The following is a 113097-nucleotide window of genomic DNA, read 5'->3' as shown; positions in this document are numbered from 1 at the left end:
CGTCGCCGAGTTCGTGCATCACGCCGCGATGCGCGCCTTCCATGGCGAGCGCGCGCGGTTCGAGATACAACGCCACCAGGAGCAGCCCGTGCATGTCGACGGCGCTTTCATCGACGACATCGGCATCGAGATCGACACCACCGGAATCCCCGACTTCATCGATGTCAGGCGGCACACGCGCCGGCTGAGGGAACGCCTCCACGGCCTGCGAGATCCGCCACGGCGCGCCCGGCTGCCCCACACCCGGCGGCACGAAGGATTCGATCCGCCACGGCAGCGGCAGTTGCTCGTAGTTCCATCCGCCACGCCATCGCATGGGCACCCACAGCACCCAGTGCGGCCAGCCGCGCTCCGGCCGCAGCGCCGTCAGCAGCGGCACGCGGCCGGCCTCCGGCGCCGCGCGTTCGACGCGATGTCCGGGCGCCTCCGCGCCGATCAGCAACGCGGTGGCGGCCGCGCCGCGACGGGTCGCGCTCAGCAGCACGCTCATGGCGACGACTCCTCGGCCAGGAACGCCAGCACGTGAGGGAACACCTGCGTCGCGACGTGGCGTCCGATCAGGCAGTCCTGGTGTCCGTGGCCCGCGATCAGCCGGTAGCGATAACGCCCCGGCGCGGCCTGGTCGTAGTAGTCCTTCAGCAACTCGGCGCTGTCGGCGCTGCACAGCCCGTTGTCTTCGCCGTGCAATGAGAGCACCGGGAAAGCCTTCAGCAGCGCCAGGCTCTTCGCGAGGCTGTCGAGGTAGATGCTCGCCCCCTGCCAGTCGGTGATCTCGTGGCAGCGCGCAAAGTGGATCGCCTGCGCAACGGTGTCCATGTTCAGCGGCCCGAAGTGGTCGTCGATGAAATCGAACACGGCGCGATCGACGTTCCCGATCGCGAAGTCGCGTCCGTACAGCAGGTCCATGCGATGCCGCGTCGCCGTCCACGGCGTGCGCCGCATCCGCCACGGCGGCCAGGGCGGCGGGTTCTCCAGGTCGAACTCCGCGTCCGGATACGGCAGGCTGGCCAGCAGCCGGTCGAGCAGGTGATCGAACAGCGTCGGCGTCCCGTCCGGCCGGAACGCGTAGCCGTCCAGCGGCAGGTAGGGCCGCAGGTACTGCATCAGCACGCCCCGCAGGCTGTTGGTCGGCGACATCACCATCAGCGGTGTGACCTGCGAGATCACCAGCTTCGAGATCCTGTCCTTGAGCAGCGCACGCAGCGCGAAGTGGCGCTCCCACGGCTGCTCGCGCGGCTCCAGCAGCGCCATGTGCAGCATCACCGAGCCCATGCAGTGCGCGAAGACGTTCAGCCGCGCGCGGCCGGTCTCGCGCAGCACCCGATCGACGGCCAGCGGAATGTCGTTGAACGCGGATTCCTCGAAGGTCCACGGCAGCGTCGCCGTCGGCAGTCCGGCGCTGGTGCGCAGGTCCAGCACCCAGACGTCGTGACCCGCGTCCCACAGCAGCTTGGCCGGACCCGGCCGCACCGAGTGATGCGCGAAGGTCGTGCCGCTGGCGCTGTAGCCGTGGATCATCAGCACCGGCTCGCCGCCCGGACGGCCGTAGCGCGTGAGCCGGATCAGCACAGGCCGGTCGTCGTCGTCCCGCGCCGGACGGTCGAGGTCCTGACGCTGCGCGCCCGCGTCGCCCCAGCGGCCGGCGGCCATCTCCATCACGAGGGGGTCCGGCAGTCCCGGCACCGCGCCGGGCAGGCGCGAGATGAGCCGCGGCGGCGCCTCGTCGGGCTTGCGGAAGGTCCAGGCATGCACGCCGATGGTCATCCGCGCGATGTAGGCCATCAGCGCGCCGACGTCGCGCGCCGCCGAGGGAATGTCGCGCGCGTGCCGGATGCGTAGCAGCGGCATCCGCTCGCGGGCGAGGTGGTGCATGTCCAGGCTCAGCACGATGTCCCGCGCGCCCGGCGGCGGCGTCATGCCGGCGATCGGCCTCACCGTCATGCGGCTCAGCTGCGTCCAGGGATTGCCGCGCCGCGTGTAGCTGATCCGCTTGCAGCCGTTCAATGGATGGTCGTGCAAGCCGCCCGCCCAGTCGGGCAGGGACGCGTCCGGAGCGACGCGCACCCGGTAACGCATCACCCGCGCCTCCCCCGCGTGCCCGGCGAGGTGCCAGGCGTTGACGGCCCGCGCGCGCAGTCCCGCACGCGCCGCGCCCGGCGCCTTGGGCGGCGATCGCCGCCCCGCCCAGTCGATCAGGCCCTGCCAGGAATCGCGCACGCCCCGGTTGATCGCCCAGGCCCACAGGCCGCGCAGGTGCCGCCGCAGCGATCCGGAATCCTCGCGCTGGAACAGCGTCAGATCGCCTTGCGCCAGCGGCGCGGTGAACAGCGCCTGCTCGTCGCTGCGCTCCTCGTGCGCCCAGAGGCGGCCGTCCCCCGGCCGGGGGCCGACGATCTCGAAGCATCCCGGTCGCCGCTCGCGCGTCTCGAAGACACGCAGCCGGCTACCCGGCGCCACGATCAGCCGCCGCTCGGGGCCGGGTCTCAACAGCTCGACCAGGACCTTGGGCCGGAAGACGACGCAGAGTTCCAGGTACTTCACCGGAGAGCCCGGCGCCCCGGTCCAGCGCACGAAGCCGCCGAGGCGCTCGCGCACTTCGATGACCGTCGCGTCGCCGGGGCCCGGCTCGGTCGGTGGGCGGAAGACCGGTCGCACCGGCTCGCGGCGTATCGCGACCGGCGACGGCGCATCGAGCCGCCAGAGCGCGGCCAAACGATCCAGCGCCCGCTGCGCCAGCGCGCTGATCGTCAACGCGGGGTTGATCGCGAGCGAGCCCGGCACGATCGCGCCGTCCAGCACGACCAGCCCGTCGTGCACCGCGTCGCCGTCGCCGGAGAACACCCGGCCGATCGCATCGACGACGCCGTCGGAGCCTCGATCGCCCATCGCGCAGCCGCCGAGCGGATGCACGCTGAACATCGGCCCGCGCGCGTCGTTGGTGAGGAAGGCCATCTCCGGCGGCAGCAGCTGCCACAGCGGATTGCGCAGCAGCCGCGCGCCCTGGGCACGGAGGCAGCGTTCCAGCGCCTCGTGCCGGCGCACGATCGCCGGCTCGTCGCGCGCCCCGGGCCAGTCGACCTGCAGCCCGCCGGGTTCCTCGAAGCCTTCACGCCGCACCAGCCGCCCGGTGCCGCTGTCGCGGCCGATGATCGCCAGCGGGAGCTGCCGTTCGGTCACCGACGGCCGGATGGCGAAGGGATCGTCGAAGTCGGCCCGCTCCTCGTGCGGCCCGGCGTTCGGACGCGCCAGCGAATCCAGCGTCGCGGCGAGCGCGAAGCTCTCCTCGAAGAGGGTCCGCAACGCGCCGGGAATCGCCATGTCCTGGATGACGTGATCGGGACCCGCCTCCCACACGCCGGTGATCGTCGGACCCACCTGCCGGGTCGCGGGCGGCTGGTCCTCGTCGGCGACCGCATGGACCGCGCGAGGCCATTCGTGGCCGACCGCGATCACGTCGCCGTTGGCCGAGAACGCCTGCCCCACCAGGCGCGACAGCGGCAGCCCGCGGTCCCGCGAGCGCATCAGGATCTCCGTCGATCCCAGGCTGCCCGCCGCCAGGACCACGCGCCGCGCGAGCACCTCGAAGGGCTCGCCCTGCCGCTGGCGCAGCAGCTCGTCGGTGTGCTGCAGCGTGACGCGCCAGCCGAGACCCGGCGCGATCGCGAGGGTCTCGACGCTCGCGCCGCAGACCAGCTCGGCGCCCTGCCGCCAGGCCTGCAGCAGCAAGCCCGTGTCCAACGACTGCTTGGCCCCGTGGTTGCAGCCCGTCGCGCAGTCGCCGCAGGCGATGCAGGGCTGGTGCGACCAGTCGGCGGCGCCGCGCGCCCTGGCGTCCATGGCGACCTGGATCCGCGCTGCGCGTACATCTGCCGGGGCCAGTGCCTTCAAGGCCTCCAGGCGACGCGGCTTGAAGCCGGCGTTCGTGCGCAGGCGCTCGATGGTGTTGTGGCCGGCCTCGTCGCGGACACCGAGCAAGCGCTCGGCGCGCTCGAACCACGGCGTCATGTCCTCGTCCAGGAAGGCCTGCGGCCAGCCGGGCTCGCGGAACACCGACGGATCGGGACGCTCCATCACGCCCGCATTGATCAGCGAGCCGCCGCCCAGGCCGTTGGCGAGCGCCACGCAGACGTCCGGGCCCAGTCGCAGGTCGAAGAGCCCCTCGCGGCGCCCCATGGGCGCCTCCGCGCCGGGACGCGCGAGCCGCACATGTCCGGGCAGATCGGCGAAGCGGCTGGGGAAGGCGCCGGGCAGGTACTCGCGGCCGCGCTCGAGCACGACCACGTTCAGGCGCCGGCCGTCGTCGCCGCGCCGTCCCGCGAACGCGTGCGCCGCCGCGGCGCCGCCGTAGCCGCTGCCGACGATCAGCACGTCCACGGCTGCCGGGCCGGGTGCCGCTCCGGAAGCCGGGCCGGCTGTCGCGTCGGATCCAGGCGCTGCCAGGCGCTCGGACATCCAGTCCTCCAGCGGTCTCGACAACCAGCGCGTGCCCGAGGGTCGCGGTGGCGACGGCGCGGGGGTCGAGGGGTCGTCCGCCGTTCCGGACGGCGTCGCAACCTCAGACGGGGCTTTCGGCGCCTCCGCGAACGGGCGAGACATCGGACCCCTCCCTGCGATATTCAGCCAGCGCGGCCTGCATCGCGTTGATGAGCAGCTCCTCGGTGACGGGTTTGTGCAGCAGCGTGAGTCCCGCCTCGTGGGCCTCGCGCAGACGCTCGGGCGCAGTGTCGCCGCTCACGATCAAGGCGGGCAGTCCCGGGAACGCGCTTCGCAGCGAACGCACCGCGCTGATGCCGTCCTCGCCGCCGCGCAGGCGGAAATCCGTCAGCAGCAGATCCGGCTGCTGACCCATGCTCTTGAGCAGGCCTTCGCGCGTGGTGCCGGCCAGCAGCACCTGGCAGCCGTGCGCCGTCAGCAGCGCATGCATCGCGACCCGGACCGGCTCCTCGTCGTCGATCACGAGCACGCGCATCGGCGGCAGCGCCGGTCCCTGCGTCGGCGTCGAGCCGGGCCGCACCAGCGCGATGTCGGCCGCGGTCACGTTCAGCATGAAGCTCGACCCGTGCCCCGGCGTCGAGCGCAGCGCCAGATGCAGGTCCAGCAGGTCCACCAGCCGCGTCACGATCGACAGCCCCAGCCCCAGGCCCTTGGCGCGGTCGCGCTCCGGATTCCCGACCTGGTAGAACTCGTCGAAGATGCGCTGCTGCTCGTGCTCCGGGATGCCCATGCCGGTGTCGCGCACCGACAGCCGCCAGACTTCCTCGTCCTGGCCGCGGTTGACCTCGATCGCCACCTCGCCGCGCGCCGTGTACTTCAGCGCGTTGTCGATCAGGTTGCGCACCACGCGTTCCAGCAGCACGGGGTCGCTCTCGACGCAGGCCTCCGGCGGACAGTCCAGCCGCAGCAGCAGGTGCTTGCGCATCGCCGCGGGCTGGAACTCCCGCTGCAGCCGGCCCAGCCAGGGCTGCAGCGCGAAGACCTGGTTGTTCACCGGCACCACGTTGGCGTCCAGCTTGGAGATGTCCAGCAGCGCGTCCATCTGCGAGGACAGCGACTGCAGCGCCAGGTTCATCTGCGTGACGATGACCCGGCCCTCGTCGTCCAGCGGCCGCTTGTCCAGCGCCGCGCCGAACAGCGACAGCGTGTGCATCGGCTGGCGCAGGTCGTGGCTCGCGGAGGCGAGGAAACGTGTCTTGGCCGCCATCGCGGATTCGGCCTGCGACAGCGCCTGGCGCAGCTGCTGGTTGCTCTTGTTCTGCTGCAGGCGGATCAGCACCGATTCGGCGAAGACGCGGTAGGTATCGCGCGCCAGTCCGGTCAGGATCAGTCCGAAGAAGACGATCAGCGCCGACAGCACCCAGTCCAGCCAGCGGTGTTCCGCGCCGACCTGGTGGAACAGGCCCCAGGACAGCGCGGTGGCCAGCGTCACCGGCCAGAGGAAGACCTGGAACACGACGCGGTGCCCGGCGGTCGTCGCGACGGCGCCGGCGCACAGGCCCAGCAGCACGATGGTCTGCACCATGCGCTGGAAGTCGCTCAGGTGGGGTGCCGCGATCAGCGAGGCGCTGAAGACCAGCCCGTTGGCCAGGCTCAGCCACACGGCCCAGTCCATGCGTTGTCCGAGCGGGCGGTCCTGCATCTCCGGCAGGCGGCCCAGCACGGCCCAGCGCGTCGCCAGCACCGCGAACACCACGGCCAGCCATCCGTACGCCAGCCAGGGCGACATCACGCTGGCCGCCATCACCGCCATCATCAGCGCGGCGATGCTCACCGGATAGGGGACGCGACGGCCCTGCTTGCCGATCAGACGCAGCAGTTCGAGCTCGACGCTCGCCTGCTCGGCGCTGCGTTCACCCGGCATGACCGGAACAGGCAGCGCCTGGCCGCTGCCGCGAAGGGAACTGCATGGGTTGTGTAAAGCTTGTTCTGGGCGGGCAATATATCTTGCCGATTCCGTTCTCGCCCAAGCGTTCGCTCTGCGCCACGCAGATAAAACTATGCCGACCACCGCCACCCTTGCGGGCTTTGGTAGGTCGGCATAGCACTCCTCCCCTTGATCACGACGCTGAGGTCCAGGCAGCGCGCGATCGGGATTAAGTATGCAAAGGGGCCGGGGGCTTCGATATCCCCCTCAAGAGGGAGACATTCTTTTACACGAGGCGCACCCGCTCCGGCGCGCGCGCGTCCCGCAGCAGTTCCTCCAGCAACACGAGGTAGTACCCCAGCGGCGGCGTGAGCATGCCCGGCCGCTTGGCGAGGTCGTCCCAGCGGCGCAGCTGCAGCGAGGCGCTCGCCTGCGGGTGGGCCATGAAGAGCAGCCGTTCCTCCGCATTCATGGGCCCGCCCTGCAGCGCGAGGCTGTGGCGGGAGGCGTCGGACAGCCCCGGCCCGTAGGCCGGATCGGTGCTGACCAGGTACCGCTTTGCAGCGACATGCAGGCGGATCGGCTCTACCACTTCCGGGCCCAGGCCCCCGGCGCGCAGCAGCGGCAACGCGGTCAACTCGTGCTCGTCGTCCCGCAGAGGGTCCGCAGAACCACCGTCCATCAGTTGCCCGATGTCGTGCAGCAGCGCGGCGACTACAAGGCTATGCTCCGCGTGGGCCCACTCGGCGAGCTGGGCGCATTGGAGCGCGTGCTCCAGCGCGGTGACAGGTTCCCGGCGCTCGTCGCCGTACTGCAGGTGTCCGCGGCGGTGAAACACCGCCTCGATCTTGGCGATCAGGTCCATGGCAACTCCCAGCCATCGCTCCAAGGACGGAGCGGGCGCCAGTCTCGACCCCGCCCATGACGGATCTGTGAAGCGTGACCGGGCTCCCCATTCAAATTGGATGAACAGTGGCCTCAGTTCCCCTGAACCGACGATGTCCGGCCCACGCTGACACTTCATCCCATTCCGGACCTCCCGACGCCCCAGGTCTTCCCAAGGACGCGAGCCCGACATGACTGCCCACGACAACCAGAACAACGACCCCGACCAGCAGCCCACGCTGCCCGCCGAGACGCTCGATCCCGCCGCGCCCCCGGTGGCCGTGACCTCGGCCGCCCGGCCGATGCCGCCGGTGTCCTCCGCGACGCCGGTGCCCCCGGTGGGAGCCGTCGTCACGCCCGTGGGCAAGACCCGGTACGACGGCCTGGCGATGCTCTTCCACTGGGTGCTCGCCATTGCGATCATCGGCACCTTCTCGGTGGGCTGGTACATGAGCGACCTGCCCTTCTCGATGACGCGGCTGAAGCTCTTCAACTGGCACAAGTGGGCCGGCGTGACCATCCTGGCGCTGTCGGCGCTGCGGCTGCTGTGGCGCCTCACGCACCGTCCGCCGGCGGACCTGCCGATGCCGGGCTGGCAGAAATTCGGCGCGCATGCGGTGCACTGGCTGCTGTACGCGGCGTTCTTCGCGGTGCCGCTGAGCGGCTGGGCCTACAGCTCCGCCGCGGGTTTCCCGATCGTGTGGTTCGGCGTGCTGCCGCTGCCGGACTTCGTCGGCAAGGACAAGGAACTCGCCGAATCGCTCAAGCAGGTCCACCAGTTCTTCGCCTACGGCCTGGGCCTGCTGGTCCTTGCCCACCTTGGCGCCGTGGTCAAGCATGTGGTCCTCGACAAGGACGGCCTGCTGCGGCGCATGCTCCCGGGCCGCGCCTGAGCGCATCGCCCGCAACGACACGAGCGACCCGAACAACACCTGACCCCCACGGGCTCCCGGTCACCCGACCGACCCGGCTCACAGATTCGCTTCACAGACTGGCAGAGGACCTCATGACCGCACGCATGGCCACCCATCTCTCGATCACCGCGCTGTCGGTGCTGAGCGCCGCCCTCTTCCTGGTCGCGCCGGCGATGGCGCAGACCAAGCCGGCGGCCGCTCCTGCGGCGGCCGCCGCGACGGTCGCGCCCAAGCTGGTGCCGGCGCAGAGCGACATCGCCTTCACCTTCCGCCAGATGGGCGTGCCGGTGGACGGCCATTTCAAGAAATTCGACGCCCAACTGGCCTTCGATCCGAAGAACGCGGCGGCCGGCAAGGTGACCCTGTCGATCGAGCTGGGCAGCGCCACCATCGGTGACGCCGCGACCGACGCGGAACTGGTCAAGCCCGACTGGTTCGACACCAAGAAGATCCCGACCGCCACCTTCCAGAGCACGGCGCTGAAGTCGCTGGGCGGCGGCAAGTTCGAGGCCACCGGCAAGCTCAGCATCAAGGGCCAGGTCAAGGACGTGGTCGTGCCGGTGGCGCTGGCGCAGGCCGGCGGCACGACGACTGCGACCGGCAGCTTCGCGATGAAGCGCCTGGACTTCAAGATCGGCGAAGGCGAATGGAAGGACACCTCCATCGTCGCCAACGACGTGCAAGTGAAGTTCAAGCTGGCCATCACCGGCATGGCGCCGCTGTAAGCCGATCTCGCCGCGGATCGCGGCCCCCCTGATTTCTCCAACCGGTCCGGGTCCTTCGCCCGGTTCCTTTCCACCGCGGTACCCGCCGCGGTTTCCACCACTGTTGCGACCCCTGGTCGACAAGGACCCACCACCATGATGAAGAAAGCCCTGCTGCTCGCCTCCCTGATCGCCGTCACCGGCCTGGCGCAAGCCGAAGCCGCGACCTACGCGATCGACCCGACGCACACCTACGCCACGTTCGAGATCAAGCATTTCGGCACCTCGACCAACCGCGGCCGCTTCGAGAAGAAGGAAGGCACCGTGCAGTTCGACAAGGCCGGCAAGTCGGGCAAGGTCGAGATCACCTTCGACATGAACGGCATCAGCACCGGCTCGTCGCAGTTCGACACGCACCTGAAGAGCAAGGACTTCTTCGACGTGGCCAACAACCCGACGGCCAAGTTCGTCGGCGACAAGTTCACCTTCTCGGGTGACAAGGTCGCGACGGTGGCCGGCCAGCTGACGCTCAAGGGCAAGACCGCGCCGGTGACCCTGACGGCCACCAACTTCAACTGCTACGAGAACCCGATGCTCAAGCGCGAAGTCTGCGGCGGCGACTTCGAGACCACCTTCGACCGCACCGCCTTCGGCGTCGACTACGGCATCCAGTACGGCTTCTCCAAGGACATCAAGGTCATCGTCCAGGTCGAGGCCGTGAAGCAGTAATCCCTCCGGGAATACTTCTCACCAATGCCGGAAGGCCCGCGAAAGCGGGCCTTCTGCGTTTGCGGCACCCGCACCGATGCGGGGCGCGGGGGCCGTCCGGGCCTCCGGCCTGTCGCCGATCGGTGCAGTCCATCCCGCCGTCCGCACGGCGCGTCGCCCGCCGCCCCGGGGACGCCGGGGTCTTGCGTACAGTGCGAGGCATACGACAGGTCCTCCCATGAACGCGCCGACTCCCGCCTCCCCCACCCCGCGCCAGCGCTGGCAGAGCATCATGAAGACTGCCGAGCAGCTCTTCCACGCCTACGGCAGCTGGCTGGTGTCCATCACCTGGAAGCGCTTCTCGCTGCTGGCGGTGATGCTGGTCATCGGCGCCAACATCCTCCAGACCCTCCCGCCCTTCTCCTTCAGCTGGCAGTTGCCGGTCGAGACGACCGAGACCATCCATCCGCCCAAGGACCTGCGCCGCGATCGCGACGCCGAGCGCGAGCGCCGCGAGAAGCAGCGCGCCGCCGAGGCCGAGAAGAAGGTGGCCGAGGCGCAGAAGCGGGTCGAGAAGGCCACGAAGCCGATCGACGCGGAGGACGCCGGTTCCCAGGCCGGACACGGCGCCTCCGACGCGGTCGAGGGCGAAGGCCTGCGCTATGAGGTCCAGATCGACAGCCGCGGTGTGCGCATCGTGCCGCGCCATCCGGTCGCCGCCGCGGCCAGCGCCGCCTCTGCGGCCGATGCCGAAGGGGCGGTCGATCCGAACCTGCCCTCCGTCGACATCCGCATCCCCAACGAGAAGCAGCGCGAAGCCATCCGCGACGCGGTGAAGTCCGCCGCCGCCGACGCCAGGCGCGCCCTCGAAGAAGCCGCCGAGGAAGCCCGTCAGGCCAAGGCCGACGCCGAGGAAGCGCGCGACGAGCTCGAACAGGTCCAGCGCGAGACCTCTCGCAAGACCCGCTACCGCACCGTGCACCTGGGCGATTTCCTGGACAAGCTCGCCATCCTGGTGGTGCTGGCCTCCGCGCTGCTGAAGGCGAGCTACAAGGGTCGGCTGCAGGCCGAGGTGAAGGCCGCCAAGGCCACCGAGACGGCCGAGGCCGAATCGCTGCGCCGCCAGGTCGTCGAGGCCCGCATGGCCGCGATGCAGGCGCAGGTCGAGCCGCACTTCCTGTTCAACACGCTGGCCTCCATCGACCACCTGATCGAGACCGATCCGCCGCGCGCCTCGCAGATGCAGAAGAACCTCATCGCGCTGCTGCGGGCCTCGATGCCGACCATGCGCGAGGCCAACGCCAACGGCGGCGTGCGCGACCTGGGCCGCGAGATGGCCGTCATCCGGCCCTACCTCGAGATCCTGCAGGTCCGCATGGAAGAGCGTCTGGTGTCCCGCATCGAGGTGCCCGACGGCCTGCTGTCGGCCGAGTTCCCGCCCATGATGATCCAGAGCCTGGTCGAGAACGCCATCAAGCACGGCCTCGAACCCAAGGCCGAAGGCGGCAGCCTGCTGCTCAAGGCCGAGATCGTCCACGGCAAGCTGCAGGTCACCGTCGCCGACACCGGCCTGGGCTTCGGCCGCGCCGCGACCTCGGGCACCGGTGTCGGCCTGGCCAACATCCGCGAGCGCCTCTCCCTGCTCTACGGCAAGGCCGCCAGCGTCACCGTCGCCGAGAACCAGCCCTCCGGCACCGTCGTCATCATCACCGTCCCCTACCGGACGTCCGCCCACCACGCGCCCGAACCGGGCACGCCAGGAACGCAAGGAGCACACGCATGAAAACGCTGTTCAAGACCTTCCTCGTCCTCGGAGTCATCCTCGTCGGCGGCGCGCTGCTGCTCGGCTGGGGCATGGTCCACCTGCTCGGCGACGTCCCGGGCGTGCACCTCACCGTCGACGGCGAAGAGGTCATCCTCAGCGGCATGGGCCTGGCGGACGCCTTCGGCGCCGGCATCGGCCTGATCGTCGCCCTCGTCGTGCTCTGCCTGGTCGTGCCGCTGGTGCTGCTGCTCGGCCTCGGCCTGCCGCTGCTGATCCTGGGCGCGGTCGCGCTCGTGGCCCTGGCCGCGCTGGCCAGCGTCGGCGCGGTGGTCGGATCGCCGCTGCTGGTCATCGGCCTGGTCGTCTGGCTGCTGGTGCGCGACAAGCCGCGCAAGGCGCCGCGGGCGCAGTCCGCCGCCGCGCCTTCGGCGCCGGCCCTGGGGTCCTCGCCGGCCGAGCCGTCACTCCACGCCTGATCGACGCCTGATCGACGCCTGATCAAGGCCTGACCCCGACCTGAACCGGTCTTCACCTGCCCTAACATCGCCTCCCATGAGCGACACCAGCGACACCCCCCAAGGCCCGCGCGCCATCCTCGCGGACGACGAACGCCTGATGCGCGAGCAGCTGCGCAGCCGCATCGCCGAAGTCTGGCCCGAGCTGCAGATCGTGGCCGAGGCCAAGAACGGCCTGGAAGCGGTCGAGCTGGTCAAGGAGCACCGGCCGGATCTGGTCTTCCTCGACATCCGCATGCCGGGCCTGACCGGCGTCGAGGCCGCCAAGCAGATCGCGCAGCTGCCCGACGACGACGACTGGGCGCTGCCCGAGATCGTCTTCATCACCGCCTACGACCAGTACGCGGTCGAGGCTTTCGAGCAGGGCGTCTGCGACTACGTGCTGAAGCCGGCCGAGCGCGAGCGGCTGATGGTCACGGTTGAACGCATCAAGAAGCGTCTGGCGCTGCGCAGCGGCGAGGTCGAGCCGGAAGGCCCGAGCGCCGGAACGTTGCAGCAGCTGCTGCACTCGCTGTCGGCGCGGGTGAACAACACCAGCGGAACGCCGCAGTATCTGCAGTGGATCCAGGCCTCGGTCGGACAGACCATCCAGATGATCCCGGTCGAGGACGTGCTGTTCTTCATCAGCGATGAGAAGTACACCCGCGTCCAGACGACCACCGTCGAGGCGCTGATCCGCAAGCCGATCAAGGAACTGGTCGACGAGCTGGATCCGAAGCTGTTCTGGCAGATCCACCGCTCGACGCTGGTCAACGTCAAGGCCATCAACGGCATCAGCCGCGACTTCCGCGGTCGCCAGCTTGTGGGCGTCCGTGGTCTGGATGAAAAGCTCGAAGTGAGCCGGAGCTACACGCACCTGTTCAAGGGGATGTGACGTCGAGCGGATCGGGGGAAGGCTTCCGTACTTCCACCGCCGCTGGCCCTCACCCCCGCCCTCTCCCGCAGTGCGGGAGAGGGGGCCACCCCAGCGGTCCTGCTCCGAATGGCCCGCTCTTCCTCCTGCTCCTCCTGCTCCTCCGGTCCGCTCTTCCTCCTGCTCCTCCTGCTCCTCCGGTCCGCTCTTCCTCCTGCTCCTCCTGCTCCTCCGGTCCGCTCTTCCTCCTGCTCCGAATGGCTCGGTGCATTCTCACTCCCTCTCCCGCTTGCGGGAGAGGGCGGGGGTGAGGGCCAGCGGCCTCGGCAGTCAACAAGACCGCTGCCTCAGCGCGGCGGCCCCTTCAGCTTGACGCCCGCGGCGGCCATCGCGCGGCGGACTTCGGGAGCAGCTTCGAAGGCCGACTCCAGCTCTGGTTGCAAAGTCTCCAGCTCCAGTCGCGAGTCCGGGTCACCCGGCCGATGCGACTTGCGCGACGACGCACGCAGCCCCAGGCCGAGCGCCATCAGCGCGTAGAACAGGAAAGCGATCCGCGGCGCATCGATCAGGCTGTCGAACAGTCCCACGATCACGAAGCCCGCGAGCCCGCCCACCACCGCCGGCGACAGCGGATGGTGGCGTCCAGCGCCGAAGCTCAGCCGCACCAGCACCGTCACCAGCAGGCTGGTCCAGAGCGCGAGGCCGAACAGGCCCTGCTCGAATAGCACATGCGCCGGCAGACTCTTCATGTGGAAAGGCATGTGGTTGCGGTCGCTGGTGAAGAACCAGCGTGCCAGACCGTCGTTGAAATCGCCGTTGCGCAGCACTGGTCCGTGCACGCTGTCCACGATGGAAATCGACGCGATCTCGATCACGCCGCCGCGCCAGTTCTGCGTCACAGACGCGACCAGCCGCCGCGGGGCCCAGGCAGGACCGCCGAAGTCGGCCGGCGCCTGACCGAGCTTCAGCTGCACCGGCTGCCAGGCGCCGCCCTTGGGCTCGACGACGGCCTCGCGGTCCACGCAGCGCATCGGGTAGAGCAGGAACTTCTCGCACACCTCGACGCGCAGCTGTGTCTTGAACTGCGTGCGCAGCATCACCGTCGCCGCGACCTCGCCGGACACCGCCGGCACGCGCTGGCTGAGCCGGAACATCTCGCCGTTGCCCATCGTGTGCAGGCCGCTGGTCAAGGTGACCGTCGGATGCGGGAAGGGCTCCGCGCCCGGCAGGCCCGAGGCGGGCACTTCCGACCGCGGCGGGTTCAGGCGGTAGTCGCCGACGCGCTCATCGAACGGACCGCCGTTGGCGAAGCTCGCCGGATACCGTCCGCTGCCCTTGCCCAGCAGCCATTCGTCCATGGACTTCAGCAGGCCCAGGCTGACGCGCCAGTGCTCCAGGCGGCCTTCGAAGTCCTGCTGTCCGGTCGACATCCGCTGACCGATGTACGCGCCGCCGCCCAGCGCCGCGACCACCGCGCAGGCCAGCAGGCAGGCGGTCCAGACGAGGCCGCGCACGCGCCAGCTCGCCGTGCGCAGGCCCGCGCCGACCCGGGGCGACCATTGCGTCGCGATCCACGCGACCGCGAGCAGCGTCAGCACGGCGGCGATGCCGATCGCGTCCCGGCCGCCGCCCCAGTGCGTCGCGACCAGGCCCGCGCCGGCCAGCGAGGCCATCCACACCGCCGCCAGCGCGAAGGCCTGCGACGGCTGCGTCAGTCCGCCGCGCCACAGCCAGGCCAGGCCCAGTCCGATCAGCACGACGACGCCGTCGATCAGGTACGCGCCCTTGGGCACGAGATCGATCAGCAGCCCGCCGAGCAGCGCCAGCATCAGCGCCGGCACGATGGACAGCACCAGCAGCGCCCGCATCTGGCCGCGCGGCCAGGCCGCGCGTGAGGCCGGCATCGCCAGCAGCACCGCGACGCTCCCGGCCAGCGCGAGCAACGCGCGATAACCGCCGGCGCCGAAGAGCACCCAGGCCGCCAGGGCCGTTCCCGCGATCACACCGATCGCGCCGCCCAGCGGCACCTTGCTGCCCGCGCCCGGGAAGGATCCCGACGCCGACGGATCCTGCCGCGGTGTCTCGGGAGCCTCGCGGCGCTGCACCGCCCACAGGATCGCGCACAGCGCCATGCCGGCGGGCACCGCCAGATAGACGCCGCGGGAGAAGGTCGTCAGCGACGCATAGAACGCCAGCAGCAGCACCGCCAGCGCGGCCACGAAGCGCAGCGGCCGGCGCTCGCGCATCGCCCACAGCATCGCGAACGGCAGGCTCAGCGCCAGCGCGCCGTCCAGCGACGCGCCGCCGACGTTCATCTCCCAGAACAGCGACGTCGTCCGGTAGTCGGTCGAGAAATCGAGCAGGCCCGTGTAGACCCAGCGCTCCCACAGCGCGCCGAGCGAGGTCGTGATCAGCACCAGCACCCAGGCCGCGCGCGACAGCCGCTGCACCGACGACGGCCGCAGGTCCGACGCCTTCTGCCACAGCGGCAGCAACATCAGGACCAGGAAGAAGCTCTTGCCCGCGCGCAGGCTGTTCATCGGCTCCTGGAAGCCTTGCCAGAACCCGAAGTCCACGCCGCCGGCCTGATCGAAGCCGCGCCAGATGGCGATGAAGGCCGACAGCGCGAACACTGCCATCAGCACCCGCACCGCGGCGCGCCAGCGCAGCGTGCGGTAGCGCCAGGCCACCGGCTTGTGCGGCGGCGCGGTCAGCGCGATCGCGGTGTAGCCGCCGGCGGCAATGGCCAGCACCAGCAGGTCCAGTTCCTCGAAGGTGATCCAGCCGGTCCACGGCGCGAAGCCGATCACCGGCACCAGCGCGGGCACCAGCAGCGGCAGCACGCGCCAGCCGAAGAAGCCGGCCACCGCGATCGCGGCCCACAGCGCGGTGGCGGCGATCGGCTCGACCGGGTAATGCCGCATGAGCCACAGGCCCAGCACGGCGCTGAAGAGGCCGGTCGCCAGCGTGGCGAAGGCGGCGGGGCGTCGGGGGAGGACGAAGTTCATGCGCGACGCCGCTCCAGGCTGCTCGCGATGCACCACTGCGCCGGCCAGTAGCTGGCGAGCACCCAGAAGCTGGCCATCTCCAGCGGCCCGGCGAACTTGTTGATCGCCAGCATCGCGTCCGACAGCACGAACAGCGTGCCGCCCCACGCGGCCCAGCGCGCCAGCGGCTCATCCGGCTGCCCGACGCTCCCGCGCCACCAGGCCCAGGCCTGCGCGGCCATCGCCGACAGGCACACGACGTAGACGACCACCGGCGCCCGCAGCTCGCCCGGGATGTGCGGCCACAGCCGTCCCAGCACCGCCGCCGCGATCACGCCGAACATCAGGAAGGGCCAGCGCACCGCGCCCAGCTTCTTGCGCGTGCAGAAGCCGACGATGTAGCAGACGTGGGCGGCCAGGAAGCTCACCAGGCCGGGCAGGAAGCCCTGCTCCGGCCACAGCAGCGCGACGTCGCCTGCCAGCGAGCACAGCAGCCCGGCGCGCAGCCAGCGCGACAGGCGCGGGCGTTCCGCGCCCCGCGGCCAGGCGTAGAGCAGGATCAGCACCGTCGTCAGCGGCTTGAACAGGAAGGCCAGGGCCGGCGGCAGTTGCGCCGGCTGGGACAAGGCGAGGATGGCGGCGGCCGCACTGAGCAAGGTCAGCAGCGGGAGCGCGGCGGCGAGCCTGGTAGCGGACTTGGCGGCGGAGGCTGTCATGCGCCCGCATTCTGCCGTTTGCCGATGGCCCCTACCCCCCGGAACAGGGTGTTCTGGCAGACCTTACAGGGGGGTTTCCGATCACAAGTCCGCTCACAAGTGGGCACAGCTCCCGGTCCATCGACCTGCTCACAGGTGCGACCAGTGCCGATCCAGGGCCTGGAGGCGCTCATGCATGGCGGACTCCGGCACGAGGAACTTCTCCGACAGCCGCCGCGCGCTGACCACGCCCTGGTTCATCAACCGGTAGATCGCGAAGGCCGGCATCAGCAGGTCGAGCGCGAAGCGATGGGCTTCCTGCTCGATGCGATGCGGGCTGTGGCTGGAGAGATTGGGGGCGGTTTCCGGCGGCACCGGACCGTGGCCGAGCACGTGGTGGCCCAGCGCGTGCGCCAGCACGATGCGTCGTCGCATCGGTTCCTCGGCCAGATTGAGCTCGATCACCGGGCGGTCGTCCAGATACAGGAGCCGGCCGCGATAGGGATACATCGGCTCCGCGGGTCCGCCGCGATCGCGGACCTCGACGCCGGCGCCGTCGGCCAGATCGTGGGGATTCAGCGGCAGGGTGGACTGGTCCCAGTGCGCCTTGCGCAGTTCGTCGACGGACGCCTCGATCGCGCGATGCCGCTCCTCGGCTTCGGCCGGGGTGCGCGTGTCACGGAACGGGGAACAGGAAAGCGGGGCATCGGCCATGGTCGGTCTCCTCGGCGGGCGCAGAGGGACCGGATGCTAGAAAGCAGTGCGTCGCCGCGAAATGACTCGAACCAGTAAGAATCGTTCGCCCACGACCGTCACTGACTGTTCGAGTGACAGGTCTTGCCAGTCAACTGCCACATCCGTCGACGGCGCGCAGTCAGCGAGTGTGGGTGGGGCCGGAATGCTGCTGGGGGTTCCCGGAGGGACGCCCCCTGCTGCGTGGAGTGCCCGCGCCTGGCGTGGCGCAGGAATCAGCGATCGTCCTTCGCCGCCTGCGCCTGCTTCGCCGCGGTGTCTGCGGCCTTGGCGGCGAGCTGTTCCCGCATCCGCTTGAGTTTTTCCCGGGGGTCTTCCTTGACGCCGCCTTCGCCGAGTTTCATCTCCGCGATGAACCGGCTGGGCACGCCGACGACTGTCTCCCGGTTCTTCTTGCGCCGCCGCAGTGTCGACACCGCCAGCGTGCGCCGCGCTCGGGTGATGCCGACGTACATCAGACGACGCTCTTCCTCGACGCGCTGGGGGGTGAGCTCGTCGTTCTCCGCCTTGAACGGCAGCAGTCCTTCGTTCACGCCGGCCAGCACCACGTGCGGCCATTCGAGGCCCTTGGACGCGTGGAGCGTGGTGAGCACGACCTGGTCCTGCTCTTCCTGGCGCTCGGCCAGCGACAGGATCACGCTGATCGTCTGCGCCACTTCCAGCAGCGTCTGGCGCGGGCTTTCGGTGGTGATGCCGCCGTCGGTCGAGATCTCGCCGCCGCAGCGCTTGGCCACCCAGTCCACGAAGTCGAGCACGTTGCCCCAGCGGGCCTGCGCGACCTTCTCGTTGTCTTCCTGGTCGATCAGGTGCTGCTCGTAGGCGATGTCCTTGAGCCATTCCATGATCAGCGCCTTGCCCTCCTCGGCGCCGACGGCGTGGCGCGCGCGGTACTCGAGGTCGACCACGTAGCGGCCGAACTCGTGCAGCCCGTGCAGCGCCTTGCTCGACAGCGTCGCCTTGAGCGACTCCGCGAACAGCGACTCGAACATCGACAGTTTCCACTTCGCCGAGAACTCGCTCAGGTGGCCCAGCGTCTGGTGGCCGATGCCGCGCTTGGGCGTCGTCACCGCGCGCAGGAACGCCGGATCGTCGTCCTGGTTCACCAGCAGCCGCAGCCAGGCGCAGAGGTCCTTGATCTCGGTGCGGTCGAAGAAGCTCTGTCCGCCGGAGACCTTGTACGGGATCTCGGCGCGGCGCAGCGCCTGCTCGAAGATCCGCGACTGGTGGTTGGCGCGGTACAGGATCGCGAAGTCGGAGAACTTCGTCGTCGGCTCGTTGGCCCGGATGGACTGGATGCGCGCCACGGCGCGTTCGGCCTCGTGCTCCTCGCCGTCGGCCTCGATCAGCGAGATCGGATCGCCCTCGCCGAACTCGCTCCACAGCGTCTTCGGGAACAGCTTCGGATTGCCGCCGATCACGTTGTTGGCCGCGCGCAGGATCGCGCTCGTCGAGCGGTAGTTCTGCTCCAGCGGAATGATCTTCAGCTGCGGGAAATCCACCGGCAGCTTCTTCAGGTTCTCGATCGTCGCGCCGCGCCAGCCGTAGATGGACTGGTCGTCGTCGCCCACGGCGGTGAACATCGCCCGATCGCCCACCAGGCACTTCAGCAGCTCGTACTGGACCGCGTTGGTGTCCTGGTACTCGTCCACCAGCACGTAGCGCAGCGTCTCCTGCCACTTGCCGCGCGCCTCTTCATTCGTCTGCAGCAGCTTCAGCGGCAGGCCGATCAGGTCGTCGAAGTCCACCGCCTGGTATGCGGTCAGCCGCTCCTGGTAACGCTGCATCACCACGGCGGCGGCGCGTTCCATGTCGTCCTTCGCGTAGGCCAGCGCCTGCTGCGGACTCAGGTTCTGGTTCTTCCAGAGCGAGATCGTCCACTGCCAGGACTTGGCCGTCGCCGCGTCGGTCGTGCCGCCCGCATCGCGCAGCACCGACAGCACGTCGTCCGAATCGAGGATGGAGAACTGTTCCTTCAGCCCGAGGTGGCGTCCGTCCTGGCGCAGGATGCGCACCCCCAGCGAGTGGAAGGTCGACACCAGCAGCTCCGACCCCGCCTTGCTGCCCACCAGGTGCTTGGCGCGCTCCCGCATTTCCTGCGAGGCCTTGTTCGTGAACGTGATCGCCGCGATGTTCTTCGGCCGGTAGCCCTCGGACATCAGCTTGGCGATCTTCTGCGTGATCACGCTGGTCTTGCCCGAGCCCGCGCCCGCGATCACCAGGCAAGGCCCCGACAGGTGATGCACCGCCGCCAGTTGGGCGGGGTTGAGCAGGGCTTTGGACATGGAACGTTCGGGACAGGAAAGCGCGGAGGGGCCGGGGATGATAGCGGGACGTACAGTGCGAACCATGAACACAACACTAGCCCTTGCCGCCAACGTCGCCGACGTTGTCATTGCCCTCGTGGCCCTGATCCACGTCTACATCCTCATCCTGGAGATGTTCCTCTGGACGACGCCCAAGGGCCGCAAGGCCTTCGGACTGACCCAGGAATTCGCCGAGGCGAGCAAGGTCCTCGCCGCCAACCAGGGCCTCTACAACGGCTTCCTCGCCGCCGGCCTGATCTGGGGTCTGGTGCTGGGCGCCGCCGGCGGACCGGTCAAGGTCTTCTTCCTGGCCTGCGTGCTGGTGGCGGGGCTCTACGGCGCGGCCACGGCCAGCCGCAAGATCCTCTTCATCCAGGCCATCCCGGCCGCGATCGGCCTGGCGCTCCTGCTGCTGAGCTGAGCTGAGCTGAGCTGAAGGCCGAAAGGCCTGAAGACTTGAAGGCAGTCAGTCCGGCAGCGCGACGCCGCGCCGGGCGGCCATCTGCTGCAGTTCGCCGCTGGCGCGCAGTCGCTGCATGCCGGCGTCGACCAGCGCCATCCAGGGCTCCCCCGCCGCATCGCGGCTGAAGGCGAAATGGCCGCGCAATTGCGCGAACGGCGGCGCGCACAGCGCCACCTGGTCCGTCATCCCGAGTTCCTGGATCACCGGTTCCGAGTTGCGCTGATTGGCCGCGATCAGGTCCAGCCGGTCGAGTTGCAGCATGCGCAGCGCCGTGTTCAGGTCCCGCACCGCGGTCACGTTCAGGCCTCGACGCGCCTGCTCGAAGCGGTCGCCGTAGACCCAGCCCTGCACCGCGCCGATCCGCAGCGGCACCAGCGCCTGGAAGTCGCCCCACCAGAGCCCCTCCTCGCGGCGGCGCGCGTAGAACACCAGCGCATCCTCGTAGAAGGCCTGGCGCGAGAAACGCATCAGCTTCTCGCGTTCCGGCGTCCGGTACGGACCGACGAGGATCTGCGTCGGGCCGTGTTCGATCATCGACTGTGCGCGCAGCCAGGGATAGAACTCGTAGCGCGGCTGGAGGCCGGCGGGGATCAGGATCGCGTCGAGCACGTCCACGGCCAGGCCGCTGGGCTTGCCGCCGGCGGGCGCGGGTTCGAAGAGCCTTGCGAAGGTCGTGCCGGCGATCAGCACCTGCGTCGACCGGGGTCGACCCGCGCCGGGTCCGCCGACCCCGCCCGGCGCGCCGGCCGACGATGGCAGCGCCTGCGCCGCCTCCATCGCGCCCGTCATGCCGACGGCCATCGCGCCGAGCGCGGCATGACGGAGCAGGTGTCTGCGGAGGGCGTCCATGGATGCGCCCATGATAGGCGCCCCTTCCACCACCCGGCAGCCCCGCGACGCGGGGTCGCGGAGGTCACGCCGTCAACGGCCGCGGGTCTCGGCGGCGAGGACCTCGGGCACCAGCGCGCCGGGGATGAAGATCGGCATGCGGATGGGGTCGCGACCGATGTCCTCACCATGCGAGCCATGGACCGCGAACGCCTCCGACAGCACCCCGTGGACCCGGCCCATCGCCTCGTAGGACGGCGACGAGCCGCCGGCGAAGAACACCTGCGCCTCGCCGATGCCCAGCCCGCACAGGCCGTAGAGCCGGTCGCCCACACGGGCGCAGAACTGGTCCGCGATCTGACGTCCGATCAGCGAGGGCAGCCGCACAAGGTAGTCGCCCGTCCCCCTGTCCACGGCCCATCGCACGGACAGCCGGATCCAGTGCGCGTTCTTGCCGTCGATGCAGCTCTCCAGCACGCCGCGCAGCCACGGCGAACACTCGGGATCGGTCACCGAGTCCCGCCAGCAATTGCGCCAGTCCGCAGCGGACATCGGCCGGATTTCGAAACTCACGCGCTTCCTCCTCGAGTCGCCACCCCGGCGACAGGAGAACGATCGTAGGCAGACGTCCCCGCCTCGGACAATCCGCCTTCATCGACCGATGCATGACTCTTCCAAGTCGATCGCAAGCGCGAAGTTGTCGATTCGAATGGGCGTCGACCAAGGGCGCTGCCTCACTCCTGCGCGAGGGCTAGTTCATCGAGGTCGGTCAGCGACTCATTGCCGATGTGGCATCGGTGCGCGGTCGGTGCCCTGTCGGCGCGCGCGGTGCGCTCAGCCGCCGCGCACCACCAGCCAGGCGACGATGGCCGCCAGGGCCAGCACCAACGCGATGCCGGCCAGCCGTTCCGCCCAGGAGGCACCGATCGCACGGGGCGAGCTCGGGCGGTCGTCGTCCGCCTCCAGCGGCGGCGGGGACGGCAGCAACGGCATCGGCGCCGAGGCCGTGCCGCCGCTGCCCGACGTCGAGCGCGCCGGGGCGGGCTCGACCGCGATCCAGTCCCGCACCGCCTGCGCCAGCAGCTGGCGATCGGTGAACGAGCGGCCATCCATCATGGCCCGGTCCAGCAACTGGTCCAGGCTCTCGCGCTGCGCGGCCGTCAGCGACAGCCATGACTGCAGCGACGCCACGGGCGTCGCGCCCGGCTCGGGTTCCTCTTCGAAACCGTCCTCGGTCGCGTCGCGACGCGGCAGGCGCCCGTTGACCAGCATGCCCAGCAGACGACCCAGCGCGTGGGTCTCGCTGTTCGCGTCGGGGCGGCCGCCGGCGCGTTGACGCGCGTTGGCCAGCGGCTCCGCAGCGCGCACCAGCGCGGCGGGGGCCTGGCTGTCGCGCGGCGTGAGCCCCTGGCCCAGCCAGTGCAACTGCTGGGCGGGACTCAGCCACAGCGTGCCGGGATCCAGCTCGTGCAGCACCAGCCCGTGCGCATGGGCGGCGTCCAGCATCTCGATCAGGTCCAGCAGCAGCTGCATGCGCCGCTTCAGCGGCAGCGCCATCGCCACGCGGAGCAGCGGCGCACCTTCCATCGCCGGGACGATCAGGTAAGGCAGCCCGGCGGGGCTGAGCCCGCTGTCGAGCGGCGCGCCGTAGGCCGGGTGCTGGAAGCGCGTCAGCGCTTCCGAGTCCTCCGCGAAGCGCATCAGCACCGCCTGCGCGTCCGTCTCGTGGCGGTAGACCAGCGCCAGGCCGGTCTGCGCCGCGGCCTTGCCGTGCTCCACGCGATACCAGACGCCCGAGGCGCACTCGAACAGCACCGTCGCCACGCGCCAGACGCCCAGGCGCTCGCCGACGGCCGGCAGCACCGCGGGGGCCCGGGGGGCCGGGTCGTGCGGTGCGCGGGGGTCCTGCGCGTGCGGATAGGGCGGCTCGATCATGGGCGCGAATCCTAGCGCAGCGATACTTCGACCCCATGTCCTCCCGCGTCCCCTCTGTCGGCCTGCGCCTTCCGCCCGTCGGTGGCCCCGCCGCGTTCACGGTCCCGGCTCCGGTCCCGGTCCAGGTCCAGATCCCGGCCGCCTCCGCCGTCCGACGGCTGGCGCTCGCCCTGCTCGCCACGACGCTCTGCGGCATGGCCGGGCCGGCCGCCGCCGCGCCCGCGCCGTACAAGCAGCCGTCCGCCGCGATCCGCGACCTGCTCGACGCCCCGGCGCTGCCGCGGCTGATCCCGTCCCCGGACCGGCAGGCGCTGGCGCTCGTCGAGCAGCGCCGCTACACGCCGCTGGAGGAACTGGCGCGACCGGGGCTGCGCCTGGCCGGCGCGCGCTTCGATCCGCGCAACGCCAGCCAGCAGAACCTGCTCGCGGTCCAGCGCGTGCGCCTGCGCTCGCTGCTGGAGCCGGAAGCCGCCGAACGCGAGGTCGAACTGCCCGCCGGCGGCACCTGGCACAACTTCCTCTGGGCGCCGGACGGGCAGCGCTTCCTGCTCTCCCGTCGCACCGACACCGCCGACGAGTTGTGGGCCGGCTCGACGTCCAACGGCCAGCTCTGGCGCATCTACAACGTGCGGCTCAACAACGCCGTCGACGCCGATGACATCGCCTGGCTGAACGCCCGCGAGGCCGTCGTGCTGACCATCCCCGACGACCGCGGCGCCGCGCCCAGCCGGGCGCAGACCGGCCCGGCGATCCAGGAAACGCACGGCAAGGCCTCGCCCGAACGCACCTACCCGGACCTGCTGCGCAACCCGCGCGACGAGGATCTGTTCGAACACTACGCCCGCTCGCAGCTCACGCTGATCGACATCGCCAGCGGGCAGAGCCGCGACATCGGCGCGCCGGGCCTGTTCACCAGCGTCTCCAGCGTCGGCACCGGCCAGGCGCTGCTGACCGAGCGGCTGGTGCGACCGTTCAGCTACAACCTGACCTTCGACGACTTCCCGACCGTGGTCGAAGTGCGCCAGCGCGACGGCAAGGTCATCCGCGAGCTGGCGAAGATGCCGCTCAAGCAGGGCGTCGCCATCGACGGCGCGCTGCCGGGTCCGCGGGTGTTCTATCCCTCACCGACCAAGGATGCGGCGATCTACTGGATCGAGGCGCTGGACGGCGGCAACCCGGCCACCCGCGCCGCGTTCCGCGACCGCGTCATGCGGCTGGATCCGCCCTACACGGGCGATCCCTCCGAGGTCCAGCGCATGCCCTACCGCTTCACGCGGCTGCGTTTCCTCGACGACGGCGTCCACGGCCTGCTGACCGAAGAGGACCGCAGCCGCGGCTGGTCGCGCACCTACCTGCTGCCGCTCAACGGCAAACAGAGCCGGCCCCTGTTCGAGCACTCCGTGCGCGAGCGCTACCGGCACCCCGGTTATCCGTTCATGCGCACGCTGACCAACGGCCACCAGGTCGCGCAGACGCTCAACGGCGACCTGCTGTTGTCGGGACAGGGCGCCGGTCCCAAGGGCGACCGCCCGTTCCTGGACAAGCTCTCGCTGAAGGATCTCAGCGTGCAGCGGCTGTTCCAGTCGGCCGAGGGCGTCTACGAACAGCCCGTGGCGCTGCTGGAGGATCGTCGGCTGCTCACGCAGCGCGAGACCGAGCACGAGCCGCCCAACCTGGTGCTGCGCGAGAACGGCAAGGTCACGCCGCTGACGCGGATCAAGGATCCGACGCCGCAGCTGAAGGGTGTGCGGCGCGAGCTGGTGAGCTTCAAGCGCAACGACGGCGTCGAGCTCTCGTTCTGGATGTACCTGCCGCCCGATCTGCGTGAGGGCGAGAAGCGGCCTGCGCTGGTCTGGGCCTATCCGCTGGAGTTCAATGACGCGTCGATCGCCGGTCAGTTGAGCGGATCGCCGGGCCGGTACATGAGCTTCTCCGGCATCAGCCCGCTGAACCTGTTGATGGACGGGTATGTGGTGCTGATGGACGCGACGATGCCGGTGGTGGGCGACTCGCGCAACATGAACGACAGCTTCATCGAGCAGATCACGGCGAATGCGCGGGCCATCGTGGACAAGGCGGAGGATCTGGGCGTCGTCGATCCGCGCCGGATGGCGATCGGCGGTCACAGCTACGGGGCGTTCATGGCGGTGAACCTGATGGCGCACACGAAGTTGTTCCGATGCGGCATCGCGCGCAGCGGCGCCTACAACCGGACGCTCACGCCCTTCGGATTCCAGAGCGAGCGCCGGTCGCTGTGGGACGCCAAGGACGTGTACCTCAAGCTGTCGCCCTTCCTCTTTGCCAACCAGATCAAGGATCCGTTGTTGCTGATTCACGGCGAGGCTGACAACAACTCGGGCACCTTCCCCATGCAGAGCGAGCGCTTGTACCAGGCCCTGGCGGGTCTGGGCGGAACTGCTCGCTACGTGCTGCTGCCCTTCGAAGCGCACGGCTACACGGCTCGCGAATCCGCGGGACAGGTGCAATGGGAGATGAGCCAGTGGTTGAAGGGCTGCGTCGGAGATCCGAGGGCTGAGGCCAAGCCTCGTCCCGCTGCCGGTTCGGGTGCGTCGCAGTAAGCGAGTCGTGCTCGGTCTCAGAGCTTCTCAGAGCTGCTTCGTCGAGAACGTATCGCAGTCTCGCAAGTCGCCTTGAGCCATCCCGCGTTTGAACCAGCGCTGCCGCTGTTCGCTGGTCCCGTGGGTGAAGCTTTCGGGCACGACGGCGCGTCCGGCGCTGCGTTGGAGTGTGTCGTCGCCGATCTTGGCGGCGGCGTTCAGGGCTTCATCGATGTCGCCGGCTTCGAGCCAGCCTTTCGATTGTTGTGAGTGGTGGGCCCAGACGCCGGCGAAGCAATCGGCCTGGAGTTCCACGCGCACGCTGGTGGCGTTCGCGGCTTGTTCGCTTTGACGGCGGCGTGCGGCATCGACCTTCTGGGTGATGCCGAGCAGGTGCTGCACATGGTGCCCCACCTCATGGGCGATGACGTAGGCCTGGGCGAAGTCGCCGGGGGCGCCGAGGCGGTCGCGAAGGGTTTGATAGAAGCTCAGGTCGATGTAGACCTTGCTGTCGCCGGGGCAGTAGAACGGTCCCATGGCTGCCTGTCCGAGTCCGCAGGCCGTGCGTGACTGGCCTTCGAAGAGGGTGAGCGTCGGCACTTCGTAGGTCTTGCCGCCGGCCTTGAAGAGGGCCGTCCAGACGTCCTCGGTATCGGCGAGCACGATGCTGACGAACTTCGCCGGGGTGTCCTGGGGGCGGCTGTGCTCGACGGGGCGTTGGGCGGGTCCGGGTCCGGTCTGGACCGCGCTGCCGTCGAGCGCGCTGAGGACCGTGAGCGGGTTGATCCCGAAGGCCCATGAGGCGAGGAGCGCGACCACGATGCCGCCGATGCCGATCCCGCGTCCGCCGCCTAGCATCGGGAACCCGCCGCCGCCTCCTCCTCCGCCGCCCGATCCGCGCAGATCCTCGACGTTGTCGCTCTCGCGATTGCCTTCCCACTTCATGGTGTGCTCCTGGTGCGGGCGTCGATGTCGTCGGCCCGTCGGTCGGTCAGTCTGCTCAGTCGGCAGCCTGGGCCTCGCTCCCCGCCGCCGGCGTGTCGTGCGCGGGGAGGATCAGGTGGAATTCTGCGCCACCGCCGTCGCGATTCTGAGCGTACAGCTGCCCGCCGTGCATCTCGACGATCCGCCGGCTGATCGGCAGGCCGAGTCCGGTACCGCCTGAGCCGTCCTTGGTCGCGCTCGACTGGACGAAGGGATCGAAGATGCGTTCGAGCTCGTCGGACGGGATGCCCGGGCCCCGGTCGGCGACGCACAGGTGCAGCGCCCCTTCGGGCGTGCGGCCGCCGCGGAGTTCGATGGTGCCGCCCTGCGGCGCGAACTTGATGGCGTTGGCCAGCACGTTGCGCACCGCCTGCTGGAAGCGCAGCGGGTCCACGCGGCCCGGCATCGGCGCGGGCAGGTCGACGGCCAGCGTCAGGTGGCGCTTGGCGGTGAGCGGCGCGAGTTCGCGCATCACCGCGTCGACCGGCTCGCGCAGGTCCTCCGCGCGCAGCTCCAGGGCGCCGACGGCGTCGAGCTTGGACGCGTCCAGCAGGTCGTTGACCAGCGCCAGCATGCGCTGCCCGGAGCCGTGGATGTCCGAGAACATCGCCTGCAGCCGCTCCTGCCCGCCGCTGCGCATGATGCCGAGCTCGGAGAACCCGAGGATCGATTGCAGCGGCGTGCGCAGCTCGTGGCTGATGTTGGCGAGGAACTCCGTCTTGGTCCGCGAGGCTTCCTCCGCCGCGTCGCGCGCCTGGCGCGTCAGGCGTTCGGCGGCGGCGCGCTCGGTGATGTCGACCGCGCTGCCGGCGTAGCCGAGCAGCTCGCCGTCGCGGCGCAGCGGCACCGTCGCGATCTGGTAGCGGCGCGGCGCGCCCTCCCCGTTCCGGATCGTCGCCTCGACGCTGCGCACGCCTTCGTCGCCGCCGAACAGGCTCGCCACCGCGTCGCGATCGGCCGGCTCGGCGATGTCGGCCAGCCGGCGTCCGACGGCCTCGTCCGGACGGCCGCGGTGCAGCGTCGTCCAGCGTGCATTCACGAAGGTCAGCGTTCCGCCCGGATTGGTCCGGAAGATCACCTCCTGCACGCTCTTCAGCAGCACGCGCATGTCGCGCTCGCGGTCGGCGAGCTGCTCGTGCGCGCCTTCCAGCGCTTCCATCGCCTCCGCCCGCGCCTGCAGGCTGCGCCGCACGGTGATGGTCGCCAGCGCGATCAGCGCCAGCGCCAGCGAGCCGATCAGCAGCAGCCAGCGCAGGCCCGCATGCCAGCGCGCCAGGACCTCCTCGATCGACTGCTCGACGCCCACCATCAGCGGCCGCCGCGGCGCCGCGCGGTACGCGACGATGACCTCGCCCGGCAGCGCGCCGGCGCCGATGTAGGTGTCGTGCTCGCGCCCGCGACGCAGGCCGTCGAAGGCCGGATGGCCGTCCAGGCGCTGGCCGGGCAGCTGATGCAGCGTCTCCATCGCGGCGAGCAGTTGGCCGTCGGTCGACGCCAGCCACGCCGCGCTGCGGCCGTTAGGCAGCGCGCGCTGCTGGACCTGCGTCAGCGCGTCCGGATTGATCAGCGCCAGCAGCCAGCGCGGGTCCTCCTCGCGGGTGCCGGGCGAGATGCCCAGCGGCGTGGGCGAGGATGCGCCGCCGGCGGGCTCGTCCGGCGCCTGCGGCAGTTGCAGCAGCAGCGGCAGCATGCCGACCGGCGAGCCGCGCGCCCCTCGTCCGCGCGCGAGGTCCGCCAATCCGCGTCCCGGCTTCAGCGGCATCAGCATGTCGCGGTCCGGCCCGGGCAGGCGGCCGAAATCGTCCAGCGGGATCTCCAGTCCAATCTCGTCGGCGTTCGTGCTGATCAGCACCCGCCCCCGTGTGTCCAGCAGCGACACGCTGCGGATGAAGGGCATGCCGACCAGCACGTGGCTGAAGTGTTCTTCGAGGTGCTGCGCCTCGTGCGGATCCGCCACCGTGCGCGTCAGCCCGTCGCCGATGGCGTGCAGGGACAGCGAGGCGGTCTCGATCGTGCGGCTCGCGTCGCTCTCCAGCACCTGCGCCAGCAGCGCGCCGCGGGCGCGCGCCTCGTCGATCGCCTCCTGGCGTCCGACCCAGGCCGGGCCGATCAGCCCGGCCAGCGTCCCGGCGCCCACGGCCAGACCCGCCCACAGCGTGGCGCGGCGCAGGCGAAGGAGGGACCGGACGGCGGGACCGAGCATCGCTGCGACTGTGCCTCAGGGCACCACGATCGCGCCCAGGCCGTGGCGCTCGGCGGCGGCGCGCAGCCGCCCGTCGCGCTTGATCCGCGCGACGAAGTCATCCAGCCGCGCCAGCCAAGCGGCGTCGCCGCGCTTGATCGCGTAGGCGTAAGGCAGGACGTGGAAGGGCCGGGGCGAGGCGATGAGCTGCGCCCAGTCCGCGTTGTCCAGCATCCGCCGGCTGTAGGGGTAGTCGGTCATGAAAACATCGGCGCGACCAGATTCCAGCTCGCGCTCGCGCGTCGCGGGCGGCTGCACCACGTGCAGCGTCGCGCGCTTGAGCGACTCCCGCATCACCCGCTCCGTCGACGTGCCGGCCTGCACGGCAACCACCACGCCCGCCTGGTCGATGTCCTCCCAGCGCTTGACCACGCGGCTCGCGCGGCTCGCCACGGCGTAGATGTCGCTCTGCAGGTAGGGCTTCGTGAAGGACAGCGCCACCGCGCGCTGCGGCAGCACCGCGACCGCGAACATCGCGACGTCGCAGCGCTCGCCTTCCAGGTCGGGGATCAGGCGCTGGAACGAGGATTCGACGTAGCGCAGCCGGACGCCCAGCTCCTTGGCCAGTTCGTTGGACAGGTCGATGTCGATGCCGCTGAGCGTCTCGTCGCGCGGATGGCGGTAGGTGATGCCGTAGTAGTCCGGCCAGATGCAGACCCGCAGCACGCCGCTGGCGAGGACGCGCTGCAGCACCGTGTTGACCGCGCCGGTGCCGGTCGCAGCGGCCGGGCTGGCCGATCCGCTCGCTCCGGCCGTTGCGTTGGCGCCGGCGTTGGCGTTGGCGGATGCAGGCGCGGGCTCAGGCGCGGACGCCGTGGCGCTCCACGCCCCGGTCATCGCTCCCGTCGTCGCGGCCGCGAGCCATCCCGCCGCCCAGATCCGGGCCAGCCGGACCGTCGCGGCCTGTCCGGTCCATCGCTTCGTCATCGCATCTCCTCTGGCCGGATTGCACCAGAGTTCGCCCCACGCGAGCGCGAGGGAAGCCCCCACCCCGACGAAGTCACACCCGATATCACTTTTATCGCTTATAACTGGGGATATTGCCCACCTACATGTTTGGTTAATTCGGCAAAATTGACTCATGACTGCTATTGCCCGTACACCCGACGACATGCAAGAGGATTTCAGCACGCGTGAAGTCGCGCAGCGCCTCGGCATGGCCGTCCGATCGGTGCAGTTGATGGTCGACCGCGGCGAGCTGCAGGCCTGGCGCACGCCGGGCGGCCACCGCCGCATCCTGCGGGCGTCGCTGGACGCCTGGCTGACCGGCCGCGGCCTGGCGCCGACCAAGCCGGCCGACCTGTCGCCCGGCGACGGCGCCCCGCCGCGCCTGAAGGCGCTGCTGATCGAGGACTCGGTCCACTACCAGAACCTCGTCATGCTGCTGGCGCAGCAGGAGTTCCCCGACCTGGACCTGCACACGGCCAACGACGGCATCGGCGGCCTGGTCATGTACGGCCAGCTGCAGCCGGAAATCCTGCTGGTCGACATCCTGCTGCCCGGCATCGACGGCGCGGCGCTGGTGACCAGCCTGCGCTCGCAGCCGCAATTCGCCAACAGCGAACTGATCTTCGTCACCGCGCTCGACGAGCAGCAGCGGGCGCCCTACGCGTTCGCGCTGGCCGGGCTGCCGCTGGTGCACAAGCCGCGCCTCGTGACCGACCTGCCGCCGCTGCTCAGCGCCGCCGTCCAGCGTATCCAGGCCCGCCAGCCGCAATATGCCGGTTGAAGCCGGTTGATGTCGGCGGTTTCCTGATCATGGCGTCCCGTGTCCGGGTCCTCCTGGTGGAGGACGACACCACCCTGCAGCGCTTCGTCTCCATGGCCCTGGAAGACGACGAAGTCCGCATGCAGGCCTGCATCTCCGTGGACGAGGCGCTGCTGGCGCTCGCGACGCAGAGCTTCGACCTGGTCATCAGCGACCTGATGCTGCCGGGCCGGCACGGCCTCGATCTGCTGCAGACGCTCAAGCAACGGCCGGAGCTGCGCGGCAACGCGCGGCTGGCCGTGTTCAGCGCGGGCATCAACCCGGCCGTGCGGGAGCAGCTGGAGGCGCTCGGCGTCACGCGATTCCTGTCGAAGCCGTGCTCGCTCGGCGATCTGCAATCGTGCCTGGACGGATTGCGCGACGCGCCGCCGCCGGCCGCCATGCCGTCCATCCATCAGGCGGCGATCGAGCAGTACTTCGGCGGCAACGCCGCGCTGTACCAGGCCTTCCTGGCGCGCTGCCGCCTGCAGTTCCCGCTGGACATCGCCGCCGGCCGCCTCGCCTGCGAGCGCGGCGAGCACGTCAAGCTGCGGCACCTCGCGCACAGCCTCAAGAGCGTACTGCTGACGCTGGGGCACGCCGAGGCGGCTGAAGTCGCGCGCCAGCTGGAGCTCGATGCCGAACAGGCCGCGACGGGCTCGGAGGACGCGCTCGCTGCCGCACGCACCGCGTGGCCGGTACTCGAAGAAGCGCTCGCCCGTCTGCTCTGAGCCGCGGCCCCGCGCCGGGCTGCTCAGATCGCCAGCGGATCCACATCCACCGCCCATCGCGTCAGACCCTTCTGACGGCGCTTGAGCGCGTGCAGCTCAGGCAGCCAGGCCCGCAGGAAACGCAGCAGCTGCGCGCGGCTGCCGGCCTCGATCAGCATCTGGAAGCGCTCGCTGTCGGCCACGCGCGCGATGGCCATGGGCACCGGCGGATACAGCAGCAGCCCGAGCGACAAGGGCAGCGCCTGCGCCGCCTCCTGCGCCGCGACGAGGAAGTCGCGCGCGGCCTCGACGCTGCGCCCTTCCGCGCGCACCAGCGCCAGATGTGCGAACGGCGGCAGGTTGGCCGTCATCCGCTCATGCAGCTGGCTGCCGGCGAAGGCCTCGTAGTCGTGCTTCTGCAGCGACTGGTAAAGCGCGTGCTCGGGGTACCAGGTCTGGATCCACATCTCGCTCGCGGCCGCCTGCGCCGCGTCGCGTCCCGCGCGGCCGCCGGCCTGCATCAGCAATGAGAACAGGCGCTCCGGCGCGCGGAAGTCGCTGCTGAACAGCGCCCCGTCCGGGTTCACCGCCGCCACCAGCGTGATGCGGCGGAAGTCGTGACCCTTGGCGACCATCTGCGTGCCGACCAGGATGTCGACGTCGCCCTCGTGGACCGCCGCGAGCTGTTCCTCCAGGCTGCCCTTGAGCCGCGTCGTGTCCGCGTCGATGCGGGCCACGCGCGCGCCGGGCAGCGCCTGCGCGAGCTGCTCCTCCAGCCGCTCCGTGCCGCGCCCCAACGGCGCGATGTCCGGATTGCCGCAGGACGGGCAGGCGCGCGGCACGCGCGTCGTCACGCCGCAGTGGTGGCAGCGCAGCGTCCGGTCCTCCTTGTGGAAGACCTGGTGCGCGCTGCAATGCGGGCAGTCGCTCTTCCAGTTGCACTGGTCGCAATGCAGCACCGGCGCGTAGCCGCGGCGGTTCAGGAACACGAGGCTCTGCTCGCCCCGCTCCAGGCGCTTGCGCAGCGCGTCCAGCAGCGGCACGGAGAGCGTCGTCGTGACGCCCTTCTTGCGTTCGAGCCGGTTCATGTCGAAGAGCCGCACCCGCGGCAGCGCGCCGCCGCCGATGCGCTCGGTGAGATCGATGCGCCGGTAGCGCCCGCCGAGCGCGTGCTGCCAGCTTTCCAGCGACGGCGTCGCGGAGCCGAGCACCACCGGCACCTTCTCCAGATGGCCGCGATAGACCGCCAGGTCGCGCGCCGAGTAGCGCGCGCCATCCTGCTGCTTGTAGGAGGGGTCGTGCTCCTCGTCGACGACGATCAGGCCGAGCCGCGGCAGCGACGCGAAGACCGCCAGCCGCGTGCCGAGCACCAGCTGCGCGCGTCCCAGGTGAGCGGCGAGCCAGTTGCGCAGCCGCTGCGCCGGCGTCAGCGCGCTGTGCAGCGACACGATGGAACGACCCGCGAAGCGTTCGGCGAAGCGCGCTTCGAGCTGCGGCGTCAGGTTGATCTCGGGCACCAGCACCAGCACCTGCTGGCCGCGTTCGAGCGCGGCCTCGGCGGCGCGGAGGTAGATCTCGGTCTTGCCGCTGCCGGTCAGGCCCCAAAGGAGCGCGGGCTGCGGTGCCTCGCGGGCTGCAAGTTCTGCCAGTGCGTCCAGCGCCGCCTGCTGCTGCGCGGTCAGTGCGGGACGTGCCGACGCCGACGCCGTGGCTTCGAGCGCGTCCGTGGCTTCGGTCGATTCAGTCGCGGTCGCGTTGGCAGCAGCAGCAGCCTTCGCCGCTTCGGCCTCCGCCTTGTCGAGCTTCTTCAGCCGCGCCTGCAGCTGTTTCGCGTCGAGGTCCCGCAGCTGCGGCGGCAGCACCGCCAGCGCCAGTTCACCGACGCTGCGCTGGTAGTAGCCGGCCGCGAACTCGACCAGCCGGCGCCAGCGGTCCGACAGCGGCGGCAAGGCATCCAGCGCCTCGCCGACGGGGCGCAGCTCGGATTCCGGCAGTTGCTCGTCCTCGGGCAAGTCCTGGCCCTCGGGCAGGTTGTCCCAGACCAGGCCCATCACGTCCCGGCGGCCCAGCGTCACATGCACGAGGGTGCCGGGGGTCAAGTCTTGCGGGCCGAGGTAATCCAGCGGCTCGGTCAGCCCGCTGTGCTGGGGCGCCTCGACGGCCACCCGCACGCGCCGCAACGGGGACTCGCTCATCCTGATCGCTGCTCCGTGTCGGCGTCAGCGAGTGTCGGTGGGGCCGGAATGGGGCTGGGGGGTCCTGGAGGGATCCCCCCTGCCCCGTGGAGCGCCCGCGCTTGGCCGTCCGTGTGCTGCGGCGTCGCGTCCCTCCCGGTCTCCATCGACCATGAGGAAAACGCGCCAAGTGCCTGATTTCCAAGGGTGTTCACAACGGGGGCTGAAGCCTGTGGATAACTTTGTGGGAAACGCCCCGGCTTTTCGGGGGCCGCCGGGATTGCCGCCGCGGAGGCCCGTCGGCGTCAAATCCCGGGGAAACGCGATGCTCCCTTTTAAATCAACGACTTACGCGCCCATCGGGGAAAGCCCTAGCTCGGATCCCGTGCATGTGCTGCGTTTCGGTGACATGCACGGATTTGGGGATAACTACGTCGAGGCCTTGCGCAGTTTGCGCGAATGCTTATGCACTTCGTCGACCAGTTCGGCCACGCTTTCCGGCGGCGTGAACTGGCTGATGCCGTGGCCCAGGTTGAACACATGGCCGCCCCAGCCGCCGTCCGCGCGTTGCGGCGCGCCGAAGCTGTCGAGCACCGCGCGGGCCTGCTCGCGCACCGCGGCCGGCGGCGCGAACAGCACGTTCGGATCGAGGTTGCCCTGCAGCGCGACGCGGTCCTGCACCTGCGCCCGTGCGCGGCCGAGGTTCACCGTCCAGTCCAGGCCCACGACGTCGGCGCCGGCGGTGGCGATCTCGTCCAGCCAGAGCCCGCCGCCCTTGGTGAACAGCAGCTTGGGAATGCGACGACCATCGTGTTCGCCCTTGACCTGCGACAGCACGCGGCGCGAGTACGCCAGGCTGAACTGCTGGAACTGGCCGTCGGCCAGCACGCCGCCCCAGGAGTCGAAGACCATGACGGCCTGCGCGCCGGCTTCGATCTGTGCATTCAGGTAGGCGGCCACCGAGTCGGCGTTGATCGACAGGATGCGGTGCATCAGGTCGGGACGCGCGTACATCAGGCTCTTGACGTGACGGTAATCGTCGGAGCCGCCGCCCTCGACCATGTAGCAGGCCAGGGTCCACGGGCTGCCCGAGAAACCGATCAGCGGCACGCGGCCGTTCAGCGCACCACGGATCGACGTCACCGCGTCGAACACGTAGCGCAGCTTGTCCATGTCCGGCACGGCCAGCGCATTCACGGCGGCTTCGTCGCGGACGACCTTCTCGAACTTCGGGCCCTCGCCCTGCGCGAACGACAGGCCCAGGCCCATCGCGTCCGGGACGGTCAGGATGTCGCTGAACAGGATCGCCGCATCCAGCGGGTAGCGCTCCAGCGGCTGGAGGGTGACCTCCGTGGCGTAGTCGCGGTTGGTGGCCAGGCCCATGAAGCTGCCGGCCTTGGCACGCGTGTCGCGATACTCGGGCAGGTAGCGGCCGGCCTGGCGCATCAGCCAGACGGGCGTGTACTCGGTGGGCTCGCGCAGGCAGGCGCGCAGGAAGACGTCGTTCTGAAGGGGGGCGCTCATGGGGACGGGATTATGCTCGGACCACCTTGCCCTTGAATTCCGGGACGCGGCACACGATATGCCGCTGCGCACATGGAGGATCCGCTGATGACTTCGACACTGTCCCGCCCGCTCGACACCGTTCAACCCAAGGCCCGCGCCACCGTGGGGGCCAGGTTGCGCGCCACGGCGGCCGCCGCGTTGATCGTCGGCGCGCCGATGGCGCTCACCGGCTGCGGCTACAACGAGTTCCAGAGCCTGGACGAGCAGGTCAACGCCAGTTGGTCCGAGGTGCTCAGCCAGTACCAGCGCCGCAGCGACCTGATCCCGAACATCGTCAACACGGTCAAGGGCGAGGCCAGCTTCGAGCAGGACACGCTGACCAAGGTCGTCGAGGCGCGCGCCAAGGCCACCAGCATCCAGGTCACGCCCGAACTGGCGCGCGATCCGGCGGCGCTGCAGAAGTTCCAGGCCGCGCAGGGCGAGCTGTCCGGCGCGCTGAGCCGGCTGATGGTCGTCAGCGAACGCTACCCGCAGCTGCAGGCCAACCAGGGCTTTCGCGATCTGCGCGTGCAGCTCGAAGGCACGGAGAACCGCATCACCGTTGCTCGCAATCGTTACATCAAGTCGGTGCAGGAATACAACGTCCTGACCCGTCGCTTCCCGTCCAACCTGACGGCGAAGATCTTCGGCTATGAGACCAAGCCGAACTTCACCGTGCAGAACGAGGCCGCGATCTCCGCGCCGCCGACGGTGAACTTCGACAAGCCGGCCGCGCCCGCCGTGACGGCGCCGGCCCCGGCGGCCTCGCCCGCGTCGAACTGAGGCCCCGCGCATGCGGGCGGCCTCGCTTTCGTTGACGCGGCAGCACCTGGCGCGGCTCCTCGCGCTGCTCTGCTTCGGCCTGATGATGAGCGTCGGCCTGCTGCCGCGGGCGCGCGCGCAGGATGTGCAGCCGGTGCCGCCGCTCAGCGGTCGCGTCATCGATCAGACCGCGACGCTGAGCGCAGCGCAGCGCGACGCGCTCGATGCGAAGCTCGCGGCCTTCGAGCGCGAAGCCGGTCCGCAGATCGTCGTCCTGATGGTGAAGACGACCGCGCCGGAGGACATCGCCGCGTTCGCGCAGCGTCTCGGCGACCAGTGGAAGATCGGTCGACGCGACGTCGGCGACGGGCTGTTGATCGTGGTCGCGAAGGACGACCGGCGCATCAACATCCAGACGTCGAAGGCGCTGGAGGGCGCGGTGCCCGACCTGGCCGCGCGGCAGATCATCGAGCGCGACATCACGCCCGCGTTCAAGGCCGGCGACTACGCGGGCGGATTGAACCGCGCGATCGACTCGCTGCAGGCGCGCATCCGCGGCGAGCATCTGCCGGCACCGACGCAGCGTCCCGCCAAGTCCGGCGGACACAACATCGACATCGGCGAAATCGCCATGATCGCGTTCCTCGCCGTGCCGCTGGTGGGCGCGGTGCTGACGTCCATCTTCGGCCGCAAGGTCGGCAGCCTGTTCACCGGCGTCGGCGCGGGCGCCGTCGGCTGGGGGCTGAGCAACAGCCTGCTGCTGGGCGCGGGCGCGGCGGTCGCGTCGCTGATCCTGGTCGGCGTGCTGGGCATCGGCGCGGCGCGGCGGCGCAGCGCGAGCCCGTCCTATGCCGGCTACCGGCGCAGCGCCCACAGCTCGGGCGGCATCGTGCCGCCGATCATCTGGGGCGGCGGCGGCGGTGATGGCGGCGGCAGCTGGGGCGGCGGCAGCGACGGGGGTGGGTTCTCCTCCGGCGGCGGCGGCGACTTCGGCGGCGGCGGCGCTTCGGGAGACTGGTGATGGAGCGACCGAGCGATCACGAGGTGCGCCGTGCCGGCGACACGAGCCGGCTGGGGCGATTCTTCCGCCACCGCTTCTGGGACGAGGCCGACGTGCGGCGCGTGCTGCCGGCGGCGGCGCTGGCGCGCCTGTCCGCGCGCGTGACGGAGAGCGAGCTGAGCCACGCCGGCGAGATCCGCCTGTGCGTGGAGGCCAGCCTGCCGATCAGCTATCTGTGGCGCGGTCTGACGGCGCGGCAGCGCGCGCTGGCGCTGTTCGGCAAGCTGCGCGTGTGGGACACCGAGCACAACAACGGCGTGCTCATCTATCTGCTGCTTGCGGAACACGCGATCGAGATCGTCGCGGACCGCGGGCTGAACCGGCGCGTCAGCGCGGCGCAGTGGCAGCCCATCGTCGACGGGCTGCGGCAGTCGCTGCGCGGCGGGCAGTTCGAGCAGGGACTCGTGGAAGCGATCCGCGCGGTAGAAGCGCTGCTCGCGCAGCACTTCCCGCCCGAGGCCGGCAGCGTGCCGCGCAACGAGCTGCCCGACGCGGTCGTGGTGCTGTAGCGCTTTTTTGACTGCCTCGACCCCGCGCGCTGCGCGCGCCCCTCACCCCCGCCCTCTCCCGCAAGCGGGAGAGGGAGTGAGAATGCACCGAGCCATTCGGAGCAGGAGCAGTGGGGTGGCCCCCTCTCCCGCACTACGGGAGAGGGTGGGGGTGAGGGCCAGCGGCCGTGGAAGTACAGGAGCCCGATTGCGACTTCAGAAGCTCTTGATCGGCTTGAGCTTCCAGCCGAAGCGCTCTTCCTTGAGGCCGCCGGCGACCGGCGGGAACTCGAGTTCCTTGGCGGGCACGCTGACATCCGGCAGGTGGTCCAGCAGATGGCGGATCAGCGTCAGCCGGCCGCGCCGCTGATCGTTGAAATCCACCAGCGTCCAGGGCGCCTGCTTGGTGTGCGTGTGTTCCAGCATGCGGTCGCGCGCGCGGCCGTAGTCCTCGTAATGCTGGCGCGCTTCGAGGTCGATCGGCGAGAGCTTCCACTGCTTGAGCGGATCCTCGGCGCGCTCGGCGAAGCGCTCTTCCTGCTGCTGCTGATCGACCGTCAGCCAGTACTTGAAGAGGAGCAGGCCGTCGTCGACCAGCAGGCGCTCCAGCTCAGGCGCCTGCTTCAGGAAGTCCTTGGTCTGCTGCGGCGTGCAGAAGCCCATGACCGCCTCGACGCCGGCGCGGTTGTACCAGCTGCGATCGAAGAGCACGATCTCGCCGGCCGCCGGCAGATGCGACAGGTAGCGCTGGAAGTACCACTCGCCCTGCTCGCGCTCGCTGGGCTTGCCCAGCGCGACGGTGCGGCACTGGCGCGGGCTCAGGGTCTCGGAGATCGCGCTGATGACGCCGCCCTCGCCGGCGGTGTCGCGCCCCTCCACGATGACCAGCAGCCGCTTGCGCGTGTGCTGCAGCCAGCGCCCGAGGTTGTTGAGCTCCACCTGCATCGGCTGCAGGCGCTCCAGGTACTCCGACTTGGACAGCTTGCCGTTCTTGGACTTCTTTCCGGCCATGCGGGCTCCGTGCGGTGATGGACGGGCCAGCTTACCGCGTGTGGCCGCCGATCCGGCGGCGCAGGCTCAGAGCAGTTCCAGCGTCTGCATCCCCGCCCAGGTCTCGCCCGGCGGCAGCTCGATCGGCTTGAGCACCTGCGCGGCCTCGACGCACAGCATCTGCTTCCAGCCGCCTTCGGGCATGTCCGCCAGCGCGTCGCCCTTGGCCTGGCCGGGGTTCCAGATCACGGCGTCGGTGAAGCCCTGCTGGCGGATCGCCACGCGGCGGTCGCCGTCGCGCAGGGTCAGGTCGTGCTTCGCATCCTGGTAGATGCGGTCCGTCTCGCCGTCCAGGCGCAGCAGGTCCTCGTGCTGGGTGCCGGCGCGGTCGACCGTCGAATCCCAGTACGCCAGACCGGACAGCCCCTGCACCGACGCCGACATGATCTGCGTCAGCCGCAGGTAGGTGTGCAGCGCCGCGGTGAAGCTCAGCGGCGCGTCGCCCTTGTTCTCGCAGGCGAGCTCGATCTGCAGCGCGCGACCGGCGATGCGGATGCTGATCTCGGCCTCGAAGGCGTGCGGCCAGACCATGCGGGTGGCGTTGTCGTCGGTCAGTCGCAGGACGGCGAGCGCGTCCTCCTTGCCCGACTCGGCGCTGACCAGTTGCCAGGGCTTGCCGCGCGCGAAGCCGTGGCGCTGCAGCGGGCCGCGGGTCGAGAACTGCGGAAAGATCACCGGCACGCCGCCGCGGATCGCCTGGCCGGTGGCGAAGGCGCTCTTCGGAGACAGGAAGAGCTGCTCATCGGCGCCGGCGGGCACCCACGACACCAGATGGGCGCCGTGCAGCAGCAGCGTCGCGCGGGCGCCGCCAGGGGCGCGGAGTTCAAGGGCTTCGAGGCCCTGGTGACGGGTGATGGCGATCGGGGTGGACATGGCGGCAACAACTTCAGGCGGAGGGCCGCGATTCTAGGAGTTGCCAGCGCAACGGCTCGCCGGCCATCGCGTCGGGAAGGTCATGCGGGCGCAGACCGCGCCCTGCGGGCCCCGGATCGACGACGACAGCGAGCATCAGGCCGAGGCCTTCCAGGCGGGCGCAGGCGCAGTCCGCGCGAGGCGCATCGGCCGGCACGCCGACATCGTCGATCGGATGGAAGTCGAGCGCACGCATCTGCGCGAAGTCGAGTCCGCGTCCCCGGCACTTCAGCCACGCTTCCTTGAGCGTCCACCAGCCGTAGAAGGCCGCGAGCGCGTCGTCGTCGCGGCCCAGGGCCCGCAGACGCTCGATCTCCGCGCATTGCGCGTCGCCGTGCACCTGACGCGACAACGCGAGCAGATCGCCGCGGCGGGGTCGCAGGACTTCGAGGTCGACGCCGATCGGCAGCGCGCAGCCGCCGGCGAACAGCCAGTCGCCGCTGTGGGAAAGATTGACGTGCCCGGACGGCAGCGTGCTGCGTCCGTGGGCATCGATGTCGGGAGGAAAGTCCGTCAACTGCCGCAGCAGCCGGCGTCCCTGGACGAAGCGCTCCCGCGCGTCGTCGAGCTTCAGCCCCGCGAGCCGGGTGCGTTCACCCGGCAGGAGGTCCTGGGCAGACAACGGCGGACCGGACAGGCCGGTCCGCGTCGTCAGCGCCAGGCGAAGACATATCGGCGTCGCGGTGTTCACTCCGTGCGCCGATGTCCGCATCACTTGTTCGCGATGGCCTGGTCGTCGGCGCCGGTCGGGCCGCCGCGGGCAACCTTGTAGTTGTCCAGCAGGTAGGCGCTGGCCAGGTTGGCCACGCGCGTCAGCATCAGATCGTCATGGATGCCGACGGTATAGCCCGCCGCCCAGGCCTCGGCCCGCTGGAAGAACACCGGCGACGCAATCTCGCGGCCCGTCTGGTCCGCGATCTTCAAGCGCATCAGCACGCCCGAACTGCCGGCGAGCGGTCCGAACAGCACGCGGGATGCGCGTCCGGTGAACTCCAGCTGCTCGATCACCGGCGTGACCGTCAGCTTGCGGCCGTTGTCCGGCCCCGCGTTCCACAGACGCTTGGAGCCGACCAGGTTCTTGTCGAAGTTGGTCTGCAACCGCGCCATGGGGCGGGTGTCCGCCGTGACACCGTCGGCCAGACGGATCGGCAGCACCTCGATGCGGCTGAACGCGGCGAAAGCCTCGGCCGGCGGCGGGTTGGTCTTTTCGGTGGTCGTGACCCGCGTGGCGCAGCCTTGCAGCGCGGCCAGGGTCACCAGGGCGCCGGTGGCGGCGAGTCGGAGGAATTGACGACGCATGATGATGGGGCGATAGCGACTCAGCGACGCAGTTCTTCCTGGATGTCCTTGCCCAGGTTGATCACCCAGCCGTTGTACAGCGGATGGATCTGGGGCACGCCGTCCTTGGTGCCCCACAGCAGGTCCTTGCTGGACACGTACTTGATCTGGAAGCTCGAATCGTCGTAGGTCACCGAGACCACCGCCTCGTGCTTGCCGTTCTGCTTGTCCAGCACCATCAGCAGTTCGCCGGGCTTCTCTTCGCGGACCTGCCAGGTGCGCTTGGCGCCGCCACGAATGATGGCGTCCTTGATGGCGTCGGCGCCCGGGGCCTTGCCGGCGGCGTTGGTCACGGTCACGCGCTCCTGTTCCAGCAGCGGCACGGGGGTGCGGGCGGCCAGGGCGTTGGTGGCGGCGACGCCCAGGGTCGCCGCCATCACGGCGGAGATCAACAGCTTCTTCATTCGTTACTCCCTATGTTCGGACGGTTCTGGGTTCCAGCCCCCGCGCGCGCCGTCCTGCGCGGCGCGAGGGGAAAACAATCCGCCGCTTATTCGGCGATCTTGGCGTAGGTGCCCTTGAGCGCGACGCCGATGATCATGGCGCCGGCGTGGCATTCAAAGGTCGTGTCGCTCTTGGTCTCGTTCTTCTTGTAGTAGCTGACGATGTCGACGACGGCGTTTGCGCCTTCACGCTTGGCGCTGTTCTGGAACGCGATCAGCGCGCTCAGCGCGGCCCACTTGCAGCCGAATTCATCGGACTTGCCGACGCCGTTGGTCTTCTGGTTGGAGCTGTCCGAGCCCATGCGCTTCTCGATGCGCGGGGTCTTGGCGCCGGCCAGGAAGAACTTGACCGAGCCGTCGAGCTTGCCCTGCGCTTCGGGCATGGCCAGCACATCCGCCAGCGGGATCTGCAGCACCGTGTCGCGCGCGTGCGCGGCACCGGCGGCCAGGCCCAGCGCGGCGACGCCGACGGCCAGCGAGCGCTTCAGGACGAGGGCGTACGTGTTCTTCGTGGTCATGGGTTCCCTTTCTGGAGGACGTTGAGGTCGTTGTGGTCGTTGAAGTGGTGCGGTACGGCGGTGAGGCAGGGCCCGCGCGCGCGGGCTCAGATCCGGCGGAAGATCAGCGAGGTGTTGATGCCGCCGAACGCGAAGTTGTTGCTCATCACCAGGTCGGTCTGCAGCGCGCGGCCGTCGCCGGTGACGTAGTCCAGCTCGCCGCAGCGCGGGTCGACCTCGGTCAGGTTCAGCGTCGGGGCGAACCAGCCCTCGCGCATCATCTCGATGGTCATCCAGGCTTCGAGCGCGCCGCACGCGCCCAGCGTGTGGCCCATGTAGCTCTTCAGCGACGAGATCGCGACCTTGGCGCCGAAGACCTCGTTCGTGGCGCGCGACTCGGCCACGTCGCCGTGCTCGGTCGCGGTGCCGTGCGCGTTGACATAAGGGATCGCGGCCGCGTCGAGGCCGGCGCTCTCCAGCGCCAGGCGCATCGCCTGCGCCATCGTCGGCGCGTTGGGCTGCGTGACGTGGCAGCCGTCGCTGTTGGTGCCGAAGCCGATCACCTCGGCCAGCATGGTCGCGCCGCGCGCCTTGGCGTGCTCGTAGTCCTCCAGCACGAAGGTGCAGGCGCCCTCGCCCAGCACCAGACCGTCGCGGTGGACGTCGAAGGGCCGCGGCGTCAGCGACGGGCTGTCGTTGTGCTTGACGCTGGTGGCGAACAGCGTGTCGAAGACCGCCGCCTCGGTGGCGTCGAGTTCCTCCGCGCCGCCGGCCAGCATCGCGATCTGCTGGCCGCTGCGGATCATCTCGTAGGCGTAGCCCAGCCCCTGGCTGCCCGAGGTGCAGGCGCTGCTGGTCGTCACCACGCGGCCGGTCAGGCCGAAGCTCACGCCGATGTTCACCGGCGCCGTGTGCGACATCATCTTGATGTAGGTCGTGGCGTTGATGCCCTCGGTGCTCTTCTCCAGCAGCATGCGGCCGAAGTCGCCGATGGCCTTGGGCGTGCCGGCCGACGAGCCGTACGACACGCCCACCTTGCCGCCCTTGAGCACCGGATCGTTGAGCAGGCCGGCCTGCTCCAGCGCCATCTCGCTGGCGCGCACCGCCATCAGCGCGACGCGCCCCATGCTGCGCGTGGCCTTGCGGTTGTAGCGGACGGGGTCCAGGTGGAACGGCGCGGCGGGCACGCCGACGCGGGTGTTCAGGCCCTCGTACTCGTCCCACTCGTCGATGTGCTGGACGGCGTTGCGCCTGCTGCGCAGGTGCGCCAGCACCGAGGTCCAATCGCAGCCCAGCGGGCTGATCGCCCCAATGCCCGTGACGACGACGCGCCTCATCCCACCATTCCTCCGTTGACCGAGATCACCTGCCGGGTGATGTAGGCCGCATCCTTGCCCATCAGGAAGGCCACCGTGGCGGCCACCTCCTCCGGCGTCCCGACGCGCTGCGCCGGGATCAGCTTCATCGCTTCCTCCAGGATCCGCTCGTCCACCATCTCGGTGGCGATCAGGCCGGGCGCGACGCAGTTCACCGTGATCTGCCGGCTGGCCAGTTCGACCGCCAACGCTTTTGTGGCGCCGATGATACCGGCCTTGCTGGCGCTGTAATTGACCTGACCCCGGTTGCCCATGACGCCCGACACGGACGCCAGCGTCACGATGCGGCCCGGCTTGCGACGGCGCACCAGCGGCATCGTCAGCGGATGCAGCACGTTGTAGAAGGCGTCCAGGTTGGTGTGGATGACCTGGTCCCAGTCCTCGCCGCTGAGCGCCGGGAAGGCGCCGTCGCGGGCGATGCCGGCGTTGCAGACGACGCCGTAGTAGCAGCCGTGCGCCTCGACGTCGGCCAGCAGTGCGGTCGACGCGGCCTCGCGGTCGGCGACGTCGAACTGCAGCACGCGGGCCTGGCGGCCCAGCGCGGCGATCTCGGCCGCGACGGCGTCGGCTTCCTCGACGCGGCTGCGGCAGTGCACCACCACGTCGTAGCCGTCGCGCGCCAGGCGCAGCGCCACCGCACGACCGATGCCCCGGCTGGAGCCGGTCACCAGGACGGTGTCGTTGGAATCGTTGTTGTTCTTCATGAAGCTTGGTAAGCGGTCTTTTCTTGAATTCTCGTCGGACGCGCGGAGCGCCTCTTCACGCCATCTTCACGGCGTCATCCTGTCGTCACCCCGGCCAGGAAGGCCGCCGGATCGGGCGGTCCGAACACCGTGAGCTGCGCCTGGGCCAGCGGCGGCTCGTCCGCCGCGGGCGGCGTGCCGCCCGCCAGGTGCAGCACGCAGGCGAACTGGCCGAGGCCGTTGTCCGCCTGGAACTCACGCGCGATCTCGATGCGCAGCGTCTCGCCGGCCTCGAAGCGGCCGCGTGTGCTGCGGTACTTGCGACAGCCGAGCAGCAGGCCGATGCGCGGCGGCTCGCCGCGGGCGCGGCCCTGCACGCCGGCCCACGCGGCCACGGCCTGCGCCATCAGCTCGATGCCGATCCAGCCGCCGATGCCGGTGCCATCGCCCTGGCTGTCGTGGAAGAGCTGGTCGCCGGCGAGCGCCGCCTCGGCGACGAGGCGGTCCTCCTCACAGGACAGCACGCGCGTCAGCAGGCTCATGCGTCCGGCGTGGGGCACGAGGTCCGCCGCCGGCATCGGGAACACGAGGTCGAAGGCGGCGGCGTCGCCGACGCCCGACTCGGACTGCGGCACGTCGGACGGGGTCGACGGATTCATCGGCTCAGACATCGTGTCGGCTCAGGATCAGCGCGGCATTGCTGCCGCCGAAGGCGAAGGAATTGCTCAGCACGTGACGGGGCGCGCGGCCCAGGCGCTCGCCCGGCGCGGCCAGCCGGATGGCGGGCAGCGTCGGGTCGCGGCGGCCGTCCCACCAGTGTGGCGCGAGCCGGCCGTCCGGGTTGTCGCGCAGATGTATCCAGGCGATGGCGGCCTCCAGCGCGCCGGCGGCGCCGAGCGTGTGGCCGGTCAGCGGCTTGGTCGAGCTGCACGGCAGGTCGAGCCCGAACAGCGCTTCGACCGCGCGGCTCTCCATCGCGTCGTTCTGCGGCGTGGCCGTGCCGTGGAGGTTGAGGTAGTCGATGTCCGACGGCTGCAGGCCAGCCTGCGCCAGCGCGGCGCGCATGGCCGCCAGCGCGCCGGTGCCGTTCGGCTCGGGCGCCGAGATGTGATGCGCGTCCGAGGTCTCGCCCCAGCCGGCCAGGCGCACCGGGCCGGGCTCGCGCGTCATCAGGAACAGCGCGGCGGCTTCGCCGATGTTGATGCCCTCGCGGCCTTCGCTCATCGGGTTGCAGCGCGCCTCCGCCACCGAGTCCAAGGCTGCGAAGCCCGCGACGGTGAAGCGGCACAACGAGTCCGCACCGCCGCAGACGACGGCGTCGCACAGGCCGGCGCGCAGGAGCCGCGCGGCGCTCGCGAGCGCCTTCGCGCTGGACGAGCAGGCCGTCGAGATCACATGGCGCGGGCCGGCGGTGCCGAGCTCGCGCGCGAGCATCAGCGCGGGCGCGCCGATCTCCTGCTGGCCGACGTGGAAGGACGCGGGCAGCTGAGGCGTCTCGCCGCCGGCATGGGTCGAAGCGATCCAGGCCTGCTCGGCTTCGCCGACGCCCGAGGTGCTGGTGCCCAGCACCACGCCGACGCGGCTCGCGCCGAAGCGCGCGATCGCCGCGTCGACGGCCGGCCGGATCTGGGCGATCGCCTCCAGCAGCAGCGCGTTGTTGCGACTGCGCTCGGCGAGCGGGCGCGCGTCGACGGCCGGCAGCGCGGCGTCCACCGCGCCCAGGTGCAGGGTGCGCCCGGGCCAGATCGCCTCGTTCGGCGCGACGCCGCCCGGCGCGTCCGCGAAGACGCCGGCGCGCAGCGCCTCGACGCCGCTGCCCAGCGCGCAGACGACGCCCAGTTCATGCAGATAGACGGCCACGCTCATCGGCCGGACTCCAGGGGTCGGGATTCGATCAGGAGCCGATAGTGCTCCCGCTGGTTGGTGATGACGATCCGGCTGTCCCCGGCGAGGTCCCCGGAGACGGCGACATCGATGACCGGATGGGCGAGGTCCGCGCCCGCGATCAGCTCGCGACGGCCCGGGGTGTCGCGCAGCGTCCAGCCCGGCGGCAGCTCGCCGCGCAACGCGGTGGCCGACCAGTAGACCAGCGTCATGTCGCGCAGCATGCGCTGCTCGTCGACCTCGGCGGGCAGGCGCGGATGGCGCCGCGTCTGCAGCTCGACGCCGTCCCACACCATCAGCAGCACGCGCTGCCCGACCGCGAACGCGGCCAGGCGCAGTCCTTCGGGATCGATCTCCAGCTGCACGTCGACGACCTGCGGCGCGCGTCCGCTGTCGTCCAGCGGCGTGACCGTGAGCCGTTGGCTCAGGCTCACGTTGCGTTGGAGCAGCAGGGGCGCGAGTCGCAGCATCGGCAGCGGCATCGCCTCCACGTCCGGGGTCGGCATCGCGGTCGAGACCGACGTCGAAGCGGAAGTCGATGAGACAGGGGGAGCGATCGGGGCCGTCGGGGCCACCGGCGCCTGCGTCGACGCGCACCCCGTCACCGCCACCGCGAGCGCGGCGAGCGGAACGAGAAGCGACGCCTGCAGCGTCCGGCGCATCCGGCGATTCATCGGGTGCATCACGCCTTCGTCAACCGCATCAGGCTGTGGCAGTAGCCGATGTTGTCGCGCATGGTGACCAGCTTCAGGCCCGCCTCGGCAGCCAGACGCAGGTAGTCGCCGCTCTGGTAGACCTTGGAATTGCCGCTGGCCATCGCGGTGAAGTACGGCGAGGTGTTGATCAGGCAGTACGCGGCGATGTCGTAGCGCTGGCGGTCCCAGAGCGTGTCCAGGATCAGCACCTGGCCGCCGGGCGCGAGCGCGTCCGCCACGCGGCGGAAGATGCTGGCGATCTGCGGTTCGCCGAAGCAGCTCAGGAACTGGCTCATCCAGATGATGTCCATGCCTTCGGGCAGCGCGGCGCCGTCGTCGAGCATGTTGCGGCCATGGAACTTCGCGCGGTCGACGCAGCCGGCCTCGGTCAGCGTGGCGCGGGCCAGTTCGAGCTGCTGCGGCAGGTCGACCAGGTTCAGCTCGAAGTCGGCGTTGTAGGCCAGCGCCGCACGGCTGAACTTGCCGGTGTTCGCGCCGATGTCCATCACCCGCTTGGGCGCGGTGGCGAAGACGTCGGGCAGGATGTCCGGGAAGGAGGTGTCGGAATAGAAGTGGTCGAACTCGAACCAGCTCGTGCGCGCCGGCTCCTGCAGCTTCGACAGGCCCTCGTAGATCGTCGGCCACGGGCCGAGGTGGGCCAGGCCCAGCGGGCGTTCCTCGTCGAGCGAGCGCTCCAGGTCGAACAGGCCCTGGTAGCAGACGTCCTGGACGAAGTTGATGTTGATCTGCGTGATACGGTCGCTGATCAGGCAGTAGCCGGTCTTGTCCAGCGCCCAGCGGCCCTGCTTGAGTTCGACCACGCCCGCCGACAGGCAGGACTCCAGCGCGAGCTTGAGCGCGTAGGCGGTCCAGCGGCCGTCGGCCACCAACTGCTCCATGCTGAGCCCGGCGTCGCCGGCGCCGGCCAGCGTCTCCAGCATGCCGCGCTTCCAGGCGTAGCGCACGCATTGGAAGACGACCGGGCCGAAGGCGATCTTCTGCGCTTCATAGCGCGCGGCGAAGGCGCTCTGCTTGGGCGGGGAGAAGCGCTTGTCGATGGCCTCGGCGGCACCGTTCGCTGCGGTGTCCTGGGTCGGGGTCGTGGTCATGGGGTCCCTTGTGATGAAGGTGGGGCGGGCGCGGTGGCGCCGTTCGGATTCTTGGAGTCGCTGTCGGCCGCATCGGCCGGCATGAAGAGCGGCGTAAGCCACCAGGCGAGCGTGACGCCGATCAGCAGGGTCAGGCCGAAGGCGCGCAGGGCCGGGGTCGTCGACAGCGCGAGCAGGCCGAAGGCCAGCAGCGTGGAGAGCGCGGCCAGGCTGACGGAGAGGAAGGGCTGGATCTCACTGCGGCCGGGTTGTTCGAGCAGGAAGATGCCGTAGTCGACACCCAGGCCGAGCAGGATCAGCAGCGGCAGCAGGTGGAACAGCGTGAGGGGAACGCCCACGGTGCCGAAGACGGCGAGTGTGAGCAGCGTGGCGAGCGAGGTCGGCACCAGCGCGCGCCACGCGCGGCGGCCGAAGCGCGGCAGCAGCGCGAGCCACACCAGCAGATGCCCAGCCACGACCATCGCGCCGAACAGCGACGCGTAGCGGCCGAGCAGCGCGGAGATCTCACCGACCTTGTCGACCCAGGTCACGCCCTGGATGCGGCCCAGTCCGTCCTGCAGGCGCGCCGTGTCCAGCGCGGTGTCGCCACCGCGCAGCAGCACCGCGCTGCGCCAGAGGCCGTCCGCGCCACGACCCAACCACTGGTGGCGGAGCGGCTCCGACACCGGCGACGCCAGCCACTGCGCCGGCAGCAAGGGCGCACTGGCCGCAGCCGTCGGCGGGGGCAGCGTCTCGCCGAGCGACTTCGACAGCGCGCCGTTCATCTCCGCGGCGCGGCGCGCGATCAGCGCGGCGTGCTCCTGCTGCGTGTGGGTCGACGGCAGCCACTGCGACACGGCCTGGGCGTCGATGCCCTCGGCCGTCAGCACGTGCACGACCGCTTCGTCGCGCGAGAGCAGGTTCTCCTCGCTCTCCCCCTCGACCAGCACGAAACGCGCGACCCCTGGCAGGCCCATCACGCGGCTGACCTCGCGCTGCTGGTCGATCAGCGCGGCGGGCGCGCTCTGCAGCTGGCGGATGTCGTCGTTGCGCTTGAGCAGGGACAGGCCGATCACGATGAACAAGGTCGCGGCGACGACCGCGGCCCACATCCGTGTCCGCGTCCCGCGGCCCGAGGCGACAGGCGGCACGCGGGCGCGCAGGCCCCCTAGCCACAGGCCGAAACGCGTCGCCGGCGCGGACTCGCCGTCCAGCCACGGGAACCAGAGCATCACCGTCACGAACGCACCCAGCAGGCCGGCCGACGAGAACACCGCGATCTGGCGCAGGCCCGGGAACGGCGCGATGCCGATCAGCGCGTAGGCGATCACCGTCGTCAGCATCGCGAGGCTGACAATCGGCCATTGGCGCCGCAGCATGTCCCAGCGCGCCTCGCGCGGCAGGCCCATGCGGGCGCAGAAGTAGTTGCTGCCGTAGTTCTCCGCGACGCCCAGCAGCGTCGCGCCGAAGACCAGCGTGATCAGGTGCAGGCCGCCGAAGAGCGCGTGCGTGACCGACACCGCCGCCGCCAGGCCCACCGCCATCGACAGCGTCACCAGCACGCGCGGCCGCAGCGAGCGGAACGCGCACCACGTCAGCAGCACGATGCCGATCAGCGAGCCGACGCCGATGGTGTGGATCTCGCGCTCGGCCTGCGCCGCGGCGGAGGCGGCGAACAGCGGAACCCCGCCCATGAGCACGCGCGCGTCGGGCACGGCCTTGCGCGCGGCGTCGCCAGCCGCTTCGAGCCGAGACACCAGCGCGCGCTGCGCCGAGACGGCGAAGGCCGGCGCCGTCGATTCGGCCATCAGCACCGCATAGGTGGTATCGCCGTCGGTCACCGTCAGGCGGCCGTCCTGGACGCGTACGCGGCTGATGCCGGCGCGCTCCGCCAGCCAGCGGCCGCGCAGGTTCAAGGGATCCTCGGCCCAGGAGCCGATGCGCGGCAGACCCACCGGCTGGTGCAGCGCGCGCAGCGCCTGCTCGGCGAGCGCGCCGGTCGACTGCGTGTGCAGGGCACGCCGATCCGTCTCGGTCAGCAGCGCGGCGCGCCACGGCGCGTAGAAGTTCAACCAGGTGTTCTGCTCGCCCTCGTCGACGCGCCAGCGCAGCGCGACGCCGTCGCCCAGCGCGTCGGCGAACGCGTCACCGGCCCGGCGCGCCTGTGCGAGGTCCTTCGCGCCGATCAGCACGACGACGCGCCGCTCGCCCGCATCGGCCAGCGCGCGCGTGGCTTCAGCGACGGCAGGGCGGCGCTCGTCGCGCGGCAGCATCGCGAGCACGTCGCTGTCCAGCACGCCGGCCGGGCGCGTCCACAGCCACGCCTGGTGCGCCGCGATGACGAGCACCACCGCCAGCCACAGCCAGGCAAGCAGGCGGTGACCGCGCGGAGGACGCGACACGGGAGCGGTCATGCGGCGCTCAGTCGAAGAGCCGAGCACCGCCCTCGGGGGCGGTTTCGCGCAGGTTGGAGAAGCTGATGCGCGTCACGTCGCCGCCGGCCTCGACCAGTTCGACGGCGCGCACGTGCGTGTCGCCGCTGAGGGCCAGGCGTTGCAGCACCTGCAGCCACGCCGCCTGGCGCGGACGCAGGTCCAGCTTCCATGCGCCGGCGCCGGTCAGTTCGCCGTCCAGCGTGAAGAGCTTGGCCAGCGCACCCACGTCGCCGCCGAGCAGCGCGAACATCATTTCGTTGACCAGCCGCAGCGCGGGCTCGCGCTGCGCGTCCATCTTCATCGACGTCGCGCCGCCCTGGCTGGCGCGGATCTCGTCGCGCGTCAGGCGGAGTTCGCTCTCGAACGGCGTGCGCGTGCGCCACAGCACACCGCGGCCGCGCGCCACGACGAAATCGCCGCGCGAGACCACCGGCTTCTTGAAGCCGGGCACCTGCTTCGACTGCTCGAAGTCGCCGCGCAGCCACTCGGGCTGGCGCAGGCGCGCCTGCACGCCCTTCATCAGGGTGGCTTCGTCGGTCGCCGCGAGCGCGGTGGCCGGCAGCCCGATCGCCGACAGCGCGGCGAGCGCCAGCAGCCGGCGACGGCCCGGATCCACGCTCGTCGTGGGCATTGTGCCCATCGAGTACATCGGATCGCTCGAATCCATCGGAGCCATCTTGCCCATCGTCGTCATGCCGGCCTCACACCGAGCTTGTCCCACAGCACGCGCGGGCAGACGTACTGCATCTGCCGCGACGCGATCTCCAGCGCGACCTGGATCGTGTAGGCCTTGTTGAGCACGCGGCCGGTCGCCGCGTCGCGCACCTGGTACTCGACCTTCAGGCGGTTCTCCCACTCGACGATCTCGGCACGGATGCGCACGGCCTGGCCGTACTCGACCGTGCCCACGTACTTCAGCCGCATGTCGACGATCGGCCAGGCGTAGCCCGACGCCCGCATCTGCGGATAGTCGTAGTCGAACTTCTGCAGCAGCGCGCTGCGCGCCAGCTCCAGGTACTTCACGTAGTTGCCGTGCCAGACGATCTCCATGACGTCGATGTCGTGGAAGGCCGGCGAGAGCTCGATCTCATGGCTGAGATCGGGCGCGTGGTCGGACTTGCGGTCGGCGCTGCGATCCGGGCCGACGTCGTCGGCGTCAGTCGTCATGGAGCCTCCACTGCCGCTCGCGCAGCGCCTGCACCAGCGCGATCAGTTCGCGGTCCAGCGCGCGGTCTTCCTCGATCAGCGGCAGACGGGTCGAGAGTTCCTCGAACATCGCCGCGGCCTCGGCGCCCAGCGCCAGCGGTTCCGGCTGCTGGCGCGCGCGCAGCGCGAGGCCCTGGCGCGCGGCGATCAGCATCGCGGCGACGACCTGCTCGGACAGCTCCAGCACGCGCAGGCAGTCGCGCGCGGCGATCGTGCCCATGCTGACCTTGTCCTGGTTGTGGCACTCGGTCGAGCGGCTGAAGACCGACGCCGGCATCGTCTGCTTGAGCGCCTCGGCGGTCCAGGCGGAGACGCTGATCTGCAGCGCCTTCAGGCCGTGGTTGATCGCGGCGCGTTCGCCGGACGCGCCCGACAGGTTGGACGGCAGGCCGTGGTTGTAGCGGGTGTCCACCAGCAGCGCGAGCTGGCGGTCCAGCAGGTCGGCGACGTTCGCAACCGCGTTCTTCAGCGTGTCCATCGCCAGCGCGATGTGGCCGCCGTAGAAATGGCCGCCGTGCAGCACGCGTTCGTTCTCGGCGTCGATCAGCGGGTTGTCGTTGGCGCTGTTGAGCTCGTTCTCGATCAGCTGGCGCAGGAAGGGCAGCGCGTCTTCGAGCACGCCGATGACGTGCGGCGCGCAGCGCAGCGAGTAGCGGTCCTGCAGGCGATGCGAGTTGCGGCTGGGCGCGTCGACCGCCAGATCCGCGCGCAGGCGCGCGGCGGTCTTCTGCTGGCCCGGGTGGGGCTTGGCGGCGAACAGCGTCTCGTCGAAGTGGTGCGCGTTGCCGGCGCTCGCGACGACGTTCATCGCCGTCAGGCGCGTGGCCATGCGGTTCAGGTAGTCGGCGCGCGTCCACGCCAGGCAGGCCAGGCCGGTCATGACGGCCGTGCCGTTCATGATCGCGAGGCCTTCCTTCGGGCGCAGCTTGTGCGGCGTCAGGCCGATGGCCTTCAACGCGTCGGCGGCGGCCATGCGCTCGCCGCGCCACATCACTTCTCGCTCGCCGCAGAGCACGGCAGCCACATAGGACAACGGCGTCAGGTCCCCGCTCGCGCCCACCGAGCCTTCCGACGGGATCAGCGGCAGCACGTCGTGGCGCAGCAGCTGCTCCAGGCCTTGCAGCAGTTCCAGGCTGACGCCCGACATGCCCTGCGCCAGCGAGTTCAGGCGCGCGGCCAGCACGGCGCGCGTCTGCTCGGCCGTCAGGTAGGCGCCGGCGCCGCAGCCGTGGTACGTGTAAAGGTGGTGCGGCAGTTCCGTGACCAGGTGCGGCGGGATCACCACCGTGCAGGAATCGCCGTAGCCGGTCGTGACGCCGTAGATGACGCCGTCCTCGGCCAGCAGCCGGGCGACGAAGTCGGCGCCGGCGCGGATGCGCGCCTGGAAGGCGGGGTCGGTGGACAGGCGGGCCTCGGCGCGGCGTTCGGCCAGCGCGGCGACGTCCTCGATGCGCAGCGGACCGCCGTCGAAGGTCACCGTGGGCAGCAGGGTCTCAGGACTCGACATCGGGGGCATTCCAGAACGGGAAGAAGTTGAACCAGTCATGCGGCGAACGCCGCAGGCAGCGTGTCAGCGCGTCGACGTAGGCGAGCGCGGGCGCGGTCATCGCGCCCTCGCGGTCGCCGCGCGGCAGCGCGATACGGTCGGCCAGGCGCTCGAAGCGCAGCGCGTAGCCGCGGCCCTCGTGCACGCAGCCCATGAAGAAGAGCGGGCACTTGAGCAGCCCGGCGATCAGGTAGGGCCCGATCGGGAAACGCGCCGGCGCGCCCAGGAAGGGCAGCGTCAGGGTGCGGCCGCTGTTGACCGGCACGCGGTCGCCGGCGATGACGATGCACTCGCCGGCGGCGATGCGCTCGGCCAGCTGCATCGCCAGCGCTGGGTCGATGCCGGTGACCTCGATCAGGCGCACGCTCGCGCCGTCCGCGATGGCGTCGGCGCCCTGCAGCCGGTCGAGGATGCGGTTGAAGCTCTGCGCGTGGCGCGTGTGCACCAGCACGTTGAGGCGCAGGCCCGGCATCCGGCCGGCGAGCGCGCGGCACAACTCCAGGCAGCCGATGTGGGCCGTCGCGAGCACGACGCCCTGGCCCGTGCGCAGGTGCGCCAGGACTTCGTCCTTGCCGTCCACGCTGACGCGCTCCGCGGGGTAGCGGCCGGCCATCGCCAGCAGCTTGTCGAGCATGGTGTCGGCGAAGAGCGCGACATGCGCGACGCTGTCGCGCCAGGTCGGCGCCGCACGGCCGGTCTGCGCATGCACGCGGCGCAGGTAGTCGAGACTGTCGCGACGCAGCGCGGGACGGCTCAGCCAGTGCACCAACACGACAGGGAACATCGCCGAGCGGAACAGCCATCGTCCCGCCACGCGATGCAGCGCGTAGAGCAGCCAGATGCCGGCGACGAAGGTCGTCTCGCCGAACTGGGCCCAATGCCGCGGTTCCCTCGGTTCGCCCGGCCCGCCCGACGCCGCCGTCCCGTGCGGATCGCTCATGCCGCCACCTTGCGCCACAGCAGCAGCGGCAGGCGCGGCAGCATGCCGAAGAACAGCCGCGTGTGCATCCACGAGATCAGCACGTTGTCCCGCAGCGCGCGGAAGTGCGAGACGCCGTCCTCGGGATACCGCACCCGGGTCGGCACGTTGCGCACGCGCACGCCGTCCCAGACCAGGCGCACCGCGATCTCGACGTCGAAGTCCATGCGCCGGCCGATGCGCGTGCGCTTCAGACGGGCCACGGTCGGCGCCAGCGGATAGACGCGGAAGCCGCACATCGAGTCCTTCACCGCGAAGGACAGCGTGTTGATCCACACCCAGACGTGGGTCGCGTAGCGGCCGTAGAGCCGGCCCTTGGGCACCGACGCGTCGTAGACGGGGCAGCCGCAGATGAAGTGGTCGGGGAAGGTCTCGGCCTCGGCCAGGAAGCGCGGCAGGTCGGCGACGTCGTGCTGGCCGTCGGCGTCGATCTGCAGCGCGTGCGTGAAGCCCAGGCGTTGCGCCTCCGTCAGGCCGGCGATCATCGCGCCGCCCTTGCCCTGGTTGACCGCGAGGCGCAGCAGGCGCACCTCCGCGTCGGCGGCGGCCAATGCGTCCAGCACGGCGGCGCAGCCTTGCTCGCTGCCGTCGTCGACCAGCAGCACCGGCAGCCCCTGCGCGCGCAGGGCCCGCACGACGCCGCCCACCGGGCCGCCATGGTTGTAGACGGGCACGACCGCGGTGAGGTTCATGGTGTAGTGCCTTGCAGGCGGATCTTGCCGACGGCGTGGGACCCGGCGGCGGAGCGATAGCTGAAGCTCAGCAGCGGCGCACTGAAGGCGAGCGTGAGCTCCACGGTCATGCCGGGCGAGATCACCTGCTGGAACTTGAGGTTGTCGATGCCGGCGAAGTCCGCCTGTCCGGCGGCCTGGCCCGTGGGCGGCAGCGGCAGCCACTCGCGCGCGAGCAGCATCACCCAGTCGAGCTGGGCCACGCCCGGCAGGATCGGATGGCCGGGGAAATGGCCGTCGAACTGCGGCAGGCTCGCGTCGACGCTGAGCCGCAGCGTGACTTCGTTCGTCGAGCGCGCCAGCAGGCGCACGCCCGGACGTCGAGGATCGAAGAGACGCGTCAGCGCGGCCACCGTGACCTTGCCCTGTGCATTCACCGGCAGCTGGGAAAGGAAGCGCCAGCGACGCGGCAGCGCGATGCGCTCCAGGTGGGGCGCGAGGCGGTCCCGCAGCAGCTGCGCGAACGCGGCCTTGCCGCGCGCGTCGTGCTCGGCCCAGCCGGCGTCGTTGAGCTGAGCGGCCACCGCGAGCTGCTCGCGCGCGCCGGGTTCCAGCACGAAGACGCGCAGGTCTTCGAGCCAGCCGCTGTCGCGCAGCACGGTCTCGATCGTCTGCAGCGACACGCGCTTGCCTTCGATCTTCACGATGCGATCCGCGCGGCCCAGCAGCTCGAAGCCTTCGGCGGTGAGGCGCACGCGATCGGCGCTCTCGAACCATTCAGCGGGATCGGGCAGATGGCGCGAGCGGATGCGCAGCGTGCCGGTGTCGTCGGCCTGCCAGTCGATCCCGGGCAGCGCGGTCCATGTCGTGGGCGCGCCGGCGTCGCGCTGGCGCCAGGCCACGCCGCCGGTCTCGCTGCTGCCGTAGACCTCCAGCGGCGCCTGGCCGAAGAGGCGCCGGCAATCGGGCACCGCCTCGTCGGGCAGCGGACCGCCGGACGAGAAGATCAGCGCGAGATGGTCGGCATCGACCTGCGGCGCGCTCTCGGCGGGCGGCAGACGCTTCAGGTGCGCGGGGCTGGCGATGACCGCGAAGCGCGGGCCCTCGCGCAGCGCGGCGAGCAGCGTCTCGACGTAGGACAGGCGCTCGGCATGCAGGACGCGGCCCGCCGCCAGCGGCCACAGCACGCGGTACAACAGGCCGTAGATGTGCTGATGGGACACGAGGCCGAGGATCTCGGCGCCGTCGAGGCGGGCGCCGAAGGCCTGCTCCAGCGCGTCGACTTCGGCGAAGAGCTCGCGCAGCCGCTTCGGGATCGCGCCCGGCAGGCCGGTGCTGCCGGAAGTGAAGATGACCAGCCGTTCCGCTTCGGCGTCGAGCGGCGCAAAGGTGCGATCGTCGGGCGTCGCGGCCGCCTCGATGCGCGGCAGCGCAGCGTCCTCGGCAAGACCTGGCGCCGTCGTCGGTGCGTCGCTCGCGAGCGCGCTCACCCGGCCGCGCAGCGCTTGCAGCGTCGCCGGTTGGAGATCGCCGGGGAGCCAGGCCGTGCCGCCCGCGGCCCAGAGACCGAAGAGTGCGGCGGCAAATTCGACGGTGTCTTCGAAGTGGAGCGCCACATGCGGCGCACCCGGAGCGGCCGCAACGACCGCGTCGACCGCATTGGCCGCCCCGACCACGTCGCGGTCCAGCGTCGCGAAGGCCGCCGCCCAGCGACGCGCCTGCGCGTGGAAAGCGGCGTCATCCAGCAGCACGCCCGCGCGGCGGGCCAGCGGTCGGCCGGGGCTTGGAGACGCGCTCATCAGCGCGCACAGGGTCTTCAGCAGGCTCATGGGGAAGGAGGATCAGGCCCGGACCGCGTCGTGCCGGCGCACCCACAGGCGCACCAGGTATTCGCCGCCCATCAGCAATCCGATCAGCACGTAGGACACCAGGCCGTTGTACAGCGCCCAGAGCTTGTCGTCGGCCCAGAAGGCCGTCGCCAGCGCGATGCCGCCGTTCATGACGAAGAAGCCGCACCAGACCTGCGTGACGCGGCGCGTGTAGCGCTGGCCGCGTTCATCCAGGTCGGGCTCCGTCAATCGCGCGAGGCGCTCGACGATGGGCGGTCCCTGCCACAGGCTCACGCCGAAGAGTCCCAGCAGGCCGACGTTCACCAGCACCGGGTAGAGCTTGAGCGGCAGGCTTTCGTTCATCAGCGCCGCGGCGCCGGCCAGCAGCGCGGCGCCGGCGGCGCTCCACCACCAGAGCCGCGCTTCCGCGCTGCCGCGGCGGGCGAGCGCGCGCAGCGCGGCCAGCGCCGCCAGCAGCAGCGCGAGGTCGCGCGGCTGGGCATGCGCCAGACCGAGGTACACGAGCAGGGGATAGGCCGCCGTCAGCAACCACAACGCGGCGCGGGCCATGGAAGCTCCGGGGCGTCAGGCGCCGGCGGTCTCCGGCGTCTTGATCAGGCCTTGCAGCGCGTCGACGACGTCCTGCAGCGTGCGCACGGCCTTGAAGGCCTCGGGCTGCAGCTTCTTGCCGACCATCGGCTTGAGCTTGACGATCAGGTCGACCGCGTCGATGGAATCGATGTCGAGGTCCTCGTACAGGCGGGCCTCGGGCGTGATGCGATCGGCTTCGATGTCGAAGGTCTCGATCAGGATGTCGCGCAGGCGCGCGAAGATGTCTTCATTCGTCATGGATCCTCCCTGCCGGCCTGACTCAGGCCGCGACCTTGCCGTGCGCCGCGACGAAGCGGGCCAGCGCGCTGATGCTGGCGAAATGCTGGCGCGTCTCTTCCGAGTCCGCGGCCATGCTCACGCCGTATTTCTTCTGCAGCGCCAGTCCCAGTTCCAGCGCGTCGATCGAATCCAGGCCCAGGCCGGTCACGAAGAGCGCGTCTTCGGAGTCGATCTGCTCGGGCGTCAGGTCCTCGAGATTCAAGGCCTCGATCAATAGCAGTTTGATGTCACGTTCCAGCGCCTGCATGGCTCCCTCGTTCATTCGAAAAATAATCGGTCAGATGGTCGGTCAACCGCCGGGCCGCCAGCGCGGGTTCGCCGCCGCTGGCCGCCAGGAACGGCGCCACCGCAATGTCTTCACCCACGCAGATGTCGAAGTGCAGCCGCCGCGATGCCACCTGCCACCACGGCTGGCCCTTGGTCAGGCCCAGCGGGGTGCATCGGATGGTCACCGGTGTGATGTCCTGGACGGCGCGCGTCGCGATCTGGGCGGCGCCGCGCTGCATGCGCAGCGGCTCGCCGGGCCGCGTGCGCGTACCTTCCGGGAAGATGATCAGGTTGCCAGACGCGGCAAGACTGTCCATACAGGATTGCAGCAATTCGGCCCCGGAATTGTTGCAGATGTAGGCTGTTGACCGCACCGGGCCCCTGGTGAAGGGATTGCTCGCCAGCGTGGACTTCACCACGCAGTCTGCGTTTCGCACGAGCGCGATCAGGAACACGACGTCGATCAGCGTCGGGTGGTTGGCCAGGATCAGCAGTCCGCCGCGATGCAGACGCTCGCGATGGCGGATGTCGAAACCGATCAGGCCGAGCATCCGCATCCAGCCGATGAACAGGCGGAACGTTCGATGGATGGACGTTCGGGCCAGCGCGATGCGGCGATCGCGATCGCGGACCAGCAGGTCCAGCGCCGGGAACCAGAGCAGCCAGAGGATCAGGCCGCCGACGCCGAAACTCGCGAAGGCGATCGCCGTCGCGAGCACGCGCCAGGCGCGGCCGACGGTGCGGTCGAGGAGGTCGAGGAGCGCGCCCATGACATCGGCTCAGGGCGTGTCTGCCGGAAGGGCCGGACGCGCGGGAAGACGCGACCAGCGCCAGCCGCCGGGCTGTCCGTCGATCAGGCGGTCCAGCGATGCGGCGCCTGCTGCGCTGTCGGGCGCATCCGCCGCAGCGAGCAACGCAAGCACCGGGAGACTGCCGCTGAGCCATGGCGACGACGGCGTCCCGGGCGTCAGCCTGTCGGCGGCCATGGTCTCCAGCGCGAAGGATGGGGCCGAGTCGTCGGCCGGTGCGAGCACGCAGGCCCACGCGATCAGCGCGGGATCGGCGGTGGACGGCTCGATCTGTCCGAGCGCCGCATAGGCCTCCGGCAGCGGCGCGTCGACGTGCGCGACCAGCACCTGCGGCGCGCCGTCGGCCAGCAGGCCCAGCGCTTCGCAGAACGCGGCTTCCGCGCTGTGTTCACCGCCGGCGACGGCGAGGTAGTTCTGCCGGTCCTGGCGTGCCATCGAGTACAGCGCGCCCGAGGCGTTGTGCACCGACAGGCTGAAGTGCGTCGGCGACAGCGGCTCGCCGCCGGCCAACTGCTGCAGCAGCGTCAGCGAGCGGGCGATCTCGCCCCAGCGCGACGCGAAGATCACCGGCATCGCACCCGCTCCCTCTTCCGGGGTCCCTTGCGCCCACCAGGCGGCCTGCAGCGCGGCGCGGCCCAGCGGATCGATGCGACGACGCATCATCGCCGGCACCTCCGACAGCGGCGGCTGGCCCTCGGCCGCGAGCGGCGCGGGCGAGGCGAGCCAGACGCGCCAGGCGTCCCGGGAAGCTAGACCCGGGGCCCAGGCGGCCCAGCGAACGACGCGGAAGCGGTGAGTCATGATGAAGAAAGCCCGCCTCGATGTCGCGAGGCGGGCTGCTCGGCGGGTAGCCGGATGGGGCCAGTCGTTGCTTCAGCGCTTGGCGCGGAACTTCCGCAGGGCCGCGATCTGCGCGGCCATGGCGGCGAATTCGCTCTGCGCCTTGGCGAAGTCGATGTCGCTCTTGGCGTTCTTCATCGCGTCTTCGGCGGCCTTCTTCGCGGCCTCGGCACGGGCCTCGTCGAGGTCCTTGCCGCGGATCGCGGTGTCGGCCAGCACGGTCACGACGTCGGGTTGCACTTCCAGCAGACCGCCGGCGACGAAGACGAACTCTTCATCGCCGTTGGGACGCTGGATGCGCACGGCGCCCGGCTTGATGCGGGTGATCAGCGGGGTGTGCTTGGGCAGGATGCCCAGCTCGCCGCCTTCGCCCGGCAGCGCCACGAATTTCGCCTCGCCCGAGAAGATCTGCTCTTCCGCCGAGACCACGTTCACGTGGAGGGTTGCCATTGCGTTTCCTTGATCGAGAGGTGGAAAGTCCGGTCAGCTCATCGACGGCGGGTCCCTCAGGACCGCGCCGTCGAACGGGCTTTACTGGATCTTCTTGGCCTTCTCGAAAGCCTCGTCAATCGTTCCGACCATGTAGAACGCCTGCTCGGGCAGGTGATCACATTCGCCGTTCACGATCATCTTGAAACCACGGATGGTTTCCTTCAGCGGGACGTACTTGCCGGGCGCGCCGGTGAACACTTCCGCGACGTGGAAGGGCTGCGACAGGAAACGCTGGATCTTGCGAGCGCGGGCCACGGCCTGCTTGTCTTCCGGCGACAGCTCGTCCATGCCCAGGATCGCGATGATGTCGCGCAGTTCCTTGTAGCGCTGCAGCACCGACTGCACCGAACGCGTCACGTTGTAGTGCTCTTCGCCGATGACGTTCGGGTCGATCTGACGCGAGGTCGAGTCCAGCGGGTCCACGGCCGGGTAGATGCCCAGCGACGCGATGTCACGCGACAGCACGACGGTGGCGTCCAAGTGGGCGAAGGTCGTGGCGGGCGACGGGTCGGTCAGGTCGTCCGCAGGGACGTACACGGCCTGGATCGAGGTGATCGAGCCGACCTTGGTCGACGTGATCCGCTCTTGCAGACGGCCCATTTCCTCGGCCAGCGTCGGCTGGTAGCCCACCGCGGACGGCATGCGACCCAGCAGCGCGGACACTTCCGTGCCGGCCAGCGTGTAGCGGTAGATGTTGTCCACGAAGAACAGCACGTCGCGGCCTTCGTCGCGGAAGGACTCGGCCATCGTCAGGCCGGTCAGCGCGACGCGCAGACGGTTGCCCGGGGGCTCGTTCATCTGGCCGTAGACCATGGCGACCTTCGACTTGCTCAGGTCCTCCTGGTTCACGACGCCCGCGTCGGACATCTCGTGATAGAAGTCGTTGCCCTCGCGGGTACGCTCGCCGACACCCGCGAACACCGACAGACCCGAGTGAGCCTTGGCGATGTTGTTGATCAGCTCCATCATGTTGACGGTCTTGCCCACGCCGGCGCCGCCGAACAGGCCGACCTTGCCGCCCTTGGCGAACGGGCAGATCAGGTCGATGACCTTGATGCCGGTTTCCAGCAGCTCCTGCGACGGGCTCAGCTCGTCGTAGGCCGGGGCCTTGCGGTGGATGGCCGCGGTCTTCTCGCGCGACACGTCGCCGCGCTCGTCGATCGGGTTGCCCAGCACGTCCATGATGCGGCCCAGCGTCGGCTGGCCGACCGGGACCTGGATCATGTCGCCCGTGTTGTAGACCTCGCTGCCGCGGCGCAGGCCGTCGGACGAGCCCAGCGCGATGGTGCGCACCACGCCGTCGCCCAGCTGCTGCTGGACTTCCAGCGTCAGGGTCGTGCCTTCCATCTTGAGGGCGTCGAACACCTTCGGCATCTGGTCGCGCGGGAACTCCACGTCCACCACGGCGCCGATGCACTGAACGATCTTGCCCACCGATTGAGTGTTAGCCATTTCTTCGTTCCTTCAATTCAAATCTGTTGCCTGCGATCGATCGCGAGATCAACCGCTGATGGCGGCGGCGCCGCTGACGATTTCCGACAGTTCCTTCGTGATCGCGGCCTGGCGGGTCTTGTTGTAGACCAGCTTCAGCTCGCCGATCAGCGTTCCGGCGTTGTCGGTCGCGGCCTTCATGGCCACCATGCGCGCCGACTGCTCGGACGCCATGTTCTCGGCCACGGCCTGATAGACCAGGGCTTCGGTGTAGCGCACCAGCAGCTCGTTGATCACGGTCGGAGCGTCGGGTTCGTACAGGTAGTCCCAGGCGTGACCCGCGGCGTCCGTCTCCAGCGACTCGGCCGTCAGCGGCAGCAGCTGCTGCACCACCGGCTCCTGCTTCATCGTGTTGACGAAGCGCGTGTAGCAGAGATAGACCGCCGACAGCTTGCCGTCCGCATACGCGTCCAGCAGCGTCTTGACCGGGCCGACCAGCTTTTCGAGCTGGGGGCTGTCGCCGAGCTGCGTCGCGTGCGCGACGACCTTGGCGCCGATCCGGTTCATGAAACCGAGACCCTTGTTGCCGATCGCCACCACTTCGGACTTCTGACCCGCGGACTCAACTTCCTTGAGCTTGCCGGTCGCCGCACGAAGCAGGTTGGTGTTCAGACCGCCGCACAGACCCTTGTCCGTCGTGACCACGACGAAGCCCACCGACTTGGCCTCCGGGTTCGCCACCATGAACGGGTGACGGTACTCGGGGTTGGCCTTCGACAGATTGGCGGCGATGTTGCCGACCTTCTCCGCGTACGGACGGGCCGCGCGCATCCGATCCTGCGCCTTGCGCATTTTCGAAGCGGCGACCATCTCCATGGCCTTGGTGATCTTCTTGGTGTTCTCGACCGACTTGATCTTGCCGCGAATTTCCTTGCCTGCTGCCATGATTTCTCCTGTGAGGGCCGGGTCTTGCCTGACTTCAGCGAGACCCGGTCATGGTTGCTTAGGCGAAGGACTTCTTGAACGACGTGATCGCGGCGTTCAGTTCAGCTTCCGCGTCCTTGTCCATCGCCTTGTCGTTTTCCAGCTTGGTCAGCAGGGCGGCGTGCGAGGTCTTCAGGAACTGGTGCAGGCCGTGCTCGAAGGACAGCACCTTCTTGACCTCGATGTCGTCCATGAAGCCCTTGTTCGCGGCGTACAGCGACGCGCCCATCAGGCTGATCGACAGCGGGCTGTACTGCGCCTGCTTCAGCAGTTCCGTCACGCGGGCACCGCGGTCCAGCTGCTTGCGGGTCGCCGCGTCCAGGTCGGAAGCGAACTGCGCGAAGGCAGCCAGTTCCCGGTACTGGGCCAGGTCGGTACGGATACCGCCGGACAGCGACTTGATCAGCTTGGTCTGGGCAGCGCCACCGACGCGCGACACCGAGATACCGGCGTTGATCGCGGGACGGATGCCGGCGTTGAACAGGTTGGTTTCCAGGAAGATCTGGCCGTCGGTGATCGAGATGACGTTCGTCGGGACGAAGGCGGACACGTCGCCGGCTTGCGTCTCGATGATGGGCAGCGCGGTCAGCGAGCCGGTCTTGCCCTTGACTTCACCCTTGGTGAAGGCTTCGACGTACTCGGCGTTCACGCGGGCGGCGCGCTCCAGCAGACGGCTGTGGAGATAGAACACGTCGCCGGGGAAGGCTTCGCGGCCCGGGGGGCGGCGCAGCAGCAGCGAGACCTGACGGTAGGCGACGGCCTGCTTGGACAGGTCGTCGTACACGATCAGCGCGTCTTGACCGCGGTCGCGGAAGTACTCGCCCATCGTGCAGCCGGAGTAGGCCGACACGTACTGCATCGCAGCGGATTCGGACGCGGAGGCGGCGACGACGATGGTGTATTCCATCGCACCGGCGGCTTCCAGGGCGCGCACGACGTTCTTGATCGACGACGCCTTCTGGCCGATCGCGACGTACACGCAGGTCATGTTCTGACCCTTCTGGTTGATGATCGCGTCGATCGCCACGGCGGTCTTGCCGGTCTGGCGGTCGCCGATGATCAGCTCGCGCTGGCCACGGCCGACGGGCACCATCGAGTCGATCGACTTCAGGCCGGTCTGCACCGGCTGGTCGACGGACTTGCGGGCGATCACGCCCGGGGCGACCTTCTCGATGACGTCGGTCATCTTGGCGTTGATCGGGCCCTTGCCGTCGATCGGCTGACCCAGCGCGTTCACCACGCGGCCGATCAGCTCGGGGCCGACCGGCACTTCCAGGATGCGGCCCGTGCACTTCACGGTGTCGCCTTCGACGATGTGCTCGTAGGCGCCCAGGATCACGGCGCCGACGGAGTCGCGCTCCAGGTTCAGCGCCAGACCGAAGGTCTGCGTGCCGTCCGGGGCGACCGGGAACTCCAGCATTTCGCCTTGCATCACGTCGGACAGGCCGTGCACGCGCACGATGCCGTCGGACACGGACACCACGGTGCCCTGGTTGCGCACGTCGGTGGACGCGCCAAGGCCTTCGATGCGGCTCTTGATCAGTTCGGAAATTTCAGCAGGATTCAGTTGCATTGCTTGCTCCCAGCGGCATCCCGCCGAAGCGGGACACCAGGGTGAATCGGGGGGATCTCAGGCAGTCGGGCCGAAGCCTGAAGCCGAGGCTTCAGGCAGTCAGCGCCACTTTCATGCGTTCCAGACGGGCCTTCACCGAGGTGTCCAGCACCTCGTCGCCGACCACCACACGGATACCGCCGATCAGGCCAGGCTCCAGCTCAACCTGCGCCTGCAGCTTGCGACCGAAGCGCTTCTCCAGCGACGCGACCACGTCGGCCAGCTGGGCCGGCTCGATCGGGAAGGCGCTGAAGATGTGCGCATCGGACACGCCGGACGCGGCGTTGGCCAGTTCGTGGAACTGCTGGACCATCGCCGGCAGCGCCGACAGGCGGCCGTTGGCGATCACCTCGCGCAGGAAGTTCTGAACGCCGGGCACCAGCGACTGCTTGCTCGCCGCGGACACCACCTGGAACACCTGTTCGGCGGTCACCTTGGGATCCTCGGAGAACTGGCGCAGTTGGCTGTCGCCGGCGACGAGCGCCAGCGCGGCGAGCTGCTCGTTCCAGGTCTTGAGGTCCTGGGAGGACGCGACCTGGAACAGCGCTTCGGCGTAGGGACGGGCAATGGTTGCGAGTTCAGCCATGATTACAGCTCCGTCTTGAGACGGTTCAGCAATTCGGCGTGCACGCCGGCATTGACCTCGCGCTGCAGGATCTGCTCGGCGCCCTTGACGGCCAGCGCGGCGACCTGCTCGCGCAGGGCCTCACGGGCACGCACCGACTGCTGCTCGGCTTCAGCCTGGGCAGCGGCGATGATCTTGGCGCCTTCGTCTTCTGCGCGCTTCTTCGCTTCGTCCACGATCGCGGCGCCGCGCTTTTCAGCGTCGGACAGCAGCTTGGTGGTTTCGTTGCGGGCCTGCACCAGTTGCTCGTCGACCTTCTTGTTGGCGGTGGCCAACTCGGCCTTCGCCTGGTCGGCAGCGGCCAGTCCAGTACGGATCTTGTTCGCACGTTCGTCCAGCGCCTTCACGATCGGCGGCCAGATGAACTTCATCGTGACGAACACGAGAATCGCGAAGGGGATCCACTGGATGAAGAGGCTAGCGTTGATATTCACGGCACGAGCCTTTCAGTCGTGAAAGGGTTCGGGCTCGATCAGCGAGCAACGGTGGCCAGCAGCGTGGCGGCGAACGGGTTGGCGAACGCGAACAGCAGCGCGATGGCGACGCCGATCAGGAAGGCCGCGTCGATCAGGCCGGCCAGGATGAACATCTTGGTTTGCAGTTCGTTCATCAGCTCGGGTTGACGGGCCGACGATTCCAGGAACTTGCCGCCCATCAGCGCGATGCCGATGGAAGCGCCGATCGCGCCCAGACCAACGATGATGCCGCAAGCCAGAGCGACCAGACCGAGGATGTTTTCCATGTTTTGCTCCTGAGAGAGTTAGATAAAGAGAAAGGGAAAAGGAATCGAGAAATCGCAGGGATCGAGCTGTCCGTCCGGATCAGTGCGCGTCGTGCGCCTGGCCCAGGTAGATCAGCGTCAGCATCATGAAGATGAAGGCCTGCAGCGTGATCACAAGGATGTGGAACAGCGTCCAGACCGTGCCGGCGAGGACGTGGCCGATGGCCAGGCCGATGCCGGTTCCGGTCAGGGCCCAGCCGCCACCCATCAGGGCGATCAGCATGAACACCAGCTCGCCGGCAAACATGTTGCCGAACAGTCGCATGCCATGGGACACCGTCTTGGCGATGAACTCGATGACCTGCATGAGGAAGTTGAACGGCCACAGCGCCCAGTGGTCGCCGAACGGCGCGGCGATCAGCTCGTGGCCCCAGCCGCCGAGGCCCTTGATCTTGACGCTGTAGAAGAACACCAGGACCAGGACGAAGGACGACAGGCTCAGGGTCGTCGACAGGTCGGCGGTCGGCACGACGCGCTGGTAGGCGTGGTGCGCGTCATGGGCGACGTAGTTGGTGAACAGCGTCGGCAGCCAGTCCACCGGCAGCATGTCCATGGCGTTCATGAAGAAGATCCACACGAACACGGTCAGGGCGACGGGGCCGATGACCTTGCGGCTCTTCTCGTTGTGGATGACCGACTTGGCCTGGTTGTCCACCAGTTCCACGAGGATCTCGATGGCGGCCTGGAAGCGGCCCGGCACGCCGGCATGCGCCTTGCGTGCGACACGCCACAGGATGAACACGGCCAGCAGGCCGAGGACCGTCGAATAGATGAGCGAATCGAAGTTGAAGACGCTGAAGTCGACGATGCCCGTCTGCTTCACATCTTCGAAGGCGAAATTCTTCTGCCAATGCTGCAAATGGTGGGTGATGTATTCACCCGAAGTCGGCGCGTGCCCTTCTGCTGCCATGGTGGTGTTTCCGTCTCTATTTTCTGATTCGACCCCGCCTGAGCAGGGCCAGCCAATTTGCCTTCAAGGTCACGACGAGGGTCGAGAGCATTGCCGCCCAACTCAACGATGCGTAACCCACGGCGACCGCCACCAGGATGGCGACCGCCAGAATGATCTTCACCAGCTCCCAGACCGCGAACGTGAGCATCGGTGTGCCCGCGTCCCTGGCTGATTGCCGCGTCATGCCCCACGCCATCAGGGCGTTCGGCAGGACGACCGAGGCGGCACCGAACAGCGCCGACCAGGTTTTGTCGGCTTGCAGGGACAGCAGACCCCACAGCGCGACCATGACCGCCCCCGCCGCGGCCTGCCAGGTCAACAAGGACCAGACGGACATCGCCGGGAGCCGGGCCCGCAAGTCCTGCGCTTCTTCTCGCGTCAGGGGCTTGAAAGCCGGTTCGGCAGCCGCATCTCCTTCCGTTCCATCGTCCCAGGGATCCTGGCTGGCGGTGCCGCGGTCGTTCGTCGGAACGGGCCGGGGCGGCGCTGCGGGCGACGCAACGGGTGCGTGCGCTGGATCGGGATTCACGGCGTCAGGGGGCGAGCTGCAAAACCACGGGATTATAGGGGTTCTGGCCTTACAAGCCCTTAACAGCCCGTCGCGCCGGCCCATCCGCGCCGACTTGACAGCCCGGACGAACCACGCCTAGAGCTCTCCCGAGCCCTGTTCATCGGCTTTCACATCACTTTCAGCACAGGCCTGCGCGCGGTGTGCGCGCAACACCTGCCCCCCCCCAGTCGCCCGGAAAGCCCTCAGTCTTCCCAGTGTGCGAACTGAACCGGCAGCCCCGGCACAGCCACGCGCATCTTCAGCACGCAGCCCGCCCAGGGCTGGGCGGCCAGCTCGGCCTCGCTGCGCTTTTCCCGTGCGGTGGTGACGAAAAGGGTGCGCATGTCCGCACCACCGAAGGTCGGCATGGTCGCGCATCGCACGGGCAGTTCGACGCGCTGGAGCACCTCGCCCGACGGCGACAGACGCAGGAGCTGCTGCCCTTCCATCATGGCGATCCAGTAGGCGCCTTCGACGTCGACCGCCGCGCCGTCCGGCCGGCCGCCGTAGCTTTCCAGCGACTGATCCGGCGCGCGCTTCTCGAAGCTGGCGAAAACTTCGCGTGGGCCGACGGTGCCGGTTTCTGCATCGAAACTCAACCGGTAAATCTCATGGGCCTTGGTGTCGGCCCAGTACATGGTGCGACCATCCGGGCTCCAGGCCAGGCCGTTGGACACGGTGATACCGTCCTGGACCTGCTCGAAGGCGCCATCGCGCAGGCAGTAGAGCGCCGATTCCGGCTGGCGGGCGTCGTCGATGGTGCCGACCCACAGCCGACCCTTCGCGTCGGCCTTGCCGTCGTTGAAGCGGCGCTTGGACGCGTCATAGGGCGGGTCGAGCAGCTTCTCGTACGCGCCGGTGGCCGGATCGAAGCGCCACAGCCCGTTGCGCTGCGGGATCAGCAGCTTGCCGTCGGGCAGCGGCACGATGCACCCCGGCTCGTCGTTGAGCGGCCAGCGGGTCGGCGTGTCCGCGCCGTTGTCGAGCCGGAACAACGCCTTGCCCGGGATGTCGACGTAATAGAGGCATTGCTCCAGAGGGTGCCAGAACGGCGACTCCCCGAGCAGCGCCGGCGTCAGCGACGCGGGCTCAAGGCGGTAGAGGTCGTCCGAGGACGTCGTCGAAGCGGCATGGGGCTGTTGGCTCATGCCCCCATGCTATGCCCGTAACCCGACGAAACCGGATCACCCTGCCGACGAACTGGCGGGACCGCCCCGGCGTCGTTCCGGCGGCGCTCCGGACTCAGTCCAGGTCGACCTTCAGGTAATGCGCGCCGGCGATCGGGTTGAAGTAGTACGGCGGGATCTCTTCGAAGCCCAGGCTCTCGTACAGGTCACGCGCGGCTTCCATGTCGTCCAGCGTGTCCAGCAGCATGCTGGAGTAGCCGGCGGTGGTGGCGCGATCGATCAGCGCCTGCGCCATCGTGCGACCCAGGCCGAAGCGGCGGAACGCGGGGCGGATGAACAGGCGCTTCATCTCGCAGGCGTTGGCGTAGTCGGAATCGGTCATCGGCCGGAATCCGCCGCAACCCGCGATCTGGCCGTCGACCAGCGCCAGCAGCAGCGTGCCCTGCGGCGCGTCGTACTCGCCGGGCAGGGAAGCGAGTTCCTGGTCGAAGTTCTGGAAGTCCAGGTCGATGTCCAGGCTCTGCGCGTATTCGCGCATGATCACCCGCGCTTCTTCCCACAACGGGGGCGAATCGGGGCAGATCAGTCGTATCTCAGGCGTGTCCACAGCGGGCGAGTGTAGCGAGACGGTTCCGGCGATCAAGCGTCGCGTCTAGAGGCGCTCGTCAAGGACCGGCGGCGGGGCCGTGGGTCGCGAAACCGGGACGGGCCAGCAGTCGCTGGTACCAGGCCTCGACAGCGGGGAGATCCGCATGCGCGATCGGCGCGGCGCGCCAGCGATGGGCGGACAGGCCCAGCACCACGTCCGCGAGCGTGAAGGTCTCGCCGAGCACGAACGGCCCGCCGGCGCGCACGAGCTGGGCGTCGAGCATCGCCATGTGCCGGTTCCAGTTTGCGACGCTGGCGTCGATCAACGCGACATCCTGGTGCTGCGCGCTCTTGCGCACGGTGCCCATGAACGCATACCGCCAGCTGTTGTTCAGTTCGCCGCCCTGCCAGTCCATCCACATCTCGACGAGCGCGCCCTGCCGGGGTTCGTCGGGCAGCAGGTCGACGCGACCCTCGCGACGTGCGAGGTGGCGGCAGATGCTGTTGCTCTCCCACATGGAGAACGGCGCGCCGGCCTGACCGGCCGTATCGGTCTCGTCGATCAGCACCGGCATCATCGCGTTGGGGTTCAGTGCGCGGAAGGCTTCGGCCTTCACATCGCAGTCTTCGCGCTGCAGGTCCAGGCCCAGCTCGACGCCGACCCACAACACCTTGCGGACGTTGATGGACGCCGCGCGTCCGAGCACGCGAAGACCGCTCATGGGGATGTCGCGAAGCTGAGCACGACACGCCGCGTCTTGGCCGACTTCTTTTCAATCTTGGTGACGACGACCGCGCCAATCTCCGACGTATTGGCGACGTGCGTGCCGCCGCAAGGCTGCAGGTCGACGCCGTCGATCTCCAGCAAGCGGACACGGCCGGTGCCGCGCGGCGGTTGCACGCTCATGCTGCGCACGAGCGTCGGATTCGCGTCGAGGTCCTCGTCGCTGATCCAGCGGTGCCCGACCGGATGCGCCTCGGCGACGAGCCGCGCGATGCCGGCCGTCAGCGCGTCCTTGTCGAGCGCGTCGGTCATGTGAAAGTCGAGCCGCGCATACCCCGCGGTGATCGAGCAGCCGTCGACCGGATGCGGCACCAGCGCGCACAGCAGGTGCGTCGCCGTGTGGAAGCGCATGTGGGCGTGACGGCGCGTCCAGTCGATGCGCGCCGTCACCGGCGTGCCGGCGTCGAGTCCGCTCAGGTCCTGATCCGGCGCGGGCAGATGCAGGATCTCGCCGCCTTCGCCCTTGCGGGTGTCGGCGATGAGCAGCTCACGCCCGCCGGGCAGCGTCAGCGTGCCGGCGTCGCCGGCCTGCCCGCCGCCTTGCGGATAGAACACCGTGCGGTCCAGCAGCAGGCCGCGTTCGTCGGCGCGCAGCAGCGTCGCGTCGCACTCGCGCAGCTGCGCATCCTCTCGGAACAGATCCAGCGTGCTCATCGGGTTCTTGTCGTCACTTCAGCGGCTCTCGGGCGGCGCTTGAGCCGCCCTTCATCGGAACTTCAGCGCGCGGCCGGCAGGACGTCGTCGAGGTCGCCGGACTGCGTCGGCGCATCGGACAAGGTCCCTTCGATCGCTTCCAGCTCGACCGTGCCCTTGGGCGTCGAGAGCTGCGCGCGCAGACCGTCGCGGGCTTCGAAGCCCAGCAGCTGCACGCCGCTTTCCGGCAGCTTGTCGGTCGGATGGGCGTCGCCCTTCCACTCGATGGGCACCGGCAGCCCTTCCTTGCGCAGCCGGCGGCCGTCCTCGCGCAGCGCGATGCGCCAGCTCAGGTCGCCGCGGGCGGCCTCGACCGCCTCACCGGCGTCGACGCCCTCGCCCGACCAGGTGGCCAGCGTCGCGTCCAGGCTGGACACGCGCGCCACCCAGTGCAGCAGCGACGGGCCGTCCTCCTTCAGGCGCTCGCGCACGGCGGGCTGGTCCAGGTCGAACCAGCGCGGCCGGCCCGGATCCGGCGCTTCCGGATCGATCGCGATGATCTCCAGGTAGCAGCGCGGATAGGTCGGCGGCCCGCTGATGTTGAGCAGCAGGTTGTGCGTGCCCATCAGCGCATGGCGCCCACCGGGTTGAGGCGACACGCCGAGGACGCGCTCGCACCAGGCGCGGCCCTCTTCCAGGGTGTTCGCGGCGACGACGAGATGATCGACTTCCATGCTCATGGCTTCACAACCTCACCTGACCGTGGATCAACGGCGTGACATCGCCGCCAATCCAGCAATGTCCGCCCTCTTTCGCCACATGCACCCGGCCGGCACGCCCGAGGGCGGCGCCCTGGGCGGCCACATAGCGGTCGGGCGCCAGACCGGCGCCTTGCAGCCATAGTGCCAGACCCGCGTTGAGGCTGCCCGTGACCGGGTCTTCAGCGGGGCCGAGTCCGGGCACGAAGGCCCGCACCTCGAATTGCAGCGGCGAGCCCGCAGGATAAGCGCCAACGACGCCCAGCTTGAGTCGCCCCATGGACACGTAGTCCGGTTCGAGCGCCAGGACCGCCTCGGCCGAGGCCAGGCGCGCCGCCATCCAGTCGGGGCCGTTGTTCACCCAGACGACGTCCAGCAGGTCGGCGTCGGGGACGCGCAGCGCCCGGGCCACCTGTTCGCGCAGCGCCGGTTCGACCGGCCCTTCGCGCAGCAGCGGCGGCGCGGCGAAGGCCAGCCGTGCGCCGTCGCGGCGGATGCGCACCAGGCCGATGGCGCATTCCTGTACCACCTCGCCGGGCCGCTTCGGATCCCCGCCGGAGGACAGCCACGCATGGCAGGAGCCCAGCGTCGGATGCCCGGCGAAGGGCAGTTCGCCGCCCGGCGTGAAGATGCGGACGCGGTAGTCGGCGTCCGGATGCGTGGGCGGCAGCAGGAACGTGGTTTCGGAGAGATTCGTCCACTCGGCGAACTTCGCCATCGTGGCGTCATCCAGGCCGGCGCCGTCGATGACGACGGCCAGCGGGTTGCCCTTCAGCGCCTCGGCGGTGAAGACATCGACTTGAACGAAGCGGCGGAGTTCGGACATGGGGACCCTCGGAAAAGCAAGGCGAGTCGATCCGTTCCGCCTGTCGGGGCGGTGACGGGTGACGGGAACAGGGGACAAGCCCCGACCCCGGACGGGGTCGGTGTCGGTGTCGGTGCCCGTGCGGGTACCGACGACGGCTCGTCGATCAGGGCGCCGTTTCGGCGGTGGTCAGCGCGAGCGCCTCGTGCAGCACGCGGCCGAGCTTGTCGACGCCTTCGGCGATCAGGTCGGGCGTCAGCGTCACGAAGGACAGTCTCAGCGTGCGCGTGTCCGGCTGGTGCGCGTAGAACGCGGCGCCCGGCACGTAGGCGATGCCGGCGTCGACCGCGCGCGGCAGCAGCGCCATCGCGTCCAGTCCCTCGGGCAGGCGGATCCAGAAGAACATGCCGCCTTCCGGGGTCTGCCACTCGCAGCCGGGCGGCAGCGCGGTTTCCAGCGCCTTGGCCATCGCATCGCGGTTGGCCTTGTAGCGGGCGCGGATCTTGGGCACGTGCTCGTCCAGGAAGCCGCCCTTGATGACCTCGTGCACCACGCGCTGGTTGAAGCCCGGCGTGTGCAGGTCGGCGGCCTGCTTGGCCTGCAGCAGCTTCGGATAGAGCTCGGTGGGCGCGACGATGTAGCCCAGGCGGAAGCCCGGCGTCAGCACCTTGGAGAACGAGCCCAGGTAGATGCTGCCTTCGGGCCACAGCGAGCTGAGCGAGGCCGGCGGCGCCTGGTCGAACCACAGGTCGCCGTAGGGGTTGTCCTCGACGATGGGCACGCCGGCCTTGCGGGCCGCGGCAACCACGGCCTGGCGGCGCGCCAGGCTCATCACGCGGCCGGTCGGGTTCTGGTAGTTCGGCAGCAGGTACGCGAAGCGCGTGCCCGGCGCGTCGTGCGGCAACGCTTCGATCGCCGAAGGCAGCGGGCCTTCGTCGTCGCTGGCGAGGCTGGCGAAGATCGGTTCGTACGGCGTGAAGGCCTGCAGCGCGCCGAGGTAGGTCGGCGTCTCGACCGCGACCGGCGCGCCGGAGTCGCACAGCAGCTTGCCCACCAGGTCCAGCCCCTGCTGCGATCCGCTGGTGATCAGCACCTGGTCCGGCGAGGCGTTGATCCCCAGCGTCGCGACCTTGGCCGCCACCCACTCGCGCAGCGGCGCGAAGCCCTCGCTGGCGGCGTACTGCAGCGCCTCCTTGGCGTTGTGCGTCAGCACGCGGTCGCAGGCGGTCTTGATGGCTTCCACCGGGAACGTGTCCGCGCTGGGCAGGCCGCCGGCCATGGACAGGATGCCCGGCTTCTCGGTGACCTTCAGGATCTCTCGGATGATGGACGGGTTCATGCGCGCCGCGCGGCGGGCCTGGGTCCAGGGACTGCGGTTCATGGGGGGTTGTCTCCGGTTGAGCGGACCAGTCTAAGGCGTCGACCAGCACAGCACCAATACACTGCGCCATACCACCGCATGATCTGTATCGGCATGGACACCAGCACAGCCCACGGCAGCATGAGCGCGCCCAACAGCGCGAATGTCGCGCCGGTCGCCCTCTCCCGCAACGCCAGCCAGCCGCTCGCGCAGCAGCTGGCGCAGCGCTTCGCGGCGCGGATCCAGCAGCGGCTGCTGCTGCCCGGGGCGCGGCTGCCGTCGGTGCGGGACTGCGCGCGGCATCACGGCGTCAGTCCGTACACGGTCGTGGCGGCCTACGACCAGTTGCTCGCGCAAGGCCTGCTGGAGGCGCGGAAGAAGCGAGGGTTTTTCGTTCGCGAAACCCGGATGCCGCCGCCGCGCCCGACACCCGCCCACGATGTCTCTCCGGCGCCACTGCCGCCGCCGGTCGACGCCAGCGCGTTGATCCGCGGCATGTTCCAGGCGGACGCGCGGCGTTCGCCGGGGCTGGGCACGCTGCCGGCGGAATGGCTGGATCTGGGACTGCTGCAGTCGACGCTGCGACGGCTCGCAGCGAACGCGGACGACGCGCTGCTGTCCGGCTACGGCGAGCCGCTCGGCGACGAGCGCCTGCGCCGCGCGTTGTCGCGTCGGCTGCTGGACATCGCCGTCCAGGCCGCCCCGGACCAGATCATGAGCACCGTGGGCGCGACGCACGGACTGGACCTGATCACGCGGGCCTTCCTGGAGCCCGGCGACGCCGTGCTGGTGGACGACCCCGGCTGGGCGATCGAATACGCGCGCCTGTCGCAGGCCGGGATGCGGCTGCTGCCGGTGCCGCGCGGCGCGCACGGGCCGGACATGGCGGTGATGCGCCGGCTGATCGAGGAACACCGGCCGCGCATGTATGTGACGGTGTCGGTGCTGCACAACCCGACGGGCGCGACGCTGGACCTGGCGCACGCGCACCAGGTGCTGCAGCTGGCGCACGAGCACGACCTGCTGATCGTCGAGGACGACACCTACGCGCTGTTCGCGCCCAACCACGCGCCGCGGCTGGCGGCGCTGGACCAGCTGCGGCGCACGATCTACGTCTCCGGCTTCTCGAAGATGCTGTCGCCGGCGTGGCGCGTCGGCTTCGTCGCGGCGAGCCCCGAACGCATGGCGCGCCTCACCGACCTGAAACTGCTGGCGTCGTTGACGACCAGTCCGCTGATGGATCGCGCGGTCGCGCTGTGCCTGGAGCAGGGCCTGCTGCGCAAGCACGCGGAACGGATCGCCGCGCAGCTGGTCTCCGCGCGCCAACGCTGCGTACGACTGGCCGAGGACGCCGGCTGCCGCTTCGCCGCGACACCGGCGGGCCTGTTCGGCTGGGTCGACGTGGGCGCCGATACCGAGCGCCTGGCGCCTGTGATGATGGACCAGGGCTGGTTGATCGCACCGGGCATCCTCTTCAGCCCGACGCGCACGCCGGGCACGCTGATGCGGATCAACTTCGCGACCTCGCAGGATCCGAAGTTCTGGCAGGCGCTGGAGCGGGCGCGGGAGGCGCTCAAGCGCTGATGCGCTGAAGCGCCGGATCGCACTCACCCTCCCCTTCGCCCGAACGCTCGTCGAGATGCCGACGAGCGTCACGCATAAGATCGACGCCCATGACGATCTCCACCTCCTCCCCCGTCGACCTGGGCGCTGCGCTCGCCGAGGCCTGGACCGCCGACACCCTGCTCGACGATGCCGCGTGGTCGCTGCCCGATGAAGCCGCCGCCTACCTGGCGCAGGCCGAGCTGGCGAAGCGGCTCGACTGGCTCTCGCCCGGCCGGGTGCAGTTCTGGAAGTGCGGCGGCTCGTCGCGCGAGGGCGCGCTGGGCAGTTCGCCGCTGCCGCCGCAACGCGCACGCGAGGTGCGCGGCCTGCGCAACGGCGGTGACTTCGGCGAGTTCGCGCTGGTCGGTGCGGAAGCTGAGATCGCCCTGCGCCTGGGTCAAGACGTGACCCCGGAGATGGCGGCCGCGCTGGTGCCCGGCCAGGCCGAGCACCTGATCGATGCGATGTGCGTCGCGGTGGAATGGCTGGGCTCGCGCTGGCAGCGCGGCCTGGGAGCGGACAACACCCTGCGCCTGGCCGACGCGCAGACGCACGGCGCGCTGGCGCTGGGTCCGTGGCAGGCCTGGAAGCCGGGCCACGACTGGGCGAACCAGCCCTGCGAGCTGATCGTCGAGGGGCAGGCGCCCATGGGCGGCGTCGGCGGCCACGGCCTGAACGATCCGGCCTGGGTGGTCGCCGGGTGGCTGCAGATCGCGACGCGCGGCGGGCTGACGGTACCGGCGGGCAGCGTCGTCACAACGGGCTCCTGGCGCGTGGCGACGAAGCTTGCCAAGGGCGCGACGGTCACCGCCCGCTACGAAGGCCTGGGCGAGTTGACCGTCCGCGCCTGAAGTTCAGGGCCGGGCAATCAAGGTGATTGCCCGCCTGACCATCACTTCCCGTCGAGCTCTTCCCAGCGCGTCATCAGCGTCAGCAGCTCGTCGTCGATCTCGGCGGCGCGGTTGGTGACCTCCGTGATCCTGGCGGCCCCCTGCTGGTACAGCTCGGTGCTGTTCAGCAACGCCTGCAGGTGCTTCTGCTCGGTTTCGAGCGCGCCGATCTGCTTCGGGATCTCGTCCAGCTCGCGCTGCTCCTTGTAGCTGAGCTTGCGCTTGGTCGCGACGACCGGTGCCGGCGCGGGGGCCGAAGCGGGCGCCGGCGTGGGCGCGGCGACCGGGGCCTGGCGCGCCTTGATCTCGGCGGCGCGCTGCGACTGCTGCAGCCAGTCCTCGATGTCGCCTTCGTACTCGCGCCACTTGCCGCCGCCTTCGCTGACGATGGTCGAGGTCACGACGTTGTCCAGGAAGCGCCGGTCATGGCTGACCAGGAACACGGTGCCGTCGTACTCGGCCAGCAGTTCCTCCAGCAGCTCCAGCGTCTCGATGTCCAGGTCGTTGGTCGGTTCGTCCAGCACCAGCACGTTGGCCGGCCGCGCGAACAGGCGCGCCAGCAGCAGCCGGTTGCGTTCGCCGCCGGACAGGCTGGACACCGGCGATTCCGCACGCGCCGGCGAGAACAGGAAGTCGCTCAGGTAGCTCTTGACGTGCTTGCGCTGGTTGCCGATCTCGATCCACTCGCTGCCGGGGCTGATCGTGTCGGCCAGCGTCGCGCTGAGGTTGAGCGCGTCGCGCATCTGGTCGAAGTAGGCGACCGACATCTTCGTGCCCAGGCGCACCGTGCCGCTGTCGGGCGGCAGTTCGCCGAGGATCATCTTCAGCAGCGTCGTCTTGCCGGCGCCGTTCGGGCCGATCAGGCCGACCTTGTCGCCGCGCAGGATGGTGCCGGTGAAGCCGTCGACGATCACGCGGTCGCCGAAGCGCTTGGACACGCCTTCCAGCTCCGCCACGATCTTGCCGCTGGAATCGCCGGTGGCGACGTCCAGCCGGACCTTGCCCTGCACGTCGCGGCGGGCCTGGCGTTCGTTGCGCATCTCGTGCAGGCGCTGCACGCGGGCGACGCTGCGGGTGCGGCGGGCTTCGACGCCCTTGCGGATCCAGACTTCCTCCTGGGCCAGCAGCTTGTCGAAGCGGGCGTTGGCCAGCGCCTCGTTCTCCAGCTCGTAGGCCTTGGCGGCCTGGAAGGCGGCGAAGTTGCCGGGATAGCCGCGCAGCTGGCCGCGGTCGAGTTCGACGATGCGGTTGGCGACGTTGTCCAGGAAGGCGCGATCGTGGGTGATCAGCAGCAGCGAGCCCTTGAAGCCGTTCAGCAGCTCTTCGAGCCAGCGGATCGCGTCGAGGTCCAGGTGGTTGGTCGGTTCGTCCAGCAGCAGCACGTCGGGCTGCGCGACCAGCGCGCGGGCCAGCGCGACGCGCTTCTTCAAGCCGCCGGAGAGTTCGCCGATCCGGCGGCCGCCGTCCAGGTCCAGGCGGTGCAGCGTCTCGTCGACGCGCTGCTCCCAGTTCCAGGCGCCGATCTGCTCGATGCGCTCCTGCACCCAGCCGAGGTCGTCGTTCTCGTCATGCGCCTCGTAGCGTTCGCGCAGCGCCTTGGCTTCGGCGACGCCTTCGCTGACGACGTCGAAGATCGTCGCCTCGGGGCGCAGCTCGGGCTCCTGCGGCACGTAGACGCTGGTGAGGCCCTTTTCGAGCTGCAGCAGCCCGTCGTCGAGCTTCTCGATGCCCGCGAGGACCTTCAGCATCGAGGACTTGCCGGTCCCGTTGCGACCGATCAGACCGACGCGGTCGCCGGTTTCGAGGGAGAAATTGGCGCCGTCGAGCAGCGGCACGTGGCCGAAAGCGAGGTGGGCGTTGGTGAGGGAAAGGACAGCCATGGGGCGATTGTCCTCGAAGGGCGTGACGACTCCCTCAGACCCAGACGCGGTAGGCCCAGAACGCCTCGTCCTGGGCGACGCGGCGGCGCAGTTCCTCGGGGCTGAAGCCGCTGAGGCGGCGGGTCTCGCGGCAGAGGTGGGCCTGATCGGCGTAGCCGTGGTCCTGCGCCAGCGCGCTCCAGATCACGGCGCCCTCGTCCTCGTCGAGCTTGCGTACCTGCTGGAAGGTGGCCTCGGCGCGGCTGACCAGGCGTAGCGCGCGCAGGCTCTGACCGCTCCACTGCTTGATGCGGCGTTCCGCCTGCCGGACGCTGCGCCCGTGACCCGCCGCGATCGCGCGCAGTGCCAGGTGTTGCATCCAGCCGGCATAGCCGCGCGGCGGCGGATCGTCCGCCAGCACCTCGTCGCGCACAGCGCGCCAACGTGGCAGCAGGAAGTCCTCCAGCGTGCGCCGGGCCGTCTGTTCGTCGGGGGCCGCGAGCATCGCGGCGTCGAGCGCCTGCCACGCGGGATCGTCGATGAACGACAGCGGCAGCATCCGGTCCTTGAGCTGGCCGAGGTCGACGCCCGTCATCGCCTGCAGCGCCTCCGGCCGGATCGCGACCATGAAAGCCCGGCAGTCGGACGTCGCCTGGAAGCGCTTGGGGCCGCCGCGCGGACCGCCGATGACGCTGCTGGGCAGCCAGGGACCCGACTCGCCATCGCCGTTGCGACCAGAGGCGCCCTCCTCTCTCACGGCCAGCTCCCGCACGCGCCCGCTCAGGGTCCAACTCAGTCCGCACAGCGGCGTCGCGGGGAACCAGCTCTGGCATTGCGCATCGGTCAGGGTGTCTCCTTGCTCGTTCGCCGCCGACAAGTCTCGCCATAGGTAGGCGTAGAGACAGCCCTCCAGCGCGCGAGGCGGGATGTGCAGGCGAGCGACGGTACCGGGATGCAGGGGAGCGTCCATGCGTCGCAGTCTAGGCGCACCGCCCGTCTTGCTCCCTCTCCCGCACCGCGGGAGAGGGTGGGGGTGAGGGCCAGCGGCGGCGGCAGTACGGACACGCACGATGTCGCTTCGATTCAAGACGTCGAGGATTGAGGCGGCGACCATGCGGCCTCATGAGCCACGTCCTTGCGATCCCCGACACCGTGCCCGGTCCGCGTCCGCGCTGGGCGGGTCTGCCCGAAGTCCTGTCCATGCGCCGCGACTACCTCGGCCACATGCAGCGGCTGCAGCAGCAATACGGCGACATCGTCCACCAGCGGCTGCTCGGCCTGGACGATTTCAACTTCTTCCATCCCGACCAGGTCCGCGAGCTGCTGATCGCCGGTCACGACGGAATGATCCGCTGGGAGCGCGCGACGCAGGTCTTCGCCGACGCGCACGGACAGAGCGTGCTCGTCGCCGAGGGACCGGCGTGGCAGCGTCAGCGCAAGCTGCTGCAGCCGGGCTTCGCGCCGCAGCGCGTGCAGGGCTTCGTCCCGCTGATGGTCGATGCCGCCCATCGCGCCCTGGATCGTCCCGCCGCTGGATCCGGCACATCGGACGTCGACATCGACTTCGAACAGCTGATGACGCTGCTCACGATGGACGTGATCCTGCGCACGCTGTTCTCCACCGGCGAGCGCGAGGATGTCGTCGCCGAAGCCTCCTGGGCGGTGCACGAGCTCGGCAGGATCGCGATGGGCGAGATGTACGTGCCGGTGAGCGCCCCGCTGTGGGCGCCGTGGAAACGCGGCAAGCGCCGCGCGCTCCGGTCGTTGGACACGCTGATCCGCGGCCATCTCGCCGGACGCCGCGAGCGCGCACGGCGCGGCGAGCCGCCGCCGGACGACCTCCTCGCGATGCTGATGTCGCTGCGCGACGCCGACGGTGCCGCGCTCGACGACACCGCCCTGCGCGACGAATGCATGACGACCTTCCTGGCCGGCCACGAGACCAGCGCGGCCGCGCTGACCTGGTGGGGCTGGTGCATGGCCGCGAATCCCGATGCGCAGCAGCGCGCGGCCGACGAGGTCGACGCGGTGCTCGGCGGCCGGACGCCGACGGCGGCGGACCTGACCCGCCTGCCGTGGCTGAGCCTGTGCATCAAGGAGACGCTGCGCCTGTATCCGCCGGCGCCCGCCCTCTTCTCCCGCCAACTGACCGGCGAGATGGCGATCGCCGGCCTGCGCCTCCCGCGAGGCGCAATGATCCGGCTGACCCCGGGCGTGATCCAGCGCGACCCGCGCTGGTTCGACGAACCGGACGCCTTCCGCCCGGAACGCTTCGATCCGGCGGCGGGGCATCGCGAGATCCCGCGCGGCGCCTGGATGCCCTTCGGCGCGGGACCGCGGGTGTGCCTGGGCGGCCACTTCGCGCTGATGGAGATCACGCTGATCGCGGCGATGGTGCTGCAACGGCATCGCCTCGCGCCGGTGCCCGAAGCGCCGCCGCCGACCCCGGTGCTCAACATCACGCTGCGTCCGGCGACGCCGCTGCGGCTGCGGCTGCTGCCGCGCTGAATCGGCGCAGTGAATCTTTTATTCGTGGACGGCGTGCGAGGCGGTCCGTAGCCTCGCGGCATGGCCGCCTTACGAGATCGTCTCGGTCAACCGAACGAAACTCCCGTCCGAGAGCTGGAAGCGCACCCAACGCATCCGGCTCGACAGGATGGGCATGTCCTGCTCCACCGAGGCGCCGGTGTCGAACTCGACCGCGCCGGGCGCCGGCTCGTACCAGCCGAGCGCGTCCAGCCGCGCCTCCTGCGCCACGATCTCCGGCGTCGCGTAGCACCACAGCGCACGTCCGATCAACTCGGAGCGCGGCAGGCGGCAATGGTGTTCGCGACTGCGCGACATCGCCAGCAGACGATGGCTGAGATCGCAGATCAGATGCACCGCGCCGGGCGCGCGTTCGACCAGGCGGCCGAGTTCGAAATCGGCGGCGCTGTCCAGCCTCGCAGCCATCAGCCGCCGCAGCGCCTGCTGCTCGTCCAGCGAGGGCGCGGCGACTCCGGATTCCCAACGCGACACCGTCGTCTGCGAGACGCCCAGTTCGGCGCCGACCGCCCCCTGTTTCAAGCGGCGCAGCGTGCGCCATTGACGCAGGCTGCGGCCGAGCTGGCGGGCATCGCAGGAGAGCAGCGGCGAGTGGTTCATGGCGCGGCGGCGGGCAATCGGAAGAAGGAAGGATCGATGTCGATGTCGATGTCGATGTCGATGTCGATGTCGATGTCGATGTCGATGTTCAGGATGATCGGTACCGGAGGACCGAAGTGAGGATTTTGCTGTACTACCTCTGCGGCGTGTTCGCCGCGGCCCAATTGGGCAAGCTGGCGGCGCTGTCGCCGCCGATCGCCCGCGAGCTCCAGCTCGGGCTGGCCGCGATGGCGGCGTTGACCTCACTGCTCGAAGTCTGCGGCGCCACGCTGGGCGGCGCGGCGGGTCGCTGGCTGCCGCGCCTCGGGCTGAAGCGTGCGCTGGCGGCGGCGGTGCTCGCGCTCGCCGTCGGCTCGGCCGCGGCGGGATTCGCCCATGGCCTGGCCCTGCTCGCGCTGGCGCGGCTGGTCGAGAGCCTCGGTTATCTCGCCATCGTGGTCGCCGCGCCGGTGCTGATCGCCCGCGCCGCCGAAGGCCAGCGCCAGGCCGCGGCGATGGCGCTCTGGAGCACCTTCCTCCCGGTCGGCATGGCCATCGGCGCGGGGGCCTATGCGCACGCGGCGGGCTGGGCCGGCTGGCGGCCCGCGCAGGCGCTGAGCGTCGCGGGCGGCCTGCTGCTGTGGATCGGCCTGTGGGCCATCCGCGTGGACGACGACCCCCACGCCGTCGAATCCCGCCATCCGCCGGGACCGACCGGCGCGCTGCTGTGGGCGCTGGTCGCTGCCTTCGGCATGTACGCGATCGCGGAGGTCGGCCTGCTCGCGCTGCTGCCCAGCCTGCTCACTCAAGGCGGCATGTCCTTGAGCGACGCCGGCACCTGGACCGCCGCGGCAGCGCTGGCCAACGTGCCCGCGAGTGCGATCGGCGCGTGGCTGCTGAGGCGCCACGGCGCCCTGTCCCGTGCGATCGCCGTGGGCATGGTCCTCTCGCTGGGCGTGTCGGGGCTGCTCTACCTCGGCGTGATGCGCGACAGCGGCGCGCCCACCTGGCAGGCGGCGCTCGCCATCGGCATCAACGCGGCGTCCGGCGTGTTCCCGAGCCTGGTCTTCGCGCTGCTGCCGCTGGCCGCGCGGACGCCGGAGCGGCTGCCGCTCGCCAGCGGACGCCTCACGCAATTCGGCGCCTCGGGCGCGCTGCTCGGCCCGCCGCTGATGGGCACGGTCGTCGAACGTTGGGGGTGGGGCGCCGCAGGCGGTCTGGCGCTCGCGTTGTCGCTGCTCGCGATCCCGCTGGCGCTCTTCGCGTGGCGGCGGCTCGCTCAGTCGTCCGAGGAGAACCCGGACGCCGCCACGATCGGTCCCCACTGCGTGCGCTCGGCCGCGAGCCGGCGCGCGTAATCCGCCGGCTGCATCGCCAGCGGCTCGCAACCCAGCTTGGCCAGGCCTTCGACGACCTGCTTCTCGCGCAGCGCGACGCGGACCAGGTCGAAGACCTTGTCGACGACGGCGGCCGGCGTCCTGGGCGGCAGGAACAGGCCGTAGGTCTCGACGCCGATGATGCCCTTGAAGCCCTGTTCGGCGAAGGTGGGCACCTCCGGCGCGAAGCGCGAGCGCTCGTGGTCGGTGACGCCGAGGATGCGCACGCGGCCGCCGGCGACGTAGGGCAGCAGGTCGCCCAGCAGGAAGCAGCCCGAGGCGATCTGTCCGCCCATCAGGTCCTGCAGTCCGGGCGCGGCGCCTCGGTACGGCACGTGCGTCAGCGAGATGCCGGCGGCGCGCTTGAACTGGTCGCCCAGGAAGTGCGGCATCGCGCCGGCCGCGGGCGAGGCGTAGGACGATTGCTCCGGATGCGCCTTGGCCCAGGCGGCGAAGTCGCCCATCGTCTTCACCGTCGCCGGCACCATCGGGCCGACGCCGAAGCCGCAGGTCGCGTTGGCCATCGGGGAGACCGCGATCGCGTCGCTCTCCGGCTTGTAGGCCAGCTTGCGGTAGACGTGCGGGTAGATCGTGAACATCGACGACGGGCTCACCAGCATCGTGCCCCCGTCGGGCGGCGCGTCGCGCAGCGCGGTCACTGCGAGGCGGCCGCCGGCGCCGACGCGCTGTTCGACCAGCACGTTCTCCGCGAGACGTCCGCGCCAGGCCTCGGCGAGGCGCCGCGCGCTGACGTCCACCGAGCCGCCGGCCGGAAAGCCGACGAGGATGCGCGGCATCGCCGCGGTCTGCGCGCGCAGCGGGCCGGCCAGTCCGGCCAGCGCCGCGCCGAGCAGCACGCCGGCATCGCGGCGGTTGAGCTTCCGATCGACATCGTTCATCGCTTGTCTCCGTCGTTGTTATCCGTCGTTTTCCGTCGTTGTCATCCCTGACGTCGCGGCGATCTCCGCCAGGCGTTCCAGGTCCGCCTTCAGCCGCGCGGCACGTTCGCCGAGTCCGCCCATCAGTCGCTCGTCGTGCGCGCGCACGCGGCGCTCCAGCACCGTGAGCTGACGCTTGCCCGCCGTCGTCAGGAACAGGCCCCAGCGGCGCGCATCTTCGGCGTCGTCGCGCCGCTCCACCCAGCCGCGGTCGGTGAGCCAGTCCGTCAATCGCAGCGCGCCGCTGCGATGCAGGCCCATCGCCTGCGCGAGCAGCCCCTGCCGCATGCCCGGATTGCGTCCGACGAGCACCAGCGCGGCGAAGCGCTGCGGGCTGACGTCGAGTTCCGCGGTCGCGCGATAGAAGTCCAGGTAGAGCGCGTTCTGAGCGCGCCGCAACGCGTAGCCGAGCAGGTCGTCGAGGACGCCGTAATCCAGCCCGGGCACGGGCAGCAAGGGCGCTTCCGGCGGCTCGGGCACGGGATTCGACGGCTTGGATCGGCTCATCGGGATCAGCTTAGGTACTGTTGCATAGCGCAACTATCTCGCTTACCCTGACTCGATCGGACCGGCACGGTCGCTCGCCCGCCAGGGCGGCGCCGCGTCACCTTCCACGACGCCTGGAGATTCCCATGGCCCTCGACATCCTGATCGCCGGCGGCGGCATCGGCGGACTGACCGCGGCGCTGGCGCTGCAGCGCGACGGACACCGCGTGACCGTCTGCGAGGCCACGGCGGAACTCAAGCCGCTGGGCGTGGGCATCAACCTGCTGCCGCACGCGGTGGCGGTGCTCGACGGACTGGGACTGATGCCGACGTTGCAGGCCATGGCGGTGCCGACGTCGGCGCTGATCTTCGCCAACCGGCACGGACAGACGATCTACGAGGACCGCCGCGGCCTGGCCGGCGGCTACAGCCATCCGCAGTTCAGCGTGCATCGCGGCGAGCTGCAGCTGATGCTGTGGCGCGAGGCGACGGCGCGGCTCGGCGCGGAGCGCGTCGTCAGCGGCTGGCGCACCACCGGGGCTCGGACGGATGGCGACAGCGTCATCGTGCAAGGGACCGACGCCAGCGGCGCGCCGGTCGAGCGACGCGCCGATCTGCTGATCGCGGCGGACGGCATCCATTCGGCGATCCGGCGCCAGTTCCATCCCGATGAAGGCGCGCCGCGCTGGAACGGGATGATGATGTGGCGCGGCACGTCGCTGGCGAAGCCCTTCCTCGACGGACGGACGATGGTGCAGGCAGGTCATCGCCGCGCGAAGTTCGTCGTCTATCCGATCGAGCCGCCGCGGCCGGACGGCTTGCAGCTGATCAACTGGATCTGCGACCGTCGCCTGCGCGAGGACGGTCTCGGCGGCGGGCTGACTGCGCCGGGTCGCGAGGACTGGAACAAGCCCGGCTCCATCGACGATCTGCTGCCGACCTTCGGCGGCTGGCGCTTCCCGTGGCTGGATGTGCCGGGCGTGATCGGGAGCGCGACGCAGCTGCTGGAATGGCCGATGGTCGACCGCGATCCGCTGCCGCGCTGGCGACACGGCCGCATCACGCTCCTGGGCGACGCGGCGCATCCGATGTATCCGATCGGCTCGAACGGCGCGACGCAGGCGATCCTCGACGCCGAGGCGATCGCGCGGGCGCTGCGCGAGGAACGGCGCGTGGAGACCGCGCTCGACCACTACGAGGCCGAGCGCCGGCCGATGTGCGCGCGCATCGTCGAGCTGAACCGGCAGGAGGGCTTGGACTACATCCTCGACATGGTCGAGGAACGCGCGCCGGACGGCTTCGACCGCCTGGAGGACGTGATCGATCCGGCGGAGGTGGATGCGTTCGTCAAGCGATACAAGGCGGCGGCGGGGCACCGTCAGACGGTGCCGGCGGACGCGCCGAAAGAGGAAACTTCGGCGCCCTCGCCGTAGCATCCGGAACCGACCTCCTCATCTCGGTCACCCAAGCTCCTTGAATCGGGGGCTGCGCCTGGATTTCATGCTGATCGAGGTGAGAGACGTCAGGCGACAGACTTCGAAGAATCACCACCTTCCCTCACGAAGTTGCAGGAGTGGTGAATGTCCTCCTTGTTCAATGAGCTGCTGATGACCGCCGACCACTTCTTGCAGTGGCAAAACGATCAAGAGGTCTCCCACGAACTCGTCGGCGGGAAGAAGTTTCCGCTGCCCGCTCGCGATCCCGCGTTCTTCCGGGTGCTGGTGAACATCACCGCGGCAGTCAAGCGCCACCTCGGCGACGGCGAACTGGCGTCGTCCATTCGAGGGCAGGCGGTCGTGGTCGACGACCACACGGTGATCCAGCCTGATGCGATGGTCGCGGCGCGCTTCGCTGCCCGGCCGGATCCGTTGCTCGTGTTCGAGTTGGTGGGCAGCGAGCCCCGCGCCGCGGACATCGTGCGCCGCTCGATCGCCGCCAGGCGGCTACCCACGATACGGGAGCATGTCAGTGTCGACATGGCGGCGCGTTCCATCGAGGTCCGTCGCCGTGACGACGGCGGCCACTGGAAGACGCTGACCTTCCGCGCAGGAGAGGTGGCCGAACTGGTGTCGATCGACCTCCGGCTCGACGTGGCGGCGGTGTTCAAGGGGCTGGACGCACCGGACCCCAGGCTGTCCGGGCAGGAGTTCCTCGACTGGGACGCTGACGAAGACTGCAAGCACGAGTTCATCGACGGTCGGATCGTGTCGATGACCGGTGCCACGGCCGGTCATGTCACGACCTGCGTCAATCTCACCACCGCGCTGAACATTCATCTGCTCAACACGCCTTGCCGCGTGTTCATGGCCGACTTTCGTCTGCAGGGCGTCGGAGAGAACCACTACTTCCCTGATGTGTCAGTCACTTGTGAACCCCTGACTGCGGACCAGATGAAGATGCGGTCACCACTGCTGCTCATCGAGGTGTTGTCCAAGTCGACGCGCGCGAAAGATCGCGGCGTGAAACGTGAGGAGTACCTCAGGATTCCATCATTGCGGGAGTACGTGCTGGTGGACTGCGTGAAACGTCGCATCGACATTCACCGTCGCGGTCCGGATGGCGGCTGGAGCCTGCACCAGTTCATCGCCGATGCGCCCCTTCGGCTGGAGTCCCTCGACCTGGAGATTCCTGCGGCCTTCGTGTTTGCGAATGTTCCGATGAACTCGTGAGGGGCGGCTTCAGCTGTCCGCCCACCCCGTCCTCAACCACCTCGCCCAGTCCTCCCGACCGTTCCGGGAAGCGAGACTCGCCATCGCTTCATGGTCGTACGGCACGCTGATGGACTCGGTGCGCCAACCCTGAGCGGTCCGTTCCACGATCGCGCAACGCGCATCGGGAGATCCGTTCTCCGCGACGTAGCGGATCGGATGGTCGTCGTCCCAAGCCTGCAGACCGACGCTGCCGGGATTCACCAGCCATTGCCCTCCCGCGCTGCGCAGCACGCGCGGAATGTGCGTGTGGCCGCAGCACACCAGTGCCGACGCCTGATCGCCGAGTCGCTCAGCGACCTCGCCGGCTGACGCCGCTCTCAAGCGCGGACCGTCCTGCGTGTCGAGGAAGTACTCGATATCGCTGCGCGGCGTGCCGTGGCACAGGAAGACGTCCTCGGTCAGCTGAACCGTCTTCGGGAGCGAACGGAGCCACGCCAATTCCGCCTCGCCCAGACGCTCGCGCGCGAAGCGGTCGGAACCGCCGCCCGGCTTCTCCGCCGTGATCGCTAGCAGCTGTCGCTCATGGTTGCCGGCGATCGTCGGCCAGCCTTGCGCCATCAGGTATTGCGCCGTCTCCAACGGCTGCAGCGGCCCCGACAGGATGTCGCCCAGGTTCACGATCTGATCCACGCCCCGTCGCCGCACATCCGCCACAACCGCCTCCAGCGCGAGCAGATTGCCGTGGATGTCGGACAGCAGGGCGATGCGCATGGCGGCCTCGGGGGTGGCGACGCGGCGGGACGATCAACCGATCAGTTGCCGCGCGTGATGCGCTAGGTGATCATCGATCACCGTCGCGATGAAGTAGTAGCCGTGGTCGTAGCCCTCGTGACGGCGCAGCGTCAGCGGCTGGCCGATCGCCGCGCACGCCGACTCCAGCGCTTCCGGATACAGCTGCTCGACGAGGAACTTGTCCGCCAGTCCCTGGTCGACCAGGATCCCGTTCGGATACGGCGCGCCCTTCTGCGCCTGGATCAGCGCGCTCGCGTCATGCGCGGGCCAGGCGTCGCGGTCCTCGCCGAGGTAGCCGGTGAAGGCCTTCACGCCCCACGGGCAGCGGCTGGGCGCGGCGATCGGCGCGATCGCCGACACCGACGCGAACGCCCCCGGATGCCGCAGCGCCAGCGTCAACGCGCCGTGCCCACCCATCGAGTGACCGGCGATACCGGTCTTCGTCGCATCCAGCGCCAACGCTTTCTGCACCTGCGGGATCAGCTCCCGCATCAGGTAGCTCTCCATCCGCCAGTGCGTCGACCACGGCGCCTGCGTCGCGTCGAGATAGAACCCCGCCCCGACGCCGAAGTCCCAGGACGCCGTCGCGCCCGGCAGCGCGCTGACCGCGTCGCCGCGCGGACTCGTATCCGGCATCAGCAGCGCCAGGCCCAACTCCGCCGCCTTCCGCTGCGCGCCGGCCTTCATCGTGAAAGTCTCCTCGTTGCAGGTCAGCCCCGCGAGGAACACCACCAGCCCCTTCACCGCCCTCGCCCCGCCCGGCGGCAGGAACAGCGCGAAGCGCATCGGCAGGCCGATCTCGGCCGAGTCGTGGCGATGGAAACGCTGCACGCCGCCGAAGCTGGCGTGCTCGCTGATCAATTCGAACGTCATGGCTATGTCCTCAGACGACCGCAGCCGCGCTCAGCGCGCCGCGGCCATCGCCGCTTCCAACGCGTCGATGAACACCGCGCCGACGTCGAAGCCCGTCTGCTCCATGATTTCCTGGAAGCAGGTCGGGCTGGTCACGTTGAGCTCGGTCATCTTGTCGCCGATCACGTCCAGGCCCACCAGCAGCAGACCGCGCTTGGCCAGCACCGGCGCCAGGGCCTCGGCGATGCGGCGGTCGTCGTCGGTCAGCGGCTGCGCGACGCCCTTGCCGCCCGCGGCCAGGTTCCCGCGCACCTCGGTCCCCTGCGGGATCCGCGCCAGCGAGTACGGCACGGGCTTGCCGCCGATCAGCAGGATGCGCTTGTCGCCCTTGACGATCTCCGGCACGAAGCGCTGCACCATCACCGACTGCGCGCCGTTCTTGTTCAGCGTCTCGATGATGCTGCCCAGATTCAGCGCATCCGCCTTCACGCGGAAGATGCCCATGCCGCCCATGCCGTCCAGCGGCTTCAGGATGATGTCCTGGTGCTCCGCGTGGAAAGCGCGGATGGCGGCCGCCGAACGCGTCACCAGCGTCGGCGCGATGAACTGCGGGAACTCCAGGATCGCGAGCTTCTCCGGATGGTCGCGCAGCGACGCGGCCTTGTTGAACACGCGCGCGCCCTCGCGCTCCGCCTGCTCCAGCAGGTGCGTGGCGTAGAAGAACTCCGAATCGAAGGGCGGATCCTTGCGCATCAGCACCGCGTCGACGTCGGCCAGGGCCAGGTCTTGCGTGGCGGTCACTTCGTGCCACACGGCCAGCTTGGTGCCGGCCTGGCTGGCGACGGCTTCCGGCGTCAGCGTGAGCTGCTTCGCCGCATGCGCGGTCACGCGACCGCCGCTGACCCACAGCAGGTCGGGCACCTCGCAGACCCACAGTTCATGGCCGCGCCTGGCGGCCTCGCGCATCATCGCGAAGGTGGAGTCCTTGTAGGTGTTGAAGGTCGACAGCGGATCGGCGACGAACAGCAGTTTCATGGGCAAGGCTTTCAGCAGGAGTCTCAAGGTTTCCGGAAGTGTTGCACCAAAAGAGAAACCGCACCGGCGACCACGCCCCAGAACGCCGAGCCGATGCCCAGCAGGCTCAGCCCGGACAGCGTCACCAGGAAGGTCAGGATGGCCGCGTCGCGATGCGCCTCGTCCTTCAGCGCGGCCGACAGGCCGCCGGCGATCGTGCCCAGCAGCGCCAGGCCGGCCACGGCCGCGATCAGCTCACGCGGGAAGGCGGTCAGCAGTCCCACCACCGCGCCGCCCGCCAATCCGATGGCGAGGTAGAAGACACCCGCCATCGCCGACGCCATGTAGCGCCGCGCCGGATCCTCGTGCGCTTCGCGCCCCATGCAGATCGCCGCGGTGATCGCCGCCAGGTTGAACGCGTAGCCGCCGAAGGGCGCGAAGACGATGGAAGCGAAGCCGGTCGCCGCGATGCTCGCCGACACCGGGGTCTGGTAGCCCGACGCCCGCTGCGCCGCCACGCCGGGCAGGTTCTGCGAGGCCATGGTCACCAGGAACAGCGGCAGCGCCACGCCGACCAGCGCGGTCACCGAGAACGACGGCGTGATCCACACCGGCGAGGCCCATCCCCACTCGACGGCTTCCAGATGCAGCCGCCCTTGCGAGGCGGCGACGACGATGCCGGCGACCAGCACCAGAGGGGTCGCATAACGCGGCAGGAAGCGCCGTGCGAGCACATAGGTGAGCGCCATCGTCAGCACCATCGCCGGGGCCGTCTTCGTCGCCAGCACGGCGTCCAGCCCGAAGCGCGCCAGCACGCCGGCCAGCAACGCCGAGGCGATCGCGATGGGGATGCGGTCCATGATCCGTTCGAACCAGCGCGTCGCGCCGGCGATCAGGATCAGCGCGCCGCAGACGATGAACGCGCCGACGGCTTCCGGCATCGAGATGCCGGAGACGCCCGCGATCAGCGCCGCGCCGGGCGTGGACCACGCGGTCAGCACCGGTTGCCGGGTCCACAGCGACAGTCCGAGGCTGGTCAGCCCCATCCCCAGCCCGAGCGCCCAGATCCAGGAGCTGGTCTGGGCCGGCGTCGCGCCCAGCGCCTGCGCGGCCTGGAACACGATGGCCACCGAACTGGTGAAGCCCACCAGCACCGCGACGAAGCCCGCGACCACGGCGGACAGGGACAGGTCTTTCAGCCAGCGATTCATGACCGCCAGCATAGCGACGCCCGCGTCAGATCTCGACCTTCGACCCCAGCTCCACGATCCGGTTGGCCGGCAGGTGGAGGAAGTCCGCCGCCGCGGCCGCGTTGCGGTGCATGCTCGCGAACAGTTTCTCCCGCCACAGCGCCATGCCCGAGCCGATCGTCGGAATGACGATGTCCCGCGACAGGAAGTAGCTGGTCTCCATCTCGTCCAGGTGCACGCCGCGTTGCTCCAGCAGCTTGAGCGCGTCCGGCACGTCCGGCTCGTTCTTGAAGCCGAAGTGCAGGTTGACCTGCCAGCAGTCGTTGTCCAGGCTTTCCACCTCGACGCGCTTCTCGAAGCCGATCCACGGCACCTCGTGATGCTTGACGCTGACGAACAGGTTCTGCTCGTGCAGCACCTTGTTGTGCTTGAGGTTGTGCAGCAGCGCGTTGGGCGTCACGCCCACCTCCGCCGACAGGAACACCGCCGTGCCCTGCACCCGCGTCGGCGGGTTGATGAACACCGCCTCGAGGAAGCTCTTCAGGTCGATCGCGTCCTCGCGCAGCTTGTCCGACAGCAGCCGGCGGCCCTGCTTCCAGGTCAGCATCAGCGTGAACATGCCGAAGCCGATCAGCAGCGGGAACCAGCCGCCGTGCGCCACCTTCAGCAGGTTGGACGCCAGGAAGGTCGCATCGATGACGAAGAACGCGCCCGTCGCGACCACGCACAGCCACAGCGGATAGCGCCAGCCGAAGCGGATCACGAAGAAGGTCATCACCGTGGTGATGGTCATGTCGATGGTCACCGCCACGCCGTAGGCGCCGGCCAGCTTGCTCGACGACTCGAAGAACGCCACCGCCACGACCACGAAGGCGAACAGCCCCCAGTTGACGAAGGGGACGTAGATCTGGCCGATGTCGCGCACCGAGGTGTGCACGATGCGCATGCGCGGCAGCAGCCCCAGCTGCACCGCCTGCTTGGTCACCGAGAACGCCGCCGTGATCAGCGCCTGCGAGGCCACGATCGCCGCCAGCGTCGCCAGCACGAACAGCGGGATCTCCGCCCAGCTCGGTGCGAGCAGGAAGAACGGATTCTTGATCGCCTCCGGCCGGTCCAGCAGCAGCGCGCCCTGGCCGAAGTAGTTCAGCGTCAGCGCCGGCATCACGAAGCTGTACCAGGCGATGCGGATCGGCTGCTTGCCGAAGTGGCCCAGGTCGGCGTAGAGCGCCTCGCCCCCGGTCACGACCAGCACCACCGCGCCCAGCGCGACGAAGGCGATCCAGCCGTAGTGCGTGCAGAACTCGATCGCCCAGATCGGGTTGATGGCCTGCAGCACGTGCGGATTGCCGACGATCTTCGGGATGCCCAGCAGCGCCAGCGAGGTGAACCACACCAGCATCACCGGCCCGAAGGCCTTGCCCACGCCCCCGGTGCCGAAGCGCTGCACCGCGAACAGCCCCGCCAGCACCACCAGCGAGATCGGCACCACCGCGTCGTGGTACTGCGGCGCGTAGACCTCGATGCCCTCGACCGCCGACAGCACCGTCATCGCCGGCGTGATCACCGCGTCGCCGAAGAAGATGGCCGTGCCGAACAGCCCCACCAGCATCAGCCCGCGCCTCAGCGTGGGCTTCTCCCGCACCGCCGTCGTGGCCAGCGCGAGCATGGCGATCAGGCCGCCCTCGCCGTTGTTGTCGGCGCGCAGGATCAGCAGCACGTACTTGAAGGAGACCACGATGGTCATGGTCCAGAACAGCAGCGACAGCACCCCGAGGATGTTGTCGTGCGTCATGGGAACGTGCGCGCCGTGGAAGACTTCCTTGAGCGCGTAGAGGGGACTGGTGCCGATGTCGCCGTAGACGACACCGAGGGCGCCGATGGTCAGGCCGGCCAGGGCGGCCGGCGTACGGGGCGCGTGGTGTGAACTCACAAGGGTCGCGACGGCCGCCCGGGCCGCCGGAAGTCGAAAACGCGTATTGTCTGCCTTCCATTGTGCGGTGCGTCAATGGGCGCCTGCCGGCGTTGCGGGGACGGGGTTGACGGCCGGCACCGGTTGCGCTTGCGCCCGGAAAATCCACCTGCACCCGATTGCAACGGCGGGCTTGCGCGAGGCAACTGACCCGCCTCGTTCACTCCCGACCCGCTTCCCCCCATGCACTTCGCCGCCCTGCGCTCCCTGATCGCGTCCCATGTTCCCGGCCTGGCCGCCAGCACCCCGGACGCCATCCTCCACCACCAGCGTCAGGCCAGTCTCGGCCGCTTGTTGGGGGAGTTCTACAACGAGGGTTGCAAGCTGCAGTCGTCGCTGTATGAGCGGACCATCGAGCGCGTTTGCAGCACCCCCGACCTGATCCGCGCCCTGCCCCCGGACGCCGCAGCCGGCGGGCGGCTGCCCGCTTGGCCGACTTCTCTCGAGGGGAAGCCGATGTGCATCGTCCCCCTGCCGGCCGATACCGCCCCGCTCGCGAAGACCGTGGCCGCCGGCGATCGCTATGTCCTCCCGGTACACGCCGGCGTCCCCGAACCCGATCCGCTGTATGACCTCCTCAACCATTGCGACATCGCCCGGATGCTCGGGCAACCGGTGGTGATCCGCGAGGAGTCGTCGAGGCCGCCCAAGCCGTATCAGTCCGATGCCCTGCGCGCCCTGATCTGCGCCGCCGTAGCCGTCCGGGACGCCGTGTGGGCCGGCGGCCCGGACCTGTCCTGGGACGACGCCGAAGTCGTCCGCGAAGCCTGCCAACGCGTGCCGGTCGACCTCGTCGCCCAACTACGCGCCGAGGACCTCGCCGGGCTGCTCGCCTTCACTTTCCACTGCAAGGCGAGATGCCCCTCGCCGCGGGCGCGGAACAAGCCCGTGCAGGGGCCGCTCCGGCATCTCACGATGCCGGAGGCTCGCAGCCCGCTTACTGGAACACGTAGCTCGCCCCCACGTTGAACCGGCGTCCCAGCAGGTTGGACGCGCCGCTGTCGTAGTAGCTGAACACCGTCGGGATGCCGTTGGCGCGGTCGTAGTCGTTGGTGACGTTGATGACGCTGGCCGACAGCGTCAGTCCCTTGATGCCGCTGTACGAGGCGCCCAGGTCGATCGTGCGGTCGCGGCCGACTCGGCAGCGGTTGAGGTTGCCCAGGAACGTCCGCTGCGCGGTCGTCAGCGACGAGCACACCGTGCTCGACAGCGGGTCCGCATGGTTGAAGCGGATCCAGCCCCGCGCCTGGTCGGTGTCCCACTTGAAGGTCGCGCTGGCGCGCGTCTTGGAGATGTCCGAGGTGGTCGTGCCGACCTGGTGCTGCACCGCCTGGCCCTTCACGACCAGCTGGTCGTAGCGCGCCGTGTAGGTGCCGTTGACGTTCATGCTGAACTTGCCCCAGGCCATCGCGGGCAGCCGGATGTTCAGGTCGTAGTCGACGCCCGAGGTCTTGGTCCATTCGTTGTTGCCGTACTGGCGCACCAGCATGATGATGGGGCCGCTGTTGGCCACGCCCGGCAGCCACGTCTCCGGGTTGGGATCGCGCACCACCTGCACGTTCCCGGAGCTCGGGTTCGCGTTGTACTCGTCCATGATGTCCACGCCGCGCTGCGAGCGGATCTCGTTCTTGCGGTGGAAGTACCAGCCGTCGATCGCCAGGTCCGCGTACTTGCTCGGCGTGAAGATCATGCCGGCGGTGAAGGAATTGGACTTCTCCGGCTCCAGGTTCGGATTGGCGCTGATCACCGTCGGGATGCTGCCCGGGCTCGTGGTGCCCGAGGGCACCGCGGTGAAGCCCAGCACGTTGCAGTCGCGGTTCACCGACACCGGCGCCTTGCTCACGGGCGCGTTCGGATTGCTGGTGTCGCAGCGCAGGCTGTCGAAGACGCGGCGTTCCTGGAAGCTGTGGAAGGACAGCGCGAACGAGTTGCCGATCTGCGAGATCGCCGGCGCGCGGAACCCTGTCGCCGCCGTGCCGCGGAAGACCATCAGCGAGGGCAGCGCCGTCCACTTGAAGCCGGCCTTGCCGGTGGTGCTGCTGCCGAAGTCGTCGTAGTGCTCGTAGCGCGCCGCGGCCTGCAGCTCCAGCTGCTTGACCACGGGCAGGCTCAGCTCGGTGAACGCGGCATACGACTTGCGGCTGCCCGACGCGCCGTTGGCCACCAGGCCGATGTAGTCCCCGGTGCCGTAGACGTCGTCGGGGATGGCGTCGAGCTTCTCCCGGCGCAGCTCGGTGCCCACCGCGATCGCGGCCGGTCCGCCGGGCAACTGGAACAGCTCGCGGCTGCCGCGCAGGTCCCACGAGACCAGCTGCGACTTGCCTTCGTTGTACGCGGTCGACGACACGCTGGCGATCGCCTCGGGCGAGTTCGGCTTGCCGAAGCGGTAGCTGCCGCTGGCGATCGCCGCGTTCAGCAGCGAGCTGCGCACGCGGCCTTCCTGGAAGCGTTCGTTGTTGTTCTGGCTGACGAGGATCGCGGTGTCGAAGTCCCAGCCGAAGGCCGTGCCCTCCAGGCCCGCCGTCAGGCGCGTGGAACGCAGGACGTTGATGTCGCCCTTCGGCAGATCCTCGAAGCGGTAGATCAGCTGCACCTGCTGCGGGTTGGCCGTGCCGTTGGTCGGATTGTCCGGATGGCCCACGGGCAGGATGATCGCGTTCTGGCGCAGGAAGCTGCCGTCCAGCTTGGGCCAGGTCGTCGCGACCGGATTGCCCGAGGTCACCAGCGACGTGGTCAGCGCGTAGGGGACGCGCTGCTCGGTCGTCTTGGTCTTCGAGTACATCAGGTCGGCATACGCGGTCAGGTCGTTGTTGATCGCGAAGGTGCCGCGCACCATGCCGCTCTGGCGGTCCTGCTTGGCGACGACCTCGTCGGCGTCGTCCAGGCTGAAACGGCACAGGCCGGTCGGCAGCGAGCCGGTCGTGGGCAGGAAACCCGCGGGCCGGTTGGGCACGCCCTGTCCGACGGTGCGGTCCGCCGGGCAGCCCGACAGCGTCCCCAGGTAGTTGACGCCCGACAGGCTGTTGTTGGCGACGCTGATGCCGCCGATCGGCGTCGAGCCCGTCAGGCTGGTCGGGACGCGGTAGTAGTTGCCGTAGAACGACGCCGACGAATCCGGCGTGAATCGCGCCAGCGAGCCGTTGGACGTCAGGTACTGGTTCTGCAGCGCGAGGTTGCCGCGGTCCTTCAACTCGTTGGCCATCACGCTGTCGCGCTTGGACACCTCCAGCCCGCCGAAGACGTTGAAGCGCTGCGTGTCCAGGTTGCCGAAGCCGAAGGTGATCGCGCCGTTCTTCGTCGCGCCGACGCCGCGGTCGTTGGCGCCGTAGGAGGCGCTGCCCTCGATGCCCTGGTAGTCCTTGCGCAGGATGTAGTTGACGACGCCGGCCATCGCGTCGGAGCCGTACATCGCCGACGCGCCGTCCTTCAGGATGTCGATGCGCTCGATCGCCTCCTTGGGGATGGTGTTGACGTTGATCATCGTGCCGCGGCCGAAGTTGACGTCCACCGCCGCGACCGGCGCGGTGCGGCGGCCGTTGATCAGGATCAGCGTGCCCTGCGAGCCGAAGCCGCGCAGCGAGATCGTCGACACGCCGCCGACGAAGCCCGATGCGGCGCCGTCGCCGATCGAGCCCAGGTCGACGGCAGAATTCGCCCGCAGCAGTTCCTCGACGTTGGCATATCCGGAGTTGCGGATGTCCTCGCGCGTGATACTTTGGACGACCGACGGCGTCTCCTTGTCGGTGCGCTTGATCAGCGTGCCGGTGATCTCGACGCGCTCCAGCTTCTTCGATTCATCGGCGGCGGACGCCGCGGCGGCCGACGGGGCCGGGGCTTGCTGGGCGTGGGCCTGGCTGGCGAGCGCGAGGGCGACAGCCGCCGCCACGTGCAAGGGCTTCAGTGGCTTGAGGGGCTGCAGGGCACCCGGACGGTGCGGACGGTGAAGACGACGGACCATGGAAGGAAGACTCCTGTGACGTGATGCGGGGAGGACTCGGGGGAGAACTCAGGGGAGACCGGCTCACGTTAAGGAGGACGTTCTTTCGGGCCATGATGCTTTGTGATGGACTTGTGAAACTTTGGTTATGAATGCGTCATCGACGTCGCCCGAAGCCGCCGAACACTTCGTCATCCGACGCATGTCGCTGCGGCATGCGCGGGTGCTGCTGGCCCTCAACGACACCGGCAACATCAGCGCTGCGGCCGATCAGCTGCATGTGACGCAGCCGGCGGTGAGCAAGACGCTGGCGGAGCTGGAGCAGGGGCTGGGACAAACCCTGTTCCTGCGGCGCGGACGCCACATGCAGCCCACGCCGCTGGGACGCCGTCTGCTGGTGCTGGCGCGCAAGCTCGACGCCGACCTGCAACGCGCCGCGGGCGACGTCGCCACGATGGTGCGCGGCGCGTCCGGCGAGGTGCGCATCGGCGCGACCAACGCCTCGCTCGCCCGCCTGCTGCCCGCGGCCATCACCGCGATGAAGCGGGAGAACCCGGGCGTCACGCTGAGCGTGCGCACGCATGCGCTGCGCTCGCTGTTCGCGGAGCTGCAGGCGGGGACCCTGGACCTGGTCGTCGCCCGCGCCATGCCGCAGGACGAGCCGCTGGGACTGGCGCGCGTGTCGCTGCTGCCGCAACCCGAGGTCCTCACGATGAGCGCGCAGCACCCGCTGGCGCGCACGCCGAAACTGAGTTGGGAAGTGCTGAGCCAGCAGCGCTGGATCTGGCAGCTGCCGGGCACGCGCACGCGCACGCTGATGGACCGGCTGTGGCAGGAGATGGGACTGACGCCGCCCGTCGACCTGATCGAGAGCGGCGACGCGATGCTGGCGCTGAGCCTCATGCGCGAGATGCCGCTGGTGGCCGTCATGCCGCACGACATGGCCATGACCGCCGCCAAGCAGGAGGTGGTCGTGATCCTGCCGCACGCGGTGGATCTGGGACTCGGGCCGATGAGCGTCTGGCACCTGCCCGACACGCAGGTCGAGGCGGTGGAGCGTTTCAGGCAGTTGCTGGTGGAAGCCGCGCGTACGGAGGGCGGCAAGACCTGACCCTGGGGGCGGACGTCTTCACGCGGGGAGCGGCACAGCGTGGGGTCACGAGAACCATCACGCACACGCGGCAACTGAGAAGACCTGTCGCGGGACGTCCCCGTGATCTGGAGAGTCCACCTTGTCGTCCATCAAGAGCGCCACGTCCTGCTTCGACACCTCCTGCCTCGGCCTCGTCCATCCCGAGTTCATCCCGCACCACTTCGCCAGATTCTGCGTCCGGTTGCTGAACCGCTTTCGCGGGAAGCAGGTGGCTCCCTACCCCATGCCACCTCCCAGCGTGGCGTCCCCCAGCGTGGCGTCCTCCGGCGGGGCGACCCCGCAGGAGCCTCCCCCCATTCCCCCGCGACCCAAGCGGGAGGCCTGGAAGGCGAAATTGAAGGCCTCCACGAGCGCGCCGTTCGACCTGAACACCAAGGTGCCGGTGCAGCGCCCGGCGCAGGCGTGGGCGAAGACCTCGGTGGAGGCGCCCTCGCCCGAGAGGTCCGCCAGGCTCCGCGAGTTGTTCGAGGCGGCGCCCCAAACCCCTCGGCCCCAGCGCATCAAGGAACGCCTGGCGCACTGGTTCGGCCGCCTGCGTCCGCAGGCGGCCCGGCCTCAGGCGTAGTCCTCGGCGTCCGGATCGGTCGTCTCCAGTTCGTAGCTCGCCGCCAGCATCGCCAGGCGTCCGATCACGCCGTACATGTAGAAGCGGTTGGGCGCGCTGGCGCCCGGCTTCTCGCCCGGCGCGGGCAGGTGCGAGGAGTGCGCGAAGGCCAGGGGCACGTAGCTCGACCCCGGCGCGTTGAGGTTCTCGTCCTCGGCGCGGTCGGCGTGCACGCGGTAGAAGCCGCCGACGACGTAGCGGTCCATCATGTAGACGACCGGCTCGGCGACCGCCTCGTGCATGCGCTCGTGCGTCACGACGCCTTCCTGCACCAGCACCTGCGACAGCGCGGGCACGCCCTCCAGCTTGGCCAGCTTGTCGCGCGCCTTGATCGCCAGCACGTCCAGGTCCTTGGCGTCGCGGATCGTCATCACGCCCAGGCCGTGCGTGCCGGCGTCCGGCTTGACGATGACGAAGGGCTTCTCCTGGATGCCGTATTCCTTGTACTTGCGGCGCGTGCGCGTCAGCGTCGCGTCGACCTGCGCCTGCAGCGCGTCCAGGCCGGCGCCGGTCGCGAAGTCCAGCCCGTCCACCGCCACCGAGTGCGGATAGATCAGCCACGGGTCCATGCCCAGCAGCTTGGCGAACTTCTTGGAGACTTCCTCGTAGGCGCGGAAATGCTGGCTCTTGCGGCGCTGCCCCCAGCCGGCGTGCAGCGGCGGCAGCAGGTACTGCTCGTGCAGGTGCTTGAGCACGTCCGGCGTGCCGGCCGACAGGTCGTCGTTCAGCAGGATGGTGCAGGGATCGAAGTCCTTGAGCATCAGCCGCGAGCGCTGGCGGATCAGCGGCTCCAGCGTCAGCGAGTGGCCGTCCGGCAGCGCCACCGTCGTCGGTTCCTTGACCGACTCGTCCAGCGAGCCCAGCCGCACGTTCAGCCCCGCCATCGAGAAGATGCGGACCAGCGTCGCCAGGTTGGACAGGTAGAAGCTGCCGCGGTTCTTCGCTTCCGGGACCAGCAGCAGGTTCTTGGCCTCGGGGCAGATCTTCTCGATCGCCGCCATCGCCGCCTGCACCGCCAGCGGCAGCATCTCGGGCGTCAGGTTGTTGAAGCCGCCCGGGAACAGGTTGGTGTCCACCGGCGCCAGCTTGAAGCCGGCGTTGCGCAGGTCCACCGAGGTGTAGAACGGCGGCGTGTGCTCCATCCATTCGAGCCGGAACCAGCGTTCGATCGCCGGCATCGACTCGAGCACGCGCTGCTCCAGTTCATTGATGGGCCCGGTCAGGGCGGTGATGAGGTGAGGGACCATGATGAGCGGGCGCCTGGACAGCCGGGGGGCGGTGTTCCGATTCTAGGCACGCCCACATTGGGGTTACTCACGCCTTCTCAAGGGGGGCCTCAAAAAGCGCCGTACCCTCCCCCGCCGGGCGTGCGGATGACGAAAACGTCCCCCGGCGCCATCGCCACCTGGCCGATGTGGCCCAGGACCTCGGTCCGGCCGTCGGCGCGCTCGACGAGGTTCTCCCCGACCGCCCCCGGCTGCCCGCCGGCCATGCCGAAGGCGCCCGAGGCCCGGCCGTTGCTCAGGATGGAGGCCGTCATCGGCGTCAGGAAACGGATGCGGCGCTCGCCGCCCTCCCCGCCCCGCCAGCGCCCGGCCCCCGCGGACCCCTGACGAATGGCATAGCTGTCCAGCCGCACCGGGAAGCGGAACTCCAGCACCTCGGGGTCGGTCAGCCGCGAGTTCGTCATGTGCGTCTGCACGACCGAGGTGCCGTCGAAGCCCGGCCCGGCGCCGGAGCCGCCGGAGATCGTCTCGTAGTACTGGTGCGTCGCGTCGCCGAAGGTGAAGTTGTTCATCGTGCACTGGCCGGCCGCCATCACGCCGAGCGCGCCGTACAGCGCGTTGGTCACGCACTGCGACGTCTCCACGTTGCCCGCGACCACGGCCGCCGGGAAGTGCGGATTGAGCATGCAGCCCTCGGGCACGATGACCTCGATCGGCTTCAGGCAGCCGGCGTTCAGCGGGATGGCGTCGTCGACCAGCGTGCGGAACACGTAGAGCACCGCCGCCATCGTGATGGACTTGGGCGCGTTGAAGTTGTTGGGCTGCTGCGCGCTGGTGCCGGTGAAGTCGACCGTGGCCCGACGCGCCGCCGCGTCCACGGTCACCGCGACCTGGATGCGGGCCCCGTTGTCCAGCGGGAGCGTGAAGGCGCCGTCCTTCAGCACCGAGATCACGCGCCGCACCGAGGCCTCGGCGTTGTCCTGGACGTGCTGCATGTAGGCCTCGACGGTGGCGCGTCCGAACTGCGCCACCATCGCCTGGAGTTCCTGCACGCCCTTCTCGTTGGCGGCCACCTGCGCCCGCAGGTCGGCCAGGTTCTGCGCCGGATTGCGGCTCGGATGCGGACCCGAGCACAGCAGCGCCTGCAATTCCGCTTCGCGCAGCCGGCCCTGCTCGACCAGCTGGAAGTTGTCGATCAGCACGCCCTCCTCGACGATGTCCCTGGAGAACGGCGGCATCGAGCCCGGCGTGATGCCGCCGATGTCGGCATGGTGGCCGCGGCTGGCGACGAAGAAGCCCGGCGCGGCGTCGCCCTCGTCCAGGAACACCGGCGTCACGACGGTGATGTCGGGCAGGTGCGTGCCGCCGTGGTACGGATCGTTGAGCACGAAGACGTCGCCGCGCTTCATCGACGGATTGCGCGCGATGACGGACCGGATCGACTCGCTCATCGACCCCAGGTGCACCGGCATGTGCGGCGCGTTGGCGATCAGTTGGCCCTGCGCGTCGAACAGCGCGCAGCTGAAGTCCAGCCGCTCCTTGATGTTGACCGAATGGGCCGTGTTCTGGAGCCGCAGGCCCATCTGCTCGGCGATGTTCATGAAGAGGTTGTTGAAGACCTCCAGCACGACCGGGTCGGCCTCGGTGCCGAGCGCATGGGCGCGCGTGCGCTCGCGGATGCGCGTCAGCAGCAGGTCGCCGGACGGTTGCAGCTCGGCGCGCCAGCCGGCGTCGACCACCGTCGTCGCGTTGCGCTCGGCGACGATGGCCGGACCGTCGATGCGGGCGCCCGGGCGCAGCGACTCGCGGTGGTGCAGTTCGGCGTCACGCCAGCCGGCGGGCTGGTCGTCGGCCAGGCAGTACATGCGCACGCGTTCCAGCGGCTCGGGGTGATGCGCACCGGCGTCCGGGGTCGCGCCGTCGACCGGCGCCTCCAGCGACGCGCCGGCGGCGAGCGCCTCGACGGACACCGCCTCGATCACCAGCGCGCGGTCCGGCATGAGGAAGGCGAAGCGGCGGCTGTAGGCCTGCTCGAAGGCCTCGCGGATGGCGGCGATCGCCTCGTCCGCCGGACCGTCGAGCGGCAGCGGACACGTGAGCGCCGTGTCGGTGCCCTGATAGCGGATCTGCGCCCGCGCGATGGTGCGCAGCGCATCGGCGGGAACGCCCTGCGATTCGAGCTCGCCCCCTGCCTGAGCGGCCAGCGAAGCCGCGGTCGCGCGCGCGGCGGTGAGCCCGTCGGCGTCGAGCGCGCGTTCGATCGAGGCTTCCCGCATGGCGGTCTGGTCCGCCAGCCCCATGCCGTAGGCGCTGAGGACGCCCGCGAACGGATGCGCCAGGATGCGCGTCATGCCGAGCGCGTCCGCGACCAGGCAGGCCGCCTGGCCGCCCGCGCCGCCGAAGCATTGCAGCGTGTAGCCGGTCACGTCGTAGCCGCGCGCGACCGAGATCCGCTTGATCGCGTTCGCCATCGCGCCGACGGCGATCTGCAGCGCGCCGGCGGCGGCGTCCTCGGCCGTCATCGGCTTGCCGGCGGCGGACATCTGCACCGCGAGTTCGCCGAAGCGCGACTTCACGACATCGCCGTCCAGCGCCTCGTCCGCACCCGGCCCGAAGACCTTCGGGAAATGCGCGGGCTGGATGCGCCCCAGCATCACGTTGGCGTCCGTCGTCGCGAGCGGACCGCCGCGGCGGTAGCTCGCGGGGCCGGGGTTCGCGCCGGCGGAGGCCGGCCCCACGCGCAGCCGCGCGCCGTCGAACGCGATCACCGAACCGCCGCCCGCCGCCACCGTGTGGATGCTCATCATCGGCGCGCGCATGCGCACGCCGGCGACCTCGGTATCGAAGGCGCGTTCGAACTCGCCGGCGAAGTGGCTGACGTCGGTCGAGGTGCCACCCATGTCGAAGCCGATCAGCCGGTCGTGGCCGGCCGCCTCGCCCGTGCGCACCATGCCGACGATGCCGCCGGCGGGGCCGCTGAGGATCGCGTCCTTGCCCTGGAAGCGGCGCGCCTCGGTGAGACCGCCGGAACTCTGCATGAAGAACAGCCGCACGCCGGGCATCTCGGCCGCGACCTGATCGACGTAGCGGCGCAGGATGGGACTCAGGTAGGCGTCGACGACGGTCGTGTCCCCGCGCGGGATCAGCTTCATCAGCGGGCTGACCTCGTGGGAGACGGAGACCTGCGTGAAGCCGACCTCCTGCGCCAGGCGCTTGGCGTGGCGCTCGTGGTCGGGCGCGCGCCAGCCGTGCAGGAACACGATGGCGCAGGCGCGCAGACCGGCGTCGAACGCGGCCTGCAGCTCGACCCGCAACGCGGCCTCGTCCAGCGCCGTGATCTCGCCGCCCTGCGCGTCGACGCGCTCGTCGGCTTCGACGACGCGCTCGTACAGCAGTTCGGGCAGCTGGATGTGGCGTTCGAACAGCTTGGGCCGCGCCTGGGTCGCGATGCGCAGCGCGTCGCGGAAGCCGCGCGTCGTCACCAGCAGCGTGCGGTCGCCGCGGCGCTCCAGCAGCGCGTTGGTCGCCACCGTCGTGCCCATCTTGACGCAGTCGACCCGGTCCGCCGTGATCGGCTCGCCGGCCTTCAGGCCGAGCAGGCGGCGGATGCCTTCGACTGCGGCGTCGCGGTAGTGCTCGGGGTTCTCCGACAGCAGCTTGAGCGTCTTCAGCGTGCCGTCCGGCGCGCGTCCGACCAGGTCGGTGAAGGTGCCGCCGCGATCGATCCAGAACTGCCAGCGATCGGGAGAAGGAGTGACTTGCATCATGAGGTCCAAAGCGTTCATTCAGGCGGCTGCGGGCGCGAGTTCGCGTCCCCGGGTTTCAGGCAAGGCCAGCGCCGCGACGATCACCAGGCCGTAGCAGAGCGCCGCCATCCATCCCAGCGTCTGCCCCAGCGGATATTGCGTGCTGAAGTGGCCGATCAGCGCCGGGCACGCGGCGCCGAGCGCCCGTCCGATGTTGTAGCAAAAGCCCTGGCCGGAGCCGCGTACGTCGCTGGGAAACAATTCCGACAGGAAGGCGCCCATGCCCGAGAAGATGCCCGACAGGAAGAAGCCGAGCGGGAACCCCAGCACCAGCATCATCGCGTCGGTGATCGGCATCTGCGTGTAGGCCAGCACGAGCACGCCGCCCATCAGCGCGAACAGCATGAAGCAGCGCCGCCGGCCGATCGCATCGCTCAGCCACGCGCTCGTCAGGTAGCCGGCGAACGAGCCCGCGATCAGCACCAGCAGGTAGCCGCTGGTGCCCAGCACCGAGAGGTGTCGCTCGGTCTTGAGGAAGGTGGGCAGCCAGGTGGTCACCGAGTAGTACGCGCCTTGCATGCCGGTGGCCAGCAGGCTGGCGAGCACCGTGTTGCGCAGCAGCGCCGGCGAGAAGATGCGCAGGAAGTTGGCGCGCTCGCCGCGGGCCTTGGCGCGCGCCTGCTCGGCCAGGTAGACCGGCGGCTCGTCGAGATTGCGGCGGATGTAGAGGATGAGCGCCGCCGGCAGGATGCCGATCCAGAACAGCACCTTCCACGCGGTCTCCGGCGGCAGCACCGAGTACAGCCCCCAGAACGCCACCGCCGACGCGGCCCAGCCGATGGCCCAACTGCTCTGCACCAGCCCGGCGGCCTTGCCGCGGTGCTTCGCCTTGATCGTCTCGGCGATCAGCACCGAGCCCACCGCCCACTCGCCGCCCATGCCGAAGCCCTGCATCGCGCGGGTGAAGAAGAGCTGCCCGAACGAGGTCGTGAACCCGCTGAGGAAGGTGAAGAGCGCGAACCACAGCACCGTCCACTGCAGCACGCGGACGCGGCCGAAGCGGTCCGCGAGCACGCCCGCCGCCCAGCCGCCGATGGCCGACGTCAGCAGCGCGCCGGTGGCGATCGCGCCCGCCTCGCCCTTGCTCATCCCCCAGGCCGCGATCAGCGTGGGGATCAGGAAGGTGTAGATCATGTAGTCGAAACCGTCGACGCCGTAGCCGGCGAAGGTTGCGACCAGCGTGCGCCGCTCGGGGGCCGTGGTGTCTCTGAGCCACATGGTGTCGTTCCTTTGTTTCCAGGCGTCGATCAGGCCGCGATCAGATCGCGGTTGAGCAGATCGGTCACGAGCATGTGACCGGGCGCATGCGTGATGCAGAACGGCGGGCGCGCCGTCGCGATCGCCGATTGGGGCGTGACGCCGCAGGCCCAGAAGACCGGCAGTTCGCCGTCGCGGATGTCGACCGCATCGCCGTAGTCGGGCCTGGCGATGTCGCTGATGCCGATGCGGGAGGGATCGCCCAGATGCAGCGGCGCCCCATGCACCTGCGGCAGCTGGGAGGTGATCTGTACTGCGCGGATCGCATCGGCGGCGGTCAGCGGCCGCATCGACACCACGGTCGGCCCGCGGAAGACGCCGGCCGGCCTGGTCGCGATGCTGGTGCGGTACATCGCGACGTTGCGCCCCTGCTCGACGTGGCGCAGTGGAATGCCCTCGGCCAGCAGCGCATGCTCGAACGAGAACGAGCAGCCGATGACGAAAGCGACCAGGTCGTCGCGCCACCAGCGCGTCACGTCGGTGGGCTCGTCGACGAGTGCCCCGTCCCGCCAGACCCGGTACCGCGGCACGTCGGTGCGCAGGTCGAGGTCGGCCCCGAGCGCCGCTAGCGTCGCCTCCCCCGGCTCGGTCACGCCGAGCAGCGGGCAGGCCTGCGGGTTCAGCGCGCAGTAGCGCCGGAAGTCCGCCGCGAGCGCCGCCGGCAGGATCGCGAGATTCGCCTGGACGAACTCGCCGGCCAGGCCGCTGGTGTGGCCGGTGAAGCCGCCGCGCCGTGCGGCGAGTCGGACGTCCAGCGCGCTGGACGACGCGTCGGGATCGAGGGGATCTGTCGAGGGGCTCATGGCGGGATCGCGGTGGCTGTCTGACGATGGGGCGGATTGTGGAAGTCGCCCGGCCCCGCGATCCAACGGAAATTTTCCGCCTTCCGTCATCGATTTTCTCGATGACGACAGCAGCACTTCCGCTTAGCGCCTCGGCGCCGCCGATGCCATGCGGGCTTTCCCGGAAGTCCGGCTTGTCGCCCTTCCCGCAGCCTTCCCCGCGGCCTTCCCCGCGGCCTTCCCCGCGGCCTGCCGCGCGACGTGGTCCAGCGCGGAGTCCAGCACCGACTCCGTCAGCTGCGAGCTCGGGTCCTCGCGGTAGCTCGCGTGGATCGGCAGCGGCACCAGGTCGGTGTCGCTGCGCAGCACGCGCAGCGAGGTCCGCTTCGCGAGTTGCTCCGCCACCGCCACCGGCAGCGTGGCGATGCCGAAGCCGCCTTCCACCAGCTGCACCATCGCCGAGATCGACGAGATCGCATGCACGCGCGGCAGCGGCAGGCCCGATTCCTGGAACATCTGCAGCAGCGCCTGGTGCGGCTGCGAGCCACGCTGGAAGGTCAGCAGGTCGTGACCCGCCAGGTCCGACAGCCCGTATCGCCGCTTCGTGTGCAGGTCCGAGCGACCGACGAAACCCATGGGCATCGAGGCCATCGCCCGGGTGCGCACGCCGCCGGCGTCCGCCGCCGGAATCGCCGCGAAGACCAGGTCCTGCGCGCCCCGCCGCACCTGGTCGACGAGCACCGGCGAGGTCTCCACCGTCAGTTCGAGCTCGAAGTCCGGATTCGCCGCGCGCATCTCCTGCAGCCAGCCGGTGAGCCAGCTGTGCACCACCGACTCGATCGCGCCGATGCGCAGCACCGCCGGTCGGCCCGCGCCGCCGGTGCCGCCCATCTCCTCCTTCACCTGCCGCTGGACGTCGAGCAGCCGCTGCGCCAGCGTCTGGAAGCGCTGGCCGGCGACGGTCAGGCGGAACTGCTTGTCGCGCCGGTCCAGCAGCACGACGCCCAGTTCCTCCTCCAGCGTCGCGATCCGGCTCGACAGCGCGGACTGCGTGATGTGCAGCTTCTCCGCCGCGCGCGTGACGCTGCGCAGCGAGGCGGCCCAGTGGAAGGCTTCGACAAAGCGGAGGTTCATGGCGGCGGATTATGGGGAGGCGCGCACGAAAAAAAGCCGCCCCGAAGGGCGGCTTGAGCATTGCAGGAGATTGAAGCTCTTACTTGGCGATCACTTGTGATACGCGGTTTCGCCGTGCGACGAGATGTCCAGGCCCTCGCGCTCTTCCTCTTCGGAGACGCGCAGACCGATCACCAGGTCGACCACCTTGAACGCGATCACCGAGACCACGCCCGACCACACGATGGTCAGCACGACGGCCTTGAGCTGCGTGAAGACCTGCGTGCCGATCGAGTAGGCGTCCGGCGCGATGGTCGCGGCGGTGACCCAGTCGCCGACGGCCGACGGTCCGCCCAGGCTCGGGCTGTTGAACACGCCGGTCAGCAGCGCGCCGACGATGCCGCCCACGCCGTGGACGCCGAAGACGTCCAGCGAGTCGTCCGCACCCAGCAGCTTCTTGAGACCCGACACCCCCCACAGGCAGGCGAAGCCGGCGACCAGACCGATCACCAGACCGCCGCCGATGCCGACGTTGCCGGCGGCCGGGGTGATCGCGACCAGACCGGCCACGGCGCCCGAGGCCGCACCCAGCATCGAGGCCTTGCCCTTGAGCAGCGCCTCACCGACGCACCAGGCCAGCACCGCGGCGGCGGTGGCGAACAGCGTGTTGATGAAGGCCAGCGCGGCGAAGCCGTTGGCTTCCAGTGCGGAGCCGGCGTTGAAACCGAACCAGCCCACCCACAGCAGCGAGGCGCCGACCATGGTCAGGGTCAGGCTGTGCGGCGTGAACGCTTCCTTGCCGTAGCCGATGCGCTTGCCGACCATGAAGGCACCGACGATGCCCGCGACCGCGGCGTTGATGTGCACCACGGTGCCGCCGGCGAAGTCCAGCGCGCCCCACTGCCAGATCAGGCCGGCCTTGCTGTTCATCTCATCGACCACGGCGGCCGACGAGTAGGCGTCCGGACCCATCCAGAACCAGACCATGTGGGCCATCGGCGTGTAGCTGAAGGTGAACCAGATCACCATAAACAGCAGCACGGCGCTGAACTTGATGCGTTCGGCGAAGGCGCCGACGATCAGGCAGCAGGTGATGCCGGCGAAGGTCGCCTGGAAGGCCGCGAACACGATCTCGGGGATGTAGACGCCCTTGCTGAAGGTCGCACCCGGCGCGAAGGTCCCGGCGACGTTGTCCCAGATGCCCTTCATGAACAGCCGGTCGAAGCCGCCGATGAACTTGTTGCCTTCGGTGAAGGCCAGGCTGTAGCCGTACAGGGCCCACAGCACGACGATCAGCGAGAAGGTCACCATCACCTGCATCAGCACCGACAGCATGTTCTTGCTGCGGACCAGGCCGCCATAGAACAGGGCAAGACCCGGCACCGTCATCATGATCACCAGCAGGGTGGAGACCATCATCCAGGTGGTGTCGCCCTTGTTGATCACGGGGGGCGCGGCGGCGGCGGCCGAGGCGGCATCGGCGGGGGCCGAGGCGGCGGGCGCCGCGGCATCGGCGACCGGGGCCGACGGCGCGGGCGCCTGGGCGGTGGTCTCGCTGGCGACGGCGGCGGGCGCGGAGGCCGCATCCTGCGCCATGGCCGCGGGGGCCAGGCTGGTGAAGGCTGCCGCGGCCAAGGCCAGGCAGGCGAGTAGTTTCTTCATGTTGGGGACTCTTTTCGTTGGGTCTTGGAAGACAGCGTCAATCGGCGTGCTCAGAGCGCGTCCTGTCCGGTCTCGCCGGTGCGGATGCGGATCACCTGGTCCAGCGGGGAGACGAAGATCTTGCCGTCCCCGATCTTGCCGGTGCGGGCGGCGTTCTCGATCGCCTCGATGACCTGCTCGACCACGGTGTCGGAGACCGCGGCCTCGATCTTCACCTTGGGCAGGAAGTCGACGACGTACTCCGCGCCGCGGTACAGCTCGGTGTGGCCCTTCTGGCGGCCGAAGCCCTTGACCTCGGTGACGGTCAGCCCCTGGACGCCGATGGCGCTGAGCGCCTCGCGCACTTCATCCAGCTTGAAGGGCTTGATGACGGCAGTGATCAGTTTCATTCGTAGCTCCTCAGAAGACCTTCTTGACGGACACGACCACGCCGTTCTTGCCGAGGTCCTTGCCCTTGGCGCCGATGTAGCCTTCGGCGTTCGTGGCCACGAAGCCCGCACCGAAGGTGAAGCCGGACCAGTCCTTGTTCACCGTGACCGAGTAATCGGTGTAGCTCGCGCCGCTGTTGTTCTTGACCTTCTGGTGGCCCACGTGCGGGGTCAGCGAAAAGCCGCCGCCGACATCGAAGGTGGCGGTGAGGTCGAGGTAGCCGCTCTGCTTGGAGTCGGCGAAGCCGAACAGGTTGCTGATGGCGTGCGAGTACTTCAGCGTGGCGGGGCCGAAGGAGACGGCGCCGTACAGCTCGTTGGTGTTGGCGCTGGTGGCCAGCTTGTTGCTGGGGTAGTTGTAGCGCAGGAAGCCCACGTCGACGGTGACGCCGCCGCCGACCTCGGTCTTGTAGCCGGCGTAGGTGTCGATCTCGACGTCCGAATCGCCGCCGCCGTCCTTGATCCACTGGATGGTGGAGGCCCAGGCGCCGATGTAGAAGCCGCTGGAGTGGGCGTAGTCGACGCCGCCTTGCAGGGCGGGCTTGAGGCGCGTCTGCGAGATGCCGCGGTAGCGGTAGTCGGAGGTGACGCTGACGTTGAAGGACAGCGGGCTGGCCTCCTGGGCCAGCGCCGGGAGGGCGACGGCGGCAATGGCGGCGACGGCTGCGGCGCGGACGACGGCGATGGACTTCATGCGCGGGGACTCCTGATTGTTTGGGGCGACTCTGGGCGACTGCTTTCCGGAGGAGGCTTTGCAGCTTTTGTGCCAAGTTCTCGCGATCGCACGCGTCTCCCCCGAAAGGGCCCCATTCCGGCTCACGCAGCCACGAACGGTTGCCGATCCCGCCCCGTCAAGCGTCAAAGCGCACCAAATGCATGCGCGGATGGGGGATTGGTTAACCCTCGAAACGCCCCAACAGGGTGCTAGCCGTGAAATCGTTCGCTGCGGACACTGCGGAGCTCGTGAACCGGATGGGTGCGCAAGCGATGCAGATGCAAGGAAATCAGGTGACGGCTGCTTGGCCGGTAGATCTCTCCCACATGGCGCCGACGGCCGCAGCGAACTGGCTCGTCGGGCGCTATTGGAACGACGCCCTTCCGGTACAGCCAGGGCGGATCGCGCGGAGCATGGGGGTCTCGCTCCAAGAGCTGACCGGCGACGAGTCTTCGCCGATCTACCACGGACCGGGCGGAGAACTTCGTCTCGCGATCGACCGCCAGGAGCCGCCCCTGCGTCAGCGTGTCGCCGTGGCACGCGGACTGGGCCACATCGTTCTGCGTCACCGCGATCCTTCTCTCAAGGCCTGGCGAAACTTCGGCGACGACCCACCCAGCCCGCACGACAAGGATGCGAGCCTCTTCGCCGCGACCCTGCTGGTGCCGTCCGAGCATCTCCGCTTCTGCATGGCGAGCGGCTGGGCCAGGAACTCACGACAGATCGTGGAGTGGTTCGACGTGCCGGAGAGCTTGGTCGCGCTGCGTTATCAGTTGCTGCTGGCCGGCCATTGAACGCCTCCTCCCGCCTTTGCCGACGGAGAACCCCATGACTCATCCCCAAGCGTGCGCTACCCCAACGGAGCCAGCAGCGTCACCTCCGCTGAATGCCTCTGACGCCGACCGCCGCGCCGAGTCGTTTCGCTTGGGCTCAGTGGACGCGCGCGCGCGAATCTTCTTCCGAAGCATCGCCCTCGGCTTGTCAGCCTTGGTCTTGATCGTCATCACGCTGGGTCTGCATGCCTCGACACAGGCGTTCTTCGAGGTGGCACGCCTGACCGCATCGATCGACGATCCGGTGCGAGCGATGCCTGTCGGCGCGACCCCGGTCGGAGACGACTCGCCCGTTGCGCCGCCCGACAGCGCCACTTGGCCGCACGGCGCGGTAGCCGTGGTGACCGCGCTGCTAGTCGCCGACGTCGTGCTCGCCATCGGACTGATCCGGGCGACCTTCAGCCTCACCGTCGATACGGACAAGACGGCGCTCCCGGCCAAGGACCCGATCTCTGACAGCTTTGGTCTTCCCGGCGCGGAACTGCTGAAGGCGACCAAGGACGCCATTGCCACCGTGACCAAGGATCTTCCGCCCCGTTGAAAACACGGCGAACCCCATGGCGATGTCCCTCTCCATCATCCACAGCCGCGCGCTGGACGGTCTGTCGGCTGCCGCGGTCGAAGTGGAAGTGCACCTGGCCAATGGGTTGCCGAGCTTCACGCTGGTGGGGCTGGCGGACCTGGAGGTCAAGGAATCCCGCGAGCGCGTGCGCGCCGCGCTGCAGAGCAGCGGGTTGGAGTTCCCGGCGAACAAGCGGATCACCGTCAATCTGTCGCCGGCCGACCTGCCGAAGGAAGGCGCGCGCTTCGACCTGCCGATCGCGCTCGGCCTGCTGGCGGCGAGCGGGCAGATCGATGCGGAGATGCTCGCGAACATCGAATGTGCGGGCGAGCTCGGCCTCTCGGGTGAGCTGCGACCGATCAAAGGGGCCTTGGCGATGGCGCTCGCGTTGCGCGCCGCGAAGCTCGATCGGGCGCTGATCCTGCCGCGCGGCTGCGCCGACGAGGCGGCGCTGGTGCAGGGGCTCGTCGTGAGGGAGGCGGCGCACCTGCTCGACCTCGTGAATGCGCTGCAGCCCGGCAGCGAGACGCCTTTGCCACGCGTGCAGCGCGATCCGCCGCCGCGCGGCGAGACGCCGCTCGACCTGCGCGACATCAAGGGACAGTCCGGACCTAAACGCGCGCTGGAGATCGCGGCGGCAGGCGGCTTGAGCATCCTGTTGGTGGGGCCGCCGGGCACCGGCAAATCGATGCTCGCGCGGCGGCTGCCGACGCTGCTGCCGCCATTGTCGGAATCGGAAGCGCTGGAATCCGCCGCACTGCTCAGCGCCAACGGGCAGTTCCGCCCATCCTTGTGGGCGCAGCGCGCTTTCCGGGCCCCGCATCACAGTGCTTCGGCCGCCGCGATGATCGGTGGAGGATCGCCGCCTCGGCCCGGCGAGATCACACTCGCCCAGCACGGCGTGCTTTTCCTCGACGAATTGCCTTCTGTTGACTCTAGATTGACTTTGGCTTGAAAGCTTGAGTGTCTGAAAGTCCTTGCGAATCAAGTACTTGGCACTAATTCAGACACAACAGATGTTCGGATGGGACGTTTGAAGCCCCGCATCCAAGATTGATGTGGACGTTTAACGTTCATTTTTTGCATTAAACATTGAATATGCGCGTTTAATGACCTAATTTGCCATCAAACGTCCGACCAGGAGCTTTGATGCGCTGCCGCCCCCGCACTCGCACGCCATGCCGCGCATCACCTCCAAGTTCGTGCGTAGGGGTCTACGTCAAGCACGTGGAGAGATTCAGGCGATGGCCGGCGAAGCAGTTTCAGAAGGACGCCGCCGACGTCAATGAGGCTGGCAGCGTCAAAGGGCATCGGGGCTGAGGCATGGGACGTCCTCTTCCAAAGCCAGTCCCGCCAGAGGACGACCTCCCGGCATGGCTCACATCGGTTCAACGCGACCTGCTCGTAAGCATGCTGTCAGCCTATGAGACGCGACGACGCTCATTGGGCCATGTCGAATCGACGATTACTGAGGGGCGCTCAGTCATCCTGGCGCTCGTGGAGTTCGCGCACCGCATCCCAGGCGAAATGGCGGCTGACGATTTTGAGCGGTGGAGCGAGTCGCTGTATCGCGATTCGAAGTTGAAGGCCTCTAGCCAGCGTAAGTACCAAAGTACCGTTAAGAAGTTCTTCGAGTACCTGAGTACCACGCCGAAGCTAAGGAACGCCGTTCGAGCTGTCTATCAGCATGACCTGGTGCAAATCGTCACCGCCGATAACAGCATCATTCACAAGCGCGAGGATGAGCGCGACAGAGAGAGCGGAGGTCGCAGCTTCTCCGATGAGGAAGTCGAACAGTTCTTTGACTGCCTAAAACGCGATATCGAAATCGCCTACAAACAGCGGGCCCATGTCCAACTGCGTTGCCTGCAACGAGATAAGGCGATGTTCGCAGCGACGCTCTCCGAAGGTTGGCGAGCCGATGAGGTCGTTCACCTCGAACTCAAGTCCTTCGAGCCGAATTTCGACTTCCCAGAATTCGGCCAGTTCGGCATGTGGCGGGTCTTCGGAAAAGGAAAAAAGTGGCGCACCGCGCCTGTCGAGGACCCATCGACACCCGCTGTCCTGAAGTGGTACGTCGACACCGTCCGCCCCACGTTCTTAGCCAAGGCCAAAAATGCTGACGAGCAACACCTCTTCCTGACCGAACACGGAGGGCCGTTCAGCTATGCAGGCTTTCACGCTCGTTTCAGAAGGGCGGTGGAGGCGGCCAACCTGCCCTCGGACCTCACTCCCCATAGTCTGCGACATACGGCGGTCAGTGATGACGCTCGGGAGGGAAAGTCTCTCCATGCGTCTCAGCAAAAGGTTGGACACGCTTTCGCTGCGACGACCCAGGGCTACACCCATCTGCCCGACTCGTTCGTCAAGCAAGAGGCCGCACGGCTCATCAAGGCGCGCCTCGAGCGCGCGGATAAGGCGGCCAAGGCCGTTCCCAGGCCTAAGACCAAGGCCGGCGACAAGGTGACGCCCGAAGGGACCTCCAACAAGGATTGACTCAGGATGACGATGCGCCGCAGCTCCCTAAATGCCCTCTTCGACAGTTGCTTCCCCTACGCGCACGCGTGTGCTCGGAAGTCGAGCTCACTGGGGCATCCATCAGCTCTGAAATCCGCAGCCAGAAGACGACGTCTTCCAACAAATGGCTTCCTTCAAACTTTTGACCACTGACAACGACCATGACAGAAAAGGCATCCGTCGATTTAGTTTGGCGGCTTCACACAGTGATGTCCGAGCGCGGAATCCGGAGCTCCACGGAACTGCATCGCCGCATCGTCCCCTATGGCATTGACATCACGAGTCATCAGCTGGCCCGCATCGTCGCGAAGCTGCCAGAGCGGTTGAACATGCAAGTCCTTGCGGCTCTCATGACTGAGCTTGACTGCGAGGCATCGGACCTCATTCGTGCGAGCGCCCCGACAGCCAACCAGCAACAGCGCAGACCCGCCAAATCGACAGCGCCAGCGGCGGTTCCACCAGACGTGACCGGCCCCAACGTGGCAACGCTACGACCCGCACTCGACAACGCCAAGAAGCCATGAAAGTCGCGCGCTGCTATCTCTGCGGTCGTGACCGAAAGGTTGCACGCCGGACCGTCGTAGGAGCGGTCTGCGACGTCTGCTACGCCCGAGAGTTTTGCAGCGCAGCTTGCGCCACTTGCGGGGCCACTACGCGCAGCTACCGCGGAGAATCCCCCGCCTACTGCGGCAAGTGCAGCGCATCCGAGATTGCCTGTAAGTGCGCCAGCTGCGGCTCTCGGATGCCGAGGTCGACATGGTCCGCTGACGGACCGCACACCTGTGCGCGCTGTCGGACGCTGGCGGCCTCTCCCCCACACTGTTCCGTTTGCGGCCGAGCATCGCGCCATCTCATATCCGGACAGAAACGGGGCCACGCACCAAAGTGCCGGCGGTGCGCTAATCCAGGGAAGTACGCAACTTGCAGCATCTGCAGACATTCGCGCATCGTCGCAACACGCACCGAAGATGGCCGTCCAATTTGCCGACAGTGCGAACTCACTCCCAACATCACCTGCGAGATTTGCAAGCAGCAGACACCGCGGCACCTCTCCACCCAATGTGAAGTCTGCTACAAGCGCAAGTGGCTGCTCACAAGCCTTCGCGAGCAATCGGCGGCGATGTCCCAGGGAGACTTCAAGCAGCTATATGAGGATTTCGGCAATCACTGGCTAACGACGGTTTCTTTGAGCGGCATCACCAAACGCCATCTAGCTCGCAATCAAGCATTCTTTCAGCGCTTGGCTGATGGCCTCGACTCCGTCGAAGCCTTGAAGACTGCGAACCTTGTCGACTACTTCTCCCCCGACGAGCTTCAGCGTCACTTCCACATCGTGTCTTGGTTGCTTGAGACAGGCCGGTGCAGGGCCAATTCACGGGCGGAACTCGTGGACGCCGCAGAACGGTTGGCTCAGACGCAAATCCTTCGCCAGACCCGAACTCAGTGGAAGCTCGATTTGTTGGTCCGCTTCGAAGGCTCGCTCCGACGATTCAAGGCGACAGGTGAGCGGCGTGGTTGGCACGGCGAGGACGCGGTGCTTCAGCTTCGGACCATCACCCTACTCTTGCGCGCAGCGTGGAGATTTTTGGAAGGTCTACCAGAGTCCGTTGTCTCGGTTCAAGCAATCGACCAAGGAAGCGTTGATGCGTTCATTGTCGAGTTCCCGGGGCACCGTGATTCTTTCCGTCGGTTCATCAGGTACTTGAATCAAGAAGAGACGCTCTTCAACCCGCTCCTCGGACCGTTCGTCGACAGGCCATTCCCTGTCCACCTCCTGCGCCCGCCGGAAGAGGCGAACAAGCTCTTGGTCAAATGGTTGGAAGGCACGGAAGACACCGTCAGAGAACGGCTGCTGTGCATTCTGATGCTGGTGTTCGCCCGGCAAGCAAAGGCAGCG

102 protein-coding genes and 1 pseudogene (2 of these 103 cut by a window edge) are annotated in these 113097 nt (G+C 69.3%); 28 read left to right on the top strand and 75 right to left on the bottom strand.

What is annotated here, in order from left to right; translation table 11 throughout:
- From ACQZ13_RS02815 to ACQZ13_RS02800, 4 genes are all read right to left on the bottom strand, one after another.
- Positions 1–490 carry the start of an alkaline phosphatase D family protein gene (locus ACQZ13_RS02815; RefSeq protein WP_431049775.1) on the bottom strand. 1271 nt of this gene lie to the left of the window's left edge, so only the first 490 of its 1761 coding nucleotides appear in the window; its start codon is at positions 488–490; its stop codon lies off the left edge, out of view.
- On the bottom strand, positions 487–4452 hold the full coding sequence (locus ACQZ13_RS02810) for an alpha/beta fold hydrolase (RefSeq protein ID WP_431049774.1): 3966 nt from the start codon (positions 4450–4452) through the stop codon (positions 487–489). Before ACQZ13_RS02810 ends, ACQZ13_RS02815 begins: the two co-directional genes overlap by 4 nt.
- Before the next feature lie 103 nt (positions 4453–4555).
- Complete coding sequence (locus ACQZ13_RS02805; RefSeq protein ID WP_431049773.1) at positions 4556–6358, bottom strand: ATP-binding response regulator; 1803 nt, start codon at positions 6356–6358, stop codon at positions 4556–4558.
- A gap of 289 nt (positions 6359–6647) precedes the next feature.
- The gene (locus ACQZ13_RS02800) at positions 6648–7226 is read right to left on the bottom strand and encodes an HD domain-containing protein (protein WP_431049772.1); all 579 of its coding nucleotides are present in this window, start codon (positions 7224–7226) and stop codon (positions 6648–6650) included.
- A 322-nt stretch (positions 7227–7548) separates the two neighbouring features.
- On the opposite strand from ACQZ13_RS02800, the gene ACQZ13_RS02795 reads away from it, so the two are divergent.
- The 6 genes from ACQZ13_RS02795 to ACQZ13_RS02770 all read left to right on the top strand — a co-directional run bounded on the left by ACQZ13_RS02795 (position 7549) and on the right by ACQZ13_RS02770 (position 12726).
- On the top strand, positions 7549–8139 hold the full coding sequence (locus ACQZ13_RS02795; protein WP_431053105.1) for a cytochrome b: 591 nt from the start codon (positions 7549–7551) through the stop codon (positions 8137–8139).
- 113 nt (positions 8140–8252) lie between these two features.
- Positions 8253–8885, top strand: a complete 633-nt coding sequence (locus tag ACQZ13_RS02790) for a YceI family protein (protein ID WP_431049771.1) — start codon at positions 8253–8255, stop codon at positions 8883–8885.
- Positions 8886–9023: 138 nt separating this feature from the next.
- Entirely contained in the window at positions 9024–9593 is a 570-nt protein-coding gene (locus ACQZ13_RS02785; protein ID WP_088407733.1) for a YceI family protein, read from the top strand.
- 217 nt (positions 9594–9810) lie between these two features.
- On the top strand, positions 9811–11355 hold the full coding sequence (locus tag ACQZ13_RS02780; protein ID WP_431049769.1) for a sensor histidine kinase: 1545 nt from the start codon (positions 9811–9813) through the stop codon (positions 11353–11355).
- Complete coding sequence (locus ACQZ13_RS02775) at positions 11352–11813, top strand: hypothetical protein (protein ID WP_431049768.1); 462 nt, start codon at positions 11352–11354, stop codon at positions 11811–11813. Before ACQZ13_RS02780 ends, ACQZ13_RS02775 begins: the two co-directional genes overlap by 4 nt.
- A gap of 76 nt (positions 11814–11889) precedes the next feature.
- On the top strand, positions 11890–12726 hold the full coding sequence (locus tag ACQZ13_RS02770) for a LytR/AlgR family response regulator transcription factor (RefSeq protein WP_431049766.1): 837 nt from the start codon (positions 11890–11892) through the stop codon (positions 12724–12726).
- 326 nt (positions 12727–13052) lie between these two features.
- Here ACQZ13_RS02770 and ACQZ13_RS02765 read toward each other — a convergent pair whose 3' ends face one another.
- From ACQZ13_RS02765 to ACQZ13_RS02750, 4 genes are all read right to left on the bottom strand, one after another.
- The gene (locus ACQZ13_RS02765; RefSeq protein WP_431049763.1) at positions 13053–15713 is read right to left on the bottom strand and encodes a hypothetical protein; all 2661 of its coding nucleotides are present in this window, start codon (positions 15711–15713) and stop codon (positions 13053–13055) included.
- Positions 15710–16408 carry a lysoplasmalogenase gene (locus ACQZ13_RS02760; protein ID WP_431049761.1) on the bottom strand — a complete coding sequence of 233 codons (699 nt, stop codon included), beginning with the start codon at positions 16406–16408 and terminating at the stop codon, positions 15710–15712. The genes ACQZ13_RS02765 and ACQZ13_RS02760 overlap by 4 nt, the downstream gene beginning before the upstream one ends.
- Before the next feature lie 129 nt (positions 16409–16537).
- Positions 16538–17101 (bottom strand): ImmA/IrrE family metallo-endopeptidase, encoded by a 564-nt coding sequence (locus ACQZ13_RS02755; RefSeq protein ID WP_431049760.1) that lies wholly within the window; start codon positions 17099–17101, stop codon positions 16538–16540.
- A gap of 254 nt (positions 17102–17355) precedes the next feature.
- Positions 17356–19422 carry an ATP-dependent helicase gene (locus ACQZ13_RS02750; RefSeq protein WP_431049759.1) on the bottom strand — a complete coding sequence of 689 codons (2067 nt, stop codon included), beginning with the start codon at positions 19420–19422 and terminating at the stop codon, positions 17356–17358.
- 64 nt (positions 19423–19486) lie between these two features.
- Between ACQZ13_RS02750 and ACQZ13_RS02745 the strand changes: the two genes are divergently transcribed.
- Entirely contained in the window at positions 19487–19864 is a 378-nt protein-coding gene (locus tag ACQZ13_RS02745; RefSeq protein WP_431049758.1) for a DUF1304 domain-containing protein, read from the top strand.
- 45 nt (positions 19865–19909) lie between these two features.
- On the opposite strand, the gene ACQZ13_RS02740 is transcribed toward ACQZ13_RS02745, so the two are convergent.
- From ACQZ13_RS02740 to ACQZ13_RS02730, 3 genes are all read right to left on the bottom strand, one after another.
- Entirely contained in the window at positions 19910–20755 is an 846-nt protein-coding gene (locus tag ACQZ13_RS02740; protein WP_431049757.1) for a substrate-binding periplasmic protein, read from the bottom strand.
- A 72-nt stretch (positions 20756–20827) separates the two neighbouring features.
- Entirely contained in the window at positions 20828–21307 is a 480-nt protein-coding gene (locus tag ACQZ13_RS02735) for a hypothetical protein (protein ID WP_431049755.1), read from the bottom strand.
- 261 nt (positions 21308–21568) lie between these two features.
- The gene (locus tag ACQZ13_RS02730) at positions 21569–22669 is read right to left on the bottom strand and encodes a hypothetical protein (RefSeq protein ID WP_431049754.1); all 1101 of its coding nucleotides are present in this window, start codon (positions 22667–22669) and stop codon (positions 21569–21571) included.
- Positions 22670–22704: 35 nt separating this feature from the next.
- Between ACQZ13_RS02730 and ACQZ13_RS02725 the strand changes: the two genes are divergently transcribed.
- Positions 22705–25248, top strand: coding sequence for an alpha/beta hydrolase family protein (locus ACQZ13_RS02725; protein ID WP_431049753.1), 2544 nt, complete (start codon positions 22705–22707; stop codon positions 25246–25248).
- Positions 25249–25275: 27 nt separating this feature from the next.
- Here ACQZ13_RS02725 and ypfJ read toward each other — a convergent pair whose 3' ends face one another.
- Genes ypfJ through ACQZ13_RS02710 form a run of 3 tightly spaced genes read right to left on the bottom strand, consistent with a single transcriptional unit; the run spans position 25276 to position 29380 of the window.
- Complete coding sequence (gene ypfJ, locus ACQZ13_RS02720; RefSeq protein WP_431049752.1) at positions 25276–26172, bottom strand: KPN_02809 family neutral zinc metallopeptidase; 897 nt, start codon at positions 26170–26172, stop codon at positions 25276–25278.
- Between the two features lie 55 nt (positions 26173–26227).
- Complete coding sequence (locus ACQZ13_RS02715) at positions 26228–28414, bottom strand: ATP-binding protein (protein WP_431049751.1); 2187 nt, start codon at positions 28412–28414, stop codon at positions 26228–26230.
- Positions 28415–28429: 15 nt separating this feature from the next.
- Positions 28430–29380, bottom strand: coding sequence for a substrate-binding periplasmic protein (locus ACQZ13_RS02710; RefSeq protein ID WP_431049749.1), 951 nt, complete (start codon positions 29378–29380; stop codon positions 28430–28432).
- 154 nt (positions 29381–29534) lie between these two features.
- Here ACQZ13_RS02710 and ACQZ13_RS02705 point away from each other — a divergent pair, with 154 nt between their 5' ends.
- Together ACQZ13_RS02705 and ACQZ13_RS02700 are read left to right on the top strand one after the other, a co-directional pair.
- Entirely contained in the window at positions 29535–30182 is a 648-nt protein-coding gene (locus tag ACQZ13_RS02705) for a helix-turn-helix domain-containing protein (RefSeq protein WP_088405935.1), read from the top strand.
- The gene (locus ACQZ13_RS02700) at positions 30179–30931 is read left to right on the top strand and encodes a response regulator (RefSeq protein ID WP_431049747.1); all 753 of its coding nucleotides are present in this window, start codon (positions 30179–30181) and stop codon (positions 30929–30931) included. The genes ACQZ13_RS02705 and ACQZ13_RS02700 overlap by 4 nt, the downstream gene beginning before the upstream one ends.
- A gap of 23 nt (positions 30932–30954) precedes the next feature.
- Here the strand turns inward: ACQZ13_RS02700 and ACQZ13_RS02695 are convergent, their stop codons facing one another.
- Positions 30955–33105: a primosomal protein N' gene (locus tag ACQZ13_RS02695; RefSeq protein ID WP_431049746.1), complete on the bottom strand. Its 2151-nt coding sequence runs from the start codon at positions 33103–33105 to the stop codon at positions 30955–30957.
- A gap of 408 nt (positions 33106–33513) precedes the next feature.
- A complete protein-coding gene (gene hemE, locus ACQZ13_RS02690) occupies positions 33514–34608 on the bottom strand; it encodes a uroporphyrinogen decarboxylase (RefSeq protein ID WP_431049745.1) in 1095 nt (364 codons plus the stop codon).
- Between the two features lie 198 nt (positions 34609–34806).
- Here hemE and ACQZ13_RS02685 point away from each other — a divergent pair, with 198 nt between their 5' ends.
- The 3 genes from ACQZ13_RS02685 to ACQZ13_RS02675 are packed head-to-tail and all read left to right on the top strand — an operon-like array spanning position 34807 to position 36960.
- A complete protein-coding gene (locus ACQZ13_RS02685; RefSeq protein ID WP_431053103.1) occupies positions 34807–35412 on the top strand; it encodes a LemA family protein in 606 nt (201 codons plus the stop codon).
- A gap of 10 nt (positions 35413–35422) precedes the next feature.
- Entirely contained in the window at positions 35423–36412 is a 990-nt protein-coding gene (locus ACQZ13_RS02680; protein WP_431049744.1) for a TPM domain-containing protein, read from the top strand.
- Complete coding sequence (locus tag ACQZ13_RS02675) at positions 36412–36960, top strand: TPM domain-containing protein (protein WP_088405931.1); 549 nt, start codon at positions 36412–36414, stop codon at positions 36958–36960. Before ACQZ13_RS02680 ends, ACQZ13_RS02675 begins: the two co-directional genes overlap by 1 nt.
- Positions 36961–37155: 195 nt before the next feature.
- On the opposite strand, the gene ppk2 is transcribed toward ACQZ13_RS02675, so the two are convergent.
- From ppk2 to ACQZ13_RS02475, 40 genes are all read right to left on the bottom strand, one after another.
- Positions 37156–37950: a polyphosphate kinase 2 gene (gene ppk2 / locus ACQZ13_RS02670; protein WP_431049743.1), complete on the bottom strand. Its 795-nt coding sequence runs from the start codon at positions 37948–37950 to the stop codon at positions 37156–37158.
- Positions 37951–38016: 66 nt separating this feature from the next.
- A complete protein-coding gene (locus tag ACQZ13_RS02665) occupies positions 38017–38862 on the bottom strand; it encodes a D-hexose-6-phosphate mutarotase (protein ID WP_431049742.1) in 846 nt (281 codons plus the stop codon).
- A gap of 13 nt (positions 38863–38875) precedes the next feature.
- Complete coding sequence (locus ACQZ13_RS02660; protein WP_431049741.1) at positions 38876–39592, bottom strand: 4'-phosphopantetheinyl transferase family protein; 717 nt, start codon at positions 39590–39592, stop codon at positions 38876–38878.
- Between the two features lie 20 nt (positions 39593–39612).
- Positions 39613–40200 carry a hypothetical protein gene (locus ACQZ13_RS02655; RefSeq protein WP_431049740.1) on the bottom strand — a complete coding sequence of 196 codons (588 nt, stop codon included), beginning with the start codon at positions 40198–40200 and terminating at the stop codon, positions 39613–39615.
- A gap of 20 nt (positions 40201–40220) precedes the next feature.
- The gene (locus ACQZ13_RS02650; RefSeq protein ID WP_431049739.1) at positions 40221–40643 is read right to left on the bottom strand and encodes a hypothetical protein; all 423 of its coding nucleotides are present in this window, start codon (positions 40641–40643) and stop codon (positions 40221–40223) included.
- A gap of 86 nt (positions 40644–40729) precedes the next feature.
- Positions 40730–41200 (bottom strand): excinuclease ATPase subunit, encoded by a 471-nt coding sequence (locus ACQZ13_RS02645; protein WP_431049738.1) that lies wholly within the window; start codon positions 41198–41200, stop codon positions 40730–40732.
- 86 nt (positions 41201–41286) lie between these two features.
- Positions 41287–42516, bottom strand: coding sequence for a beta-ketoacyl-ACP synthase (locus tag ACQZ13_RS02640; protein WP_431049737.1), 1230 nt, complete (start codon positions 42514–42516; stop codon positions 41287–41289).
- Complete coding sequence (gene fabG / locus ACQZ13_RS02635; RefSeq protein ID WP_431049736.1) at positions 42513–43259, bottom strand: 3-oxoacyl-ACP reductase FabG; 747 nt, start codon at positions 43257–43259, stop codon at positions 42513–42515. Before fabG ends, ACQZ13_RS02640 begins: the two co-directional genes overlap by 4 nt.
- 74 nt (positions 43260–43333) lie before the next feature.
- Positions 43334–43897 carry a 3-hydroxylacyl-ACP dehydratase gene (locus tag ACQZ13_RS02630; protein ID WP_431049735.1) on the bottom strand — a complete coding sequence of 188 codons (564 nt, stop codon included), beginning with the start codon at positions 43895–43897 and terminating at the stop codon, positions 43334–43336.
- Positions 43898–43901: 4 nt separating this feature from the next.
- Entirely contained in the window at positions 43902–45098 is a 1197-nt protein-coding gene (locus ACQZ13_RS02625) for a beta-ketoacyl-ACP synthase (RefSeq protein ID WP_431053101.1), read from the bottom strand.
- Between the two features lie 2 nt (positions 45099–45100).
- Complete coding sequence (locus ACQZ13_RS02620) at positions 45101–45805, bottom strand: DUF3261 domain-containing protein (protein WP_431049734.1); 705 nt, start codon at positions 45803–45805, stop codon at positions 45101–45103.
- Positions 45805–46926, bottom strand: coding sequence for an SAM-dependent methyltransferase (locus tag ACQZ13_RS02615; protein WP_431049733.1), 1122 nt, complete (start codon positions 46924–46926; stop codon positions 45805–45807). Before ACQZ13_RS02615 ends, ACQZ13_RS02620 begins: the two co-directional genes overlap by 1 nt.
- On the bottom strand, positions 46923–49319 hold the full coding sequence (locus tag ACQZ13_RS02610) for an MMPL family transporter (protein WP_431049732.1): 2397 nt from the start codon (positions 49317–49319) through the stop codon (positions 46923–46925). Before ACQZ13_RS02610 ends, ACQZ13_RS02615 begins: the two co-directional genes overlap by 4 nt.
- Before the next feature lie 7 nt (positions 49320–49326).
- The gene (locus ACQZ13_RS02605; RefSeq protein ID WP_431049731.1) at positions 49327–50034 is read right to left on the bottom strand and encodes a LolA family protein; all 708 of its coding nucleotides are present in this window, start codon (positions 50032–50034) and stop codon (positions 49327–49329) included.
- On the bottom strand, positions 50031–50507 hold the full coding sequence (locus ACQZ13_RS02600) for an acyl-CoA thioesterase (RefSeq protein ID WP_431049730.1): 477 nt from the start codon (positions 50505–50507) through the stop codon (positions 50031–50033). Before ACQZ13_RS02600 ends, ACQZ13_RS02605 begins: the two co-directional genes overlap by 4 nt.
- A complete protein-coding gene (locus ACQZ13_RS02595) occupies positions 50497–52062 on the bottom strand; it encodes an HAL/PAL/TAL family ammonia-lyase (RefSeq protein ID WP_431049729.1) in 1566 nt (521 codons plus the stop codon). The genes ACQZ13_RS02600 and ACQZ13_RS02595 overlap by 11 nt, the downstream gene beginning before the upstream one ends.
- Positions 52040–53032, bottom strand: a complete 993-nt coding sequence (locus ACQZ13_RS02590) for an acyltransferase (protein ID WP_431049728.1) — start codon at positions 53030–53032, stop codon at positions 52040–52042. Before ACQZ13_RS02590 ends, ACQZ13_RS02595 begins: the two co-directional genes overlap by 23 nt.
- On the bottom strand, positions 53029–53763 hold the full coding sequence (locus ACQZ13_RS02585) for a glycosyltransferase family 2 protein (protein WP_431049727.1): 735 nt from the start codon (positions 53761–53763) through the stop codon (positions 53029–53031). The genes ACQZ13_RS02590 and ACQZ13_RS02585 overlap by 4 nt, the downstream gene beginning before the upstream one ends.
- Complete coding sequence (locus ACQZ13_RS02580) at positions 53760–55571, bottom strand: AMP-binding protein (protein WP_431049726.1); 1812 nt, start codon at positions 55569–55571, stop codon at positions 53760–53762. The genes ACQZ13_RS02585 and ACQZ13_RS02580 overlap by 4 nt, the downstream gene beginning before the upstream one ends.
- A gap of 12 nt (positions 55572–55583) precedes the next feature.
- Positions 55584–56141, bottom strand: a complete 558-nt coding sequence (locus ACQZ13_RS02575; RefSeq protein WP_431049725.1) for a hypothetical protein — start codon at positions 56139–56141, stop codon at positions 55584–55586.
- A gap of 15 nt (positions 56142–56156) precedes the next feature.
- Complete coding sequence (locus ACQZ13_RS02570; RefSeq protein WP_067279172.1) at positions 56157–56420, bottom strand: acyl carrier protein; 264 nt, start codon at positions 56418–56420, stop codon at positions 56157–56159.
- Positions 56421–56442: 22 nt separating this feature from the next.
- Positions 56443–56709 carry a phosphopantetheine-binding protein gene (locus ACQZ13_RS02565; RefSeq protein WP_088405916.1) on the bottom strand — a complete coding sequence of 89 codons (267 nt, stop codon included), beginning with the start codon at positions 56707–56709 and terminating at the stop codon, positions 56443–56445.
- Positions 56690–57499: a lysophospholipid acyltransferase family protein gene (locus tag ACQZ13_RS02560; RefSeq protein WP_431049724.1), complete on the bottom strand. Its 810-nt coding sequence runs from the start codon at positions 57497–57499 to the stop codon at positions 56690–56692. Before ACQZ13_RS02560 ends, ACQZ13_RS02565 begins: the two co-directional genes overlap by 20 nt.
- A 9-nt stretch (positions 57500–57508) precedes the next feature.
- A complete protein-coding gene (locus ACQZ13_RS02555; RefSeq protein WP_431049723.1) occupies positions 57509–58339 on the bottom strand; it encodes a beta-ketoacyl synthase chain length factor in 831 nt (276 codons plus the stop codon).
- Between the two features lie 72 nt (positions 58340–58411).
- A complete protein-coding gene (locus ACQZ13_RS02550; protein WP_088405913.1) occupies positions 58412–58828 on the bottom strand; it encodes a F0F1 ATP synthase subunit epsilon in 417 nt (138 codons plus the stop codon).
- Between the two features lie 81 nt (positions 58829–58909).
- On the bottom strand, positions 58910–60322 hold the full coding sequence (atpD, locus tag ACQZ13_RS02545; RefSeq protein WP_088405912.1) for a F0F1 ATP synthase subunit beta: 1413 nt from the start codon (positions 60320–60322) through the stop codon (positions 58910–58912).
- A 48-nt stretch (positions 60323–60370) separates the two neighbouring features.
- A complete protein-coding gene (gene atpG / locus ACQZ13_RS02540) occupies positions 60371–61246 on the bottom strand; it encodes a F0F1 ATP synthase subunit gamma (protein WP_088405911.1) in 876 nt (291 codons plus the stop codon).
- 58 nt (positions 61247–61304) lie between these two features.
- Positions 61305–62858 carry a F0F1 ATP synthase subunit alpha gene (gene atpA / locus ACQZ13_RS02535; RefSeq protein ID WP_431049722.1) on the bottom strand — a complete coding sequence of 518 codons (1554 nt, stop codon included), beginning with the start codon at positions 62856–62858 and terminating at the stop codon, positions 61305–61307.
- A gap of 91 nt (positions 62859–62949) precedes the next feature.
- Positions 62950–63483 carry a F0F1 ATP synthase subunit delta gene (locus ACQZ13_RS02530; protein WP_431049721.1) on the bottom strand — a complete coding sequence of 178 codons (534 nt, stop codon included), beginning with the start codon at positions 63481–63483 and terminating at the stop codon, positions 62950–62952.
- 2 nt (positions 63484–63485) lie between these two features.
- Positions 63486–63956 carry a F0F1 ATP synthase subunit B gene (locus tag ACQZ13_RS02525; RefSeq protein ID WP_088405908.1) on the bottom strand — a complete coding sequence of 157 codons (471 nt, stop codon included), beginning with the start codon at positions 63954–63956 and terminating at the stop codon, positions 63486–63488.
- Between the two features lie 38 nt (positions 63957–63994).
- Positions 63995–64264, bottom strand: coding sequence for a F0F1 ATP synthase subunit C (gene atpE / locus ACQZ13_RS02520; RefSeq protein WP_067066400.1), 270 nt, complete (start codon positions 64262–64264; stop codon positions 63995–63997).
- 79 nt (positions 64265–64343) lie between these two features.
- Positions 64344–65213, bottom strand: a complete 870-nt coding sequence (gene atpB / locus ACQZ13_RS02515; protein ID WP_431049720.1) for a F0F1 ATP synthase subunit A — start codon at positions 65211–65213, stop codon at positions 64344–64346.
- 16 nt (positions 65214–65229) lie between these two features.
- Positions 65230–65592, bottom strand: coding sequence for an ATP synthase subunit I (locus ACQZ13_RS02510; protein ID WP_431049719.1), 363 nt, complete (start codon positions 65590–65592; stop codon positions 65230–65232).
- Positions 65593–66008: 416 nt separating this feature from the next.
- Complete coding sequence (locus ACQZ13_RS02505) at positions 66009–66953, bottom strand: SMP-30/gluconolactonase/LRE family protein (RefSeq protein ID WP_431049718.1); 945 nt, start codon at positions 66951–66953, stop codon at positions 66009–66011.
- Positions 66954–67047: 94 nt separating this feature from the next.
- Positions 67048–67539 carry a GNAT family N-acetyltransferase gene (locus ACQZ13_RS02500; RefSeq protein WP_431049717.1) on the bottom strand — a complete coding sequence of 164 codons (492 nt, stop codon included), beginning with the start codon at positions 67537–67539 and terminating at the stop codon, positions 67048–67050.
- 58 nt (positions 67540–67597) lie between these two features.
- Positions 67598–68242: a glutathione S-transferase C-terminal domain-containing protein gene (locus ACQZ13_RS02495; protein WP_431049716.1), complete on the bottom strand. Its 645-nt coding sequence runs from the start codon at positions 68240–68242 to the stop codon at positions 67598–67600.
- Positions 68239–68958 carry an alanyl-tRNA editing protein gene (locus tag ACQZ13_RS02490; RefSeq protein ID WP_431049715.1) on the bottom strand — a complete coding sequence of 240 codons (720 nt, stop codon included), beginning with the start codon at positions 68956–68958 and terminating at the stop codon, positions 68239–68241. Before ACQZ13_RS02490 ends, ACQZ13_RS02495 begins: the two co-directional genes overlap by 4 nt.
- Positions 68959–69020: 62 nt before the next feature.
- Positions 69021–69671 carry a VOC family protein gene (locus ACQZ13_RS02485; RefSeq protein ID WP_431049714.1) on the bottom strand — a complete coding sequence of 217 codons (651 nt, stop codon included), beginning with the start codon at positions 69669–69671 and terminating at the stop codon, positions 69021–69023.
- A gap of 10 nt (positions 69672–69681) precedes the next feature.
- Positions 69682–70521, bottom strand: a complete 840-nt coding sequence (locus tag ACQZ13_RS02480) for a PhzF family phenazine biosynthesis protein (protein WP_431049713.1) — start codon at positions 70519–70521, stop codon at positions 69682–69684.
- Between the two features lie 145 nt (positions 70522–70666).
- Entirely contained in the window at positions 70667–71881 is a 1215-nt protein-coding gene (locus ACQZ13_RS02475; protein ID WP_431049712.1) for a PLP-dependent aminotransferase family protein, read from the bottom strand.
- A gap of 120 nt (positions 71882–72001) precedes the next feature.
- Between ACQZ13_RS02475 and ACQZ13_RS02470 the strand changes: the two genes are divergently transcribed.
- Positions 72002–73444, top strand: a complete 1443-nt coding sequence (locus tag ACQZ13_RS02470; RefSeq protein WP_431053099.1) for a PLP-dependent aminotransferase family protein — start codon at positions 72002–72004, stop codon at positions 73442–73444.
- 89 nt (positions 73445–73533) lie between these two features.
- Complete coding sequence (locus ACQZ13_RS02465; RefSeq protein ID WP_088405898.1) at positions 73534–74316, top strand: fumarylacetoacetate hydrolase family protein; 783 nt, start codon at positions 73534–73536, stop codon at positions 74314–74316.
- Positions 74317–74357: 41 nt separating this feature from the next.
- On the opposite strand, the gene ACQZ13_RS02460 is transcribed toward ACQZ13_RS02465, so the two are convergent.
- Together ACQZ13_RS02460 and ACQZ13_RS02455 are read right to left on the bottom strand one after the other, a co-directional pair.
- Positions 74358–76235 (bottom strand): ATP-binding cassette domain-containing protein, encoded by a 1878-nt coding sequence (locus tag ACQZ13_RS02460; RefSeq protein ID WP_431049711.1) that lies wholly within the window; start codon positions 76233–76235, stop codon positions 74358–74360.
- Positions 76236–76269: 34 nt separating this feature from the next.
- Entirely contained in the window at positions 76270–77184 is a 915-nt protein-coding gene (locus ACQZ13_RS02455; RefSeq protein WP_431049710.1) for a helix-turn-helix domain-containing protein, read from the bottom strand.
- A gap of 152 nt (positions 77185–77336) precedes the next feature.
- Between ACQZ13_RS02455 and ACQZ13_RS02450 the strand changes: the two genes are divergently transcribed.
- Positions 77337–78722 (top strand): cytochrome P450, encoded by a 1386-nt coding sequence (locus ACQZ13_RS02450; protein WP_431049709.1) that lies wholly within the window; start codon positions 77337–77339, stop codon positions 78720–78722.
- Between the two features lie 69 nt (positions 78723–78791).
- Here the strand turns inward: ACQZ13_RS02450 and ACQZ13_RS02445 are convergent, their stop codons facing one another.
- Positions 78792–79358, bottom strand: a complete 567-nt coding sequence (locus ACQZ13_RS02445) for a helix-turn-helix transcriptional regulator (protein WP_431049707.1) — start codon at positions 79356–79358, stop codon at positions 78792–78794.
- A 116-nt stretch (positions 79359–79474) separates the two neighbouring features.
- Between ACQZ13_RS02445 and ACQZ13_RS02440 the strand changes: the two genes are divergently transcribed.
- Complete coding sequence (locus ACQZ13_RS02440) at positions 79475–80695, top strand: MFS transporter (RefSeq protein WP_431049706.1); 1221 nt, start codon at positions 79475–79477, stop codon at positions 80693–80695.
- Here the strand turns inward: ACQZ13_RS02440 and ACQZ13_RS02435 are convergent.
- Both ACQZ13_RS02435 and ACQZ13_RS02430 read right to left on the bottom strand, forming a co-directional pair.
- Positions 80617–81612, bottom strand: a complete 996-nt coding sequence (locus ACQZ13_RS02435; RefSeq protein WP_431049705.1) for a Bug family tripartite tricarboxylate transporter substrate binding protein — start codon at positions 81610–81612, stop codon at positions 80617–80619. The two genes, ACQZ13_RS02440 and ACQZ13_RS02435, sit on opposite strands and share 79 nt — an antisense overlap.
- Positions 81613–81630: 18 nt before the next feature.
- Positions 81631–82158: a MarR family winged helix-turn-helix transcriptional regulator gene (locus ACQZ13_RS02430; RefSeq protein WP_431049704.1), complete on the bottom strand. Its 528-nt coding sequence runs from the start codon at positions 82156–82158 to the stop codon at positions 81631–81633.
- Between the two features lie 125 nt (positions 82159–82283).
- Between ACQZ13_RS02430 and ACQZ13_RS02425 the strand changes: the two genes are divergently transcribed.
- A complete protein-coding gene (locus tag ACQZ13_RS02425; RefSeq protein ID WP_431049703.1) occupies positions 82284–83570 on the top strand; it encodes a flavin-dependent oxidoreductase in 1287 nt (428 codons plus the stop codon).
- 147 nt (positions 83571–83717) lie between these two features.
- Complete coding sequence (locus tag ACQZ13_RS02420; protein WP_431049702.1) at positions 83718–84806, top strand: Uma2 family endonuclease; 1089 nt, start codon at positions 83718–83720, stop codon at positions 84804–84806.
- Between the two features lie 9 nt (positions 84807–84815).
- Here the strand turns inward: ACQZ13_RS02420 and ACQZ13_RS02415 are convergent, their stop codons facing one another.
- From ACQZ13_RS02415 to ACQZ13_RS02395, 5 genes are read right to left on the bottom strand one after another with little or no spacing between them, the layout of a single operon-like run.
- Positions 84816–85559 carry a metallophosphoesterase family protein gene (locus tag ACQZ13_RS02415; RefSeq protein ID WP_431049701.1) on the bottom strand — a complete coding sequence of 248 codons (744 nt, stop codon included), beginning with the start codon at positions 85557–85559 and terminating at the stop codon, positions 84816–84818.
- A 33-nt stretch (positions 85560–85592) separates the two neighbouring features.
- Positions 85593–86459, bottom strand: coding sequence for an S-formylglutathione hydrolase (gene fghA / locus ACQZ13_RS02410; protein ID WP_431053097.1), 867 nt, complete (start codon positions 86457–86459; stop codon positions 85593–85595).
- Positions 86460–86483: 24 nt separating this feature from the next.
- Positions 86484–87467: a glutathione synthase gene (gene gshB / locus ACQZ13_RS02405; RefSeq protein WP_431049700.1), complete on the bottom strand. Its 984-nt coding sequence runs from the start codon at positions 87465–87467 to the stop codon at positions 86484–86486.
- A 23-nt stretch (positions 87468–87490) separates the two neighbouring features.
- A complete protein-coding gene (locus ACQZ13_RS02400; protein ID WP_431049699.1) occupies positions 87491–88657 on the bottom strand; it encodes a benzoate/H(+) symporter BenE family transporter in 1167 nt (388 codons plus the stop codon).
- Positions 88658–88682: 25 nt separating this feature from the next.
- On the bottom strand, positions 88683–90566 hold the full coding sequence (locus ACQZ13_RS02395; protein ID WP_431049698.1) for a potassium transporter Kup: 1884 nt from the start codon (positions 90564–90566) through the stop codon (positions 88683–88685).
- 222 nt (positions 90567–90788) lie between these two features.
- On the opposite strand from ACQZ13_RS02395, the gene ACQZ13_RS02390 reads away from it, so the two are divergent.
- On the top strand, positions 90789–91574 hold the full coding sequence (locus ACQZ13_RS02390) for a hypothetical protein (protein ID WP_431049697.1): 786 nt from the start codon (positions 90789–90791) through the stop codon (positions 91572–91574).
- On the opposite strand, the gene ACQZ13_RS02385 is transcribed toward ACQZ13_RS02390, so the two are convergent.
- Positions 91543–94563, bottom strand: a complete 3021-nt coding sequence (locus ACQZ13_RS02385) for a TonB-dependent receptor domain-containing protein (RefSeq protein WP_431049696.1) — start codon at positions 94561–94563, stop codon at positions 91543–91545. The two genes, ACQZ13_RS02390 and ACQZ13_RS02385, sit on opposite strands and share 32 nt — an antisense overlap.
- A 127-nt stretch (positions 94564–94690) precedes the next feature.
- Between ACQZ13_RS02385 and ACQZ13_RS02380 the strand changes: the two genes are divergently transcribed.
- A complete protein-coding gene (locus ACQZ13_RS02380; protein WP_431049695.1) occupies positions 94691–95653 on the top strand; it encodes a LysR family transcriptional regulator in 963 nt (320 codons plus the stop codon).
- Between the two features lie 376 nt (positions 95654–96029).
- Positions 96030–96260, top strand: coding sequence for a hypothetical protein (locus ACQZ13_RS02375; protein WP_431049694.1), 231 nt, complete (start codon positions 96030–96032; stop codon positions 96258–96260).
- Here ACQZ13_RS02375 and gshA read toward each other — a convergent pair.
- From gshA to ACQZ13_RS02335, 8 genes are all read right to left on the bottom strand, one after another.
- A complete protein-coding gene (gene gshA / locus ACQZ13_RS02370; protein ID WP_431049693.1) occupies positions 96251–97546 on the bottom strand; it encodes a glutamate--cysteine ligase in 1296 nt (431 codons plus the stop codon). The genes ACQZ13_RS02375 and gshA overlap by 10 nt on opposite strands.
- 89 nt (positions 97547–97635) lie before the next feature.
- Positions 97636–101289, bottom strand: coding sequence for a hydantoinase B/oxoprolinase family protein (locus tag ACQZ13_RS02365; protein ID WP_431049692.1), 3654 nt, complete (start codon positions 101287–101289; stop codon positions 97636–97638).
- A 21-nt stretch (positions 101290–101310) separates the two neighbouring features.
- A complete protein-coding gene (locus ACQZ13_RS02360) occupies positions 101311–102549 on the bottom strand; it encodes an MFS transporter (RefSeq protein ID WP_431049690.1) in 1239 nt (412 codons plus the stop codon).
- Positions 102550–102578: 29 nt separating this feature from the next.
- Positions 102579–103391, bottom strand: a complete 813-nt coding sequence (locus ACQZ13_RS02355) for a putative hydro-lyase (protein ID WP_431049689.1) — start codon at positions 103389–103391, stop codon at positions 102579–102581.
- A gap of 123 nt (positions 103392–103514) precedes the next feature.
- The gene (locus ACQZ13_RS02350; protein WP_431049688.1) at positions 103515–104504 is read right to left on the bottom strand and encodes a LysR family transcriptional regulator; all 990 of its coding nucleotides are present in this window, start codon (positions 104502–104504) and stop codon (positions 103515–103517) included.
- Positions 104505–104594: 90 nt separating this feature from the next.
- Positions 104595–106145 carry an ammonium transporter gene (gene amt, locus ACQZ13_RS02345; protein WP_431049687.1) on the bottom strand — a complete coding sequence of 517 codons (1551 nt, stop codon included), beginning with the start codon at positions 106143–106145 and terminating at the stop codon, positions 104595–104597.
- A 50-nt stretch (positions 106146–106195) separates the two neighbouring features.
- Positions 106196–106534 carry a P-II family nitrogen regulator gene (gene glnK, locus ACQZ13_RS02340; protein WP_067279313.1) on the bottom strand — a complete coding sequence of 113 codons (339 nt, stop codon included), beginning with the start codon at positions 106532–106534 and terminating at the stop codon, positions 106196–106198.
- A 10-nt stretch (positions 106535–106544) separates the two neighbouring features.
- The gene (locus ACQZ13_RS02335) at positions 106545–107267 is read right to left on the bottom strand and encodes a TorF family putative porin (RefSeq protein ID WP_431049686.1); all 723 of its coding nucleotides are present in this window, start codon (positions 107265–107267) and stop codon (positions 106545–106547) included.
- A 236-nt stretch (positions 107268–107503) separates the two neighbouring features.
- Between ACQZ13_RS02335 and ACQZ13_RS02330 the strand changes: the two genes are divergently transcribed.
- From ACQZ13_RS02330 to ACQZ13_RS02305, 6 genes and pseudogenes are all read left to right on the top strand, one after another.
- Positions 107504–108082 carry an ImmA/IrrE family metallo-endopeptidase gene (locus ACQZ13_RS02330; protein WP_431049685.1) on the top strand — a complete coding sequence of 193 codons (579 nt, stop codon included), beginning with the start codon at positions 107504–107506 and terminating at the stop codon, positions 108080–108082.
- A gap of 34 nt (positions 108083–108116) precedes the next feature.
- Positions 108117–108662 carry a hypothetical protein gene (locus ACQZ13_RS02325; protein WP_431049684.1) on the top strand — a complete coding sequence of 182 codons (546 nt, stop codon included), beginning with the start codon at positions 108117–108119 and terminating at the stop codon, positions 108660–108662.
- Between the two features lie 22 nt (positions 108663–108684).
- Positions 108685–109608: pseudogene (locus tag ACQZ13_RS02320) on the top strand (YifB family Mg chelatase-like AAA ATPase); the annotation flags it as partial.
- A 485-nt stretch (positions 109609–110093) separates the two neighbouring features.
- Entirely contained in the window at positions 110094–111179 is a 1086-nt protein-coding gene (locus ACQZ13_RS02315) for a tyrosine-type recombinase/integrase (RefSeq protein ID WP_431049683.1), read from the top strand.
- Positions 111180–111361: 182 nt separating this feature from the next.
- Positions 111362–111724, top strand: a complete 363-nt coding sequence (locus ACQZ13_RS02310; RefSeq protein ID WP_431049682.1) for a helix-turn-helix domain-containing protein — start codon at positions 111362–111364, stop codon at positions 111722–111724.
- A gap of 596 nt (positions 111725–112320) precedes the next feature.
- Positions 112321–113097, top strand: partial view of a hypothetical protein gene (locus ACQZ13_RS02305; RefSeq protein ID WP_431049681.1) — the 5' portion only. The gene runs 414 nt beyond the window's last position; 777 of the gene's 1191 nt are visible here — the first part of the coding sequence; the start codon lies at positions 112321–112323; its stop codon lies beyond the right edge, outside the window.

It is taken from the genome of Roseateles sp. L2-2 (assembly GCF_050613215.1).
In the GTDB taxonomy this organism is placed as follows: domain Bacteria; phylum Pseudomonadota; class Gammaproteobacteria; order Burkholderiales; family Burkholderiaceae_C; genus Roseateles; species Roseateles noduli.
This window is presented reverse-complemented; position numbering and strand designations above follow the sequence as displayed.

Bases quoted from the DNA above. Each gene is read 5' to 3' on its own strand.
- ACQZ13_RS02640 (WP_431049737.1), bottom strand. From the start codon at position 42,516: ATGAGGCGCGTCGTCGTCACGGGCATTGGGGCGATCAGCCCGCTGGGC.
- ACQZ13_RS02695 (WP_431049746.1), bottom strand. From the start codon at position 33,105: ATGAGCGAGTCCCCGTTGCGGCGCGTGCGGGTGGCCGTCGAGGCGCCC.
- amt (WP_431049687.1), bottom strand. From the start codon at position 106,145: ATGAAGAAACTACTCGCCTGCCTGGCCTTGGCCGCGGCAGCCTTCACC.
- glnK (WP_067279313.1), bottom strand. From the start codon at position 106,534: ATGAAACTGATCACTGCCGTCATCAAGCCCTTCAAGCTGGATGAAGTG.
- ACQZ13_RS02565 (WP_088405916.1), bottom strand. From the start codon at position 56,709: ATGCAGGCGCTGGAACGTGACATCAAACTGCTATTGATCGAGGCCTTG.
- ACQZ13_RS02600 (WP_431049730.1), bottom strand. From the start codon at position 50,507: ATGACGACTGACGCCGACGACGTCGGCCCGGATCGCAGCGCCGACCGC.
- ACQZ13_RS02785 (WP_088407733.1), top strand. From the start codon at position 9,024: ATGAAGAAAGCCCTGCTGCTCGCCTCCCTGATCGCCGTCACCGGCCTG.
- ACQZ13_RS02430 (WP_431049704.1), bottom strand. From the start codon at position 82,158: ATGAGCCGATCCAAGCCGTCGAATCCCGTGCCCGAGCCGCCGGAAGCG.
- ACQZ13_RS02550 (WP_088405913.1), bottom strand. From the start codon at position 58,828: ATGGCAACCCTCCACGTGAACGTGGTCTCGGCGGAAGAGCAGATCTTC.
- ACQZ13_RS02350 (WP_431049688.1), bottom strand. From the start codon at position 104,504: ATGAACCTCCGCTTTGTCGAAGCCTTCCACTGGGCCGCCTCGCTGCGC.
- ACQZ13_RS02420 (WP_431049702.1), top strand. From the start codon at position 83,718: ATGTCCTCCTTGTTCAATGAGCTGCTGATGACCGCCGACCACTTCTTG.
- ACQZ13_RS02455 (WP_431049710.1), bottom strand. From the start codon at position 77,184: ATGGACGCTCCCCTGCATCCCGGTACCGTCGCTCGCCTGCACATCCCG.
- ACQZ13_RS02355 (WP_431049689.1), bottom strand. From the start codon at position 103,391: ATGAGCCCCTCGACAGATCCCCTCGATCCCGACGCGTCGTCCAGCGCG.
- ACQZ13_RS02805 (WP_431049773.1), bottom strand. From the start codon at position 6,358: ATGCCGGGTGAACGCAGCGCCGAGCAGGCGAGCGTCGAGCTCGAACTG.
- ACQZ13_RS02365 (WP_431049692.1), bottom strand. From the start codon at position 101,289: ATGCAAGTCACTCCTTCTCCCGATCGCTGGCAGTTCTGGATCGATCGC.
- ACQZ13_RS02585 (WP_431049727.1), bottom strand. From the start codon at position 53,763: ATGAACCTCACCGCGGTCGTGCCCGTCTACAACCATGGCGGCCCGGTG.
- ACQZ13_RS02800 (WP_431049772.1), bottom strand. From the start codon at position 7,226: ATGGACCTGATCGCCAAGATCGAGGCGGTGTTTCACCGCCGCGGACAC.
- ACQZ13_RS02715 (WP_431049751.1), bottom strand. From the start codon at position 28,414: ATGCTCGGTCCCGCCGTCCGGTCCCTCCTTCGCCTGCGCCGCGCCACG.
- ACQZ13_RS02760 (WP_431049761.1), bottom strand. From the start codon at position 16,408: ATGACAGCCTCCGCCGCCAAGTCCGCTACCAGGCTCGCCGCCGCGCTC.
- ACQZ13_RS02470 (WP_431053099.1), top strand. From the start codon at position 72,002: ATGAGCGCGCCCAACAGCGCGAATGTCGCGCCGGTCGCCCTCTCCCGC.
- ACQZ13_RS02750 (WP_431049759.1), bottom strand. From the start codon at position 19,422: ATGTCCAAAGCCCTGCTCAACCCCGCCCAACTGGCGGCGGTGCATCAC.
- ACQZ13_RS02665 (WP_431049742.1), bottom strand. From the start codon at position 38,862: ATGTCCACCCCGATCGCCATCACCCGTCACCAGGGCCTCGAAGCCCTT.
- ACQZ13_RS02745 (WP_431049758.1), top strand. From the start codon at position 19,487: ATGAACACAACACTAGCCCTTGCCGCCAACGTCGCCGACGTTGTCATT.
- ACQZ13_RS02310 (WP_431049682.1), top strand. From the start codon at position 111,362: ATGACAGAAAAGGCATCCGTCGATTTAGTTTGGCGGCTTCACACAGTG.
- ACQZ13_RS02610 (WP_431049732.1), bottom strand. From the start codon at position 49,319: ATGACCGCTCCCGTGTCGCGTCCTCCGCGCGGTCACCGCCTGCTTGCC.
- ACQZ13_RS02590 (WP_431049728.1), bottom strand. From the start codon at position 53,032: ATGAGCGATCCGCACGGGACGGCGGCGTCGGGCGGGCCGGGCGAACCG.
- ACQZ13_RS02725 (WP_431049753.1), top strand. From the start codon at position 22,705: ATGTCCTCCCGCGTCCCCTCTGTCGGCCTGCGCCTTCCGCCCGTCGGT.
- ACQZ13_RS02465 (WP_088405898.1), top strand. From the start codon at position 73,534: ATGACGATCTCCACCTCCTCCCCCGTCGACCTGGGCGCTGCGCTCGCC.
- ACQZ13_RS02555 (WP_431049723.1), bottom strand. From the start codon at position 58,339: ATGACTCACCGCTTCCGCGTCGTTCGCTGGGCCGCCTGGGCCCCGGGT.
- ACQZ13_RS02385 (WP_431049696.1), bottom strand. From the start codon at position 94,563: ATGGTCCGTCGTCTTCACCGTCCGCACCGTCCGGGTGCCCTGCAGCCC.
- ACQZ13_RS02740 (WP_431049757.1), bottom strand. From the start codon at position 20,755: ATGGACGCCCTCCGCAGACACCTGCTCCGTCATGCCGCGCTCGGCGCG.
- hemE (WP_431049745.1), bottom strand. From the start codon at position 34,608: ATGAGCGCCCCCCTTCAGAACGACGTCTTCCTGCGCGCCTGCCTGCGC.
- ACQZ13_RS02675 (WP_088405931.1), top strand. From the start codon at position 36,412: ATGGAGCGACCGAGCGATCACGAGGTGCGCCGTGCCGGCGACACGAGC.
- ACQZ13_RS02460 (WP_431049711.1), bottom strand. From the start codon at position 76,235: ATGGCTGTCCTTTCCCTCACCAACGCCCACCTCGCTTTCGGCCACGTG.
- ACQZ13_RS02645 (WP_431049738.1), bottom strand. From the start codon at position 41,200: ATGACCACGAAGAACACGTACGCCCTCGTCCTGAAGCGCTCGCTGGCC.
- ACQZ13_RS02325 (WP_431049684.1), top strand. From the start codon at position 108,117: ATGACTCATCCCCAAGCGTGCGCTACCCCAACGGAGCCAGCAGCGTCA.
- ACQZ13_RS02510 (WP_431049719.1), bottom strand. From the start codon at position 65,592: ATGTCCGTCTGGTCCTTGTTGACCTGGCAGGCCGCGGCGGGGGCGGTC.
- ppk2 (WP_431049743.1), bottom strand. From the start codon at position 37,950: ATGGCCGGAAAGAAGTCCAAGAACGGCAAGCTGTCCAAGTCGGAGTAC.
- ACQZ13_RS02575 (WP_431049725.1), bottom strand. From the start codon at position 56,141: ATGGCCCGCGCCGCGTTGTGGTTGCTGACGGCGGCCTATCCCCTGCTC.
- ACQZ13_RS02335 (WP_431049686.1), bottom strand. From the start codon at position 107,267: ATGAAGTCCATCGCCGTCGTCCGCGCCGCAGCCGTCGCCGCCATTGCC.
- ACQZ13_RS02615 (WP_431049733.1), bottom strand. From the start codon at position 46,926: ATGACCACGACCCCGACCCAGGACACCGCAGCGAACGGTGCCGCCGAG.
- ACQZ13_RS02475 (WP_431049712.1), bottom strand. From the start codon at position 71,881: ATGAACCGCAGTCCCTGGACCCAGGCCCGCCGCGCGGCGCGCATGAAC.
- ACQZ13_RS02485 (WP_431049714.1), bottom strand. From the start codon at position 69,671: ATGGAAGTCGATCATCTCGTCGTCGCCGCGAACACCCTGGAAGAGGGC.
- ACQZ13_RS02570 (WP_067279172.1), bottom strand. From the start codon at position 56,420: ATGACGAATGAAGACATCTTCGCGCGCCTGCGCGACATCCTGATCGAG.
- ACQZ13_RS02775 (WP_431049768.1), top strand. From the start codon at position 11,352: ATGAAAACGCTGTTCAAGACCTTCCTCGTCCTCGGAGTCATCCTCGTC.
- ACQZ13_RS02400 (WP_431049699.1), bottom strand. From the start codon at position 88,657: ATGAATCGCTGGCTGAAAGACCTGTCCCTGTCCGCCGTGGTCGCGGGC.
- ACQZ13_RS02435 (WP_431049705.1), bottom strand. From the start codon at position 81,612: ATGAACGATGTCGATCGGAAGCTCAACCGCCGCGATGCCGGCGTGCTG.
- ACQZ13_RS02765 (WP_431049763.1), bottom strand. From the start codon at position 15,713: ATGAACTTCGTCCTCCCCCGACGCCCCGCCGCCTTCGCCACGCTGGCG.
- ACQZ13_RS02790 (WP_431049771.1), top strand. From the start codon at position 8,253: ATGACCGCACGCATGGCCACCCATCTCTCGATCACCGCGCTGTCGGTG.
- ACQZ13_RS02480 (WP_431049713.1), bottom strand. From the start codon at position 70,521: ATGTCCGAACTCCGCCGCTTCGTTCAAGTCGATGTCTTCACCGCCGAG.
- atpG (WP_088405911.1), bottom strand. From the start codon at position 61,246: ATGGCAGCAGGCAAGGAAATTCGCGGCAAGATCAAGTCGGTCGAGAAC.
- ACQZ13_RS02770 (WP_431049766.1), top strand. From the start codon at position 11,890: ATGAGCGACACCAGCGACACCCCCCAAGGCCCGCGCGCCATCCTCGCG.
- ACQZ13_RS02390 (WP_431049697.1), top strand. From the start codon at position 90,789: ATGCACTTCGCCGCCCTGCGCTCCCTGATCGCGTCCCATGTTCCCGGC.
- ACQZ13_RS02685 (WP_431053103.1), top strand. From the start codon at position 34,807: ATGGCGCTCACCGGCTGCGGCTACAACGAGTTCCAGAGCCTGGACGAG.
- ACQZ13_RS02810 (WP_431049774.1), bottom strand. From the start codon at position 4,452: ATGTCCGAGCGCCTGGCAGCGCCTGGATCCGACGCGACAGCCGGCCCG.
- ACQZ13_RS02495 (WP_431049716.1), bottom strand. From the start codon at position 68,242: ATGAGCGGTCTTCGCGTGCTCGGACGCGCGGCGTCCATCAACGTCCGC.
- atpE (WP_067066400.1), bottom strand. From the start codon at position 64,264: ATGGAAAACATCCTCGGTCTGGTCGCTCTGGCTTGCGGCATCATCGTT.
- ACQZ13_RS02380 (WP_431049695.1), top strand. From the start codon at position 94,691: ATGAATGCGTCATCGACGTCGCCCGAAGCCGCCGAACACTTCGTCATC.
- ACQZ13_RS02490 (WP_431049715.1), bottom strand. From the start codon at position 68,958: ATGAGCACGCTGGATCTGTTCCGAGAGGATGCGCAGCTGCGCGAGTGC.
- gshA (WP_431049693.1), bottom strand. From the start codon at position 97,546: ATGGTCCCTCACCTCATCACCGCCCTGACCGGGCCCATCAATGAACTG.
- ACQZ13_RS02755 (WP_431049760.1), bottom strand. From the start codon at position 17,101: ATGGCCGATGCCCCGCTTTCCTGTTCCCCGTTCCGTGACACGCGCACC.
- ACQZ13_RS02425 (WP_431049703.1), top strand. From the start codon at position 82,284: ATGGCCCTCGACATCCTGATCGCCGGCGGCGGCATCGGCGGACTGACC.
- ACQZ13_RS02360 (WP_431049690.1), bottom strand. From the start codon at position 102,549: ATGTGGCTCAGAGACACCACGGCCCCCGAGCGGCGCACGCTGGTCGCA.
- ACQZ13_RS02530 (WP_431049721.1), bottom strand. From the start codon at position 63,483: ATGGCTGAACTCGCAACCATTGCCCGTCCCTACGCCGAAGCGCTGTTC.
- fabG (WP_431049736.1), bottom strand. From the start codon at position 43,259: ATGAAGAACAACAACGATTCCAACGACACCGTCCTGGTGACCGGCTCC.
- ACQZ13_RS02560 (WP_431049724.1), bottom strand. From the start codon at position 57,499: ATGGGCGCGCTCCTCGACCTCCTCGACCGCACCGTCGGCCGCGCCTGG.
- ACQZ13_RS02620 (WP_431049734.1), bottom strand. From the start codon at position 45,805: ATGCACCCGATGAATCGCCGGATGCGCCGGACGCTGCAGGCGTCGCTT.
- ACQZ13_RS02680 (WP_431049744.1), top strand. From the start codon at position 35,423: ATGCGGGCGGCCTCGCTTTCGTTGACGCGGCAGCACCTGGCGCGGCTC.
- ACQZ13_RS02505 (WP_431049718.1), bottom strand. From the start codon at position 66,953: ATGAGCCAACAGCCCCATGCCGCTTCGACGACGTCCTCGGACGACCTC.
- ACQZ13_RS02650 (WP_431049739.1), bottom strand. From the start codon at position 40,643: ATGAAGAAGCTGTTGATCTCCGCCGTGATGGCGGCGACCCTGGGCGTC.
- ACQZ13_RS02710 (WP_431049749.1), bottom strand. From the start codon at position 29,380: ATGACGAAGCGATGGACCGGACAGGCCGCGACGGTCCGGCTGGCCCGG.
- ACQZ13_RS02780 (WP_431049769.1), top strand. From the start codon at position 9,811: ATGAACGCGCCGACTCCCGCCTCCCCCACCCCGCGCCAGCGCTGGCAG.
- ACQZ13_RS02445 (WP_431049707.1), bottom strand. From the start codon at position 79,358: ATGAACCACTCGCCGCTGCTCTCCTGCGATGCCCGCCAGCTCGGCCGC.
- ypfJ (WP_431049752.1), bottom strand. From the start codon at position 26,172: ATGAAGTGGGAAGGCAATCGCGAGAGCGACAACGTCGAGGATCTGCGC.
- ACQZ13_RS02595 (WP_431049729.1), bottom strand. From the start codon at position 52,062: ATGCCCCCGATGTCGAGTCCTGAGACCCTGCTGCCCACGGTGACCTTC.
- gshB (WP_431049700.1), bottom strand. From the start codon at position 87,467: ATGAAACTGCTGTTCGTCGCCGATCCGCTGTCGACCTTCAACACCTAC.
- ACQZ13_RS02630 (WP_431049735.1), bottom strand. From the start codon at position 43,897: ATGAATCCGTCGACCCCGTCCGACGTGCCGCAGTCCGAGTCGGGCGTC.
- atpA (WP_431049722.1), bottom strand. From the start codon at position 62,858: ATGCAACTGAATCCTGCTGAAATTTCCGAACTGATCAAGAGCCGCATC.
- atpD (WP_088405912.1), bottom strand. From the start codon at position 60,322: ATGGCTAACACTCAATCGGTGGGCAAGATCGTTCAGTGCATCGGCGCC.
- ACQZ13_RS02415 (WP_431049701.1), bottom strand. From the start codon at position 85,559: ATGCGCATCGCCCTGCTGTCCGACATCCACGGCAATCTGCTCGCGCTG.
- ACQZ13_RS02450 (WP_431049709.1), top strand. From the start codon at position 77,337: ATGAGCCACGTCCTTGCGATCCCCGACACCGTGCCCGGTCCGCGTCCG.
- ACQZ13_RS02795 (WP_431053105.1), top strand. From the start codon at position 7,549: ATGCCGCCGGTGTCCTCCGCGACGCCGGTGCCCCCGGTGGGAGCCGTC.
- ACQZ13_RS02580 (WP_431049726.1), bottom strand. From the start codon at position 55,571: ATGAGCCTGCTGAAGACCCTGTGCGCGCTGATGAGCGCGTCTCCAAGC.
- atpB (WP_431049720.1), bottom strand. From the start codon at position 65,213: ATGGCAGCAGAAGGGCACGCGCCGACTTCGGGTGAATACATCACCCAC.
- ACQZ13_RS02605 (WP_431049731.1), bottom strand. From the start codon at position 50,034: ATGACGACGATGGGCAAGATGGCTCCGATGGATTCGAGCGATCCGATG.
- ACQZ13_RS02705 (WP_088405935.1), top strand. From the start codon at position 29,535: ATGACTGCTATTGCCCGTACACCCGACGACATGCAAGAGGATTTCAGC.
- ACQZ13_RS02730 (WP_431049754.1), bottom strand. From the start codon at position 22,669: ATGATCGAGCCGCCCTATCCGCACGCGCAGGACCCCCGCGCACCGCAC.
- ACQZ13_RS02315 (WP_431049683.1), top strand. From the start codon at position 110,094: ATGCTGTCAGCCTATGAGACGCGACGACGCTCATTGGGCCATGTCGAA.
- ACQZ13_RS02655 (WP_431049740.1), bottom strand. From the start codon at position 40,200: ATGCGTCGTCAATTCCTCCGACTCGCCGCCACCGGCGCCCTGGTGACC.